This is a genomic window from Akkermansia muciniphila, assembly GCF_002884975.1.
Classification (GTDB): Bacteria; Verrucomicrobiota; Verrucomicrobiia; order Verrucomicrobiales; family Akkermansiaceae; genus Akkermansia; species Akkermansia muciniphila_C.
Window position 1 is genome coordinate 115,344 of record NZ_PJKB01000003.1, and the last position, 115,343, is coordinate 230,686.

The window sequence follows — 115,343 nt, forward strand, 5'->3', positions numbered from 1 at the left end:
GGTGGAAATACAGCATGGACGTCACGCCGTCAAAGCGGAAGCCGTCAAAGCGGAACTCCTCCAGCCACCAGCGGACGTTGGACAGCAGGAACTCAATCACCTCATCCCGGCCGTAGTCAAAGCAGCAGGAATCCCAGTCCGGATGATGCCCGCGTTCTCCCGGCAGGAAATACATGCCGCCGGAACCGTCAAAATTGTTCAGCCCCTCCGCCTCGTTCTTCACGGCGTGGGAATGCACCACGTCCAGCAGCACGGCGATGTTCAGGCCGTGCGCCTGGTCAATCAGGTATTTCAGGTCCTCCGGCGTGCCGAAGCGGGAGGAAGGTGCAAAGAAGGAGGAAACATGGTAGCCGAAGGAGCCGTAATAGGGATGCTCCTGAACAGCCATGAGCTGCACGGTATTATAGCCCAGCCGGGCGATGCGCGGCAGAACCTCGTCCGCAAACTCACGGTATGTATGCACGCGCTCCTCTTCCCCGCCCATGCCCACATGCGCCTCATAAACGAACGGCACCTCTATCCGGGAAGGATCAAAGCCGTTATTCCGCCACTCATAAGGGTGTTCCGGCATCCATACCTCCCCGGCGAAATCATAAGTGGCGGGGTCCTGTACGGCCCTGGTGATCCACGCGGGAATCCGGTCCTTGCCCGTTCCGTCCGCGCCGATCACATGAACCTTCACCTTCTGCCCGTGGGCCAGCGTATCAGGCGGCAGCGTAATTTCCCACACGCCGCGCTCATTGCGCACCAGCGGGTGGCTCTCCCGGTCCCAGCCGTTGAAATCCCCCGTCAGGAACAAGCCGCGGGCGGCAGGAGCCCATTCCCGGTACGTCCATGCGCCCGTTTCCGGATCACGGTTGAGGCCGTAATAGTGGTAGCCCTGCGCATACCCTTCCAGAGAACCCGCATGCTGGTTGATCCTTTTCATCTTCAGGTCAAACAGGCGCTGGCGGTCGCGTATCTGCCGGGAATACGGCTGCAGCCATCCGTCCGCCATTACCAAACCGGGAATCGGGGGTCTTCTCATTATCCAATGATACTCCGCCCCAATCAGCAGGGTCAAGGAGAAAGCCTGAAAGTTTCCCCAGTCATCCCAAACACGGATCTTCGCCGGCCATTATTGCTGAGTCACCTTTTCCCCTGCCCGTACGGCATGCACGCCTTTCCCCGGTTTCCGTCAGCCATCCTTGCGCCACATGCACTCCTTCTTTAGCGAAACGCCCCGGAGAGCCGCCCGGTAATACGGATAAAACTCATTTTTACGGAGGGACAGCGCCGTATTGACCTTCCGCTTGAGCCATCTCAGCCAATGGGAGGCTTCCGGACTCATGCGGAAAAAATCCTGGCGCTCCGGCATCCATGAGCCACAGCAGTGATGAAAGCAAAAACCTCTGGAGCGGATCAGGGCGGGCTGTTCAAAAAATTCCTTGGGGTACACTTCCACCAAATCATTGCGCCAAGCCTTGCCATTCAGCAGGAATCCCGGAACTTCATTGATGAAATAATCCGTGAAGACGGTATTGTTTACAGGAAAGCAATCAGGCCTTACTTCTTCATAAAGAGCCAGGAGCGCTTTTAACACGGGATGCCGGGGCGGCGCATAAAGAAAAGCGGTCCCCAAGGCGCAATCATACATATACCCCAGGACAAGACGCTTGCCATCCACCTTCAACTCATGCAGGGGACGGTACAGCTCCACATCCGTATCCAGATAAAATCCTCCCTCCTCCACCAAAGCCTGAAGGCGGGCAATGTCGGAGGCGAAACACCACTTCTTCTGCTTCAGGGCTCTTTTGCCGAAGGAAGAAGTTGAAACGTGTGAATTCCCTTCATTCCATTCAATCACTTCAAAATCGGGATTACATTCTCTCCATTTCTGCACATTGCGTGAAACGGCCTCAGGAACGGTTCCTCCAAACCAGCAATAATGAAGTTTGCGGATCACTATTTTTTAGAATTAAGGTTGTAAAAATTATAAGTATTGCCAATGCGATGTCAATGGTAAAATTTGAAAATTAATGGGTTGAGTTCTTTTAAAGTTTGAAAAAGGGGAACAATCGTGAAACCATGATTTTATAATTTTTCAAAAAATTAATAATAAATATATTATTTGAATTTCTTCATACAGTCAGGTGATAGTGGATTGGCAATTCGTAAAAACGTATCCGTACCCTTGAAAAGAATTAGGGCGGTCCCATGGTGAGGATATGCTAACCTGGACGAAAGACAGGGAGATTTAAGAACTCCCGGAAGCCAAACACGCCGCGCCGTACGGAGAACATGACATGCCGCAAGGCATGCCAGACGCAAAAAGACTGAACCGGAATTGCCGCCTCAGTTGATTTCCTCAACATCCCGGCCATCCCGGAATTGCCGGGTCACGTCAGCGATGAACAGGGAATCATCACGGGACATGAGCTGCATTTCATGGCGGCAGCCGTGAATCAGGCGCAGAAACGCGGCCAGCTCATAGCGGAGGCCCTCCCCTTCAAACCGGATAAAATACTTCCGGTTCTGACGGGGATCTTCAAAGCGCACCTCAAACATTTCCGTCTTCCACCACGGGGAGGGAACATAAATATAACCCTGCGTGCCCGTGATGCACAGGTCGCCCTCCTGCTTGGCCCCAATGGCGGCCGTCGCCGTGGCTACCGCATTGGAGTAAAGGAAATCCGCCCGTGTGAAAATATCCACGCCCGTTTCCGGCTTCCTGCAAGCGGCAAAACGGATGCGGCGGCTTTCCGTTCCCAAAAGCTTTCCTATCACAAAAACGGGATAGGCCCCCAGCTCCGTCCAGGCGCCTCCGGCCTGCGTGGGATCAAACTCCCTGCTGGAATCGTCCTCAATCAATTTGGTGAACGTGGCGTCCACCGCCTTGATGGAGCCGATGACGCCGCTTTCCGCTACGCCTATCAACTGCTGGAACGCCGGGAAAAACGCCGTTTTCAACGCTTCCAGCAGGACGCAGCCATTCCCGGCGGCAAGCAGGAACAGCTCCTCCACCTCCTCACGGGAAAGGGCCAGCGGCTTTTCACACAGCACGTGCTTTCCCTTCAGCAGGGCCCGCCTGGCCAGTTCATAATGCAGATGGTGCGGAACGGCAATGTACACGGCGTCCACCTTGTCCAGGAACTGTTCATAGTCCGTGTAATATTCCAGCAACTCATAAGACTCCGCAAAACGGCGCGCCTTTTCCCCATCACGCCCGTAAACGGCTGTTATTTCAATACCGCTGACGTATTTGGACTCCTGGAGAAAACGGCCCGCGATACGCCCGTAGCCGGCAATCCCCATATGGATAATATTATTCCGGGCGGAACGGATATCCGTGGAAGAAACGCCCTTGGTGCGCTCCAGGTAAACCACCTCGCAATGTTCGCGGAGGTAGTCGAACTTCCCCGTCCAGTCTGAACCGATCACAAAAACATCCGCCTCATACTTCTGGATGTCATGGACTTTCTGCCCTTCCAGCTCTTCCGTAATAATGAGGTCCGCCAGTCCGGTTCTCCGGACGTTCTCCACGCGCTCCGCCAAGCTTTCCATCACGTTCAGCTTGCCCCGGCTCTGGTCATAGCTGGCCGTGGTCACCCCGACGATGAGGCGGTCCCCCAGCGCCCTGGCTCTTCTGAGGAGATTGACGTGCCCGGTATGAAGCAGGTCAAACGTGCCATAGGTAATGACTGTTTTCATGACTGGGGCGTCTCCATCTGCTTGCCGTAAACGTCAATGAAACGGTTGACCGCCGTTTCAAAAGGAACGTGTTCCATCATATGCTTCACGGAAGGGTGCTTGAACTGGATCCGGTCCGGGTAGGACAGGTAGTCGCCATAAAAAAATTGCAGGTACTGGCGCGCATGATTGGGCACGGAAAACTTCAATCCCTCAAAATCCATGGTGCCCAGGGGGAAGAATGTTTCATAGGAAAGATGGGTGTTTTTTGTAAAGGTGATAGCCGGGGACAGGAAAATCCCGGGGCAGTCCTTCTCCTCTCCCGGTTCCCTTCCTTCCAGAATCTCCCGGCGGATTTTCCGCTGCACCTCCTCATCCGTCAGGTTTATCCTGTCCTTGACCAGGACGACATCCTTCTTGAAGGCGGAAAGCCGCCTGTCCAGGCTGTCATGCTGCTCCGCGTCCACAAGAGGCCCGGAATAAAAATGATAGGGATACACGTCAATGTTGAGTGGGGTACCCTCATACCCTATCTGTAAAAAGGCATGCCGCTTCCAGGTAAACCCTTCCTCCCTGGGAAACAGGGTGGGAAGCAGCTCCAGCAGGCGGTCATACTCCGGCCTCATCATGCTTGCGTCCAGATCGTCATCCCACGGAATAAATCCCCTGTGCCGCACGGCGCCCAGCAGAGTGCCGTAATCCAGCCAGTACCTCAGGCCGTTTTCCCGGCATTTCCGTGCAAAAAGGGCCAGCAGAACGGTATTGCCATCCTGAAGCAGCCTCAGCTTGCCTGTCGCCGGGGGAACCTGGGAAACAGGATGGTTGTAAATCAGAAGGTTGCGAATATCCTCCACCTTTGCATACAGATTCATATCCTTATGTTTCCTGGTCCAGTCCGCGAACCAGTTGAAGGTTTTCCGCACACGATAAGGCAGCTTGCAGAGCACCATATATTTTATATGGTATAATTTTTCCATATTCAATCCGTTCTGAAAATTTTCACATCATCCGCTCCCCACAGCGGCCTTATTCCTTTGAAGAGAAGGCAGTATAATATACCCCCTGAACTATGCAACGTTTATTCCTTCTCTCTATCCGGCGGAAGGAGAGGAGGAGGTTCCCGCATAATACCAGAATTTCAGTCCCTTTGTGACTTTCCTACACGAGCCTGAACGGGCAAGCCATACCGGAAGACAGGGGCCGGAAACGCACCATCCAATAAACACTCATTAAGACGCCAGCAATTTTACAGCTTGTCCCAGGCGGAGCGTCCGTAAGCCGTATTGGGGTAGCGGTCTGCGGCCTCTTCCCAGTATTTCCGGGCCTTGTCCGGATTGTTGAGCATGGAATCGTAAATCACCCCTATCTTGTACAGGAACAGCGCCCGGTCCTCCTTGCGCCATCTTCTGGATTCCAGGCCTTCCTGAAGGACTGTTACGGAATCAGCATACCTCCGCATGTCATTCAGCAACCCGGACTCCATGAGCCAGGACCGCACCAGCCCCGGATTCTCCTTCCGGTAGCGTTCCAGCAGCTCCAGGGCTCCCTGCGCGTCTCCGGAATTCAGCATGCGCCGGGAGGCTTCCACCAGCACTTCCTCATCCGTAGTGATGTTGGAGGAATACAGCGTCTTGGTCACCAGATCCCCCATGACAGGCAGCACGTACTTGACCACCAGCCATACTTCAAAGGCAATCACCGGAATCAGCGCGATCAGGGACTGAAGGGGGGAAAGCTCCAGGGCCTGTGCCAGAAAGGCAAAGAGCCCCAGAGGAAGCAGCGCCAGCAGCAGCCGTATAAACGTGCGCCGCGCCAGCAGCAGGATCATTTTCAACATGGCGGGATTTTTACAGGAGGGTAGAGAGGACCCGGACAAGGCCGGAAAAGAAGGAACGCCTCCGCGGCCCCGCCCGGAGGGAAGGGCCGCGGAGGCTTCCGCTTAAAAGTGATAGACGGCTTCCACGCCCACGCGGATGCGGAAATCCTCAATCGTGCTCATGCCGGTATAGCGCCTTATATCGGAGCGCGTGTTTCCGGCCCAGTCAAACTGGATGAAGGGAATGATGCGGAAGCCGCGGCTGGCGTCCACCCCGGTCACGCGGACGGGAGCCGCCAGCTTGACGTTGAACTGGTCAAATCCGTCAACGCCCGCGCCCCAGTAGCTGGAAGAATAGCTGGTGCCGGCGCTCAACTCCAGATCCACCTTTTCATGGATCAGGCCGCTCCAGCGCTTGCCCGCGTTCAGGTCAATGCGCCAGCCTATCATGCCGTAAAAGCCGTACTGCACATCCATGGAGCCGAAATAGCCGTGGCCCGGGTCATCATACGCCAGGCCGGCGGTTACGGACTGGGCCACGGAATGGGGGGCCTTCCCCATGTGTTTGCTCAAATAACCCGGCAGGCCGCCGTAATTGAATTCATAGCCGCCCCGGAAAGACAGGTTGGGAAGCAGCTCCTTGACGGCCTTCCAGTTGGCGTCAAAGGCCTCCTTGTCGCTCAGCAGGCCGTCGCAGAAGGCCATGTATTCCGCGCCTATTTCCTGCTTCCAGTCTTTAATCAGGTTAAGGTCCAGCTCACCGCCGATGTTGAAGACGCCGCTGCGGTTGAGCAGGGAGGAAGCCACCAGGTCCTTATAGGCATACCGGGAATCATACCCGATATGGGCCGCTCCGCTGAGCGTATCATTATAGGAACTTGCGGGCCGGGGATCATAACCGTATCCGTCATAGGCGCCGGCGGAAACTGCGGCCAGGGCTGAGGCCGCCATGAACAGGGCTGTTGCTTTCATAATGAGCTTAACTTAATCATTTCATCCCCGTGAACGCAAGCAGAATCCCGGAGCGGCGGGGAGAAACGCCCCTCGGGGCATTCCGAAAAATTCCCCTGAAAAAAGACAGGGTCCTCTTGAAAAAAATCCCTTTTGCCCTATCATGGGGAGGTGATGGACTGGAACGCTGATTTATACGAAAACAAGCATGATTTTGTGGCGGAATACGGCATGGACCTGCTCTCCAACGTGCCGGAAAACCCGGACCAGTCCATTCTGGACCTGGGCTGCGGAACCGGAACGCTCACGCATGCCCTGCTGGAAAAATCGCCCTTCGTCACAGGCATGGACGCCTCCCCGGAAATGATCATCAAGGCCCGGCAACTTTATCCCGGAATGGACTTCCGCGTGATGGACGCCTGCCGCATGCCGTGGAACGGCTGGTTTGACATCGTCTTTTCCAATGCCGCCTTCCACTGGATACCGGACCAGGGAGCCCTGCTGAAAGCCGTCTTCCGCGTCCTGAAGCCGCAGGGCAGGCTGATCTGCGAATTCGGGGCCCACCGCAACATTCTCCGCATCCGGGAGGCGTTCCAGGCCAGCCTCTTAGGGAAGGAGCTTCCGGCTAAAACCCGTTTTTACTTCCCCACCGTGGAGGAATACCAGTGTCTGCTGGAACAGGCGGGGCTGCATCCGGAAACAGTCATGGACTTTGACCGCCCCACCCCGCTGAAAGACGGTCCGGACGGTTTGCGCAACTGGGCGCGCCAGTTCTTCTGGGCGGATCTGAAGGACCGTCATGAAAAAAGGCGCATCCGGATTTTTGAGGAAATGGAAGCGGCCCTGCGGAATGAACTGTGGGACGGTTCCCAATGGGTGGCGGACTACCGCCGCATCAGGGTGACAGCCGTCAAATGAGGCAGCCGCCTCCCGCACGGAAGCTTCCGCCTGGGCCGGGCGCGCTTATATAATGCTTGAGCCTCCACCGGGCATTTTGTACAAAAGCCGCCAATGAGTACGTTCACTCCTTTTGAAGAAAAGATGGAGTCCGCCGGCATTCCGGCCGCGGCCATCAAAGCTTTCTCCCGCTGTTACGAAGCTCTCGTCTCCAACCACTCCGGCATGATTCCGGAAACGGACATCCTCCCCGCCGACCAGGTAGCTGACTGGCAGGAAATCACAGCCTCCACCCCCGCGGCGGACAAGGACCTGATCTCCCAGTGCGTCTGCATCAAGCTCAATGGCGGCCTTGGTACGAGCATGGGCCTCCAGAAGGCTAAAAGCCTGCTGAAGGTGAAGGGAGAGGACACGTTCCTGGACTTGATCGTCAGGCAGGTGAAGCACCTGCGCTCCATCTCCGGCACGCCCGTGCGCCTTCTGCTGATGAACTCCTTCTCCACCAGTGCGGATACGCTGGCCTACCTGGAAAAATACGCGGACGACGGTTTTGCAGATCCCTCCCAGGTGGAGCTGATGCAGAACCGCGTTCCCAAAATCCTGGCGGACGGCCTCACTCCCGCCGCATCTCCGGAACAGCCGGAGCTGGAATGGTGCCCGCCCGGCCACGGAGACCTGTATCCGGCCCTGCTGGGCTCCGGCTGGCTGGACCGCCTGCTGGCGGATGGCGTTAAATACGCCTTTGTCTCCAACTCCGACAATCTGGGCGCGCAGCTTGACATGAACTTCCTGCGCTGGTTTGCGGAAAGCGGCGCCCCCTTCGTCATGGAAGTTACGCGCCGCACGGAGGCGGACAAGAAAGGCGGCCACCTAGCCGTCAGGAAGGAGGACGGCCAGCTGATCCTGCGGGAAGTGGCCCAGTGCCCGGAGGCGGACATTCCCGAATTCCAGAACATCTCCAAGCACCGCTACTTCAATACCAATACCCTCTGGATACGCCTGGATGCCCTGAAGGAAATCCTGGACGCCAACGGCGGCGTGCTTCCTCTGCCCATGATCCGGAACAGCAAGACGCTCAATCCCCGCGACCCGGAATCAGCCCCCGTGTACCAGCTGGAGACGGCCATGGGCGCCGGCATCGAATGCTTCCCGGGCGCAAGGGCCGTCAACGTCCCGCGTTCCCGGTTCTTCCCGGTCAAGACCACGTCCGACCTGCTCCTGCTGCGTTCGGACGCCATCGCCGTGGATGAAGACGGCAAGGTTGCCCTGGCTCCAGAACGGGGAGGAAAAACTCCCATCGTGGACCTGGACTCCAAGCTGTACAAGCTGGTGGACTCCCTGGACGGCCTCGGCCTGCCCTCCCTGATCGGCCTGGACAAGCTGACCCTGCGCGGCCGCTTCCACTTCCAGAACGGCGCCATTCTCCAGGGCACCTTGCTGATGGAAAACGGCTCTGAAGAAACCAAGGAAATTCCCCCGGGCGTTTATGCCGGAGCCTGACCTCCACTCCTCCGCCTCCACTCCCGGCCCGGTTCAACCCGGCCTGGGCGTGGAGGATATACGCCACATTCCCGTGCGGGAAAGGGAACTGCGCTTCACCCGCAACCGTGCGGGCGCCATCCTGGCGGCGTCGGGATGCCTGCTGGCCGTCATTGCCGCCTTCCTCCAGCTTACGGGGCATGATACCATTACCCCGTACCTTCCCGCTCCCCTGTGGGCCATGCAGGCCGCAGCCCTTGGCCCCGCCGTTCTTTGCCTGTACCTGGGTATCCGCTGCCTGAAATACGCAGCCGTCATCGTCACGCCGCTGGGCGTGGAAATCCTCCCCTTCCTGCGGCCCCGCCGGACCATGCGGTGGTACCTCTGGCAGCAGATGGATTCCGTGGACCGGAAGGGCAGACACCTGAATCTGCATCTGGCTGACGGCCCTGCCGTCTCCATCAGCCTGCGCTCCATGACCCCCGCCAGCCGGGACCTGCTGGTCCACGCGGTCCGGCAGCGCGTAAAAGCCCTGCAATGCTCCCATTATGGTAAGGCCTGAAAAACTGGCCGCTCTCAAGGAGCGGATGGAAGCCCTGGGCATCTGTGAACAGGACCTGGAGGAAAGCTTTGTCCGCGGCAGCGGGCACGGCGGCCAGAAGGTGAATAAAACCAACAACTGCGTGTACCTCAAACACCTCCCCACGGGCATCGCCGTCAAATGCCACGTGGACCGCTCCCGGGAACTCAACCGCTTTCTGGCGCGGCGGGAACTGTGCGATGCCGTGGAACAGGCGCAAACGGGCCAGTGCGCCGCCAGGGCCCGCGTTATCCAGCGCATGCGCAGGCAGAAAGACAGAAGAAGGCGCAGGCGCTCCATTCATCCCAATTCCTCTGCGGACAGCGTCTAGGAATGCGGGAAAATCTCCCGGTACTTCTCCTTCAGCATGGAGAATACATTGTGGGGAACATAACGGCTCACCTGCCCCTCCCAGCCTTCCGGACCGATCAGCCCCTTGATCATGCTGGAGGACAGTTCCGCCGTATCCCGCGGAGGCATCAGGAACACCGTGCAAACCTTGGGAGCCATGTCCGCATTAATATGGCGCATCACGCGTTCATATTCATAGTCCTGGGTGGAACGGATGCCGCGCAGCATGAACGTGGCCCCGTGTTCGTTGGCAAAGTCTACCAGAAAACGGTTGTGGAACTCCGCAATGCGCACGTCCGGCATGTCGGAAAGCGCCACCCGGAGCATGGTCATGCGTTCCTCATGGGAAAACGTGTAGCTTTTGTCCGGATTATCGCCTATGGCCACAATCAGTTCATCAAACATCCGCGCCCCCTGCCTGATCATCCATAAGTGACCATTGGTCAGAGGGTCGAAACTACCGGCATACACGGCGATGCGCTTCATTCGTGCCATGCTATACGCCCTCCTGCAGAAAATACAATCCTTTTCCATCCGCCGCCGCCATCCTGCCGTCCTCCAGTCTCCCTTTTCGGGGCATCTGCGCCCCGTACGCCTGTAATAACGGCAGGCGAAGCGCTCCTCCCACCCGCCTAACCGGAATAAGGACGGGAACCAGAGGAGGCACTCTCTTTACGGCGGGGGTAAGTTTTTCATCCCCCCGGCTTGTCAAGAGGCCGTATTTTTTGCATCATTCTTTTCCGTTATGCAGAAACGACGCGTCGTCATCCTGGGTTCCACGGGTTCCATTGGAACCAGCGCCCTGAAAGTCGCCCGGGACATTCCGGACAGAATGGAAATCGTGGGGCTGGCTGCCGGAACCAGCGTGGAGGCGCTGGCCCGCCAGGCACGGGAATTCAATGTCCGCAACGTATGCATTTTTGACCCGTCCGGGGCGGACGAACTGGCCCGCGCCCTTCCCGGCGCCCAGGTGGAAACGGGAGAGGAAGGCCTGTGCCGCCTGGCGCAGCTCCCGGAGGCGGACATGGTGCTGATCTCCATCGTGGGCACCGCCGGGCTCAGGCCCGCACTGGCCGCCATTGAGGCAGGCAAGGACCTGGCCATCGCCAGCAAGGAAATCCTGGTCATGGCCGGACAGATCGTCATGGAAAAGGCGCGCCGGGCCGGCGTGCGCGTACTGCCGGTGGACAGCGAACATAACGCCATCTTCCAGTGCCTGAACGGCAACCACGGCGGCCCGGAGGCCGTCTCCCGCCTGATTCTGACGGCATCCGGCGGCCCCTTCCGCACATGGGGGAAGGAAGACCTGGAACATGTCACGCTGGAACAGGCCCTCAGGCACCCCACGTGGAGCATGGGCCGGAAAATCACCATTGACTCCGCCACCCTGTTCAACAAGGGGCTGGAAATGATTGAAGCCCGCTGGCTGTTTGACATTCCCATGGAGAAGGTGGACGTGATCGTCCACCCGCAGAGCATCGTGCATTCCATGGTGGAATACCGGGACGGCACCGTGCTGGCCCAGATGAGCAGCTCCGACATGTGCTTCCCCATCCAGTACGCCGTCACCTGGCCGGACCGCGTTCCCAATTCCCTCAAGCAGCTTAATTTTGCGGAAATAGGCCAGCTGGTGTTTGAGGCGCCACGCCCGGACGCCTTCCCCGCGCTGGACTTGGCCCGCAGGGCCGGAGCCAGCAGCAGCACCATGGCCGCCGTGTACAATGCCGCCAATGAAGTGGCGGTAGATGCCTTCATCCAGGGCAAGATCACCTTCCCCGGCATCTGGAAACTGGTGGAAGCCGTCATGGACGGCCACTCCCCGGCGGCCCCCCGCGGGGAGCTGGCCCCCATCCTTGAAGCGGACCAGTGGGCCAGACGCCGCGCCGCGGAACTGATTCCGTCCATTCCCCGCCCTTCCTGACCCCATGACCGCCCGGACTCCCGCCGGAACGCCTCCGCAGGCGGCGCGCATCACCATTCTGGACATCCTCCGGGCTCTGGCCCTGCTGGGCATCGTCATCGTCCATGCGCACGACCATTTCAACCTGTACCTTCCCATGCCCCTGGCGGAGGGATGGGCCAACAGCGCGGCGGACTGGGCCTATGAATACCTCTTTGTCAGCAAGTCCTTCCTTCTTTTCTCCTTCCTGTTCGGCCTCAGCTTCTTCATCCAGCTGGACAGGCAGGAACAGAAGGGCGTTGACTTCCGGAAGCGCTTTATGTGGCGTCTGGCGCTGCTGTTCCTGCTGGGGCTGGCGCACACCCTTTTTTATGACGGGGACATCCTCACCATCTTCGGCGTGCTGGGCTTTGCCCTGGTGGCCCTGTACAAACGCGGCACGCCTCTTCTCGTCATCCTCTGCCTGCTGTGCCTGATGCAGCCCATCTCCTTCATGGACACGCTGTCCCGCGCCGGAATGGCGGATATATGGCCGCATTCCTCCGGCTGGTTCCAGCCCGCGTCTCCGGCGGCAGGCCCTTCACGGGAATTCCTGTACGAACACGGGAGCTGGGGTGAAGCGGCCCTCTGGAACCTGACGCAGGGGCAGACAGGCAAATGGCAGTTCCTCCTGCTCAGCGGCCGCATCTGGCAGACGCTGGGCCTCTTCATCCTGGGCATGCTGGCGGGGAGATGGCGCGTCTTTGCGGATGCCGCCAACAAGCGCCGCTTCTTCCTGCGGATGCTGGGAATCTCCGGAGCGCTGTTTCTGGCGCTTCTGCTCGCACGGCTGTTCCTCCCCACACGGCTGGACTACCCGCTGGGAGCGGACCTGCGACACCTTCTGGTCCAATGGGAAAACCTCACCTACACCACGGCCTTTGTTTCCGCCGCCGTTCTGCTCTTCACCCATCCTGGTCTGCCCCTGCCCTCCCGGCTGCTCAGCAGCACCGGCAAATGCACACTGACGTGCTACGTGTCCCAGACGCTGGTCTTCACCTTTCTGTTCTTCGGATGGGGGCTGGGGCTGGCGCAGGACATGGGACCGTGGGCGTGCCTCTGCGCGGCCGTGGCCGTCTTCCTGCTTCAAGCCTGGGCCTGCCGCCTGTGGCTGAACTACTTCCTGTACGGACCGCTGGAATGGCTGTGGCGCACCGCCACCATGTGCCGCATGCAGCCGTTCCGCAAACGCACCCCATGAATCCGTGCCTCCCCGGCGCTGTTCCTATTAAAGAGTTGTTTCTCCGGAAGAGGGAGGAGTGAAGCGCATGGCCTCCTGCGTCCTGTCCGGGATAAAGCCGTTCCTCTCATAAAAGGGTACCCCTTCCCGGTAGGAGGTGAGCACCACGCACAAATAGCCGGCATAATGCTTCTTGCACAAATCCAGCAGGCGGCTGCCGATTCCACGCCCCTGGCACCGGGGATGCACCAGCAGGTAATGAACATACGCCGTCATGGCCCCGTCATCCATGGCGGCGGCCAGCCCCGCCAGTTTGCCGCCTTCCCAGGCGGAGAACACGCTTCCGTAACGGAGCAATGCCTTCGCCAGGCGTTCCGGATGCCGTCCGGATTCCCACTGGACGGAGAGAAACAACTCCTCCAGCTCTTCCGGAGAAAATTCCTTGGTATCACTGTAGGAAAAGGTCATGGGAAAAGTATTCAGACGTAAAAAAGGCTTTCCGCCTTGCGGGGCGGAAAGCCTGAAAGAAGAGGGAACGGCGCTTTATTCGTCATCTTCCGCGTCAAAGGCGGAATCTTCCGAATCAAAGTCGGCGTCCAGGTGGGCGGTGAATTTCTTCACGCGCTGCTGGGCGGGGAGCGGGGAAAGCACCATGTGCATGGTGTTGCCGGCCAAGCGCGGAGGCTGGTCTACCTGCGCCATGGTCTTCAAGTCCGCAATAACCTTGTTGAACACGTCATAGCCAAGCTCCTGGTGGGCGTTTTCACGGCCGCGGAAGCGGAGCTGGAACCGGACTTTATGCCCGTGGTCCAGGAAGCTTTCCGTACGGGCCAGCTTCACGTTGTAATCGTTCGTGTCCGTCCCGATGCGGAGCTTGATTTCCTTGAGCCTGATCGTGCGGCTCTTGTTGGTTTTCTGGAGCTTGGACTGCTGGTACTTGTACCGTCCATAGTCCACCACGCGGCACACGGGCGGATCGGCATTGCCTGCCACTTCCACCAGGTCCAGGCCAACGGCTTTGGCCTTTTCCAGCGCGTCACGCGTGTTCATTACCCCGAGCTGGTCGCCATTGGCCGTCACCACGCGCACGCGTGGAGCGCGGATGCGTTCATTGACACGGGTTTGATCACCGCGCTCACGGCGGCGATTACCATCATTATTCTTCGTTGGCTTGATTGGCACGTCCGGATACTACTAAACTAAATAAAATAACTTGGCAACTCAAATCATGGGGGAAATATGACGTTCCGCAATTTCCCTGACCACAACGTCAGCAAACTGTTCAAAGGGCATCGGCCCCAGGTCTTCCTTATCCCTGTGGCGGACGGAAACCGTCCCTTCTTCCGCTTCCCGCTGGCCCAGTACCAGCATGTACGGAACGCGGTCCAGGCGGGCGTTGCGGATTTTCGCGCCGATCTTGTCCGGCGTTTCATCCACTGTCACGCGCACGCCCCTGGCGGCCAGCGCTTCCCGGTGGGCGCGGGCAACCTCCATCACCTTGTCGGAGATGGGAAGCACGCGCACCTGTTCCGGTGAAAGCCAAGTGGGGAATTTCCCTTCAAAGTGCTCAATCAGCAGGCCCGTAAAACGTTCCATGGAACCGAACGGCGCGCGGTGCACCATGACGGGGCGGTGCGGCTTGTTGTCCGCTCCGGTATAATGGAGGTCAAAGCGTTCCGGCAGGTTGTAGTCCACCTGCACGGTGCCAAGCTGCCATTCACGGCCAATGGCGTCGCGCACGATGAAGTCGATCTTGGGGCCGTAAAACGCGGCTTCCCCGGCTTCCTCGCTGTAATCCGCGCCCAGCCATTCCGCGGCTTCCCGCAGGGCCTGTTCCGCCTTGTCCCAATTTTCCGGGGAACCCACGTACTTGTCGCTTTCCGGGTCGCGCATGGAAAGGCGCACGCGGTAGTCCGTCATGCCCAGGGTTCCGAAGATGGTTTTCACAATGCCCAGGCACTGGCGGATTTCTCCGGCCAGCTGGTCAGGCGTGCAGAAAATGTGGGCGTCATCCTGCGTAAAGCCGCGCACGCGGGTCATGCCGCCCAGCTCCCCGCTCTGTTCCCAGCGGTACACGGTGCCAAACTCCGCCAGCCTTACGGGAAGGTCCCGGTAGGAATGGGCGTCATTCGCGTAAATCTTGATGTGGTGCGGGCAGTTCATCGGCTTGAGCATGTAGCCCTCAATGGTGCCGGTAGCCAGCCCGTTGAACAGTTCCGCGCAGGAAGCGCCTTCCTGGCTCAGCTTTTCCATGGCGTCACGCTCCGGGATAGGGGCGTACTGGCTTTCCTGGTAATACGGGAAGTGGCCGGACGTGCGGTACAGGTCCAGCTTGCCGATGTTGGGCGTGTATACCTGGGAATAGCCCAGCTTGTCCAGCTCCTGCGTGATGAAATCCTGGAGGGAGCGGCGGATGAGGGCGCCCTTGGGCTTCCAGAGAATCAGGCCCTGGCCCACTGCCTCGTCAATGCAGAACAGGCCCAGTTCACGGCCCAGCTTGCGGTGGTCCCGGCGGCGCGCTTCCTCCAGCCGTTCCAGGTGTTCGTCAAGCTGGGTGCGGTTCGGGAAGCAGGTGCCGTAAATGCGCTGGAGCATGGGGCGGTTCTTGTCCCCCTTGTAGAAGGCGCTCGCCACGCTCATCACCTTGAATGCCTTGCAGTTCCCTGTGCGGCCCACATGGGGGCCGGCGCACAGGTCCGTAAAATCACCGTTGCGGAACAGGGAAATTTCCTCGTCTTCCGGGATGTCGTTCAGCAGGTCGATCTTGAAGCGGGAAGGCTCGCTGCGGGGCCCCAGGGCGCCCAATTCCCCGGATTCAGCCATCTTCATGGCCTCCGCGCGGGAGATGATTTCCTTCTGGAAAGGCTGGTTTTCCTTCACCACCTTCTTCATCTCAGCCTCAATGCGCTCAAAATCCTCTGTGCTGATGCGGTGGTCCAGTTCCACGTCGTAATAAAAACCGTTATCCACGGCAGGACCGCCGGCAAGCTGGGCGTCCGGCCAGATGCGGCAAATGGCCGTAGCCAGAACGTGCGCGCAGGAGTGGCGCAGCCGTTCCAGATCAGACATCTGATGGCGTTCTTCAAGAGTCTTTCTTTCCTTGTGTTCGGACATACGCGCATTAGTTAACCTCCCTTAGGCACTGTTGGCAAATGCAAAAACCCCCTCTCTCCAAAAAATCAAGGCATGGGGCGCCGGAAAATACAGGAAAAAGGCCGTTGCCGCATTTCTTTGCCCGGGGAACGCACCGGACTCCCTGCGGGCACAGCCGCCCCGTATCCGCCATGGTCCTTTTCAGAGGCGGCAAATCCCCGGCAAGGACGGCGGCGGGACTCCCAACGAATGATTTACACCCGCATCCCTTTATGCCATAGTGGCGTCCAGCGGTTATGAACATCCTTCCCCTCTCCCTTCTCTGCCTCTGCCTGCCCTGCGGCCTCTCCCTGGGCGACCAGCCGCCGCCTGGCGGCGCACCCGTCCGCTTCCAAATCAGCATGGGCCAGGCCCCGGAAAACAAGGCTCCGGACGCCGGCCCCGTTCCGGACCAGAGCACGCCGTTCAATGCGGCCAAACTTCTGCTCCGCGCCCTCCAGGAAAAAACGGACTGGAAAAACGAACCGTACAAATCCCTTCCCGCCACCTCCCCCTTTGTGGGTCCGCTCAAACTGAAGAGCATCCTTTCCCGCATGGCGGCGGTCCAGGCTTATGTAACCGCAGCCGCTCCGGAACGCCCCCCTTTTGTGGATGAAGCCTCCATCATCACCCAGGGAGACCTGGCCATGGCCTATATCATGCTGCCGGACAAAACCAACCCGTATGTCTATGCCGCCACCGCCGTGGCCCTGGTGAAAAAGGGCGGCCAGTGGAAGGCCTCCCTGACTCCCGGAAGTTTTGACAATACTTTCCTCCCCTTTGACGAAGGAATCCGGCAGGAGGCGAAAAAAATATCCGCGGAAGCCAAGAAAAAGATATTCGGCCTTGCCCATCAATACTCCGTAGCCGCCGTCAAGGGAGCCCTGGAACACATCAAGCGCTTCCGGCAGGAAACCGTGAAGGGGAAATCCGATGATGAAATCAAGAACCTGCTCATCCGGACCGTGAAGGGGGATGATCCGGCCCGCATCGCGGCCCTGCTGGTTTCCCCGTACTATATGGAATCCGCCATCACCCAGAGCGCACGGCTCACCCCCGTGGTCAAGGCCATGCGCCTTCAGGACAGGAATGAGGAGAACCGCTACATCCAGCCCACCAACCTCAGTTTCATGGCTTTCCCGAACACCATCCTGGTTCCCCTCCGGCCCCATCCGGACGACCAGACAGACCCGAACAAAACGGATGAGGACGAACAGGAAGCCGCCAATAAGAACAATGCGAAGAAGAGCGGCAAGGACATTCACAGCATTGCGGCCATGACCATTCTTCCGCCGCGCATGAGCATGCCGGACATGGACAAGCCCGCTCTCATCTACCGCTACGCTCTGGAAAAAATCAAGGACCCTACGGATGGCTTCCCCGTCTTCAAGATGTACCTGACGGACGCATTTACCTCATGGAACCTTAAAGCGGATGAATCCACCACCGCCCGCATCATCGCGGATTTCCACCGGACCTATCCTCCCCTGGCCTTCCCCACGCCGGAAGATGCCGTAACCGCCGCCGGGCGCGCCCTGGCCAACCGGGACAGCCTGACCATGGTGCGCATGCTGGCCCCGTCCAAATTCGCCTCCGTGAAGGAATTTGAAGAAGCGCTCTCCCAGCTGAAAACGGTCATGAGCCGGATTGCCGCCCCGCGTACTGATGTGAAGGAAAAAAGCGTCCCCGTCGTCAAGGCGGCGTACGTTCCCGTCACCAGGGACGGTAGCCCCGCCGTCAAGGCCACCATCGGCGTCAGGCCCACCTCCAAAAACGGATTCTCCATCAACAACCTGTATTTTATCCAAACGGACAACGGATGGATGATCACCGGAGCAGACACGGAGCAGCCTCTGGAACTGGACGAACAAAAAAAATCCTAGAGTGGGGCTCCGGAACATCCCGCATGCAAACAATCTTTTTTCTTACCATACCATGATGAATCTACCGATACGGCCGCGCCGCAACAGAAAATCCGCCAACATCCGGGGCCTCATCCGGGAAACCTCCCTCTCCCCGGACCACCTCATTTACCCGGTCTTCGTCCATGAAGGGTCCGCCAACCAGCCCATCACCTCCCTTCCCGGCTGCACGCGCTGGAGCGTCAAGGGACTGGTGGAGGAAGCCAAGCGCCTGATGGACCTGGGCATCCGCACGCTGGACCTTTTCCCGGCCATTCCGGACGGGAAGAAAACGCCGGACGCCTGCGAAGCCTGCAACCCTGACGGCCTCATCCCCCGCACCATTTACGCGCTTAAGAGTGAAGTGCCCGGCATCACCATCATGACGGATGTGGCGCTGGACCCCTACAATTCCGACGGCCATGACGGCCTGGTGGAATTCCGTTCCGACGGCACCATGGAAATCCTGAATGACGACTCCGTGGAGGTCCTCTGCCGCCAGGCACTGTGCCACGCGGACGCCGGGGCTGATATCGTCTCTCCCAGCGACATGATGGACGGCCGCGTGGCCGCCATCCGCGCCACGCTGGACTCGGAAGCCCTGGATGACGTCTCCATCATGGCCTACACCGCCAAATACGCCAGCGCCCTTTACGGGCCGTTCCGCGGCGCCCTGGAAAGCGAACCGAAGGAAGGGGACAAGAAAACGTACCAGATGGACCCCGGCAACATCCGGGAAGCCCTGCGGGAAGCGCAGCTGGATGAAGCGGAAGGCGCTGACATCCTAATGGTGAAACCCGCCACGCTGTACCTGGACGTCATGGCCGCCATGCGGAAACATGTCACGCTCCCCGTAGCCGCCTACCACGTTAGCGGAGAATACCTGATGATCAAGTCCGCCGTGGCCTCCGGCTGGCTGGATGAACGGGAAACCGTTCTGGAGACTCTAACTTCCATCCGGCGCGCCGGGGCGGACATGATCCTTACGTATTATGCCCCCCAGGCAGCCGAATGGCTTAAACAACAACGCTGACGCCGCACGGCTTCCGTACAGGAGGCGGACGTGCGGTTCAGGACAAGAACTCTCCGCATGTCCACCTCCACGAAAATAATTGTCGGCATCGTAATCGTCGTCGTCATGGGGCTCACCTCCCTCTGGGGCGTCTACGCTCCCACCTTCTCGGAAGCCTATGTACTGCCCGTGCAGATGACCACCGCGGACGGAACCCCGCTGGGAAGCTTCCAGTGCCGCCCGGTAGCCGCTGAAAACGGGAAAACCCTCCTGGTCTTCCGGAACACGGACTTCCTGCGCCAGACCACGGGAGGCATGGTTCATGAAAAAATCATCCTCACCTACAAGGGTACGCCATTCTTTGAAGGCATTGTCCCCGGCCCCATGGAAGCCATAGAAATCCCCTCCGGCAGCCTTCCGGCTCCGTTCCAGCCGGTGCAGCAGAACTGAAACGGTCCTCACCGGAAAAACATCCGGCCCTGAACCGCGCTGTTATGGCATTGTTACGGAAAGGGCGCAGGTTTCCCTATACAAAAGGGGAACCATTGTGGTTTTATAGAATCAAACCATGAGTGATTCAGCATATACCATTCTGATTGCGGAGGATGACGACAGCATCCGGCATGCCCTGACGGACGTGTTGACCGCCTCCGGCTACGAAGTGCTGGCGGTGGAGGAAGGCCTGGCCGCCATCCGCGCCGTGCGGGAACGCAACTTTGACCTGGCCCTGCTGGACGTAGCCATGCCGGGAGCGGACGGCTTCCAGGTGCTCCAGGTCATGTCTGCGGAGCGCCCCGGCACGCCCGCCATCATGCTGACGGCGCGCGGAGAAGAAGAGGACCGCGTGCAGGGGCTCAAGCTGGGAGCGGACGACTACATTGTCAAGCCGTTCAGCATCAGGGAACTGCTCGCCCGCATTGAAGCCGTGCTGCGCAGGTCTCCGGAACGGCCTCGCCAGCTCAGGGAAATCCGCATTCCCGGGGCCTCCCTGGACAGCGCCAACCGGGTGCTCACCTTTGAGGACGGCAAGGAAACCTCCCTGACCGCACGGGAATTTGAATTCCTCACGTACATGGCCACCCACCCCAACCGCGTCATCACGCGGGACGAACTGCTCCGGCGCGTGTGGGACGTGGACCCGCGGCTGACGGACACGCGTTCCGTGGAAATGACCGTCATGCGCCTGCGGGACAAGCTGGGAGCCACGGGCGCCGCGCCGCTGGAAACGCTCAGAAGCCAGGGCTACCGCTGGAACTCATCCTTCGTCTCCTGACCCGTGAACCGGCGCATACGCATCATCCTGCTGGCAATCAGCCTGCTGCTGGTCATCGGCACGCTGGGATGGCTCACCCGCGTCCTGCTGGTGCAGGCGGATGAAACGGGCCATTCCGAACAGAACATCAAGGTGGAGGCCCTGGCCCATGAAGCCAAGCTGGAAATGGACCGCCTGCTGACCTCCTTCATCACCTTTGAGCAAGCGCGCGGCTACTTTGAATACCAGCCCTTCTACGCCTACAAACGCCCCTATGACCAGCGCATGGGCATGCCGGAAGCCGGGGAGGCCGCCCGCGGGTCCAACCTCACCTCCTATCTGCCGGACTACGTCACGGCCTACCTTCAGATTTCCCCCTCCGGCCATGTAAGCGGCCCCGCGCTGGATCCCCGGCTTGCCGAACGTCTGAACGGGCAGAAAGACCTTTACGAACGCCTGAACGCCAAGGTCTCCGCCCTGACCTCCGTGCCGTCCAGCGGCAACCTGTGGTCTGACATCCGGAATGAAATCCTGCATGAATCTCCGGAACCGGAGCCAGCGGAAGCAGGAGCGCCCGCCCAGGTGGAAACCGTCACCTCCTTCGTTCCCGTGGAAGATGCGGGGAACTTTTACATCCTGCGCCAGGTGCATACCAGCCGCGGCGTGTACCTGCAGGGAGCCCTGATGAACATGGACAGCCTGAACAGGCGGCTGCCCGCCCAGGTCACGGAGCTGCTGCCCCATAGCCGGCTTTCTACCTTTGACCCCGCCGCCCCGGCTCCGGAAGAAGCGCGGCAGCCGGGCACGCTCCGCTTTGCCAACGCTCCCCTGGTCTTCCAGCCCGGAGACACCGGAGCCGTCCCCTTGCAGGACCACAAAAAAATGCTGACCTGGACGCTCACGCTCATCTGGAGCATGGTGCTGCTGGGCGCGGCAGGGGTCATCTGGCTCATGCTGGGCACCTTCCGCCTGGAACAGCGCCGCGGGGACTTCGTCTCCGCCGTTACCCATGAGCTCAGAACGCCTCTCACCTCTTTTTCCCTGTACACGGAAATGCTGGAAGACGGCATGGTGCCGGAACAGAAAAAACCGGAATACTATGCCAACATGCAGCGGGAATGCCGCCGCCTGGAACACTTGATTGACAACGTGCTGGCGTATTCCAAGCTCCAGAGGAACGCCATCCGCCGCACGCGGGACACCCTGACCTGCCAGGAGCTTTTTGAACCCATTGCGGAAAAGATAGAACGCCGCCTCCGGGAGGCGGGCATCAGCTTCTCCTTCGCCCTGGCCCAGCCCATCCGCATCCTTCCCATTCATACGGACGCCGTTTCCGTGGAACAGATCATGGACAACCTGGCCTCCAACGCCATCAAATACGCCAAGGGGGAAAACGCGAAAGTCCAGCTCACCGTCCATGCCGACCGCCACAACATCGTCATCCGCTTCCGGGATAATGGCCCGGGCATCTCTCCGAAAAACCGCAAGCTGGTCTTCAAGCCCTTCCGGAGGACGAGGGACGCCACCAACAGCCGGAAACCCGGCGTAGGCCTGGGACTGGCCCTGGCCAAGGACACCGCCCGCTCCCTGGGCGGAGACCTGAAACTGGAATTCGGCACCCTGGGCGGCGCCAGCTTCCTGCTGACGATTCCTAAATCATGATTTTTTAAGAAAGACCCGCCGGAAGCGTTTTTCCGGAAACAGGCCGTTCAATCATACTTGAAACCCGCAAGCCTCCGCTTCCCGTTCAACCGGGTAAAATCCGGTTGAACGGCCTCCGCCTCCAAACCTGCTCCGCGGTACGGCGGAGGCGTTTTCCCTTTCACGGCAGGTTTCTTTCTTGCTTAACCATTCCACCCCGGAAAATCCTCTGCGCCCTGCTATGCGCTTGCCTTCATATGACGGATATGTGACATTAAACTCCAGCGCACGGCGGGATGAAAAGTCCCGTTCCTGACAGGAATATCCGCCTCCATCCCGGCACGGCGGAGCGCAAAAACGCAGGGACACGTTATCATGAGTAAAAGGATTTTAATCACCGGAGGCGCAGGCTTCATCGGCTCCCACCTCAGCGAACGGCTGCTGAAAGAAGGCCATGAAGTCATCTGCATGGATAACTTCTTCACGGGCAGCAAGCAAAACGTGCTCCACCTGATGGATTACCCCGGATTTGAATTAGTCCGCCATGACGTTACCGTCCCCTGCGTGATGGAAGTGGATGAAATCTACAATCTGGCATGCCCCGCTTCCCCGCCCCACTACCAGTTTGACCCCGTCCACACCGTTAAAACCTCCGTGCTGGGCGCCCTGAACATGCTGGGCCTCGCCAAACGGTGCAAGGCCAGAATCCTTCAGGCGTCCACCAGCGAGGTGTACGGAGACCCCGCCGTCCATCCCCAGCCGGAAACATACTGGGGAAACGTAAATCCCATCGGCGTGCGCTCCTGTTATGACGAGGGCAAAAGATGCGCGGAAACCCTGTTCATGGACTACCACCGGACGCATGGGGTGGACGTCCGCATCATCCGCATTTTCAACACCTATGGCCCGCGCATGAACCCTGGAGACGGCCGTGTGGTCTCCAACTTCATCGTTCAGGCGCTGAAGGGCGAGGACATCACCATTTACGGAACAGGCAGGCAGACCCGCAGTTTCCAGTACGTGGACGACCTGGTGGAAGGCATGGTCCGCATGATGAATACGGAAGGCTTTTCGGGCCCCGTCAACCTGGGTAATCCGGGCGAATTCACCATGCTTGAACTGGCGGAGAAAGTCATTGAAATGACAAGGTCCACTTCCAAAACGGTTTTCTGCCCCCTGCCGCAGGACGACCCTGCCCAGCGTAAGCCGGATATCCGGCTGGCAGGTGAAAAGCTTGGCTGGAAGCCGGGCATTCCCCTGGAAAAAGGCCTTGAAAAAACCATCGCCTACTTCCGGAGCATTCTATAGCGCTCCGGAAAGACCATGCGGAAATTCCGGGCACTGTTCTCATGCAAGCCTGTAACTCCGGCATGCCCGGTACCCCATTACCCGTTTTTGGCTGGTTACGGAAAACGGTTCAGTTAAAATAAGGCGTTATGGAACACGCCGCCCCCCAGGGAATTTATTCCACTCAAGCCGCCGTCCGCAGTTATGAGTGCGGGGCGGACGGCCTGATGAAGCCGGAAACAGTTCTGCACTGGTTCCAGGAAATAGCGGAAGTCCACGCCTCCTCCCTCGGCTTCGGCTATGACTTTGTGATGTCCCGCGGCCTGGCCTGGGTGGAAGTGCGCCTGGATGCGGCCATCAACCGCCTCCCCCGGTGGAAGGAAACGGTGGAACTCCGCACCTGGACCGCGCAGGAAACGCCCCTGCTGGCGCGCCGCAATCTGGAAATAAGGGACGCCCTGGGAAACCGCCTCGTCACGGCCAGCTGCCTGTGGGCCGTCATTGACGTGCGCCGCAGACGCCCGGTGCCATTGAACAGGCACATTGATTCCTTTCCTGATACCCCGTGTGAAAAAACCGTCGCCCCGGTTTCCATGGATACGTCAGGGCTTCAACCGGAAACACGGGAATGGACGGCTGAACGCCGCGATACGGACTTCAACCGCCACATCAACAATGCGGCCTACCTGGTCTGGGCTCTGGAAGCCCTCCCGGAATCCTGGCAGGAGGAACACGAATTAACAGGCATGCATCTGCATTTCAAGAAGGAAACCCATGCGGGAGAATCCATGAAATCCCTGCTGTTCCTCCAGGAATCCGCCACCTGCCACCACCTCATGCAGGGAGATGAACTGCGCGCGGAAGCAGTGCTGGAATGGAAAACTGCAACCAGCAGCGCGCATATTTGAGCAAGAGCCTCTAGTAAGGAGAGTTGAGATTTAAGAGAGGAGAGTGGAGAGGCTGATTTATCAACGCAACAGGCCGTTCCGGCTCTTGTCCGGAACGGCCCTGAGGGCAGGGAGAGTGGAGCGTCTCCGCTCCACTCTCAACTCTCAAACCTCAACTCTTCTTAAAAGTCATACCGGTAGCCAACGCTTCCGTTCACCGAGTTGGCTCCGTCACGGAAGTCAGCATTGCCATTGACGAACACCGTTCCCTGCGTTCCCACCGGCACGCTCAGCCCGGCTCCGATCTGGAGGGCCGTCGTTCCTACCTTGGTCCCACGCACACTCTGCATGAAGCCGGGGTTGCCCAGCAGCGCCACATTGGTTTCTCCGCGGCGGTCGCCCATGTCCTGGGCCACGTTGGCGCGGAACTCCACCAAAGCCTCACGGCCAAAGATGTTGCTTCCCGCCAGCCCCATCCAGCGGCCGCCCAGCGCNGGGGGGGGTAGAATATCTTACGTTAAACGGGTTATAGGTCATGGGACGGCTATTCCCTGAAACCAGGGCGTTTGCCAGCACTCCATACACCAGTTTTGCCTGCGCATCTTCATGGCTCTGGAAGGTATACTCCTGGTCAATATGGGAGACCGCCACCTTCTTCCTGTAAAGTTCAGCGGGCTTGCTTTTCCTCTTGAGGCTCCACTTCCCTTCCGGGGTCAGCGGCAAAGCGGGGGTAACCAGCGCCAGGCGCTCTCCCTGCGCCGTTCCGGCGTCTCCGGATACCAGTCTGACTGCGGCATTCACCACCCGGCCAAGGCGGTTTTCAAAATAAAATGCGGAGGAATCCTCCCGGAACCCTTTCTTCCCGGGCAGATACCGCACCAGCAGGCCGCCGCCCTGTTCCAGCGTTCCGTAATCCGCCGGGTTCAGCAGATATTCATTGTCTTCCAGAACCGCCGCGCCGCCATCAGCCAGGAGAACGTTTTCTCCCGCCGCCGGCCTTCCTGCGGAAAGGGAGGTTCCCGCGCACATCCCCAGAACACCAGCGAAACAAGTAATAAAAGCAATATTCATTGTGATGACGGATGAAAAAGTGCGCGGCGTATACACCCTGCTTTTCTGGCTGTCAAATGAAATATCTGTTTTTTACCATTCTGCTGAAACACAATATCATAACCATGACGATCTGCCCTGTCCCCTTATAAACGGGGGAAAAACAGGGCTCCGGAACGACTCGTAAAAACCGCCAGCCATGTAAAAAAAATCCTTGCCGCCGCCCGGTTTTTCCCGGAAAAGCAAAACAAAAAACGGAACGGAACGGCTGCCGCCGCTGCCACGGGAAAGAGGCCCGGAATCAGGCCATCATGTCCATGTTCGGGTCCTTCCAGGCCGGGTCATACCCCTTGGCGTAGCTGAACACGTGTTTGTGCATGTATTCAAAGTACTGCTCCTTCTGCATGGGGGTAAGCCGCTCCCAAATGGCCACGTTCAGGGCGCGGCACACCTTCTGCATCATCTTCAGGGTAAGCTGGCGGCCCTGCCGCGCTTTCTGGACCTGCTTGTGAGTAAGCTGCTCCGGGGAGATTTCCACCAGGTCATGGTTGGTCAGATGCCAGCGCTTCATCAGTTCATCCAGGGGCTGTTCTCCGTGATTGCGTTCGGTTCCTGTAGCTTCCTCTTCCATACGCCTTTCTTCGTGCCCTATTTCGGGAAAATAGGCAATACATCATTGCCGCATCAGCACTTTTTTTGCATTTCCAGTTGCCCGGCGTGCTGATACATGGTTCAATCCCGCTCTGTTGCAATAAGATGATTAGCGAGAAAGAGGAATTACTGGAATGGCGCAAGCGCGCCACCGCACAGCCCACGGGACGCGTCGTCCTGGACCTGGAGGCAGACAGCCTTCACCGCTACCAGGAAAAGATTTGCCTGATCCAGTACGCGGATGAAACGGGCTCCTGCCTGATTGACCCTCTCTCCATTGAAGACATGGGGCCGTTTTACAACTGGCTGAAGGAAACGGAAGTCTGGATGCACGGCGCGGATTATGACATGTGCCTCTTCCAGAACGCCTGGGAAACGCTGCCCGCCATGATCTGGGATACGCAGACCGCGGCGCGCCTGCTGGGCTTCCGCCAGTTCGGGCTGGCCGCCCTGGTGGAACACTTCCATAACGTCACGCTGAGCAAATCCTCCCAGAAGGCGGACTGGGCGCGGCGCCCCCTTTCCCCCACCATGGTCACCTACGCCCTGAATGACGTCAATTACATGCTGGACATGGCGGACAAGCTGACGGCCGCCCTCCGGGAAAAAGGACGCATGGGCTGGTTTGAAGAAATTTGCAGGCACTCCATGGACCGCGCCCGTGAGCGCCATCTGGCCGGCCACCAGGACCCCTGGCGCATCCAGGGCTGCGGCAAGCTGAACAGGAAAGGGCTGGCCGCCCTCCGGGAGCTGTGGACCTGGCGTGACTCGGAAGCCAAGGCATGGGACAGGCCCGCGTTCATGGTCTGCTCCAACGCGGACCTCATCCAGTGGAGCCTGGCCCTTCAGGAACAGCGCACCGTGACTCCTCCTCCCCGTTTCCACGCCCACAGGCGCAGCCGGTTCATGGACGCGCTCCAGAAATTCTACCTGCTGGATGAAGATGACTACCCTTGCCGCCCACGCATCCAGCGCCGCCAGCATTCCGACCAGTTTGAGGCCAACATGGACAGACTGTGCAAGCTCAGGGACCGCAAGGCGGAAGAACTGGGCATGGAAGGCTCCTTCATCATCACCCGGGCCTCCCTGGAAGCCATTGCGGAAGATGAGCAAAAAGGAGTCTCCACCCTGCTGAACTGGCAAAGGGAAGCCCTGGGCCTTTAATCGCGGCCCCGTTTTCCCGGCACACGCCCTGAACGGGAAATCCCGCGGGATGCGTCATGACTTAAACGGAGTGATTTGCCTCTTTTCTTTCTCCGGGTGCATCATCTAGGATGCGGACGCACTCACGCTCCCGTTCCACTGATTCACCTGACAGCCATGTACCGTCCCCTTATCATCCTCAGCCTTCTGGGCGTTTTCACCGCCCAGGGCAGACAGGCAGGAACCGAATTGCTCCGCCCGGACCAGCCGGAACCTCCGGCCCACCTGCTGGCGGACATCAATCTGCTGGGCGGGGATTACGGGGATGAAACCGCCCCCATCCCCAACGATTCCCTCACGCAGGCCCTGACCGGCCTCCATGCCAAAGCGCACCGCGCCGGGCTGGAATTCCTGGTGGAGAACGCCTTTTCCTACAATTCCATCCACCATCCGGCTCCGGACAAGCCCGGCACCCAGCTCTGGTACCTCCTGCACGCCCATGCCAACTACCGCCTCATCCAGGCGCCCCGCAACCGGGAAACATGGCTGAAGCTGGAGCTTTCAGGCTCCACCGCCCTGACCGGGAAGACGTGGAGGGGCGGCAACATGAATGACGCCATCGGCCTGACGGGGGACACCCATACGGACATCTTCGGGGAAAGAATCTTCTTCCTGCCGGAAATTGCGCTCCTGCAAACCTTCAACCGGGGGAAAAGCGCCATCGTCGCGGGCGTGGTGAACCAGACGAATTATTTTGACACCAACAGCTACGCCAATTCCTCCTTCGGCCAGTTCTGCGCCTCCCCCTTCGTCAACAACCAGGTCATTCCCATGGCGGATTCCAACCTGGGCGTCATCTTCCAGCACCAGTTCCACGAGCAGTGGTACGCCATGCTGGGCGGCAACTTCACCAGCTGCCCCCAGAACGCCTCCCCGCTGAAGCACACGGACGGCAAGAACTTCAACATTTTAGCGGAACTGGCGTGGGTGCATGATTCCGGCGCCGTCAAGCTCACCCCTTTCATGGCCCGCACCAATGAACTGCCGGACGGGGAGGAAAGGAAGAACCTTAATACCGTGGCCGGCATCGCCCTGAATGTGGAGCAGCAGCTTGGCGGGAGCCCGTGGAAGGCCTTCTGCCGCGCCGGTTGGAGCGATTCCACGCGGGACAACTTCTGCGGCGCCGCCGTCCAGTGGTCCGGCGGCTTCGTTTGCAGCCAGCCTCTCCAGCATCTGGGCATGTGTGAAGAGGGGGAGGCCAACCAGTTCGGCATTGCCCTGGCCGTAACGCGTCCGGACGACGGGAGCATGGCGGAAGGACGTTCCAGGAGCAAAAAGGAAGTGGTGATGGAATGCCACTATAACATTTCCGTGACTCCCTGGTTCCTGATCCAGCCCTCCCTGCTGTGGATTTCCAACCCGGCGGGCAGGGATGACACCGGAAACGCCAGCGTCTTCCGGCTGCAAACCATCCTGACATTTTAAGGTCCGCCGGAACAGGCGGCGGAAGAATTCCTCTCTATTATTGGCGGGGAGGCCCCTTTTCCAGCAGACACACGGCCATTACCTCCATCATCATGCGCTCCAACCGCCATTCATGCGCCCTCCTGGTCGCGGTCACCGCCTGTGCGCTGGCCATCTGCGTCTTCCTCTGGCGGAGCCGGCAGAAGAAAAGCGAAACGGCGCGGGAATACGCGGCTCTGGTGATGCCGGGACCGCGCCAGGAGAGCACTCCGGCCCAACAGAGGGAGCTCCTTGAAATCCTCAGCAGGAGCCCGGATGAAGCTTCTCCGGAAAAGCCCCGCTCCGGAAACGCCGGGGCGCCCCGGCAGGAAAAAACAGGGGTGCCCCTTCCTCCCGGGAGCCGAGAAAAAATCTTTCCCGGCCCGGCGGCGCGTGCTAGTGTGGGAGGCGATGAATCACGCCGATTTAGACCAGTTGCTGATCCTCCAGGAGAAGGACGTGCGGATTTCCAAGCTCCGGAAGGAGCTGGCCTCCCTGCCGGAACAGAGAACACGCCTGCTGCGCCAGATGGAGGCCATCAAGCAGAAGGCCGTGGCTGCCAAGCAGGAAGTGGCGGGCATTGAAAAGAGCATACGGGACGTGGAAGCCACCGTTGAAACGAAACGCGCTTACATCGGCAAGATGAAAACCCTCCAGTCCAACACCCGGAAAAACGAGGAATACCAGATGTGCATCCAGGAGGTGGAGAAGACGGAGGCCGTCATTGACTCCCTGGAAACTTCCGAGCTGGAACTGATGGAACGCCTGGAAACCGCCAAGGCGGACATGGCGCAGAAAATCCAGCGCGCGCGGGATGCCCAGCGCGAGATGGAGGAAACGCTGGCCCGCTTTGACCGGACGGCGGAGACGGACAAGGAGCTTCTGGACCATTTGAATGCGGAACGCGCGGACCTGGCCGCAGCCGTTCCGGAAGATTCCCTGGGGGAATACGAACGCATGACCAAAAGCAAGGGGGTTCCTGTGATTGTGCCGATGGATGAAAAGGGCCACTGCGGCGGCTGCCACATGGTCATTACGGATAACGCCCGCATGAAGGTGCTGGGCGGCCACGAAACCGTTTACTGCGACAATTGCCACCGCGTCCTCCACTGACGGAGTTTCCAGGCACGCCGCCGGGCTTATCATGAAATCCAGATCGGAAGAGTTTGAAGAGTGGGGAACGGAAGTCATCTTCGGCCGGGCCAAGGGCTTCCGCGCCACGATGATGCGCATGGTCCTGCGCGGAGCCTCCTGGCTGTTCAGGCTGGTGGTGCTGGCGCGGCTGTACCTGTTCCATTCCAGCATTGCCAGGCAGGCACGGCTGGGAACGCTGGTGGTCAGCGTGGGGAATATCACCGTGGGGGGCACCGGAAAGACCCCGGTGGTGGAGCTGCTGGCCCGCACCCTCACCCAGCGCGGCCGCAAGGTGGCCATCCTGACCCGCGGCTACAAGAGCGCGGACCTGGACGAACCCCAGGAATGGAAGGATGAACACGGCGGCCGGGTGGAGCAGCTTCCCAAGATCGCCAGCGACGGAAAGACCCGCTACCTGGGCCCCCTGCATTCCGGGGACGAGCCGTTCATGCTTGCCAAGAATCTGGACGGCGTGGCGGTGCTGGTGGACAAGAACCGCATCAAGTCCGGCATTTTCGCCATTGAACACCTGGGGTGCGACACTCTTCTGCTGGATGACGGCATGCAGTACCTGAAACTGGCGCATGAGCTGGACATTGTGCTGGTGGACTGCGGCGCGCCCTTCGGCACCGGGGCCATGCTTCCGCGCGGCACGCTGCGGGAACCCAGGGGCAGCCTGGCGCGCGCCAGCTACATCATTCTGACCAAATGCGGCGGCAAGCCCCAGGATGAACTGATCGCCGCCATCAGGAAGTATAATCCCGTGGCGGACATCATCGTAAGCGACCACGGACCCAAATACCTGGAAAACGTGTTCACCGGGGAACGGCTCCCTCTGGAGGCCCTCCGGGGAAAATGGGTGGCGTGCCTCAGCGGCATTGCGCGCCCGGAAAGTTTTGAAGATTCCCTGCGCTCCCTGGGCGCGAACGTGGAAATCTGCCGCAGGTTTCCGGACCATCACTGGTTTGAGCAGTCGGAACTCCAGGAGTTTTACGACCGCTGCGCGGACCGCGCCATGGACATGATCGTGACCACGGAGAAGGATGCCGTACGGCTGGAAAAACCGGAGGAGGATCCGGAGGTCCCCATTTACTTCCTGCGCATTGAGGTGGAGATCTATGAGGGCCGGGAGGCGTGGGAGCGCTGCGTGGACCGCATCTGCGGAATTTCAGCGCCGCGGCCGCGGGATGAATGGGCGCCTTCCTCATCCTTTTGAAATGGCTTCCCTTTCCGGAGGTTCTCCGGAAATTCACCGCTTTTATGCAGGGAAGGCCGCTTGACTTGCCTGGAAAATCATGTGAAACAAGAGGGCAGTATTTTTCCCATGAAGGCATTTACCATCACCTCTATTCTGGCTGCCGCGTGCCTCCTCTCGGCTCATTCTCCGGCTGAAACCGCGGCAGAAAACAAAACCGGGTCCGCGGCCGTCCAGCCGGCGGCAGGCATTCCCAGGCAGGACCCCCAGCTGATTAAAGGGAAGCTTCCCAACGGACTGACTTATTTCATCCGCCCGAACGCGGAGCCCAAGGGCCGTTTCAGCATCCGCCTGCGCGTCAACACGGGTTCCCTGAATGAATCGGATGACATCCAGGGCGTCTCCCACTTCCTGGAACACATGGTCTTCAACGGCAGCACCCATTTCAAACGCGGGGAAATGATTCCCGCCATGCAGAAGGAGGGCCTGGGCCTGGGCGGGGACGCGAACGCCTACACCGCCTTTGACGAAACCGTGTACATGATGGACGTGCCCAGCATGAAGGAGTCCACCGTGAACCTGGCCTTCACCATCATGAGGGACTTTGCGGACGGCGCCCTGCTGGAGGAAAGCGCCATTGACGCGGAACGCGGCATCATCACCAGTGAATACAAGGCGCGGGATTCCGCCGGCTACCGGGTCATGAAGGAGGTCTTCTCCATCATGCTGGACGGCACCAGGATTCCGGACCGCTACCCCATCGGTACGCTGGAAGTGATCCGCACCGCGCCCCGGGAAAAATTTGTAAACTATTACCAGACCCACTACGTCCCCAGCCAGATGCAGCTGGTCATCACCGGGGACATCACGCCGGAACAGGGGAAGGCCTGGGTGGAAAAGTACTTCGGCTCCCTGAAAAAGGACAACTACTCTTTCCAGACGGACCGCGGCGCCCTGAAGGAAGCCACGGAAACCACCGCCCACTGGATCACCAACAAGGAAGCCACCAGCACGGAAGTCAGCGTCAACATCGCCCGGCCCTACGTGAAGAAGCCGGACACGGTCGCCAACCGCAACAAGGACATTCCCCTCAATGTGGCTTATGCCATGCTGAACCGCCGTCTGGAAAAGATGGCGAAGAATCCGGACTGCCCCTTCATTGGCGCGGAGGGCGGCCGCATGGACGTGATGGAAGCGGCGCAAGTGGACGCCATCCAGACCCAGGCGGATTACAAGAACTGGAAGCCCGCCCTGACCGCCATTGAACAGGAACTGCGCCGGGCCATCGAGTTCGGCTTCAACAAGGAGGAACTGGCGGAAGCCCGCAGCAACATCACCGCGGAAGCGGAAAACGCCATCAAGGCCTGGCCTACCGCCAAGTCGGAAGACCTGGCCTCCGCCATCGCCCAGAGCGCGGCGCAGGACAAGGTCTTCACCACGCCGCAGGAAGACTGGGCCATCTCCAGAGAAGTGGTGGAAAACCTGACGCCCGAACAGTGCCAGGCCGCCCTGAAGGAAGCCTGGACCGGAGCCTTCCCCCGCGTGATCGTCACCTCCAACAAGGAAAACGCCCAGGGAAGCGCGGAAATCATGCAGACGTACAAGGAGGCCCGGGCCTCCAAGGTGGAACCCTACCAGGCGTCCGCGCAAAAAGATTTCTCCTACAAGTTCGGGGAACCCGGCAAGGTGACGGCCCGTACGGAAGCCGCGGACCTGGGAGTAACCCAGCTCACCCTTTCCAACGGCGTGCGCGTCAACCTGAAGCCCACGGAATTTGACAAGGATTCCATCAACATCACCTTTGCCGTGGACGGCGGGGAACTGACCAGGCCGGAAAAGGCCTCCGGGCTGGAACTCTTTGCGGGCGCCGTGATGAACGGCGGCGGCTTGAAGGACCATTCCAACGATGAACTGGCCGCCATCATGGCGGGCAAGAAGGTGGGCGTGGGCTTCTCCATGACGGACCGCTCCTTCCTGCTCTCCGGGAACACCAACAGGGAAGACCTGGAAACGCAGCTCCAGCTCCAGACGGCGTACCTGATGTACCCCGGCTACCGCCAGGACGGCGTCACCCTGCTCCGCCGCGCCATCCCCATGATTTACAACAAGCTGAACCATGAGGTGCAGGGAGCCATGAAGAAGCAGGTGCCCGCCATCCTGTACAAGGGCAACCCCCGCTTCACCTTCCCCACGCAGGAACAGCTGAACTCCTACCAGGTCAAGGACGTGCAGGACTGGGTGGACGCCCCCCTGAAGAACAACTACATGGAAGTGACCGTCACGGGGGATTTCAAGACGGAAGATGTCATTCCCCTGCTGGAACGCACCGTGGGCGCCGTGCCCAGGCGTGGGGAAGCCCCGGCCAAACTGGATGAAAAACTGCGCCACCCGGCCATGGCGGACTTCAACTTCTCCAAGGACCTGACCTATGACTCCTCCATTGACAAGACGCTGGTCTGCCTCTTCTGGAAAACGCCCGGCGGAGAAGACAAGAAACTGGCCCGCAGGCTGAACATGCTCAAAGCCGTCTTCTATGACCGCGTATTCAAGGGCCTGCGTGAAGACATGGGGGAAACCTACTCCCCCTCCACCGGGCTCAACATCAGTGAAACCTACCCGGACGACGGCTACATCATCACCCTCAGCTCCGGCGTGATGCGCAACAAGGAGGCCGTGCGGAACGCGATTGCCAAAATTGCGGATGACCTCGGCAAGGGGAACGTCACCCAGGAGGAACTGGACCGCGCCCGCAACCCCATTCTCAATTCCATGGACCGCGCCCAGCGCGACAACGGCTATTGGACTTCCCTGCTGAAGGACTCCCAGGCCAGGCCGGAACGGCTGAACCAGCAGAGGGAAAGTATTCCGGACGTGAAAGCCATCACTGTGGAAGAGGTCAACAAGCTTGCCAGGGACATCTTCGGCAAGGGAGAGCATCTCAACCTGAACATCCTGCCGGACCATCCGGCCGTGGAAGCTCCGCCTGCTGAAAAGCAGGCGGACAAACCCGATGCCACCCAGGCCGCCGTCTCCACGGCGGCTTTTTGCATTCACGCCACTGCCGTGAAGACCGTAAAAAAAGACTCCGGCAGGAATGATTACGCCATCATCATCTCTGAGGAAACCGCCGCCATGCCGGAATGGAAGGCCGTGGCGGACAAGCTGGCGGAGAAACACGGGGGCGCCATCGTCACCGTGAAGGATTCCATGTTCGCCAGGCTGGACACGCTCAAGAAAATGGCCCCCCGCTTCATGGCCGTGGTCGCGCGCCCGGAGGAGATAGACCGGGTGCTGGTCAATGACCTGCACCGCCTGAGCCGCCGCCTGGACGACGACCCGTACGGAGACTGCATCTGGGGCATCATCACGGGCTATACCCCGCAGGACGCCATGAGGATAGCCGCCGAAACGCAGCCGCTCGTCATCACGCGCTCCATGGGCACCACCAATGTGGACGCCTCCCGCTTCAGCGACAGCATGAGCATCACGGACTGGCAGCCTTTCCAGTACCTGGAGCAGCACGGTTCCGCGGAAAAGATTACGCCGGCCTTTTACGCCAAGGGCCTGAAGGAGCAGGACAAGGGGGACGACACCACGCTGGGCGTAACGCCCAAGCTGGTGGAGTACTGGAAGCAGTACGCTCCCCAGCTCTTCGTCACGGCCTCCCACGCCACCCAGTTCAACCTGGAAATGCCCTTCGGCAAGGGGCTCATTGTCTCCGGCAACAACCGGTTCCACGTGCTGGACAAAAAACAGTTCAAGGAATTCACCACCTTCCTGCGCGGCGTGATCTTTAACGGGAAGGAAGACGACCTGCTCTCCTTCCTGGAGAGAATCAAGGCTCCGGCGATTGAAATCAAGCCGGTCCCGGCCGTCTGGGTGGCGGCGGGGAACTGCCTGATAGGAGACACTAAAAAAACGAAGAACTCCATGGCCGTCACGGCCCTGAGCCACTACGGCTTCAACCAGCTTGTGGGCTATACCGTCCCCTCCTGGTACGGCAAGGGCGGCTGGGGGACGCTGGGCCTCCTGTTCAGCAACCATGACGCCTCCAACCTGGCGGAAGCCTGGTACCTGAACAACCAGTTTATCCTGGACGAAACCATGACCCGCTTCCCCAAGCTCATGAACGTCAACTTTAACGCGCCGGACATCAACGGCATCAAGGATGACCCGGACTTTGCCAGGGGCATGAATTCCGCCGGCTACGGCATGGGCAAGGACCAGATGGGCCTGATCCATGACCGGGACACCGTGGCCTTTTACGGAGACCCCGCGTGGACGGCGCGGCTGGATGAATCCCGCACGCCATCCCCGTGGCACATTGAGTGGAATGACCCGGCGGACGCCGCCAAGGGCTTCACCGTTACGGCCAACAAGGACGCCAAGGCGCGCCTGGGCGTCTGGTTCCCCAACAGGATCACCGCCAAGAAGGCCACCGTCACCATTGGAGAAACCGCTACTCCCGTGGAGAAGGCCGGACTGCTGACCAATGACTTCCTGCTTCTCCGGGAGCTGGACCTCAAGAAGGGGGAAAAAGCCGTCGTGGAAATGAAATAAGCCTGAGGCGGAAAACGGCGGAGGGGGCCATTTCGCCGCCTGCCGCCGGAATATCCGCCCCTCCGTTCCTTTTTCCATAGACAAGCGGCCTCCAAACATGGATACTCCCCGTAATCAATCTACCCTATGACTGATTACTCTATCTTTTTCATCATCGCCCTCGCCGCGACCGGCGTGGGGGCGCTTCTCTTTCTGCTGTCCCTCTTCGGCCTGGGAGAACATGACCTGGACTTTGACGCGGACGCCGGGGGCGCGGACGTGGGCCTGCTGTCCATTAAATCCGGCATCGGCTTCTTCATGGGCTTCGGCTGGGGCGGCGTGCTCGCCCAGGGCCTGGGGTGGGGAATGGGCGCCTCCATCGCGGCGGCCTTCTTCACGGGCGTGCTGATGTTCCTGATCATCGGCATCTCCATGCGCTTCATCATGAGCCTTAAATCTGACGGCACCCTGAACTATGAAACCCTCAAGGGCATGCACGGCACCGTTTACATCAGTATCCCCGGCAGGCTCGAACGCGGCGGACAGGTGACGATCTCCCATCCCAGCCAGCTTCTGTACCTCCCCGCCATTCAGGAAGGGGAGGAATCCCTGCCCGCAGGAACCCCGGTGGAAGTAGTCGCCGTCACGGCAGGCGTCGTCACCGTCAAACCTCTTCATTAACCAATAAACCCAACCATACACCCCATCCAAATACCATGGACCAAATCATCCCTATCGCCATCCTGGTTCTCTTCATCATCCTGACCGCCTCCTGGCTGTTCAGCCGCTACCGCATGTGCCCGCCGGACAAAATCCTCATCGTCTTCGGCAAAGTGGGCACCGGGCAGCCCGCCAAATGCTACCACGGCGGTTCCACCTTCGTGCTGCCGGTCCTCCAGTCCTACAGCTACCTGGACCTGAACCCCATCAACATTGACGTGCCCCTCCAGGGCGCCCTCTCCTCCCAGAACATCCGCGTGGACGTTCCCTCCTCCTTCATCGTGGGCATTTCCACCCTGCCGGAAATCATGCAGAACGCCGCCGCGCGCCTGCTGGGCCGCTCCAGGGAGGAAATCCGCAACCTGGCGGCGGAAATCATCATGGGGCAGATGCGCGTGGTGATCGCCTCCATGACCATTGAGGAAATCAACTCCGACCGCGAAAAACTCATCAAGGGCATCACGGAAGGCGTGGATGTGGAACTGCACAAGGTGGGCCTCCACCTCATCAACGCCAACATCACGGACATTCAGGACGCCTCCGGCTACATCAGCGCCCTGGGCAAGGAAGCCGCCGCACGCGCCATCAATGACGCCACCATCAAGGTGGCGGAAGAAACGCGCCGCGGGGAAATCGGCAAGGCTGAAGCGGAAAAGGACCAGACCGTCCAGGTGGCGAACGCCCGCGCCATTGCCATTGAAGGCCAGAACGAAGCCCAGATCAAGATCGCGGAATCCGCCGCCAAGCTGCAGGTGAAGCAGGCGGAGGCCAAGAAACTGGCGGAAGTGGCCCAGAAGGTGCAGGAAGCCAAGACCCTGGAAGAAGCCTACGAGGCGGAAAAGGAAGCGGAAATTAAACGCGCCGAACGTGAACGCGCCACACAGGAAGCCAACATCCTGGTGACGGCCCGCATTGAAAAGAGCCAGCGTGAAGTGCAGGCCCAGGCTACGGCGGAAGTGCTCAAGCTGGAACAGGAAGGCAAGGCCCAGGCCCTGCTTATCCAGCGCAAGGCGGAAGCGGAAGCCATCCGGCAGCTGGCGGAAGGCGAAGCCCAGGCCACCCTGCTGAAGAAAAAGGCGGAAGGGGAAGGCATGGAAATGGTGGGCCGCGGTGAAGCCGCCGCCATTGAAGCCGTGCTGGAAGGCAAGGCCCGCGGCTTCCAGCAGATCGTCCAGGCGGCTGGCTCATCCGACGCCGCCTCCAGCCTGCTGATTACCGAACAGCTCACCAAGATCGTGGAACTCCAGTCCGGCGCCATCAAGGGCCTAAAATTCGACAAGGTAGTCGTCATGGGCAACGGGGGGGATTCCTCCGTGGGCGGATTCGTCCAGAACCTGGTGAAAGACACCCTGCCGCTCCATGAACTGGGCAGGAGCGTGGGGCTGGAACTGCCCGCATTCCTGGGTAAATCCACGGAAGAGAAAAAGGCCCCTGCCGCCTCTGCTCCCGCAGCCGCCGCCCAGGCGGCCACCACCGCAACCACCGTTAAACTGAACTGATCCGCAGATGAATATGGAAGCCGTCATGGGCGTTTTGCTCGGCATCGGGCTGGGTGCGGCCTGCGGCTTCCGCATCTTTGTGCCCCTGCTGGTAGCCTCCATCGCCATCCGGGGAGGCTTCCTCACGGTAACGCCGGAATTCGCGTGGCTGGGCGGTACTGCCGCCCTGGTCACCCTCTCCGTAGCCACCCTGCTTGAAATAGCGGCGTACTACATCCCGGTCATTGACCATACGCTGGACGTGCTGGGAGCTCCCGCCGCCATCATCGCGGGAACTATCCTGGCCGCCGGCTTCATCGGACACATGGACCCCATGCTCAAATGGGGCCTGGCCGCCATTGCCGGAGGCGGAGCGGCAGGCATCATCCACGGAGGCATGGCCGCCATCCGGGGGGCGGCTTCCGCCGCTACGGGCGGAATGGGCAACTCCATCGTCACCACGGCGGAAACGGCATCCGCCTCCATCATTGCCGTGCTGGCGTGCGTGCTCCCCGTGCTGGGCGTGCTGCTGGCAGGTACGGCCATTTACTTCCTGGTCCGCATGGGGCTGAAACTGAAAAGGAAGCTGGCGCGTTCCGGAAACGGCCCCGCAGGGAACAGCGCAGCCTGAAGCGCCGGGGAGGCATTTTTACGCCCCCCATCCTGCACCATGCCTCCTGCCGCCGCAGAAACAACCCTCCCGGAAAATGCCGCCTCATTGACAAGGAACCGGAAGCAGGATAGGATGCGGCTTTCAGCCTCTCTATACCATGAACATCAAACTTACCCTTTTGACGCTCGCCTCCGCCCTGGGCCTTGCCTCCTGCAACACCATCAGCGGAATCGGAAAAGACGTGGAAGCCATGGGCAGCAAGATTGACAGCGCCTCCCAGGCCACCAGTGAATCCATGCAGTAAGGAGCAGGAAAACATCCGGATGAAGGCCTGAAGCCTCTTTTTATTAAAAAGAGGCGGAGATTTAAATTCCCCCGCTGTTTCCATGGCTGGCGGCTTTCCCGCGAAGCTCCTTGCAAACTACGGATTACAAATCCGGGGTCAAGGGCTGATTTTTATATCAAGGAACTTATGCTGCGCGGCCATGTCACGGTGGAAGGCCGTTTTCCGGTGGAAGCCTTTCAAAGGTGTGCAACCGGCACATGGAGCGCTGCAAGCCTTGATAGCCATGGAAGTAAATTCATCCCGTCAGGATGCATTGACTTTCAGGGAAAAGAGGTCACTGCCGTCAGGTTGGCGGCCGGACGCCTCAAGAGCCTGCGGTGCCCCATACGGCATCAGGACTCCCTTGCGGTAATTCATAACGGATTTGTAATCCGGCATATTCCCCGGCCAACTTGAAAGGTTCACTTTCAAATTCTACCTCACATCGCATTCATATGAAAAAAACTCTTATCCTGCTTTCCTCCCTGCTGGTTTTTTCCTGCATGACGGTACAGGCCGCTATTTATACATGGGCTCCCATTGACGGCTCTACCGACTGGAACCAGGCATCCAACTGGCAAACGGAAAGCGGCACCAGCGACAATGTTCCGCTGGTTAATCCCAACTGGGGCACGATCAACGTATCCGGCAGCCATACCGTGGTATGCGGTCCCGGCACCACCGTGGAAGGGTGGGAGTCCACCATCAACGTTTCCAACGGGGCCAACGTATCCCTTCAGAATTTCACCAAATTCCAGCGCACGACCGTCTCCGTGGGAGAAGGCTCCACGCTGACTGTCGGCAAAACGAGCGGTTCCATCGTAGCCAATTGCGACCAGAACATGAACTGGACGGTATACGGAACGCTGAACCTCACTGCCGCACTTACCTGGAACGCCAACAGCAACAACTTGTTCGTGGACCTGGGGACGACCGGCATCCTGAATCTTACGAACCAGACCGATCTGGGCCGTTTCGCCTTCTCCGCCTCCCTGGGGGACCTGATTACGGAAGGAACCACGTTTGAGCTCGTGACGCGCGAACTCGTCAACGGAGTGGGAAGCGCCGCAACCAGTAACACGACCATCACGGGCGGAACCCAGAGCGACGACATCGCCGCCGAGGAACTGACCGCTGAAAACGTAGGCAAGTACCAGGTGTTCACGGAGAACGGCAAAATCTACGTCTCCTACATCAACGGCGTACCGGAACCGGCCGCCGTTTCCCTGAGCCTGCTGGGCCTGGCGGCCCTGATGCTGCGCCGCCGCCGTTAAAAACGGGAAGGTTCATCTTCATTAACAAGCTGAAAAGGCATGCCGCGTCTCCGGCATGCCTTTTTAATGCTTCCGCCGCACATTGGGAAAAGGGGGAAAACCTCTCTCCAGGGAGTGGGAACGTTCTCCGGAGACGAAAAACCGGAGGCTGGGAAGAAAGGCGCCACGGGCCATCAAGGAAAACCGCTTCATCCTTCCGGATGAAGCGGTTTTCGTCCATGGTCACACACAGTTTTTACATGGACCGGCTGGTGGAACGTGCGGCGGAATTAATGTCGCTGCCGACGGCTTCCACGTCCTTGCCCACTCCGCCAATCGTATGGCAGGAAACACACCCAAGGAGGGTGGCGATACTCAGAATAATCAATTTGGTTTTCATCGTTTTATTGGAAGAGTTCCGAATAATCAGACTCCATTCCTCCAACCCCTGTTCAAAGAACCCATGATCATGCCACACTGCCCCCTGTCATTCTCCGTTCTTGCCATGCGTACCCGCAACACTTAAAAAGCATGCGTCAACGGGAGCAACCTCCGGCGGATATTCCGCCGCCGCTCCTGGAACCATTACTATTTACTACCAAGATGATCAAAGTAGCCATCGTAGGATACGGCAACATCGGGAAATACGCCGTGGACGCCTTGCGCGCCGCTCCCGATATGGAACTGGCGGGCATCGTGCGCCGCCCCGGCAGCGAACCCGTGCACGGCATCAAGACCGTAAGCAGCATGGAGGAACTGGGCCATGTGAACGCGGCCCTGCTCTGCACCCCCACCCGCAGCGTGGAAGAAACGGCCCTGCCCCTGCTTGCCCGCGGCATCAACACGGTGGACAGCTTTGACATTCACGGAGACATCGTGAACCTGCGCCGCTCCCTGGGAGCCCAGGCGATCAAGCATGACGCCGTCTCCATCATCTCCGCGGGCTGGGACCCGGGCACGGACTCCGTCATCCGCACCATGATGCTGGCCATGGCTCCCAAAGGCATTACGTATACCAACTTCGGCCCCGGCATGAGCATGGGCCACAGCGTGGTGGCACGCTCCAAGGAGGGCGTGGCGGACGCCCTCTCCCTCACCATTCCCACCGGTTCCGGCGTACACCGCCGCATGGTTTACGTGGTGCTGAAGGAAGGAGCCAAGTTCTCCGACGTGGAGTTCGCCATCAAGTCCGATTCCTATTTCAGCCATGACGATACCCGCGTGCAGCAGGTACCGGACATCGACGTGCTGAAGGACATGGGCCACGGCGTGCTGATGGAACGCAAGGGCGTTTCAGGCGCCACGCAGAACCAGCTGTTCACGTTTGAGATGCGCATCAACAATCCGGCCCTTACTGCCCAGGTGATGGTGGCCTCCGCACGCGCCAGCATGAAACTGGCCGCCGGCTGCTATACCCTGCCGGAAATCGCCCCCATGGACTTCCTGCCGGGCGACCGCGAAGAGCTGATTGCCCAACTGGTATAGTTCCTTTCCGGACGCGCGGCAGCAGGCGTTACCCCAGCCGCCGCCATTCCTTCATTGATCAATCCTCCGGTCCGTGCCGGAGGATTTTTTATTGCTCATCAACCACCAGCCTGCCATCCACGGCATTCATCCGGGCCGGAGTGTGGGTCCGTTCCGTCCAGTCCCACGCACGGGCCATGTCCGCCCAGAAGGCGGCATGGGGGGAATTTTTCTCCTTCAGCAAACGCGCCGGAGTAGGCACAAAGGGGTAAATCTGCACGGGAACGCTCTTCTGCCCGTGAACCAGGGCCTGTTCCACCATGGTGTAGATTTCCTCAATCCCGGGATCGGTCATTGCCAGGCAGCCGATGGAGACGTCGCTGCCATGCACCATGATGAAACTTCCCGTCCGGTTCAGGGACCGGTCATAGGCATTCGGATAACCGATGTTGAAGGCCAGATGGTAGTTGCTGCGCGGATTCAGCCCGGAGGGCTCCACTTCATAAAATCCTTCCGGCGTCTGCCTGTCACCCTCCTTTTCCTTGGGCCCCAGCTCACCGGACCATGCCGCAATGGGATAGCGCTTGGCAAGCACATAGCGTTCCCCATTGCCCGGCTTTACCCACAGCTCCAGCATGGAGTCTTCCTTGACGGCCCGTAAAAAGACGGGGTCCCCCACCTTGGCGCCGCACAGGCCCAGGAAGGAATTCAACACGGGCGTCACCCGTTCCCGGGCGGCATCCGCCCGGTTGGCAGGATCATCAGCACACGCCATTTTAATAGTCACAACTACGGAGGCCAGCAGAACCAGCCCCAGCGCTGCCAGCACTACGCTCTTCTTCATAAACCATGTATAATGGCGGCATTCATTTTGACAAGGAGAAAACCGCTTCCCTTGTCCGGCGGTGAAGAGAAGTCCCTGCCGGAGAATGGCGCGGCAGCAGAAAATGTACCTGTACTGGAAATACAGGCGCCGGGAAGGTATCATCCGGCCATAAAACCGCAACATGCCAGAACCATCATGGAAATAGACAATCTTCTCCCCGTCACCACACGGCGGCAATTGAGAATGTGGCTGGAAGAGAACCACCGTTCCTCCTCCTGCTGCTGGATTCCCACCACGCGGAAACCTTCCCCCCATGCCGTCCTTTACCTGGATGCCGTGGAGGAAGCCCTGTGCTTCGGCTGGATTGACAGCACCCGCAAGAAGATGGCTTCCGGCGTTCTGGCCCAGCGTCTCACCCCGCGCTCCAAAGGAAGCAAATGGTCTGAATTGAACAAGGAACGCGTGCGCCGCCTGGACAGGCTGGGGCTGATGACGCCCTGCGGGAAGCAATGCCTGCCGGAGATGGATCCGGAAGCTTTCCGGATTGATCCCGCAATTCTAAAAGCCCTGCAACAGGATCCGCGAGCCTACGCCAACTTTCTGGCCTTTCCCCGCCTGTACCGCCACGTGCGCCTTGACACCATCCAAATCAAGAAAAACCAGCCGGAGCTGTTCAACAGCCGCCTGGAGAAATTCATGAAGTATACCCGGGAGAACAGGATGTACGGAGAATGGCACGACGGAGGCCGGCTTCTGGAAGAATGATCAATAGCCCTGAGGGAGTGGAGAGCAGAACGTCACCGCTCCACTCTCCACTCTCAAACTTCAACTCTTCTTAAAAGTCGTAGCGGTAGCCAACGCTTCCGTTTACGGAGTTGGCTCCGTCACGGAAGTCAGCATTGCCGTCTACAAAGATCGTTCCCTGCGTTCCCACAGGCACGCTCAACCCGGCTCCGATTTGCAGCGCCGTCGTTCCTACCTTGGCTCCCCTCACCGTCTGCATGTAGCCGGGATTGGCCAGCAATCCCACATTAGCCTGTCCACGGCGGTCACCCATATCCTGGGCCGCGTTCACCCGGAACTCCGCCAGCGCTTCTCGCCCGAAGATGTTGCTGCCTACAAGGCCCATCCAGCGGCCGCCCAGCGCTACCGTTCCCGTCGTCAAATCCTGTTTGGCAACGTTCAGACCCATGTTTCCGGCTCCCGTTTCCGTGTAGCCGTCCATCCGCGTGGTTACCACGGAGACGTTGGCCAGAGGCTGCAGGATGCTGCTCTTGTCTTCATTGAGGTACACGTCGTAGGTCAGCTCATACATCGCTCCGAAGCCCCAACCGTTGGTGTCGCCCTNTTCGTTGATGTAGGCGGGGTTGACGCCCATGAGGGTGGTGCGGTTCCTGATCCAGCCCATCTGGTCACGCAGGGCGTCCTTCTGGGCCGTACCCAGCGCGTTGACCGTGCTGCCCGCTACGGCTGCCAGCGCCCTGGATGCTCCCGCCAAATCAGGGTTATCCCCCGTGATCATGGTGCTGACGGCATTCATCACCTGCCCCAGCTGGGAAGTGGCGTCCAGATTGTTCCTGGCCTCCCACAGCAGCTGGGAACCGGCCGAAGAGTTGTAGGAACCCGCCGCGGGGGTAAAAATATTATCCTGCTGCACCGTGGCATTCAGCACGATGTCATTACCTTCCCGGACCATGGTGGCATCCTTGTAATATACGGCAAAAAGCCCGGAAGTACCCACGGACATGGATTCCCCTTCCGCCATGCCGTCAATCGCGTCCGCGGTCATCAGCAACACGCCGTCCAGGTTTTCATACGTTCCCAGGCCCGTGTTGCCGGTCATGTTGGAAAGCGTGAATTTGGCCCCATTTCCGATGGTGATGGAATCCGCCGTCAACATGGCGGAGCCGAAGGGATCCGCCTGGCTCAGGTTGTACACGAACTCCGTCATGGATCCGCTCTGGAAATCAACGCTGCCCGCATTCAAGGCAGTATTGGAGTCTCCGGCTCCGTTGCCGATGGCTTCAATGCGGAGGGTTCCGGAAGAGCCCACCGTCACATTCCGGTAATCCAGCGTGGAGGAGGCAGCCGTGCCTTTCAGCACCAGGGTGGCGCCTCCGCTCACACCCAGGTCATACGTGGCGCTTCCGGTCTGCATGACCTGGGTCACCTTGCCGGAAACATCAATGCTTCCTTCCCCATTCAGTGTGCCGGAGAACGAACCGCTCACGGCGGATGCGGAGGTGACGGACAGGGTGTTGCCGTTCAGCGCCAGCGTTCCGGCGCCGGAGAGGGCCAGGATTGACTTCTCCCCGGTTCCGGACAGGTTCAGCGTTCCGTTCAGCGTCACGGAGGTTCCGGACAGGCCGGCTTCCCCCGCCAGGGTGAGGGAGGAACCTTCCTGAACATTCAGGCGCCCCGCTCCGGAGATGGTGGTCGCCTGGTCCAGAGTGGAATCCCCGGCTGTCTTGAGCGTTCCGCCCGCAGCTATTTGCAGGGAGCCGCCCTGCTCTTCATCCGCCAGGGTGGCCGTCGTGGTTCCTCCAATCACAATGCGGGCTGGTTCATCCGCAGAGGCGGAGCCCAGCGTCAGCGTGCCGATATTATTGGCGCTTCCGTTCAGGGCCAGCGTGCCTTCCCGGGCAACCACCGCATTGGAGGTATTGACATTGCCATTAAGCGCCAGCGTCTTTTCTCCCGTCTTGACCAGGTCCACGCCGTCACCATTCACGGTAAGATTGCCGTTGAACACGGAGTTGTCCAGATCGTTCGCAAGTTCAATATCCAGGCTTCCGTCCCCGGTGGCATTGATCACCAGGTTGCCCGTGGAGCTGGTGCCGGAGGAAAGATGGCGGATGATGGTTTTGTCCGTATTATCTGCAGGTACGTCAAAATTCAGGGTCAGGCCCGTGTCCACGATCACCTGGGCATAGGAGTTCAGGGCCGGAATGTCCGTCACCGTGGAACCGTCCACGGACGCAATGTAAATCTGGTCCGTTCTTCCGGAAATGATGATGCTGCCGCCGTCCACTCCCTGGATGCCGAAGCCCAGGCTTTCCAGCGTGGCGTTGAACGTAAGATGCTGGTTGAGCCATGCAACCAGGTAGCTGGAAGGCAGGCCGGTGATCGTTCCGTTGGTCAGCAGAATGCCGACGGATTCCAGTTCGCGCATGGCGATCAGGATATCCGTATCAATGTCCATGTGCAGCGTGAGGTCGGAAGCGTCCCCGCCGAAGGAAACGGTGCCCGTGGCCGTGTCATTGAACTGGAGCAGGCTCTTCTGGTCCCCGGCGGCGGCATACGTGGTATTGTTCGCTCCCACATGCAGGGAATTATTTCCCGTCAGCGTCAGATTCCCTGCCAGCCCGGTAATGGCCGTTCCCGCCGTGGTGGTACTGATGCCGCCCACCTTGTCACCGGACAGGCCGCCCAGGTCAATATCCCCGGAATTAGCCTCCGCATTCACGGCTACCCCGCCAGCGGTGGCGTAGGCTCCGGCATTTTGCAAGGCACCCTTGGTAATGGTGACGTTGTTGGCAATCGCCTGGTTGTTCATGTCCAGCACGGAACCGCCATTGACGGAAACATTCCCGGTCCCCAGGGAACCGGCGCCCAGCGCCTTCACCGTGCCGCCGTTCAGAGTGGTTCCCCCCTGGTAATTGTTGGTGGCGTTCAGTTCCAGGACCGGAGAGCCTCCGGCCCTGTTCACTACCAGGGCCCCTGCCCCGGTGATCTGACCTACCCAGGAGCCCGTGGCCTCTCCATTGCCCAGCTGGACCGTGCCGCTGGTAATGGTGAGCGTACCTGTAGCGGTATTGTCCTGCGTCAGCACCAGTGTTCCGGTTCCGGCCTGTTCCACCCCGGCGTTCAGGGCGCCTTCCGCGCCTACGGTAGCGTTCATCAGAACGAGGTCATTGGTGTAGGAGAATTTGAATGAGCTTGTTCCGCCGTCAGCCTTTAACACCACTCCATCCCCGAAAAGCTTGCCATCATTCAGGGTCGCCGCCGTATTGTTGCCGAATGCCCAGGTAAACACGGAATTGCCGGTGCGGGAGAATGCCCCCTGGAACCCGGTCATGTCCCCCGTCAAATAGGCGAACGCATTACCCAGTGCGGTGGTCACTGTACCTGAACCAGTGAATGCCCCGCCAAAGTAATAGGAATTGCCGCTCCCTCCATTCAGGTAGGTTCCTTTCTCCAGCACATTGATCGTTGCCATGACGGCGGTATCCGCCGTGTTGACGGTCTCCATCCAGAAACCGCGTCCATTCAGGGTTACCGTCCCACTCCCCATGCTGGCAGCAGTGGCAAACTGGAGGTCGCGGGCATCATTTGTGCTGCCCGGATTATTGTTCAATCCGGAGGCAACCAGTTCCCCGGTAAAGGAGGAATTGTCCCCGGAAATGTAAAAACGGGATTTGGCAGCCTGGTTGTCCAGCTCAATCCGGCCCGCTCCGCTCATACCGTTGATGACGATATTGGCACTGTTTCCGGACGGCATTCCATCAATGGCGCTGGAAATGGAGAGGGTTCCCCCCGCATTCACCGTGACTCCCGCGGAAAACCTCGTTTGAACACTTCCGGAGGCAATGGATACGGAACCTCCGTCCACCGTCAACGCGCCCGCATACACGGCGGCGCCAAGAGCCAACGTTCCGTCTCCGGATTTTTCCATGGCCAACGCCTTGTAATTATCCACGGAAGCCCACGTTACGGCATTCCCGTTGGTATTCACTTTGATGGAGCCCTTGCTCGTGGAGGAAATCTGTCCGGAAATATCCGCAGTCACGCCTGCACCATACTGGAGGGTACCGCCGTCAAACGCCAGATCACCGGAGCCGAGGGCGGCATCATTACCCAGTTCAAGCGTTCCGGCGCCCAGGATCACTTTTCCGGTATAGTTGGTATTGGCCGTATTGATGGTCAGCTTGGCATTGCCGGTCTTTTCCAGATTGCCGCTGCCTTCCAGGGACCCTCCGCCTTCCGCGGCGTTCCATACATAATCCGTCGTATTCGCCTGCACCATAATAATCGTGGGAGAAACAACGCCATCAATGGTCACCGTCTGCGGAGCGTTTCCGTCAATGTCTCCCATGACGACTCCGGAATTATTATTGTACACGCCGTCGTTCTTCCACGGGGAAGCGGCGGGAGCAGTAGCGGACCAGATTCCGTCGCCCCCCTTCCACTCAAGCAAAGCCACCTGCGCCACCACCAGGGTAAGTTTTCCGTTCTCCGTGCTCCATGAACCCAGGAGATTGTCACCCAGAACAAAAGAGCTGGCGGGAACTCCGGAGACGGAACCCGCGTTGATCAGGTCATAGGAACCCTCCGTCCAGGCCACGCCGTCTATCGTTCCCTGCCCTAGAAGCAATTCACTGTCCACCGTCAGCGTTCCGGTTACATTCAGCAGGTACGCGCCGGAAGCCGGAAGCGCGGAGAAATTCAGAAGAGACGAGTTTCCCAGCGTCAGATTACCCGTAATGGTTCCCGAGGCGCCCAGGGACAGACTTCCACCACCGGCAATCGCAAGCGTTCCGGAATTCATGTTCAGGGAGGCGGCATTGGAAAGGCTTACATTGGAAAACTGCGTAGCGGCATTCACGGTCATGCCGGATGAACCGCTTACGGTCAGCGCATTATTGTAGGTAGCATCCTGCTGGGCCGTCAGATTGCCCCCATTCAGGCTTACCGCGCCGGACCCCAGAGCCGTGGCATTGTTCAACTGGACAGTCGCACCATTGGAAATAACCCAATCCGCCGTCATGGACGCCTGGGCCGCCGTATTCAGGATGAGGGTGCCCGCAAGTCCGTCCGCCCCCACCGTCATCGTCTTGGCATCCGTTCCGGCCGTTCCCAAAGCGCCGTAAATGTTCATGGTCTTGCCGGTAGCAATTTTGAACAGGGCGCTGGAGTTTAAAACAACTCCATTCCATGCCTGGGCGGCAACTCCCAAGGAGAAATCCCCGCCTATATCAAACAGGGTGTATCCCTCTCCTCCATCGCGCAAATTAACGGTACGGTTGGAACCGTTGCTTTTGGATACGCTGAATCCATCGGAACCATCCGTGACGGTTATTCCTCCAAGTGAAAGCGTGTTGAAAGAAGCCTGGAGCGCCTTGTTCGTTCCCGTCATGCTGGCCGTATCAAAACGCATGGTATTTGTCGCCGTGCCGGCCCATGTTGCCGACCAGTTGTTTCCGCCGCCGTAATCCGGAGTCCAGTTAGTATTCAAATGAACATCAACCGTTCCTCCCAGCCATGTATAGGTTTCCGCAACAGCATGCGGGGAGGAAACGGCGGCCATGCATGAAAGAACGGCGGAAAGCAAGCCAATGGGAAGATGCAGCTTCATAATAATGATGTATGTTGAAAACAAAAACCCGTCTAATCCTAGACAGAGCCCTTTTTATCACTACTATCGAATTAAAAATCCGACGTCAACATTATACGTTGAATACGTATGTGTTGTGCATTCTCAAAGAAGGCTTTTTTTCATCAAATCTGGTCTGTATTTTCCTACCAGAATCGTGTTATACGGTACAGTATGAGCATCCAGGGATCATTGTTCTGGTATATTGGCAGCATGCAGCATCAATCGCGGATTTTTAATCCGCAGAAAAGAGGGTTTCCCGTCGATCATGAACGCAACGAGCTCAAAGAGCCCCATTTTTATTCCCTGCCCCGTCCATTCTGCCCGCCGGGTCCCTCGCGTCCATCTTCTCCGGTGGGGCTTCTTCCCCAACACAACAGGGCCGCCCCGGCTCTTGTCCGGAACGGCCCTGCTGGCTTGGAGAGCAGAGCGTCTCCGCTCCACTCTCAACTCTCAAACCTCAACTCTTCTTAAAAGTCATAGCGGTAGCCCACGCTCCCGTTCACGGAATTGGCCCCGTCACGGAAGTCCGCGTTGCCATTGACGAACACCGTTCCCTGCGTTCCCACCGGCACGCTCAGCCCAGCCCCAATCTGGAGGGCCGTCGTTCCTACCTTGGCTCCCCTTACCGTCTGCGTGTAGCCGGGATTGGCCAGGAAGCCCACGCCCGTCTTGCCGCGGTGATCTCCCATGTCCTGGGCCACGTTGGCGCGGAACTCCACCAAAGCCTCACGGCCAAAGATGTTGCTTCCCGCCAGCCCCATCCAGCGGCCGCCCAGCGCCACCGTTCCCGTCGTCCAGTCCTGCTTGCCTACGCTCAGGCCCGCGTTCCCCGCTCCCGTTTCCGTGTAGCCGTCCATCCGCGTGGTTACCACGGAGACGTTGGCCAGAGGCTGCAGGATGCTGCTCTTGTCTTCATTGAGGTACACGTCGTAGGTCAGCTCATACATCGCTCCGAAGCCCCAACCGTTGGTGTCGCCCTGCGTGCTGTAGCTGCCTTCCCCGTAGTTGACCGTGCGGTTGAGCTTGGCGTCATTCCAGCCCCCCGTCAGGATCAATGTGTGCGCCCACCGCTTGCTCTGGTAGCGGCCGAAGAGGTTGGCGTAGTAGCTGTCCAGGTGGCCGTCCGCCGTGTCCGCCGCGCTGGCCGTCAGGTCNACGGAGACGTTGGCCAGAGGCTGCAGGATGCTGCTCTTGTCTTCATTGAGGTACACGTCGTAGGTCAGCTCATACATCGCTCCGAAGCCCCAACCGTTGGTGTCGCCCTGCGTGCTGTAGCTGCCCGTTCCATAATTGACGGTGCGGTTGAGCTTGGCGTCATTCCAGCCCCCCGTCAAAATGAGGGTGTGGGCCCAGCGCCTGTTCTGGTAGCGCCCGAAGAGGTTGACATAGTAGCTGTCCAGGTGGCCGTCCGCCGTGTCTGCCGCGCTGGCCGTCAGGTCACCGTAGTTGGCCGTGAAGGCCGCTCCCATGGTGAAGTGGTCGTTCAGATCCACGTCCATGCCCACGGTGCCGCCCCAGGTGGTGAGCTGGTAACCGCTTTCATCTCCCTTGGTGTCCAGCTTGGCGTAGGAGCCCGTCCCCTGCATCCACATGTGGAAGTAGGGAAGGTCTTCGTTGATATAAGCGGGGTTCACGCCCATCTGGTTGGTACGGTTGCGTATCCATGTCATCTGGTCGCGCAGGGCGTCCCGCTGCGCGATGCCCAGGCTCGTCACCGTGCTGCCCGCCGCCGCAGCCATGGCATGCCTGGCCGCAGAGGGATTGTTCGTCATGTCATTATTGAGGGAGCTCAGGAAGTCGGTAAGCGCCTGGTCCACAGTTCCGTGCCGGGCGGCTTCCCAGACCAGGTTGGCGCCCGCTGTGGAGTTGGCCGTATCCGCCACACTGGCGTAAATATTGTCCGTTTGTTCTTCCGCCTTGAGCACGACTTTATCACCTTCCTGCACCAGGTGCGCGTTCTTGTAGTACGTAAGGAACAGGCCGCCTACCGTCAGCGTATTTTCTCCCAGCTGAATGGTTCCGCCCCCGGTGAGTTCCATCAGCGTGAGTTCCATCGGATTGCCGGACTTCCAGGTGATGTTGATGCCCGGAAGGCTGGTCACATGGAAGGAAGCGCCGTTTTCAATGACGATGTCGCCGGAGGACTGGATGAAGGTAGAGACCAGGTCTGCGTCCGTGTTCACCGCAAAGGTGGTGGTGGAACCGTTGCCGAAGGTGGCGCCGTCCACGGTCAGGGTGGTATTGAGCGCCGTCAGCGCATTGTCGCTGGCCTGGATGGTCAGATTACCGTTGTTCACCAGCTTGCCATAGGAGAGGTGAGCCCCGTCCACATCCGCCTTCCCCTGGAGGACCAGGTTCCCGCCGCTGACCGTCAGGTCCGTATCCGCCCCGGAGCTTCGCAGAACCTGCGTGCCCGCGCCGGACACGTCCAGCGTTCCGGCCCCCAGCGTTCCGTCAAAGGTGTACGTCTGGCCGGAAGCCGCCTGGATATTCAGGGTCTGTCCGTTCAGCGTCAGGGTGCCGGAGCCTTTCAGGCCGCCCGCGCCGCTGTCCGCTCCCAGGCTCAGGGAACCGTCCAGGTCCAGCACCACGCCGGAAAGCGCACTGTCCGCGGCCAGCCCCAGGGAGGCGCCTTCCGCAAGGTGAAGCGTGCCCGTCCCGCTGATTTCCGCATGGGAAAGATTGTCCATAACGCCTGTAAGCGTGAGCGTTCCGTTGGTGCCGATGTCCAGCTTTCCTCCGTTGGCGCCAGATTCCAGTGTCTGCGCTGTTGCATGGCCTCCAATGCCGATCACCGCAAGGGAACCCGCATCCGCTGAGTCAAGCCGCAGGGCTTCCACATTGGCCGTGCCGTTGAGCTGGAGAGTCCCCTCCTGCGCAATGATATCTCCCGCCAGCGTCACATTCCCGGACAGGGTGAGCTTGTTGGCTCCCGTCTTGACCAGGTCCGTGTTGGCTGCCGCGCCGTCCACGCCGCTGATGTTTCCGGCAAAGACGGTATCCACTCCCGCGCCTTCATGGAAGAGGTTGTTTTGCAGCTCAATGCTTCCCTTGTTGTCCGCCGTGTTGGTGACGATGAGGTTGCCCGTGCCCGTCTGGCCAGGATTGGTTCCCGGCGCGGTCAGGTTCTTGATCACCATGGAGCCGTCCGACTGGACGTAAAGGTCCTGGTCCACGATCACCGCCTGATAGAAGTTAAGGGCCTGGTTCGTGACCGGATTGTCCGCACTGCCCGTGCCGTCCACGGAGGACACGTAAACCAGGTCCGTATCACCGGAGAGAACGATGCTGCCTCCGTTGACGTCTACAATGCCGAAGCCGAGCGCGGCAAAAAGCGGATTGGCCGTGATGTGGCTCTTGAGCGTTTCAAGGTCCTGCGCAAAACCGCCGTTGGTGAGCAGGATTTCCAGATTGCCGCCCGCCGTTTTCATGGCATCCATGACGCTGGTGAGGTCCAGCGTGAGCGTGGAGCCGTCCCCGAAGGAGATGTTGCCCAGGTTGTCCCCCGTTCCGTTAAACTGGATAAGGGCGTCTGCCCCCGTGAACGGATCGCCGGAAATGTTGTCAGCGCTCAGGGCCAGTGTGTTGCCCGTTCCGTTAACGGTCCAGGTGGAGCCGTTCTTAAGCCCGGTGATCTGCGTGCCCGCCGTGGTGGTGGCGACCGTTCCCAGTTTGGAAGCGTCCAGGCCGCCCAGGGAGATATTGCCGGAATCGGCAATTGCACTGACATTCACGCGGTTTGTAGCCGTTCCGGCGTAGTTCCCGGCATTTGCCAGGCCGCCGGACTGAATGAGGATGTTGGTTGTGGCCGCGGCATCAGAGAGGTCCAGCGTGCCTTTGGCCAGCGTCAGCGTACCCGTCAGCCCGTTGGCGCGGTCTCCCACCGCAAAGGTGCCCGCGGTGTTGACGGTGAGGCTGCCTGCACCCGTGATGGTTCCGGCCCATGCGGCATTGTCCCCCGTACCGTCGCCGAGCTGGACAGTGGAGTTCTGCTCAATGCTCAAGGCTCCCGTACTGGTATTCGCCCCGGTCAGGACGAGCTTGTCCGTTCCGCGCACGTTCAAATTGGCGGTGTCAATGACGTTGCCGGCATAAAGAAGGTCTTTCCCCGTGCCGCTGTAATTGACCCGGAAGGTGCCCGCACCGCCCAGGGAAACGGCCTTGATGAATTCTCCCGTTCCCAGCGTGGCCGCCGCGCCGCCGTTGCCGAAGGCAAGAACAACATTCCCCTGGCCGGAGTGCATAGTTCCCGTAAAGCCGGTGAGATTGCCGGTGAAGATGGCTGTCATCGTCGGATCGCCTGCCGCCGTGGTTCCCAGGTTGGCCCCGGCGTCACTCGTCAAGTCGCCCCCGAACGTCACGGTCTGGTTGGAATTGCCGTTCAGCCAGCCTCCGGCAGCCGTCACATGGATATCCGCATTCACGGGGTTGGCGGCATCACTGACAAAAAAGCCGCGGCCGTCCAGCTCCAGGCTGGCTCCTCCGATCGCGGCGGCATTGGCAAACCCCACTTCATTCCACGCGGCATTGGTACCGTTGCCCACCAGCTTGAACGTGCCCGTAAAGCCGCTGTTGTCCCCGCTGACGGAATAACGTCCGCCGCCCGGATTCGTGCCGCCTTCCTTGTGCCCGAGCACCAGGGAGCCGGCGCCGGAAATGCGTCCGGACAGCGTGTCCGTCATCGTGCTGTTATGGGCGCGGTTGTCCCGTATCTGGAGAGTGGCGTTTTCAGCGATGGAGATGTTTCCGCTCCAGGTCCGGGTGCCGCTGTTGGCCCCGATGTCATAGAACAGGGTTCCGCCGTTGACGGTGATGGCGCCGGTAAAGGTGCCCGTCAGCGTAGTGGCGACCGTCAGCATGCCCGCACCGAGTTTCACGATTTCCCTGTTGCCCAGGTCCTGGGTATAGGTGGCCCAGGTAATGTTGTTTCCATTGGTATCCACCCGGACGGCAGCCGTACTGGCGGCGGCGTCAATGAGTCCGGAAATATCCTGCGCAGCCCCCGTTCCGTACATGAACGTGCCCCCGGCAAAGATAAGCTTATTGGTTGCCACCAGACCCGTCGTGCCATCCGTGGTTCCCGCCGTGTTAAGCGCCAGCGTACCCCCGGCCAGGGTCACCGTCCCCGTGCCGAGGCCCTGGACGGCATTCAGGTTGAGGGTGCCGGCGGAGATGGTGGTACCGCCGGAGAAGGTGTTAGTCCCCGTGTTCTCAATGGTCAGCTCCCCTTCCCCCCGTTTGACGAGCGCCACCGGAGAGGCCCCGTCCACAATGGCCCCCGTTCCCGTGAACGTATAAGCCGTATCCGTATTATTAACGGTAATGCGGGCGGCGGAAACATTGCCGTCCAGCGTAACGGAGGAAGCGGCCACCCCTGCCAGGTCTTCAAAGTTGGCGGATTTCGTGGCATCATAAGCCACGGCCGTTCCATCCTTGTCCAGCCAGATGGTCCCCCCGCCGGACACGGTCCAGGTTCCCGCCGCGCCGCCATTCCAGTTGAGGGCTTCCCCCAGCGCCTTCACGCGCAGGTAAAGCGTGTTCCCCATCAGTTCCAGAACATAACTGTAATCACCGGAAAGCCCGGCGGGATCAAAGGTAAAGTTGCTTGCCGTGAGTGTGCCGAAGCTGTCCGCAGTAATCAGCTTGTAGTCGTTTTCCATGGTCTGGTCCACTCCGCTGATAGTCAGCGTCAGCGTTCCTTCCGAATTGAAGGAGAGCGTGCCGCCCGACTGGATGACGGAAGCGCTGGCGGAATTCATCCCCGTCAGGTCCATCGTCAGCCCGGAAGCCTGGGACAAGGTCATGTTGCCCACGGAGGTAAGCCGCGCCCCGGCGCCCAGGGTAATGGAGTTGCCGAAGGTGACGCCCCCGGTGAGCCCGAAGCTGAGCTCGCCGCCGGAAACCGTCAGCGCATTCGCAAAGCCGGTGGCGGAACTCAGCGTCAGCTTGCCCGTGCCGCTCTTGGTAAAGGCGCTCCGGCCGTCCAGCACCGTTGCGTTGGCAATAGTGGCGTCCGTTCCTTCCCCTGCGGAAATTTCGTCAAATCCGGTAATCGTGGCATTGGTGAACATGTCCGCGCGCGTCACGCCGTTCAGGTTCAGCACGCTTTTGGTGACTACATCCCCGCGCCCCTGCCCGGAAAGAGTTGTCGTCCCGGTAAAGACGGCGTCATTGCCCGTAATGGTCACGTTGGCCAGCGCCGTGGTCAGGGAAGTGCCGTTGACCTTCTGACCGCCCGCATAAATGGCGGCATTGTTAAACGTGCCTCCGCTGATGGAAAGGTTGGCTTCTCCGATCGTCAACGCTGCCCCGGTATTGTTACGTTCCACATAAGTGCCCAAGGATATTTGCGCTCCGTCAAACGTGCCCCCTGTAATCGTGATATTGGTGGCGCCGATATTCCCGGTGAGGCCAGCGGTAGCAGTTCCGTTAACGTAGGAACCACCCCAAATCTGGCCTGTATACGTGCCGGATTTGAACGTCAGATTGGTAGAGCCTGTAATATTGAACGTACTTTCCCCGGTTTCCACCCAGCTTCCCCCCGCAATCATGGCCGCTACCGTGCCACTGCCCAAGTCCAGCGTCATATTGGTATCGGTTAAATTCCAAGTGGAAGTATTTGTCCGGGTACCTGCAAAAATTTTCTTGGTTCCGTCTCCTGAAAAAGTAGCTCCCGTGATGGTTGTCGTCACTCCCTGCGCAAACAAATTTTGTGCAAAGGTTCCTCCCGTGATTTCCATGGAAGCGGACGAATTGGCTGCAATATTTGCAGCAGAACCTGATGCGGTCGCATCGGACAAACCATACACATTCCCATTATACTGGCCTCCCGTAATTCTCAATTTGGCCGTATACGCATTCGTGCCGTCTCCCAATTGGACAAGCCCCCTTCCCAGAAGGGCAACGGAGCCGTTAAAAGTCCCTCCGTCCAGATTCAGGGCAACGTTTCCAAGAATGGTTGACTTTTGTCCCACGCCACGTGTTGTTCCGGCTGTTACCAGCTGGGCGAAAGTTCCGCCGTCAATGGTGAAGGTGACGTCTCCCGTATGGCGGAAGGATTCCTGCCCCAGTCCTATGCACCACCTGGCGTCCGGCGAGCTAACCGAAGTTCCAGCCCATTCTCCCCCATGGATATTGACAATATATGTTCCTGTCGTCCGGAACGCATCCGCCTTGTTGCCATCTCCCACCAGGCAGAAGCCATTGATCGCCCCCGCATTCTGGTCTACATTGAGGGTGATGTCGGCGGCCACTACCCGGTCCTGATTGCTCCACCCCATCAACTGGGGATTTGTATTCAGCAGGGAAGTTCCGGCCCCGATATTGATCACAAAGGAATTGGTCCCTCCCAGAGTAACGCCTCCGGCGGTACCCGCAACATTCCATAATTGCAGCCCCGTATAAGTTCCTCCTTCCAGATTGAGAACCCGGTTATAGCCCCCCTCATAGGTTCCGGCAGCCGTAATATCCGTTAAATAGATGGCACCGGGGGAATCCGCCTGGGTTACGGGATCCCCTGCCGGCGGCGTAATCGTATACTGGTCGTCAGCAAAGGAAATCGTCGTTTCTCCGTTACCCGTTAATGTATAGGCAGCCCATGACGGAGAAATGAAACAGGCCAGAAGAGCGGACAGGAGGGGAAGGGGCAAATGCAGACGCATAATTATGTAACGTGTTAATAATGAATAATAAATTATATACCAGACTATATTGTTAGTAATAATTAACGGATTTAAAATCCGGAGTCAATGACAATTTTTAATATCAAGCGCTTTAGGATGGTTGACCGGATTAAAACGTAAGAAGAGGGGAAGGAGGCCGTTCCAGTTTCAAGTTCGGGCATTATCAATATTTTATTGTTGCCTGGTCCTATTTATAAACATTTCCGGATTTTAAATCCGCCCGTATATTTCCCCACTTCTCCCAACAGGAACGGCCTGCATGCAGGAAAAAGTGATTTCTTGTCTTGCATTCCCATGGGAGTACCTGTATAAGCCTCCACGTCCCCGCCGCAAGGCAGGAATACAGCACCAAGGTCAGGGAGCGGTAGCTCAGTTCGGTTAGAGCGCCAGCCTGTCACGCTGGAGGTCGCGGGTTCGAGCCCCGTCCGCTTCGCCACCTTGTTCAAGAGAATCGCCGCCTCCGGGCGGCTTTTTTGTTCCCGGAAAGCCCGGGGCCTGGAAAACAGGCAGCCCGGCGGGAATGTTTTACTGGAAAAGGGGGCCAGGACCCGGTAGAATGGGAGCCAGCATTACAATCATGAGCATACTTTCGGACCGTCTTTCCGAGGAAATACTGCAAGCCCGCCAGCGCGTTTACACCGTTGGCGAACCAACTCCTCTTCAACGATTGAATCTGCCGGGCATCAAGGCCCCGGTGTACGCCAAAAGGGAGGACCTGGGACCCATCCGGGCCTACAAATGGCGCGGAGCCTTCAACTGCATGGCCGCGCTAAGCCAGGAAGCGCGGGACAAGGGCATTGTGGCGGCCTCAGCCGGCAACCACGCCCAGGGCGTGGCCCTGGCAGCCAGCGTCCTGAACTGCCAGGCAACCATTTTCATGCCCCGGTCCACACCGGAGGTGAAACAGACGGAGGTGCGCCGCCATGGCGGCAGGCACGTGCAGATCATCCTCCACGGCGACTGTTATGACGAGACGGCCACTGCCGCCCATGAGTACGCGGAAACCCACGGAAGCACCTTCGTGCATCCCTATGACGACCTGGTGACGATGGGGGGCCAGGGAACGCTGGCTGATGAAGTGGTGATGAGCGGGGAAGGCCCATTTGACCGCGCCTATGTAGCCATCGGCGGGGGCGGCCTGGCCGCGGCCGTAGCCTGCTGGCTGAAAAAATTCTGGCCGGACATCAAGGTGATCGGCGTGGAAGGCGTGGACCAGGCCTCCATGAAAACCTCCATGGAACAGAACCACCGGGTGAATCTGGATTACGTGGACGTGTTCTGTGACGGCACCGCCGTCCATATCCCCGGGGAACTGACCTATCCCCTCTGCCGGGAGCTGATCGACGAGTTCGTAACCGTCACCAACAACGAGGTCTGCCAGGCCATCAGGGCCATGTGGGAGTCCTCCCGCGTGGTGCCGGAACCTTCCGGAGCCATGAGCCTGGCAGGATTCCTGAAACAATGGAACCAGGGAGAAGTGAAGCCTGATGAAAAGAGTTTCGTGGTCATTTCCGGCGCCAACATGGACTTCACCCACCTCACCCAGATCGCCCGGCAGGCGGGCATCGGCAACCATGAAACGCGCTACCTGCGCATTTCCATGGATTCCAAGCGCGGGCAGGTTCTCAAGTACCTGCGCCACATCCCGCAGGATACCACGCTGGTGGACGTGCAGTACGGCAAGACGGAAGGAGCCGCCCAGTACCCCGTGTTCGGCATTGCCGCTTCTGACGAGGATCTGGACACCATCCGCACGACGCTGAAGAAGAAGGGAATCGAGTTTGAAGACATCAGTGAGGATGACGACGTGCGCTTCCGCATGATTCACTACCAGGCGGAGCTGTGCCAGCATCCCCTGTTCGTCCACATTGAATTTCCGGAACGCGCCGGGGCCTTTCTTGACTTTATGGAACGCATCGCGGACCTGGCCTCCCTCTGCTATTTCAACTATACCTATACCGGGGAACGCGTGGGCCGCGCCCTGGTGGGCATGGAGTTTGAATCCGCGGAAGACCGGGAGACCATCAGGGAACGCATGGGCGCTTTTTCCAAGAACATCATCCGGTCCATCCGGGAGATATCTCCGGAGGCATTCAACCGGATCATGGGAAGTAAATAGTTAATCATTAAAAGTTAATAGAGATTGAAAATATTAGCTCTTCGCTATTAACTTCCCACTACTGGTTCCCCTTTCATGCTTCCTCCCATTATCCTGGCCTCCCAATCACCGCGGCGGCGCGATTTACTGGCGAAGGCCGGCGTGGCTTTCTCCATCGTCGTGCGGGATACGGAGGAATTGAAAGACGCCGCCATGCCACCGCAGGAACTCTGCCTGCACAATGCCAGGGCCAAGGCGGAAGCGGTGTTCCGGGAACATCCGGATTCCACCGTGGTAGGCGCGGATACGCTCGTTTTCCTGGACAGACGCCCCCTGGGCAAGCCGCAGGATGAGGAGGAAGCCCGCTCCATGCTCCGCATGCTCTCCGGGCGCACGCACCACGTGTGCACGGCAGTCTCCATCCAGTCCCCGCTGGGAGTAAAGGACATCGCCGTGCTGACGGAAGTCACCTTCCGGACACTGACGGAGGCAGATATACGCCGTTACATGGAGCTGGTGAACGTGATGGACAAGGCCGGGTCCTATGCCTTCCAGGAGCACGGGGAGATGATCATTTCCTCCGTGCGCGGCGATACGGACAATGTGATCGGCCTGCCGGTCAACAACGTGCTGGAATGCCTGAAAAGCCTGGGCTACCTACTATAGACCGATCAAGCATTCGGACGCTGTTTCCCGGAAAGGGTCCTCTTGCTTTCAATGCTCTTCAGACGGGAAAGCGGTTTTACTGCAAGCCGGGAAGGCTTCATTTTTCCGCCAGGAATGAACTGAACTTGTTGTAAAACGCCACGGGGAGCACCACTTCCAGCAGGGTGCCTTCCTCCACATATTCCGTGGAAAGGACCTTGCCTTCGCTGTGCATGGCGGCGGCCAGATCACTCCGGGTATAGGGAATCAGGAACCATGCGCGTCGCACTCGGCTTTCCAGCATTTCCACGCAGGCGTTCAGCAGGTCTTCCGCGCCCTGATTCTCCTGTACGGACATGGGCACCACCCTGCCGTTGAAGTGGGCCGTCAGCAGGGTTTCCAGCTTGTGGCGCTCTTCTTCCGGGACAAGGTCCACCTTGTTCAGGACCACGATCATGGGCTTGTCACCCGCGCCCAGCTCTTCCAGCACTTCCAGGGTGGTTTCGTAATGGCGCACGGCTTCCGGGTCGGAAGCGTCCACCACCTGTACCAGAAAATCCGCCAGGACGGCTTCCTCCAGCGTAGACTTGAAGGCCTCCACCAGGCGGTGGGGAAGATTGCGGATGAAGCCTACGGTATCCGTCAGCAGCAGGGGCTGTCCATGCGGAAGTTCTATTTTCCGCGTCGTGGTGTCCAGCGTGGCAAAGAGCATGTCTTTCGCCATGACCTCCGAGCCGGATACGAGAGACAGCAGGGAGGATTTCCCGGCGTTGGTGTACCCCACGATGGCAGCCGTGGCGATCGCCTGGCGTTCCCGTTCCTTGCGCTGCGTGGCGCGCTGCCTGATGACCAGGGCCAGTTCCTTCTGAATGGCCTCAATCCTGGCGCGCGCCAGGCGGCGGTCCACTTCAATCTGCTTTTCACCTTCGCCCCTGGCGGCTCCGCCGCCGCCCTTCCCGCCCCCGGAACCGCCGCCCTGGCGGTCCAGGTGGTTCCACATGCGGGCCATGCGGGGGAGTGAGTACTGCATGCGCGCCAGTTCCACCTGGAGGGTGGCTTCCCGCGTGCGGGCGCGCCGTGCAAAGATGTCCAGAATGACCTCTTCACGGTCAATCACGCATTCGTCAATCAGCCGTTCCCATTCCCGCTGCTGGGAAGGGGAGAGCATGTTGTCAAACACCACGCAATCCGCCCGGCAGTCCAGGGCCAGTTGCCTCACTTCCTCCGCCTTGCCGGTACCGCACAGGAATTTGGCGTGCACGTCACGGGATTTAATCAGGTGCTTGCCCACAATGCCTATGCCGAGGTTGGAGACAAGGTCTTCCAGCTCATCAAGCATGGCCTGTTTTTCCCCGGCCTCAGAGGGATCAAAATAGATGGAGACGAGCATGGCCCGTTCCACCATTTCCGGTTTTTCGCGGATTTCAAACATGGCGGACGGTTAACGGAATTGCTTGCTGGAGGTGGGCGTGTAGTCCTTCAGCGCGAAGTCCGCATGTTTGTGGCAATCACAACCGCATGAAGAGAGGAAGCAGGCAGTGCATGCCAGCGTCATAAAGCTGATCAGTCTCATGCGGCTATGAGAGCCGTACGGAGTACCCTAGGCAAGCAAATTTTACTGCATGCGCGGCGTTTTCCCCACCGGGTCGGGATCCGGAGTCCTTTCCATGGATGATTCTTCCAGGGTCATTACGGCTTTCCTCCCGGCTTCCGGCCAGGGCTGCGCGATATTAATGGAGAAAGGAACCGTGAGGTCATAGCGAAGGTCGCCCACGGTTCCGGATTTCACAGCTTCCCCCATGACTTTTCCATCTTCCAGCTTCAGGGCGCCGCACTGCACTACGGAATGCCCCACGTAATCTTCCGGGGAGGAATCAGGAAAGTCTTCAGCCAGCCTGAGCAGAAGGTTGGACATGTCAATGTCTGCGGCCTTGCCGGCTTTCAAATCACACATTTTCAGGACAAAAGTGGCGTTGTCCGTCTGGATGCCGATCACGACCCGTCCGGAAGGTTCGTCCACAATGATCTTGTTGAGTGAATTCCCGGAAGGCAGCTTGAAAGAAGCCACTTCCCGCCCCTCCCGGAGAAAGACGGCCTTATCCATGGAGTCCACCAGTTGAGAACCGAAAAAAGAGACGCTCCAGCCTCCGGGCAAAACACCGGAATAGTAGGGACTGGCGGGGACGGCAGCATCAGCGGACCAGCCGGAAGGGAAAAGCAACGGGAAAAGCGCGGCAAGAATAAGAGATTTTTTCATGATTTACAGGGGAGTTGTTTTCCCTGTACCACTCCCCCCGCCGGACGGCAAGTTTTTTCAATACAATTATTTACTCCTCTTCCGGGGGTTCTTCCTCCTCATCCAGGCTGCTCATCCACAGGTTCCATTTTTCAATGAAGGAGCGGTCCATCTGGAGCAGGGCGTTTTCCTGCTGGGTGGGGGAAATGGTTTCCGTCAGGCTGCCGAAAATAAGAAGCGGCTTAGAATACGTATCCGCCAGGGCGGCAAATTCCGCAGGCTGCTTCTGACGGCATTCCCGTGCCAGTGCATACAGGGAATTGAACGGAAGGTCATTCCAGCTCACCTGGTACGCGTCACTCCCTTCCCGGCTGTCCTGCGGCTCTACGGTCAGCAGGTGTCCCTTCATCCCCGTCAGGCGCACTTTGGAGCCGTCTTTCAACACAAGGGTTTTTGCTGGCTTCTTTTCCAGCAGGCCGGGCAGGATTTTCTCCATGCGGGTGAACAGCGGCAGCATCCGGTCCGTCATTTCCCGGCGCGCGGCCAGCCTGGCCTTCACCGCCGGAGAAGAAACCACGCCCTCCGCCGCAAGGTAGGCAGCGGAAACCTTTTCATAATCACCCGTTTTCTTCATGACTTCAGCCGCTTCCCGGCAGATGTCCTCATAGCTTCTGGACTGCGCGGCCAGCAGGGCTTCCCTCCTCTTCTCCTCCTCCTGCTCTTTTTTCCTTTCCTCCTCCTCTTTCAGCTTGGCCATTCTCACGGCTTCCGCCGCCTCCCAGTCCCGCGCCGTCTGGTACTGCATTCTCAGATGGTCCAGGATTCCCTCCAGCGCGGCATAGGCCGGAGGCATGGAGGCCACTTCCCCATTCATCATCTGTTCCCGCAGAAAGTCCGCGGCGGACCGTTTGGCCTCCACCTCCGCCACCGTCTTTTCCGGCATGTCCTGGAGACGTTTCAGGCGGTCGTACTGGGCGGTATACGGCTTCAGGTTGCTGAGCCATGCGGAAGCCAGTTCACGGATGTTTTTCTCCCGGTCATCCGCGGCCTCAGCCGCCACCCGGTCCAGAAAGGAGCCGTATTCCGGCCATTTACCGGCAAGGTACCAGGATTTCAACGCCATGCCCACGTAGTAATGCACGGCCAGATCTGAGCTGGACCGCAGTCCCGGCATTCTGGAAGACCAGTCTCCGGAGCCCAGGTACATGACCAGGTTCCCCACGTCCCGGGCGCGTTCCAGCTCCGCCGGGTCCTTGTAGGCCTCCACTTTCCGGGACAGTTCCTCCAGCCGTTCCACTCCTTCCGGGAACTGGCCGCGCGCCCACAGGCACAGAACCTGGTTCAAGCCGGCCCAGAGGGAGGTGGAAAGGGGGCAGTCCGGCTGGTCCGCCAGGTCACCGAACATGGCGGCAGCCTTCACCATATCCCCCCGGTTCAGGGATTCCTGGGCTTCATTGAACAGGTTCCCGAAGCGGATACTGCGCTCCAGCCGGGATTCCGCTGAAGCCCTGTCCTCCGGAGATGTTCCTTCTCCGGCGGTAGGTGGAAGCGCCGGAGGGGGCGCGGCATGGGAAGCGGCCCTCCCCTCCTGCCATGCGGCCCATCCCCAGATGCCAAGGCCCAGCACCACGACGCCGGCAACGGAGGAAATGACGATCATGCGGCATTTCCTGCGCCGGGCGCGGCGGCTCTCCGCCGCACGCCGTTCCGCCCAGGTGAGGCCGGATTCCTGCATGGCCCTGTCATATTCCCCCAGGGCCTGCTCCACGGCATCCATCAATTCCGGATAGGAGGAAAACCGGTCCTCCTTATTAAAGGACATCAGCTTGTCCACGATGAAGCAGGTCATCGGGGAGATGTCATTGACCACCTGGTCCAGGCGGGGGAGGTTTTTTTTGGTCTCCAGAAGAACATCGGAAGACTGGGAGGCGTCCACGCGCGGAGGAGCGCCTACCAGCATATGGTACATGGTGGCGCCCAGCGCGTACATGTCCGTCCGGAAGTCCTCCTCACCCCGCAGCAGCGTTTCCGGAGCGGCGTAATACGGGGTGACCCATATTTCCCGTTCCACGTCGGACTCACTGTGAAGGAGGGACAGACCGAAGTCCACGATTTTGGCAACCCCGTCCGGAGACTGGAGGACGTTGGCCGGCTTGATGTCCCGGTGCATAAGGCCCGCGTTCCAGGCGGCATCCAGCCCGCGCACAATGTCCAGCGTCAGGCGCAGCACCTTGTCCTCCGGCACGCGTTCCTCCGCGGTAATCAGGGAATCCAGGCCGCTACCCTCCACCAGCTCCATGGCAATGTAAAAAAGGCCCTGGTCATGCCCCACGGCATAAATCTGCACCAGGTTTTCATGAGAGACCCGCGCCATGATCTGGGCCTCCCGCTCAAAACGTTCACTGCGCAGGGCATCCCCGGCATAGGTATCATTCAGCACCTTCAGGGCCACCTCACGCCCCAGCACGGAGTCTTGCGCACGGTATACCACGCTCATGCCGCCCTTCCCCAGTTTTCCGGTAATCCGGTAGGGCCCCATGCGCGTTTTCACACGCGTCAGCGCCTGGCAGCCCGGACAGATGGCATTGGCGTACGGCTGAAGCTGGGAGACGTCCATGGCCTGCCCGCATTCCGGACATTCAATGATGTTGTCTTGCTGGGGGTTCATGAACGCGGGGCGGAAGGGGAAGGAGAAAAGAAAGGGAAAATCAGCGGCGCGGAGTTTTTCCCGCCCCTCCGGACAAGAGCAGGGAGGGACCCCGTACAGGGCCCCTCCCGCAAATGTTCATTCCGTCTGTCAGGCCAGTGCCGGCAGGGAAGCGGCGGCTACGGCCTGGCCGTGGCGCTTGGTCTTTTCATCCGGCACGCGAAGCTGGATCTTCAGCTCGGGGAACTCGGTGCGCAGCACTTCTTCCGCCTTGTCAATGATGATCTGGCCACCGTCTCCGGAAGCCACGCGGCCCAGGAAGAGCAGATTGCGGATGTCATAGAACCGGGCGTAGTGGGCGATGGCATAGCCAAAGTGCACGCCGATGGTTTCATAAATCCTGCGGGCGCGTTCGTCGCCTTCCGCCATTGCGGCCTGAACCTTCTTGAGCTGTTCCGGGAAGGGCATGCCGTCAAACTGGAAGCCCGCGCGGGGAGCCAGACGGGCCACAGCCTGCTGGGAGAAGTAAAGGGCGCCCATGTCCTTGGACCATTCGTCCACGCCGCCTTCTTCGGAGTAATCCACGGGGGCGAAGGCCAGTTCGTTCAGCCAGGGCTTGATGTGGCCTTCCGGGTCCACGTAGCCGGCGGCCTCGGAGGTGCCCATGGCTACGCCCAGAACGGCGTTGTCATTCATGCCCATGGCCCCGGCGAGGGCGGTGACTTCACCGTCATTCACCACTTCAAAGGGGATGCTGTTCCATTTTTCCTTCTGGAGGGTGCGGAACACCTTGCCGAGGGTCTTTTCAATGTCTTCCTGGCTAACGCCGCGGAAGAGGGAGGAGGTGCGCACCTCGCTGTTGATGATCACGCCGGCGGAGGAACCGCCAATGGCGTCCACGCGGGGAAGATGGGCGGCGGCGCGTTCCAGGGAATCCTGGATGCCTTCAATGTGATACTGCGGGTCTTTCTGGAAGTAGGGGTCCCAGACCACTTCTTCAGAGTAGACCACCTCGCCGTTGACCACGGCGGCGCACTTGCGGTCGGAGCCGCCCAAGTCAAAGCCGATGCGGTAGCCGTCCAGGTTGCGGCCCAGGGTCATGGAGCCGGAGTATTCCGCAGGGAGGTCTTCCACGGCCACCTTTTTCACTTCAATCGGGGAGCCGTAAATCTTCTTGCCGATGAAATCCCAGTCGAATTCGCGGGCGCCGCCCTTGCAGTAGCGGGAGGCCAGCATGTCCGCAATGGCGTCATCCCCGGCGACGAGGATGATATTGCCGCCCTTCTGCCACAGCAGGAATTTCACGATGCGTTCCACATATTTCTCATTCAGGGCAACGTTTTCCCCGGTGTGGGGAAGCAGCTTGCCGGACCAGCGGAAGCAGGTTCCGTCATTGCGGGTCAGCGCGATGTCCACTTGATGAGAAGCGGGATCAGCGGCGGCTTTGGCTTCAAAAGCTTGATTCCAAAGGATGGCCGGCACGAAGCCGGGGTCCAGCACAGGCGTGATTTTGGGTTGAATGTTCATGGCAATAATCCGTTGGAAACGTAGCATACCCGCTTTTCCTTGAAAAGTATTCATTCCCTTCCCCTGTGATTTTTTTTGGCCCGTGCAGGCGGATAGCTCACTTTCTGCTGGAAAATCGCCGTGTTTTCACTAAAGAAGCAGGAGCCCTTTTTCCGGCGTGGCGCTCCGGAGGGACGGCCTACTCCACGCACACATGTTCCATGAATGAATTAACGGACCAGCTTATTACCCTGTTTTCCTCCGCCCTGATCGCCGTCATGTTCATCACTCTGGCCGTGGGAGTCTTCCGCCAGGCCCAGGAGCCGAATATCCGGCGCCCCCTGAAATGGCGCGTCCCCGTGGACCATCTGGACATGCTGGACATCGCCATGTGCGGCATCATCGTCCTGTACTTCAGCATGGGGGCGCTGATGGCGGCGGCCACGCCTCCCGGCGCGTCCGCACCGCCCACCACCACAAACATGGAGCTGGACGGCTACAAGATATTCAACGGGACGTGCCTGAACCTCATCCTGGCCTTCGTCCTGCTGGTGCGCATGTTCCACACGGGCAGAATGGAGGCTCTGGGGCTTAAAAAACATTCCCTGAAAGCCCTGGTTTACGCCCCCGTGGCGGGCTACCTGCTGGTGCTGGTCATCCACTTCCTGCTGGACCGGGCAGGCCTGTTCCAGTGGATTGAACAGGTTACGCACGCTCCGGCGGAACAATCCATCGTCTCCGTGCTGCGGAATTCCAGCGATATTCCCCTGATTACGGTCATCTGTTTCAGCGCAGCCATCGCGGCCCCGCTGGTGGAGGAACTTATCTTCCGCGGCTACCTGTACCCGATCATGAAGAAGTACACGGGCGCCTGGTTCGCGCTGGTCACCACGTCCCTGCTCTTCGGCATCATCCACGTCAGCCTGGTGCCGTTCATCCCCCTGGCTGTCTTCGGCGCCATGCTGGTGCTGCTGTACGAATACACGGGCACCCTCTGGACGCCCATCATCGCGCACTGCATTTTCAACACCGCCACCCTGATCAACATTCTTTATCCCGGCGTCCTCCTGCCCTATGGCACCTGATCCCACCATCCGGCAGACGGGGGAGGATGCGCTGGTAGCCCGGCTCCTGCCCCTGATGCCTTCCAACCCCGCCCTGGTGACGGGACCGGGGGACGATTGCGCCGTGGCGCGGAGTTCCGGCAGCCGCCAGCTGCTCCTGAAAACGGACTGCGTGGTAGAGGGCATGCACTTCCTGCCCGGCACGGATCCCGAACTGATCGGCAGAAAAGCCCTGGCGCGGGCCGTCTCAGACATCGGGGCCATGGGCGGCACGCCCCTTCACGCCCTGGTGACCCTGTTTGTGCATGCGGACCGCCCCGTCTCCCAGGTAGAAGGCATTTACCGTGGAATGGGGCGGCTGGCGGAACAGTTCGGCATCAGCATTGCCGGAGGGGAAAGCTCCGGACTGCCCGCAGACGGCCTGATCATCAGCGTGGCGCTGACCGGGGAAGTTCCGGAAGGAAAGGCCGTGCTGCGCAGCACGGCGCAGCCGGGCGACCTGATCGCCGTTACGGGCGTGCTGGGCGGCAGTTTCCCTACAGGGCACCATCTTTCCTTCATTCCACGGGTCAGGGAGGGCGGCATTCTGGCCGCCTCCGGCCGGGCCACCGCCATGATGGACCTTTCCGATGGTCTGGGGACCGACCTTCCCCGACTGGCGAAAGCTTCCGGTCTGGGCTTCCGCATTCATGAAGAACTCCTGCCCGTGCGCCCGGGTTTTACGGCGGCGCAAGCAATAGGTGACGGGGAGGATTATGAATTGCTGGTGACCTTCCGCCCCGGCGACCGGGACCGCATGGTCCGGCTGGCAGCGGAATATTTTCCTGAAACGCCACTGGCCGTCATCGGGGAAATGACCACGGAACCCTGCTCCGCCCTTCCGGCGGGATACAGGCATTTCAATTAGCCGGGCGCGGAATTATTCAGCCAACTTGTCCGCCATCCGTTCCTGCTGCATGTGGGGCAGAAGCTGTTCGTACGTGTCCTTGCCCATGTAGCGCTTGATGGAACGTTCCGGGGATTTGAAGATGTCCACCAGGATCAGGCAGTCCAGCACATCGCCGAAGTGCTTGTCCACGCTGAAGGAAAGGATTTTCCCGTTCAGCTTCAGGTACTGGCGCAGCAGCACGGGAATCCCCTTGCCGTCCTCCTCAATGTCCGCCACCAGCTGGGAAAGCCCCTGGGCATCCGTCAGGCCGATGGGCAGGATGCAGGATTCAGACCTTTTCAAGTCCGCCTTGCGGGGCGGATTGTAGGCCTTCACCTCATGCACCAGCTCAGCGTCCATTTCATGGGCCTTCAGATAGGAGACGATGAGGGCGCGGGAAAGGTTGGTGTAGTCACGGGAGATGCTCACCGTGCCGAACAGGTAGCGGTAATGGGGGTTGCGGGCCATGAACTGGCCGATGCCCTCCCAGATGAAGCCCAGGGCCAGCGGCCTTTTCTGGTATTCCGGCACGATGAAGGCGCGGCCCATTTCCAGGGAACGTTCCAGCACCCGCAGGGCGCCGGGGGCAAAGGAAAAGTATTCCCCGTTATACAGGCCTTTCACGCCGTAGCGGGCAATGATCTTGTCCGTCTCCCCCATGCGGTAGGCGCCCACAAGCTTCCGGTGGGTGCGGTCCCACAGGAACAGGTGCTTGTAGTGGTTGTCGTACGTGTCCAGGTCACACGCCTTGCCGGAGCCTTCCCCCACCTGGCGGAAGGTGTATTCCCGCAGGCGCCCTATCTCAATCAGGATGTTGGGGATTTGCAGGGCGTCCGCCACGTACACGTCCCAGTCTCCGTTTTCCTGGCGCGCGTGCAGGCATTCCGGAGGCAGAGCGTCAATCTCCGCCTGCATGTCCTGCACGGAAACGGGAGGGATCAGCGCGGCCATTTTCGCCTTGCGGTCCTTTTTATGCACATGGGGCCGGCGGCTCTTTTCATAACTCTTGCCCAGCAGATAAGTGCGCAGGCGCAGGTGGGAAACCATCGCCTCATCGGAATCATACTGCATGAGCTGGCTGAACGGAATGGGCCTGCCCACCACGATGCGGTGCGTGCTGCGGCCGTCCCTGCCTACTTCACGGGGAAGGAAGGCCACGCGTGCCTTGCGGTTGATCAGGGAAACGCCCTGGAACAGCAGGCTGTTGCGCCCCGGAAAATGCACGGGCACCACCGTCGCTTTCGTCATGCGGATGATGGCGGCGATGTTCGCGTTCCACGGGTCATCCGTCACCCTCTTATGGGCCAGGGAAAAACTGGAAGCGGTGCCGGCAGGGAAAATGCCCAGCACGCCGCCCTTCCGCAGCCAGGAGATCATCTTGCGCATGCCGGAAAGGTTCTTGCGCTTGGCGTTTTCATCCTCGTAAACATCCACCTTGATGAGCCAGGGCTCCAGTTCCTGGCACAGGGAAAGCTGCTCGTTGGCCAGGATGCGGACGTCTTCCCTCACGCGGGTGAGCAGCTCCCCGAACATGATGCCGTCCGACAGGCCGTGGGGATGGTTGGCGACCACGACCACCGGGCCCTTCTTGGGAATATTTTCCAGGTCCCCCGGACGAAGCTGCAATTTCAGGTTCAAGTGCCTGGTAGCCAGCTGGAAGAAATTTTCCGGGGAGCCGGACTCCTTGTCTCTCACGATCTTGTCGTACGCCTTGTTCAGGCGTTCCAGGCCCAGCAGCTTTTCAGCAGACGCCGCCACCAGCGAAGGCAAACGCGTATTTTCGTCCAAAATGTCTCGGATGTCCACCATCTTCGGGTGTTTGAGCTGGGCCATGCCCCGCTGTATAACGGATTTACAGGAAAAAGTGAATCTCTTTTTACAGTGCCGTCCGGAACGCAGTCTTGATTTCCACAGGGCGCAAAGTTACAATCCAAGCGGCTTTAGCCCCCATTTCCAACATTAGAAGACACTCATGCACCCAGCCATCGCCATTGACGGCCCCGCCGCATCCGGAAAATCCACCGTCGCCAAGCTCATTGCGGACCGCCTCGGCTACACGTTCATCAACACCGGGGCCATGTACCGGGCCGTCACCTGGTACATGCTGGAACAGGGCATTGATCCGGCGGATACGGCCGCCGTACTGGCCGCCCTGCCGTCCGTCCCCCTCTCCTTCGGCAAGGACGGCAGCCGCTCCGTGGTGTTGTGCGGGGAACGCGTGCTGGGTGAAGAACTCACGCGCCGGCAGGTCAACGACCACGTCTCCACCATTGCGGCCATTCCGGAAGTGCGCGCCCTGCTGGTGGAACGGCAGCGGGAATACAACCGCCGGGAGCCCGTGGTCATGGAAGGCAGGGACATAGGCACCGTGGTCTTTCCGGACACGCCGTTCAAGTACTTCGTCACCGCCTCCGAGGAAGTGAGGGCCGCGCGCCGCGCCGCGGAAGGCCTGACGGACTCCATCGCGGAACGCGACCGCAAGGACTCCTCCCGCGCTACGGCCCCGCTGGCCCAGGCGCCGGACGCCCTGCTGGTGGATACGTCAGACATGACGATTGACCAGGTAGTCCGTTTCATTACCGACAACATCCAGCAAAAACTCTCCGCCAGATGAACTCCTTCTACTGGGTTTTCTATACGCTCTTCAAAAGCATCTCCAAGGCCTTTTTCTCCTGGAAGGTCGTCAACCGGGAAAAGCTTATTGAAGACGGCCCCGTGCTCATTGTCAGCAATCACCAGAGCTTTCTGGACCCTCCCATGCTGGGCATTTCCTATGAGGAGGGCATCTACTTCTTCGCCCGCAAGACCCTGTTCCAGGGCATCTTCAAATGGGCCCTCCCGCTCTGCCAGGCCATCCCCATCGACCAGGAAAACCCGGACGCCGCCAGCCTCAAGCACGTGATACGCCTGCTGAAATCCGGCAAGCGCGTGCTCGTCTTCCCGGAAGGCTCCCGCACGCCGGACGGTGAAATCCACGACGGCATGGGAGGCATAGGCCTCATCCTGAGCAAAACGAAAGTTCCCGTACAGCCCCTGCGCATCAGCGGAGCGTATGAAGCCTTCCCCATCGGCTCCCGCTTCCCCAGAATCCATCCCGTCACGGTCACGGTGGGAGACCCCATCCCCTTCACTCCGGCGGAACTCAACGCCAAAGGAAAAGAGGCGTACCAGCATCTGACAGACAGGATCATGGACGCCATCCGCGCCCTTCCTGCGGAATAATCCCCTTTCCCGGCCCCATGATTTCCAGGCTGAAATTAATGGACTTCCGCTGTTACGGAAGCTTCTCCTGGCAGATTCCGCAGCAGGGGGCCATCATCCTGGGGAACAACGCGCAGGGAAAAACCAGCCTGCTGGAGGCCGTCTGCTTCCTGCTGCGCCTGCAATCCCCCCGCACCGCCCGGCCCGGCCCGCTGGCGGCCCACGGCAAACAATCCTTCGGCATCCGGGGGGAACTGCCGGGACAGGCCCGGCGCATCCTGTGGACGCCGGACGCTCCGGACCTCCGCGTCAATGGCGAACCGCGCAAGGACCAGCGCAGCTATCTGGCGGACAGCTACCCGGTGGTGTGGATGGGAAATGACGATCTCTCCCTGGTCCAGGCCGGTGCGGACGCCCGCAGAAAGTACATGGATTTTCTGGGCAGCCAGTGGCACCCGGGCTACAGGCTGGCCCTGTTCAGCTACCGGAAGGCTCTGAAAACGCGCAATTACCTGCTCAAACACAGGCATAAGGACAGGCTCCAACTGGACGCGTATACGCGGCAGCTTGCCCTGCACGGCACGGAACTGAGGAACCTGCGCGCCAGCCTGCTGGCGCTTCTGGTTCCCCATATCGCCCTGGCCTACCGCAACATCGGAGGCCGGGAGGAACAGGCCTCCGTCACCTACCGCGCCGCCGAGGAAGGGGACCTGTACGAACGGCTGTGCGCCGGGCTGGACCGGGACATCCGGTACGGGCAGACCCAGAACGGACCGCACCGGGATGACCTGGACATCACGCTGAACGGCAGGAGCGCCGCTCAATTCGCCTCGGAAGGGCAGCAGCGCACCATCGCCATTTCCATGAAGCTGGCGCAGTCATCCCTGCTTACGGAGGAAACGGGCCATACGCCCATCCACCTGATTGACGACGTCTTCGGGGAGCTGGACCCCACGCGCCGGGTGGCTTTTCTGCAATCGCTCCCCGCGGACGCCCAGAGCCTCATCACCACCACCCATCTGGACTGGCTGCATGACACCCCATGCCCGCTGCCGGCCTTCCGGCTGGAGGATTCCGCGCTCAATCCGGCCTGAACACGGCCCGATTGGAAAAGGAACTGCCCCGGCGCCCTATTCCTTCACCCAGACGTTCAGTATCTCCACGATGTACATCTTGTGGAAGTCCCCGGCCGCGTACCATTCCGGCACAATGGTCTTATCCAGAAAAGCATCCGGATTCAGCGCCTCCGCATACAGCTTGCGGCATTCAAGCACCAGGCGCGCTTCCGTAAAGCTCACGTTGCCGTTCTCCGTCCCATACGGCGTCAGGCCGGAGGCGGCCACCTTGTCCGTATCCCGTCCGCTCGTGGTGCCGCAAACGGTCAGGGCCTTATGGTATTCATGACTGAAGAAGGAAAGCGTGAATTCCTCCCCGGCTTCAATGAAGCGGAAGGTATGGCGCTGGGGCCGGATGACCACGAACGCCACAGGCTTCTTCCACATGAAGCCCAGGCCTCCCCAGCTGGCCGTCATCATATTGAAATGCTCCGGCGTGCCCGCCGTCACCAGCATCCAGTCATGCCCGATCAACTGCATGGCGTTGTCCCGGATTTCCTTTGGATCAATCTTTTTCATCGTGGTCTCTAACGTTTGTTCGCGTACCATCCTACACCTCTCCCCCCATATGTCAAAGCCGCGGAGCGGCTGGGATGACGCGGCCGGAGGAGGCCCCGCCCTCCCGGAAAGGCATCCGTTTGGAGTTGCTTTTCCGGGAGGGCGGCTCTAGCATTTCCGGGTATGAACCATACCGCGCTGGAAGACAAGCTGGGTTACCGTTTCAAGAATCCGGACCTGCTCACGCAGGCCCTGACCCACCCCAGCACGGACAGCAAGCCGGAAACGCGCCGGACATATGAACGCCTGGAATTCCTGGGAGACGCCATTTTACAGCTTGCCGTCACCCAGTACCTTTACCACCAGATGCCCCAGTCTCCGGAAGGGGAGCTGACCCAATTGCGCGCACGCACCGTCAGCCGCGCCAACCTGGGCAAATACGGCTATATCCTGGGCCTGGACAAGTACATTTCCCTGGGAAAGGGGGAGGAAAGAGCCGGAGGCCGGGGAAAGAACTCCATCATTGCCAACACGTTTGAATCCGTCTTCGGGGCCATGTCCCTGGATTCCGACTATGAAACGGCCAAGGCCGTGGCCCTGCGCGTTCTGCATGAGGCTCTGGATTCCGCGGCCAGCTCTCCCAAGGAGATCAACCCCAAAGGGGAACTCCAGGCCATTCTCCAGGCCATCCTGCCGGAGACGCCCGCCTATGAAACGGAGGAAAAGGGGCAGCGGGAAGCGGAGGACCGCTTTGAATCGCGCGTGCTCTGGCACGGCCACGTGATCGGCCATGGCCATGGAGCCAGTAAACGGAAGGCGGAAGTGGAAGCCGCCGCGGTGGCCCTGTCCGCCAAAGAATGGCTCCGCATTACCCTGTAAACCTTTAACGGACCGGGTGGCTATTTTGTCACCCTTAAGCCTTGGACAGCCCTGTGGCTGGTTTGATAGACAGAAGCCGTCTCCGTGAGGAAGAATCTTCCCCGGAAGACCTTCTCACAGACACACACCAACCATAGAAAACAAATGAAGACCTATACTCTCCCCGTCATCGGCATCATGACTCTCGGAGCCGCCGCCTTTGCCGCTGCCACGCCTTCCACGGCATCCGCCGGAGACGTCCTGCTGGCCCGCGACAGTTTTTCCGCCTGCAAATGGCTCGGCGACCGTTTCAAGTGGTTCAATGCGGAACGGGATCACAAGAATCCCTACATCCAGGAGTTTAACGTTTCCCTGCGCATGCAGTACGGCATGGACTGGATTGACCCGAACGGCGAAGGGCGCGTGATGGGTGAGAAGGAAGGCAACGGACGCCGCTTCAACGACGAATGGCGCCGCTTCCGCGCCGGATTCAACATGAAGTTCCTGAAAAACTTCAAATTCAACAACGTCTGGAACATCGGCGGCATGGACGGTCTGGAAAGTTATAACGCGGAAGCCAACCGCTGGGACACCTCCGACCTGACCTACTCCCTGTATGAACTGAATCTGGAATACAAGGGCGGCCCCGTCACCTACGCTATCGGCAAAATGAAGCCGCGCATCACCGGGGAATACCGCACCTCCTCCTCCGCCATCCTGACCATTGAACGCTCCATGCTGGTCAACCAGCTCCGCTCGGAAACCAACTACGGGTTCCAGGTGAACAATTCCGACAAGAAGGACAGGCTGGGCTGGGCCGCGGGCATCTGGATGAACGGCAACGGAGGCACGGGCACCGGAACGTTCAACAACCGCATTGAACCCGCCTTCAATTCCCAGGACAATTGCTTTATAACCGGAACGCTGAGCTATGACACGTCCAACGATGTCTTCCTGAAGAAGAGCCGCCTGTGGCTGGACTACGCGCACAACTTCACCAAGTGGGGGGACGACGCCCGGAACAAGGCGTACGACAAGCTGCATGACTACAGCTTCAAGTCCAAGTACCAGGGCACCGGAGCCAAGGACGTGGTAGCACTGACCTGGGAAGGCTCCCAGGGGGATTTCTCCCTGATGACGGAAGTGATGGCCGGGTTCAACGTCATCGGCATGAAGGCCGGGGCTGAAAACGTGTTCGGCGTGACCATCATGCCATCCTACAAATTTACGCCCAACTGGGAAGGCGTGCTCCGCTACCAGATGGCGGCCGGCAGCAACGCCGTGAAGTGGGAAAAACGCTACACGCAGAACTCCACGTACTCCGGCACGTCCGACTGCATGCAGGCCCTGTACCTGGGCGTCAATTACTACATCTTTGAATGCAACCCGAACATGGCCAAGATCATGGCGGGCGTCGAATACGCCCATTCCAACGGCACGGACTCCAGCAAGCAGAAAGGCTTCACCGGCTGGAGCTACAACATCGCGTTCCGCACCAACTTCTAACTTATCCCGGCGCATCTGCGTCCGTTTCCGGAAGCCGTTCCTCCTGCGGGGGAGCGGCTTTATTCATGGACCGGCATAAAAATACCGGAACCGCTCCAGAGAAAACGGACGCAATAAACCCAGCGGAGGTTCTATACTCTCAAAGCCGTATATCCGGCAGCGTCTCTGACTTCAGGGTAATCAGCTTGGGCTGGGCGGTGTATTCACGGCCCTTTTTAAGCAGTCCTCCCGCGCTCACCAGGGTCTGGAGCTTTTCATAAATGCGCAGCCGCAGGATTTCCTCGCCGCCCAGGGACATATGCTTCTCTTTCATCACGATAACGGTACGCTGGAAAATATCGTTGAATTCCAGCATGCCCGCTTCATGAAGAATGACAATAAGCTCATCCGTCACCAAATCCGGTGTTTTGCGCGAGGAACGTGATCTCCTATCCTCCAGCATGATGATAGAACATTATCATGACACACTTCCAGGCGTCAAGTTGATAACTCCCGCACCATTTCGCGCCGGAAATGCCAAAAGACCACCATGAAGCGCCGCACGCCTCTACAATGTTCCCAAATGCTTTTTTTCTGACACGGCCCTGATGGTGAAAATCACTTTCACAACTAAGCCGTGTACGCCCCGTCACCGCCCCGCCAGCCTTGGCGCGTTCACGCCGCCCACCAGCAGCACGATTTCCCCCTTGGGGGCACGTTCCGCAAATTCCGCCGCCAGACAGGAAGCGGGGCCGCGGTGGTAGGTTTCAAAGGTTTTGGTCAGTTCCCTGGCTACGCAGACGGGCACGTCCGGATCCAGCGCCGCCAGAGACTGCACGGTTTTGACGATGCGGTGGGGGGATTCATAAAAGATGCTCGTGTGGCTGGCTTCCACCGCCGCCTGGAGCATGGCCCCTTTCCTGCCGGATTTGACAGGCAGAAAGCCGCCAAAGAAGAAGGCGTCCGTAGGCAGTCCGGAACCCACCAGCGCCGTCACCACGGCGGACGGTCCGGGCAGCACGGTGAAGCTGACTTCCTTTTCCTTGAGCGTCTGGATGAGGCGGTACCCCGGGTCACTCACACCCGGCATTCCCGCATCACTGATCACGGCGAAGCTTTCCCCGCCGGCGGCACGGGCGGCGATTTCCCCGGCGCGGGATTGCTCGTTGTGGTCATGCATGCTCATCAGCGGCTTCCGGATTTCATAATGGGAGAGCAGGAGGCCGGAATGGCGGGTGTCTTCACACGCAATGACGTCTACCTTGCGCAGCACGTCCAGCGCCCGCAGGGTGATGTCCGCCCGGTTGCCGATCGGTACCGGGACAAAGTAAACGCTATATTCCACTTCCGCCATAAGCAAGGATGATCCGGAACAGTAAGGGGCTATCCGTTGGTAAGGGTTTCCGCTATGGAGGTGGCCACCAGCCGCGCCGCATAGGAGAGGGCGTTGGTCCGTGCCGTCTGGATGTTGCCCAGGTCAAAGAACTGGCTCGTTTCCTCCGCAGAGCTGGCGTACAGGACCTCGTTCGTCCTGCCGTCCACCACACGGTATTTGACGGCCAGGCGCAGGCCCAGCTCCGTACTTTTATAGGTGTCTTCCCGGCTTGAACGCAGCTGGTCAAAGGTGATGGAGTATACTTCCCCCTCCACCCGGATGTCCGCCCCGGAGCGGGTACTCAGCTTGTAGGTGCCGTCCCGCTGGAGTTCATCCGCCAGAGCGCCGGTCACCAGTGTGGCGGCGCGGGGTTCCAGGGAGTTGTTGGCAAAGAGGCAGACCTGGACGGTTTTCGCAAATTCCAGCTTGGGCGGCTTGGTGCCCCCCAGCTGGTAGCCGCAGGAACCGGCGAGCAGGCACAGGGCGGGCAGAAGGAGTTTAAACATGTGCCGGATGCGGTTCATGCGGAGGGAGGGTTCCTGTTATTTGCTGGTGACGCCCAGTTTTTTCAGGCGCGCCTTCGCCGTAGCGGCGGCGGCGGGATTGATGCTGCCCTTGGAGGCCACTTCCTGGTAGCAGAAGATGGCCGCATTGGTATCCTTCATCTTGGTAAGGTAGTATTCCGCCACTTCCAGCTGCTGGGAGACCAGTTCACGCTTCATGGCGGCCAGGTCGGAGCGGGCGGCCCCGGCGCGGGAGCTGTTGGGATAGCGCTGGAGATAGTCTTCATACGCTTCCTGGGCGCGGGCCACATTGACGTGGTTGCGGTCCCCGTCAGCGGCGGCCTGGCGGTACAGGGTGGCTATCTGGAGCTGGGCCGTGGGGGCCAGCGGGGAATGCGGGTGGTTGTCCACCAGGTTCTGGTATGCTTCAATGGCCTCCTTCATCCGGCCGCGGGCGGCCAGGTAGCTGCCCAGCACGTTCATGGCCTGCGGGGCGGTGGGGGCGTACGGGGCGTTGTCGCGCACGTGGTTCAGCCATTCCGTGACGTTCTTGGGGTCCATCCTGACGTCAAACATCCATAGCACGCGGTTGGTCAGCGCGCCGCTCGCCGCGCCGAAGGCCATTTCCTTCTGCCGCTCCATGGCCTGCTTGTACAGCGGACTGTCCGGGTGACGGTCAATGAGCTTCTGGTACTGGTCAAAGGCATCCGCAGGTTCCTTGCGGGCTTCATAGAGTTCCGCCATTCTGAACCGGGCCTGCGGCGCTTCCTTGGAAAGGGGGTGCTTTTCCACCACCCTCCTGTATTTCTTGATGGCGCCGGAGAGATCGTTCTTCGCTTCCTTCGCCCTGGCTTCCTGCATCAGGGCGATGGCCTGCTGGTCCACCATGCGGACGGTTCCGGGGGGAGGGGGCGCTTCCGAAGAACACTGGCACAGCACCAGCGTTCCGGAGACGGCGGCCATCATGACAAGCAGCTTTTTCACATTCATGACTTTACAGCAGAAAAAGAGGGCGCGTCAACCCGGTGAACGCAGATTGACGCGCAAAAAAGAGTTAATGGCCCTTGCCGTACACGGCTTCAGCGTCAAAAACAACGCCTCCGTCAGCTTCGCGCAGCGTGACGGGTTCCCCCTGGGGCTGGGACTTCAGTTCGTCGCCAAAAGGCACGGAACGGTAGAAGCAGGAGTGGTGTCCGGTGTGGCAGGCCCCGGCGCCGCACTGGTCCACCAGCACGATCAGGGCATCCTGGTCACAGTCAATCAGGATTTGCTTCACCTTCTGCACGTGGCCGCTGGTCGCGCCCTTGTGCCAGATTTCCTGGCGGCTGCGGGAATAGTAAACGGCTTCCCCCAGCTCCATGGTCATGCGCAGGGATTCCGCGTTCATGTAGGCCAGCATCAGCGGTTCATGGGTAACGTGGTCCATGGCGAGGGCCGGAATCAGGCCGTTCTGGTCAAATTTGGGGGCGAATTCCACGCCTTTTTCCACATTCACCTTGCCGCGGTCGGCAAAGACAATCCGGGATGAGATGTCATTTTGTTCCATAACCGGGCCCCTTAGTACATGAAATATCCGACATATACCAATCTTTTCTGTTGCCCTGACGCAACGAAATGGTTTCATAGGGAGCGTATGGCATTCACGGCACCCCAAGCGTTCGACCTGCTCCGCACCGCCTTCTCCCGCAACCGGCTTCCCCATGCCCTGCTTATTGTGGGAGACGAACACCAGGGAGCCTCCCGCCTGATTCTTCAACTGCTGGAGCTGATGAACGGCATCCGGGCGGACCACCTGGACGGCGTGCGGGACGAGTACTGCCGCCTGGTGCGCCCCAAGTCCAAGTCACGCCGCATCCTGCGGGACGACATCCGCGCGGTGGAGCCCTTCCTGCAGCAGCGCGCGGCGGAGGGAAAATGGAAGATAGCCGTGTTCATGGATGCGGAGCGCATGAATGACGAGGCCGCCAACGCCTTCCTGAAGACCCTGGAAGAACCGCCCAGCCAGTGCCTGCTTATTCTGTCCACCTCCCAGCCGGACCAGCTTCTCCAGACCATCATTTCCCGCTGCGTGCGCGTCAACCTGCTGCAATCCGCGGAGTTCAGGCTCACCCCCATCCAGGAGGCCCTGCTGCCCCACTGGCTGGAGACCTGCCGCAACCTGGACAATGACCTGGCCGCGCTTGCCTTCCGCAGCAAGTTCGTGGACGTCATGACGGAGGCCAAGGCCGCCATCACCAAAAACCTGAACCAGGCCCTGAAGGATGAAGCGAAGGAAGCCGCCCAGGGCACGGACACCTCTGACTGGGAGTCCCGCAACAAGGACGCAAACGCCGCCCAGATAGAAACGGAATACCTGGAACAGCGCAACCAGGCCCTGGAACTGCTCATCAGCTGGTTCGGCCAGGCGGCCCTGATCGCCTCCGGCGCCCCGGAAGTCACGCCAATTCACCCGGAGGTGCGCACGCTGGCCGCGCAGATGCCCGTGAACGAATTGCTGAAGCGCATGGAAGCCCTCAACAGGCTCCGCGACGATTTGAATTTCAATATTCATGAAGCCCTGGCGCTGGATGTCCACCTGCTGGCCGCCGTCGGGTCTTCCTGAATGAAGACTCCCTCACCTCCCCTACCCCACTATGACCTACTACTCCCGTCTGCTGTTGTCAGCCGCCGTCTTCCTCGGCTGTTCGCCCGCCGTCCGCGCCGTCACCCCGGAAGAAGGAAGGCGCCTTTACCTGGAAGCGAAGGAAGGAAATGCGGAATCCCAGTACCGTATGGGCCTCTGCTTCCTGAAGGGAGATGGCGTCAAGCGCAGCCCCTCCCAGGCCAAATTCTGGTTTTCCAAGGCGGCCAGGCAGGGGCACCGCACGGCGGAACGCTCCCTGCGCCTGATTCCCAAAAAGGCTCCGCTGCCCGTGGACCCTTCCGCCGACCGCGCCACCCGGGAGAAGAAGGGGCTGGAATTGTATGAGTACCTGTACAAGCTGAAGGATTACAGGCCCGCGCGGGAAAGCACAACCACCTCCGTCACCATCAACGGCAAGAGGAAGTATGACAAGCTGCCGGAACAGGGAACGAAGCCGGAGCTTTCCAAAGTGAGCGCCTTCATCCGCGCCGGGGCGGACGTGAACTACCAGGGTGAGGGCATCAGGGGGGATAATTCCTGCGCTCTGGCCCTGGCGCTGGACATGCAGTTTTTTGAATTGGCGGACCTCCTGATTGCCAACGGGGCGGACGTCAATCTGGAAATTGGCCGGTCTGACGAGTATAAAAACGCTTCTTCCTCCCTTCTTGCCAGGCATTATTTCAATCCCAGGGCTCCGCAGGCAGCCTATCTGCTGGAGCACGGGGCGGACCCGGATTATGTGTGCAACGACGGCAAAACACTGCTGATTTCCGCCGCCAGGTACGGGAATGAGGAGAGCGTCAGGTTCCTGCTGGAAAACGGTGCGGACCCCAATAAACCCAACGGCAAGCCGCGGCTAGGCCATTACAAGCCGGCCAATTCGGAAACGGCCCTTTGGGTGCTCGCGGACGTTTCCGGCCTTCAGGAAAATTCCATAAACGCCGCCGCCAAATTGTTGATTGAGCACAAGGCGGACGTGAACTTCCGCGCCAGGGGCGGAGCCACTCCCCTGGACCGCGCCATCGCCACCGGAAAGAGCAGCCTGGCGCGCATCCTGAAAGAAGCAGGGGCCAAAACCTCCAGGGAATTAGACGGCAAATAAGGTGCGGAAGCTCAGCCTTTTTCCCCTCCCTGCCGGAGGCGGGGGACAAGAATTTCCTCATAGGCGCGGAATTTCTGCTCATACGTCAGCCGCGCCGCCGCCGGACTGGTGGAGGGCATCTGGATGATGGCAGGGGTTTCCCGGAGGAATAGTTCCGGAAAATACCGCTTGAGGTATTTATGGGAGGCGGTTCCGTTGCAGCAGACCGTGCAAATGCCGGGAAAACATTCCAGCAGGGCGGCAATGTCATTGGGCTGTTCCTGGGAGATGTGCTGGTCCAGGCTGCCGGGCCTGACGCCGGAGGCCACCACGTCCCACAGCCCCACCCCGCCCCGGTTGAGCAGGGACAGGCGTTCCCCATACGGCAAAGAGGGGTCAAAACCCAGCAGGGTGCCCATGATTTTCCAGAAGGCGTTGCGCGGATGGGCGTAATACTGGGCCTGCCGCAGGGATTCATCCCCCGGCAGGGAGCCGAGCACCAGCACGGAGCATTCCGGCGTGACGGAGGGAGGGAAGGAGCATTTCTTCACGGCGGGAAGCGGTCAGGGGTTCTGCATGCCGGAGTACCTGCGCACCTCCTTCATCCCCACCTCCTGCCGGAGCAGGGAGGAGAGCCACGGATGGCTTCCCACCGCGGGGGCCAGATTGAACCGTTCCGGCCTGGTGATGCGCGTGAAAATGACGCGCCTGATCTGGGATTTGGGCACCGTCTTGGCTCCGTAGCCGTCCGGCATGTTGGAGGACCAGAAGGTGACCGTGTCCCCGCCGTCCTTCACCAGGACGGTCAGGTGGCCGGATTCCCGGCGGCCAATGTGGTCCGTCCAGAATATCTTCATGAAGTCTCCGGGCCGGGCCTTCCGCCAGTCTTCAAAGTTGACGCCGGCGCCCAGCCTGTGCACCAGCACGGCCAGGCCGGGGCCATTGGCATTCGCCCAGCCCCACGGCCCTTCGCCGTCATGCTGGCCCAGGCGGGGAATGAGGGCCAGCCACGCGCGCTCGGAAATAACGGGCTGCGGCTGGGCGGCGTCCCATAGTTGCAGGGATTTTAAAAGGAGCAGGTAGCAGGCGGAGGAACAGAAGGAGGGGGTGGCCTCCCGGAGAAGGAAGACGGGACGGCGCGTGCGGGGGTCCCAGCGGCAGGTTTTCTGCGCCAGGGCTTCCATGGCCTCCCTGTTGATCTTGTAGCCTCCGCCCTTCCGGAATTGGGAAAGTCCGGCGCGCAGGGACTGGTACCAGGCGGCCTCTCCCGGAGTCATGGCCGCACCCCGGCCCGCGGGGGCGCGTTCCGCCGCCGTCACGGCTGCGGGCCACAGCAGCCCGAGGCAGCAAATCAATATCAGGGCATTCCTCATCCTTGCCCCACAGGGTATACGGGCGGCGGAAAATATCAAGGGCGGATTGCGCGCGCAGCGCTGTACGGAAAGGGAAAAAGGCCATAGCTTTTCCCCGGAATTCCTGTTGTTTTGTCTGGACTTATCGCAGAACGTCCCTTACTGTGCGTCAGGTCACGCGCCGGGTATGCGGAGCGGAGAGGCAACGCACCTTGGGCGGACCTTGTTTCCGGTATTTATTTTTAACCACCACGGACCACATAGAGGCATCATACCATGGCAAAACGCGAAGACATCCGCAAAATCCTCATCATCGGCTCAGGCCCCATCATCATCGGCCAGGCCTGCGAGTTCGACTACTCCGGCACCCAGGCCTGCAAGGCCCTGCGCGCTGAAGGCTACGACGTCGTTCTGGTGAACTCCAACCCCGCCACCATCATGACGGACCCCGGCATGGCGGACCACACCTACATTGAGCCTCTGACCGTGGACCGCATCACGGCCGTGATTGAAAAGGAACGCCCGGATGCCCTGCTGCCCAACCTCGGCGGCCAGACGGCCCTGAACCTGGCCTCCAAGCTGAACGAGGAAGGCATCCTGAAGCAGTACAACGTGGAAGTCATCGGCGTGGACCTGGAAGCCATCGCCCGCGGTGAGGACCGCATCATCTTCAAGGAAACCATGGACAAGATCGGCGTGCCGGTGGCCAAGTCCGAACCCGTCTATACCGTGGAGGAAGCGGAAAAGGTGGCCGCCGAGCTGGGGTACCCCGTCGTGCTCCGCCCCGCCTACACCATGGGCGGCACGGGCGGCGGCATCGTGTACAATGTGGAGGAACTGCGCCAGATCGTCCCCCGCGGCCTGGCCGCCTCACTGATCAACCAGGTGCTGGTGGAAGAATGCGTGCTGGGCTGGGAAGAACTGGAACTGGAAGTCGTGCGTGACGCCAAGGGCGAGAAGATCACCGTCTGCTTCATTGAAAACGTGGACCCCATGGGCGTGCACACCGGGGACAGCTTCTGCGTGGCCCCCATGCTGACCGTTCCGCAGGAAGTGCAGGACAGGCTTCAGGACTACTCCTACCGCATTCTGGACGCCATCGGCGTCACGGGCGGCACGAACGTGCAGTTTGCCCACAACCGTGAGGACAACCGCATCATCGTTATTGAAATCAATCCCCGCACGTCCCGCTCCTCCGCCCTGGCCTCCAAGGCCACCGGCTTCCCCATCGCCTCCGTCTCCACCAAGCTGGCCTCCGGCATCACGATGGACGAGCTGCCCTACTGGCGCAAGGGCTCCCTGGAAAAGTACGAGCCTTACGGCGACTACGTAGTCGTCAAGTTCGCCCGCTGGGCCTTTGAAAAGTTCCCCAAGGCAGCCGACAAGCTGGGTACCCAGATGAAGGCCGTGGGGGAAGTGATGAGCATCGGCCAGAACTTCAAGGAAGCCTTCCAGAAGGCCGTGCGCTCCCTGGAAATCGGCCGTGCCGGGCTGGGCCGCGTGAAGAAGCTGGAAGCCCTCACCACGCCGGAACTGCGTGAAAAGATCACGTACGGCAACAGCGAACGCTTCTTCCAGATTTATGAACTCCTGCGCCGCGGCGTGACCGTGGAGGAAATCGTGAAGCTGACCCGCATCACCCCGTTCTTCATTGAACAGATGAAGGAACTGGCGGACTTTGACTTCTCCCTGGACGGCCAGGACTGGGATTCCCTGCCTGTGGAAACCCTGCGCCAGGCGAAGAAAATGGGCTTCTCCGACAAGTATCTGGCCCAGATCTTCAACGTGCCTGAAAAGGCCATCCGCACCCGCCGCCAGGAAAACGGCATCACTGCCGCCTACCGCATCGTGCCCGTCAGCGGCGTGGAACACGCGGAATACTACTACTCCACCTACAGCGGCGCAGAGGATGAAGTGCCCGTGAACGACAAGAAGAAGATCATGATCCTGGGCGGCGGTCCCAACCGCATCGGCCAGGGCATTGAGTTCGACTACACCTGCGTGCACGCCGCCTTCACCCTGCGCGACAACGGGTATGAATCCATCATGGTGAACTGCAACCCGGAAACGGTCTCCACGGACTTTGACACGGCCAACAAGCTGTACTTTGAACCCGTGACCGTGGAAGACGTGCTGGCTATTTACGAGAAGGAAAAGCCGGAAGGCGTCATCGTCCAGTTCGGCGGCCAGACCCCGCTCAACATCGCCCAGGCCCTCAAGGACGCCGGGGTGAAGATCATGGGCACCCAGCCGGAAGGCATCCGCCTGGCGGAAGACCGCGAATACTTCCGCGAACGCATGATCGCCCTGAATATTCTCCAGCCGGAAAGCGGCACCGCCCGCTCCCTGGAAGAAGCCGTGGAACTGGGCCGCCAGATCGGCTACCCGGTGATGGTGCGCCCCTCCTTCGTGCTGGGCGGACGCGGCATGGAAGTCATTTACGATGAAGAAAACCTGAAGCGCTACGGCGTGGAGGCCATCCAGGTCAGCCCGGAATACCCCATGCTGATCGACCGCTTCCTGGACAACGCCATTGAAGCGGAAGTGGACGCGCTGGCCGACGGCACGGACACCTTCGTGGCCACCGTGATGGAACACATTGAGCTGGCCGGCATCCACTCCGGGGACTCCGCCTGCGCCATTCCTCCCGTGACCATCGCCCCCAAGCACGTCCGCACTATTGAGGAACACGCCGCCAAGATCGCCAAGGACTTCCAGGTGAAGGGCATCCTGAACGTGCAGTTCGCCATCTGCGATGACGAGGTATACATCATTGAAGCCAACCCCCGCGCCTCCCGCACGGTGCCCATCGTCTCCAAGGTCACGGGCATCTCCATGGCGCGCCACGCCACGGAAATCATGCTGGGCAAGAAGCTCAAGGACCTGGGGCTGAAGCCGCGCGCCTGCCGCTTCATCGGCGTGAAGGAAGCCGTCTTCCCGTTCAACATGTTCCCGGAAGTGGACCCCGTCCTGGGACCGGAAATGCGCGCCACGGGTGAAGTCATGGGCATTGCGGACAACTTCGGCATGGCCTACTACAAGGCCCAGGAAGCCGCAGGCTGCATCCTGCCCACCTCCGGCAAGGTGCTCGTCACCGTCTCCGACCGTGACAAGAAGTTCATTGAACCCATCGCCCGGGACCTCATCTCCCTGGGCTTCAAGATCGTCTCCACCGGAGGCACCGCGGAATACCTGCGCGGCCAGGGCGTGGAAACGGAAGTGGTCAACAAGCTGCATGAAGGCCGCCCGAACCTGGGCGACATGATCACCAACAAGCAGATTGACCTGATCATCAACACTCCGGTGGACCGCACCAGCATGATTGACGACTCCTTCATCCGCATGCAGTCCATCCAGAAGAAGATTCCGTACATGACTACCATCGCCGCCGCCAGGGCCACGGTGGAGGGCATCCGCTCCGCACAGCACGTGAAGGTGTCCCCCCGCTCTCTCCAGGAATATCATTCCTGAACGCGGATGGCGCCAGCCATTTAAAAGGAATGCCCCGCATGCGTCTCCTGCATGCGGGGCATTTTTTTAACCGGAAATCCTATTGCCGGGTGACTTTCAGGCGCAGGAAGCGGCGCGCGTTTCCGCCGTGCACGGGCTCCGGGTCTTCAAAAACCGCTTTCGTTTTTCCCTTTGTTTCCATGACTTGAACGGGCACCCACGTTTCCAGATCAGGGGAACACTCCACGGAATGCTCCACGTCAACGGTCTCCGGATTAACGGGCCATTCAAGCACAAGGCGGCTGTCGCCGTCCTCCTTTTCCCTGACTGTAAGCCGGGTAACGCTTCCGCATGGCTTGAGCGGGTCAAGCCCCGTGGCGTACTTCACCAGATTGGAAATGCCGTCCCCCGCCGGGCATGCGTCCGGAGCCATTTGATCCTCCGGCGTTCCGGCCGGAGAGGGTTTCCGGCACGACCCAGGACACATTGGAAGCAACGTTCCATGCGCCCCCCCTGCCCAGGGAAACGGTCGCCCATAAAGAACCGGCCACACAGCATAAGTTGCTTGGTATAAAAATCAGCCCTTGACGCCGGATTAAAAATCCGGCCATTGCCGTTAACCGTTTCCGGCTCTTCTTTTACGGCATTTCCCCAAGGGAATTATGCCTCTGTTATCTCCGCACAAACCAGCGTGGCGTTGTCCTGGTTGGGAGCGCCATCCCTGATGATGCCGTCCAGCACGGAACGCACCAATTCCTCCGCGGAAAGCATGGACAGGTAACGCATGCCGGCAGGCCCCAGGGAGTCCAGGTAAGGCCCCACTCCGTCACTGGCCACCAGCAGGCGGTCTCCCGGCAGCAGGGAGAAACAGTCATCCCTCAGGTCCACGTGGGGCACCTCCTTCCCCATCAGGGCGGAAGTCAGGGAATGGCGCGCGGGATGGCACAAGGCCTCCTCCCTGGTGATGGAGCCTTCCTCCACCATCTGTTCCAATTCCGAGGAATATTGGTGCAGTGCATTGAGCAAAAACATTTGTTCCTCCCGGACCAGCAGGAGAAGGGAATCCCCCACGCTGGCCCAGCGCAGCCCCTCCGCGCCAATCCAGGCGGCTACCAGGGTAGTGCCCATTTCATCGTTGGAGCCTCTCTTTTTCCGGGCAATCCGCACCTGTTCATTGGCCGCGTGCACGGCGTCCTTCAGCCTCTTTCCGGGGGCGGCACGCCCCTCCCGTTCAAACGTCCGTGAAAATCCTTCCACGGCGGCACGGCTGGCCAGCTCCCCTCCGGTATAGCCCCCCATGCCATCCGCCAGAACCATCACCAGCGCATCATCCGCCGCCAGGATGGAAAAGGAATCCTGCTGATTGCTCCGGGCACCCAGAATCTGGTCCCCATGTAATCCGGACACCAGGAAAGGTTCTTGAGAAGAAGGCTGCTGCATCATGTGGGAGTTTATTCTAACATATCCCTTTTCCTGAAGAAAGCGGGAAGATGGCGAGGGAAGCAGTTGCTGCGCCGGCACTCCTCTCCGGGCCAGCCACGGAAAGCTTTCCACCCATCACCGGACGGATACTCTCCATCTGTCTGCTCCCGGCCGGACGGCAGGGCATCCACCGGAGATTATCCAAGATAGGCAACGGTTTCATGGGGAATCGTGAGCTTTCCACCCGTTTGGAAGCGGCCAAACAGGTGATTGAGAGCTTCCAGCCACGCGGCATAGCCCTCTTCCCGCTCTCCGGGGGAATAGGAAGAGGAAAGCATGCGCCTGATGTACTGTTCCCGTGTATAAGACAGCTCGTTCGGAAAACGGAAAACCTGGAAATGGTGGTCAAAAAAATCGGCTATCCTCTCCTGAAGATCCGCCAGTCCTCCGCTGAACCCGTAAAACCGGGGACAGTACAGGCGATGGATGCGCCCTTCCTCCAGAACCGCCGGAGCGTCTTCCACCCTGGAATTCCAGATCAGGGCAATCTTTCCTCCCGGAACCAGGATGCGGCGGCATTCCCGTTTAAACGCGGCAGCATCAAACCAGTGGAATGCCTGCGCTGCCGTCACCAGGTCTACGGAAGCATCCGGAAGCAGGGTATGTTCCGCCGTGCCGGGCACGGAATGGAAAAGGGGAAACTCCCTCAACAGCCTCTCCGCTTCTTCCCTCATGTCATTATTGGGTTCCACGCCATACACGGTCCAGCCGCGCTCCAGCATGGCGCGGGACAGAATGCCCGTGCCGGAGCCCGCATCCGCTGCGCGGAGGGGTGCCCCCCCTTCTTCCTGCGCCAGCATGTCAAGGAGCGCCTCCGGATAACCGCGGCGGCCCTGGGTGTAGGAAGCGGCTTTTCCGGTGAATTTGCCTGTATTATCCATCACTTCGTCGGGAAATGTTTTTTCCGGGTTCAAAGGTAAAACGCCGCCGCACCGCTTTGCCAGCGCCAATCCCGTTCCATGGCGCAGAAAAATCTTTCTGCCAAAATCCTGTCACAATCTTCCGTCTCACTTTCTCCACGGCTTTCCGTGCCTGTGCCGCGAACCCTGGCAGGAGCAGCGCCGGTGCCCACTCCCGGCTTTACAAGTCTTTCAGGAGCTTTTAGTATCGGGATCAGGCCCCCGCCCCTTCCGGATTGCCCCCTGCTCCGGGAGAACAAAGCGTCTGCGGGCTTGATCTCCAGACCGCTCCGCCCATGTTCGGATATTACAGACTTGCTTCCGCCGTCCCCCAGCTCCGCGTAGCTGACGTGGACTACAACATTGACCAGCTCATGGCAGGATTCCGGCAGGCTGCGGCGCAGCAGGCTGCAGCAGTCGTCTTCCCGGAGCTGTGCATCACGGGCTACTCCTGCGGGGACCTCTTCTTCCAGCCGCGCCTGAGGGAGGCGGCCCTGAATGGCCTGCGCCGCTTTGCGGAAGCCACAAAAGGGACCAGGACAGTTGCCGTGGTAGGGCTGCCGTTCCTGTACGGAGACGCCCTGTATAATACCGCCGCCGTGGTGCAGGGAGGACGGATTCTGGCGCTGGTCCCCAAAACAATGCTGCCCAACTACCGGGAATTCTATGAAAAACGGCAATTCACTTCCGGCAGGGAGCCGGGCGCGGGCGTACGGGAAGTCACGGTCAATGGCGCACTGGTTCCTTTCGGCACGGACATCGTCTTTCATGATGGAGCCTCCTCCTTCAGCTTCGGCATAGAAATCTGTGAAGACCTTTGGAGCGTCATCCCTCCCAGCTCCATGCTGGCTCTGCAAGGCGCCAGGGCTATCTTTAATCCGTCCGCCGGAACGGAACTCACGGGCAAAGCCGCCTACCGCCGCGAACTGGTCAAACAGCAAAGCGGAAGATGCCTCTGCGCCTATGTCCTGGCCTCCGCCGGAGTGCATGAATCCACCACGGACGTGGTGTTTGGCGGGCATTCCCTCATTGCGGACAACGGCAGGCTGGCGGCGGAAGGCGAACGGTTCCGCAGGGAAAGCACCCTCATTCTGGCAGACGTAGATTTTGAACGGCTGGCGGCGGCGCGCCTCTCGGAAAGCTCCTTTAACGACAGCAAGGCATTACTCCCCTCCGTAAACACCCTGCATCTCACGCTGGCAGAGGAAGTCCCCCCCTCCCCCGGCCTGGAACACGCCTGCAACCCTGCGCGGCCCTTCCTGCCCCCGCCCCTGCACCGCCGGGAGCGCTGTGAAGAAATCATCGCCATCCAGACGGCGGGACTTGCCAAGAGGATGGAACACACGCATGCCCAAAGGCTGGTGATAGGCATCTCCGGCGGCCTGGACTCCACGCTGGCCCTGCTCATTTGCGCGCGGGTATGCCAGGCGCTGGACAAGCCCGCTTCCGCCATTCTGGCCGTGACCATGCCGGGCTTCGGCACCACGGACCGGACACACACGAACGCGGTGAACATGTGCCGCCTGCTGGGGGTGGAACTCCGGGAAATCCCCATTTCTGAAGCCTCTCTCCAGCACTTCCGCGACATCGGGCACGATCCGGCGGAGCGCACCACCACTTACGAAAACGTACAGGCCCGCGAGCGCACGCAAATCCTGATGGACCTGGCCAACAAGATGGGGGGCCTGGTGGTGGGCACGGGCGACCTGTCTGAAATAGCCCTGGGGTGGAGCACCTACAACGGGGACCACATGTCCATGTATGCGGTCAACTGCTCCATTCCGAAAACGCTGATTCGCTGCCTGATTGAACACATTGCCGCCCAATCCTCTCCGGAACTGGCGGCTACCCTTCTGGACATCAACAATACCCCCGTCAGCCCGGAACTGCTGCCACCGTCCGACGACGGCACCATTGAACAGCGGACGGAAGACGTCCTGGGGCCCTACGACCTGCACGACTTCTTCCTGTTCCACTTCATCAAATACAGCGCACAGCCGGAAAAAATCCTGTATCTGGCGGAAAACGCCTTCCGGGATGAATTCCAGCCGGACTTCATCCGCCGGTGCCTGGGCGTCTTCATGCGCCGCTTCTTCCGGCAGCAATTCAAGCGGAGCTGCATTCCGGACGGCCCCAAGGTGGGCACCATCTCCCTCTCCCCGCGCGGAGACTGGCGCATGCCTTCCGACGCCTGCGGAACCGTCTGGTCAAACGGCCTTTCCCATAGCTGAAGCCCCTGCGGCGGAGAGTGATGTTACGGGAGAGGCTGCGTTTTTCCGGCTTTGCCGTTCAACGGCACGGGATTCCTTTAATGGCCCGGAGCCAGCTTCAAGCCAATGATACCTATCAGCAGGAACGTGGCCGCCAGCATGCGCCAGACATTGGAGGAATCCCCAAACCACAGGATGCCCACCATGAACGTGCCCAGCGCGCCTATGCCCGTCCATACGGCATAAGCCGTACCTATGGGAATGTTCCGCTGGGCAAGCCACAGCAGGAAGCCGCTCAGAGCCATGCTGAACACGGAGAACGCAATGCAGGCGGCAAACCTGCCGGAACCCGTGCCGGGCGCCTGTGAAAGTTTGAAGCCCAAAGGCCATCCGATCTCACAGAGACCGGCCAACACCAGATAAATCCAGGACATATATTGAAACGGGGAATCATCTTCCGTTTGCCGGCCCTCCCGAATGGGAAGAGCTCCAAGGGCAACGGATTCCTTGCAGGGTAACTGCGTCCTCCCCGGAATCAAGCCGGCAATGCATGCGTACCCTGTCATCGGGAAAAAGCAGCCGCACTGACGGAACAATTCTAGCCATATCTGTACACAGGAATAACTCTAATTCAACACCCTGTGACAAGTATAATATTATTTAATGCTCATTGAGCCTGAGGTATGAACGATGAAATAATCTATCATTCTATTGTAAAAATGGCCCAGCCTTGGGAAAGGACTTTATCCTTAACAATAAATTATCTACATATATTTCAACCCACACACCCCATGGGGGTGTGACTTGGAGAGGTTAGCTCAGAAAAATTTTAAAAACAATCTTTATATGTAGATAATTTATACAACTCTCATAATTTCTTGAATTTTTCAAATCCATGCCAATAATCCTAATGAGAGACTCTCCAAAGCTATGCCTCCAATAAAATTGAGGATTTCCAAACATCCATTTTGCATGAACCATTCTCACATTTGCTCTTTCACCATATCCACATCCTCTTGCCGCTTCCATATGAGGATTTCCTGTATTCTTATCATAGCTCTTACATGTATTCTCAAATGGGGATGAAGATAAACTAGAAAATTTTACATTTAAACTCTTACTCCTCACGCGCTGGGACACAAACTAGAGATAAGATCATGGTCTCTAACTTCACCACCAATGGGGAATATCTCAAAGGACGAACTCAAAGAATATTTTTGATCGTTTCCAGCGTCTTCTTCGGCTTTTCCGCTGCCTGCTTCCGGGCTACCCGGTCCACGAGGTCATCCACAAGATGCAGGGTAGGCCCCGTGTACGTATCCCGATACCATTTCAGAAGAAATCTCTGCTGTCCGTCCCGGCTTTTTATGCTGAATCCTGATTTAAGCTGTGCGGAAGAAAGGGCCGGCCAAGTATAGGGCTGTGTGGCCGCATATCCAATCGCCAGCGCGGCATGCAGATCCAATTCATGTTCCCGATCCATCACCACCAGATGGTGCAAAAACATATGTTTTCCGCCATCTCTGAATGATCCCAACAGAATCAAATCCTGGTTGGGGTCACTCCAGAGCCATGTCCGTTCATTCCAGCGGTGTTCCGCGAGTTCCTGCCCTTTGCCTCCCAGCACTTCTCTGACGTCATCCAGCGTCAGTCCCATTAAAGGCTTTTGTGTTTTATCTGAAAATTTTTTCATGGCGGCGCCAAGTACGCGAGCCCTGTTTTTCTGGTCCATGGGACGCTGGGCTTTCATCCTTTTGATCAGCAGGGAGGATTTCAACTCAAAGTAACCCTTGTCTCCCCAATGCTGCAATTTGTACCCCTGCTCCAAATTGCGGGAATACAAGGTGCAAACGCCGTCCTTCTTGGTGGAAGGCAGAGGGAACGCAATCCCGGGAACGATTTCACTGGCCAGCTCAATGGCCTCCGCAACCGTGAATCCTCCCGTCCGGTTTAAATCCAGTCCCACACACCTGCCGCGCCACAGGATAGCGGTAATGGATAAATTCTGCCGTTCCCGGAACATCCACTGCCATGCCGTGCACTGCGGAACGATGGAGGCAAAAACGAGGTAATCCTTGTCATTCCTGCTGTTCCTGCCTTCCAGGGTACAAGGATATTTTTTCAGATCGCGCGGCCATCCTTCCCCCCATAAGGCTTTCAACTCTTCCAGCGTCATCCCCAGCCGTGGTTTGGCGCGCAACTCAGCCATTTGCTCCTGGGTTCTCTTCCCGGTCTTTTCCGAAACGCCTTCCTGAATGGCATCTAAAAGGTCTTTGGCCTCCATCTCTTCCTTGGGCCGGGCATTATGAAAATCCAGGCAATACCAGCCAGATCGGCTTGTCCATCCGCCTGTTGAACTGCCATTCAAGGGATTGGAAGATTTAAATACGACGGGCTGGGAGTCATTTGACAACTTTGAACGGACTACGGAATAACCCTTGGGGAGATGCTTGGAGGCATACTGGGCCGCCTCCGCCAGCGTCAGGCTCTTGGTTTTGCAAACGGTCAGCCGGGAGGATACGTTTCCGGGGCCGTCAAAGAAAAGAATCAAGCTATACTCTGGAAAATTCCATATCTGCCCTTTGCTGGCCCAGGAAGTAGGAAAGTGCTTTTTCCCGTAAAGCTGTTCGGCTTCCGCCAACGTTATTCCCAGAGGGGTACGGGCAAGAGTCTCTCCCGAGAAGACGCCCAATGTTCCTCCAACGGCAAGAGAAGAGGAGCGGGAGGCAAAAACTGCGCACACCAGCAAACCTGCAGCCGTACAAATCTTTTTGCACCAAGTTCTCATGAGGGATAGTAGTTGAATACCCTTTCATCTAACAGATATAACCATGTTTTGTACACTAAAATCCTCCCCTTGAATTTTTTAAAAGCAAGTAACAATGATAAGGCCCGTTCCAGAGGAAAGCGGTCAGGCCCATCTTTCATGAACAATTAAATCATTCAGGGAATTGATCCGTGGCACCCGGAAGAAGAAAACAAATACCTTCGCTGCGCTTCGGTACAAATTCAGTCATGGAGACCGGAGACTCCATTCCCTGCCAGTCGGTTCCCTACCATACCACATGAACGTGTTCTTTCATTGTCCCTCCCTCTCAACCCTCTCTTCATAAAAACGGGACTGAAAATCCAGTCCCGTTAGAAAACAAATATTTACCGTTTGCGAACTTATTTAAGACCCGGGGTCTTCTTTCCCTCCGGCAGCCCCGTGTCCTTTCCGTCGGTCAGCCACTCAATCGTAATAGGAACAAACTTCAGCTTTTTGATATTCGGCTGGTTCTCCTCATAAAGCACCCCCACGACACCGGGTTCTACCATGGCGAGGCTGGAATAGGCAAAACCGCCTTCTCCCAACAGTTTTTTCACCGGCCAGGTTTTGCCGTTGTCATAGCTCATCGCCACCTGTCCCTTGATGCGCCGTCCGGCACTGGGGCCGGAAAACAGGAGGCGGCTCTTGCCGCCAAAGGCAGACTGGGCCGTCAGAGAATAAGTCATCAGGGAATTCTGCGTGCTGTCGCAAAACAGCTCCGGGGCATCTTCCACTTCCCCCCACGTTTCCCCGCCGTCCTGCGACCAAACGATGCGGCGACAATTGCCTCCGCCCCAGTGGCGGGCGACCATGACCACGCCTCCGTTATCCGTTTCCGCGATGGACGTTTCATTCACCATGCCCTTCATATTCGTGGTCGGCTGGCCCAGCTTCCAATTCTTGCCGCCGTCGTCGCTGTAAATGCAGGAAATCACCCACTTGCCGAATGGCCCTTCATTCATCGGAATCACCAGGCGCCCCTTGTGGGGGCCGCTCTTCAACTGGGCCCCCGCATTCGGGCCGGAAGCCATGATATCCACACCGGTGGGGCGCTTGGTCGTCTTCGTGATATCCTCCGGCTTCGTCCAGGTGGCGCCTCCGTTCCTGCTCTGGATCATGAAATTGCGGATGCACTTCTCATCATCCCATCCCTGGGGGATATTGGGCTGCCGTTCCTTGACTCCTGCGGGATAACGCTGGAACACAACAGTCACCGTCTTGGTCTTGGAATCATAAACCGGGCAGGGATTGTTAAATGTGGCCCCATGTGATTTGGCAATCGCCCGGGGACGTGACCAGGTCTTCCCGCCATTCTTGCTGACGCTCATAATAATGTCATTCTCCCCCTGGTCGGTATTCTTATACCGCCCTTCGGCAAACGCCAGAAGCTGCCCCTTGCCTATATTGAGCAATGCGGGAATGCGGATGGATGCATAAGGATTCCCCTCCCCGGCGCTGAACACGGTCACAGCGTTGTCCGTGGGAAAACCGGCCTTTTCTTCTTGCCCCAATGCCGGCAATGCCACGGCACATACGGCACTTATCAAACACTTTAATACGGAATTCATCATCCTCTTTATCCTATTTCACTTTCTCTTTCCGCACAACAGCCATGTCATGCATTCGAGTGAAGACCAGAGGAAACTCTTGAGGAATGAAGGCAATCCATCCGGTTTTCCGCAGACCTCCCGGATGCCGTCACTCCTTCCGGAAGAAGGGAGTCAAAAACGCCTTCCGGGCAATTCATGACTCGGTAATCATGCGCCTTCTTTTTCCGCCTCTTGGCAGAAACTTCACGCCAGGACTCTCTCAATGGGGAAAATCGAACCAATAACAATGCGGGTATAATGAAATACCATCAAAACATGTTGATCATCATCATAAAAAATAACTGGTGTCCTGCACCGCAGAAAATTCGCCCGGATGCCGTGGCTGCGCCGCACGTGACGAATACCCGTTAAAAAGAAACCTGCGGGAAGCAATCATTCCCTTATGAAGCCGTTTCCCCATAGGTCATACCCTCAACATGGAAATATGCCAGGATGTCAAAACCGATACAAACACGCGTACATGGAATGTTCCTATTCCTGGCGGGAACCCTTTCAGGTAAAATGAAAAACTTTTTCCTCATTCTGGTGGCATTTGCAGCTTGTAGCTCGGCTCAAGCCGAGCTGCTGTCCCATTTCCTTGACGGGCAGGCAAGTCCCTATAACCATGCTGTCACAGTACCCGGCATTGACCCTTCGGGAGGCAGCCAGATGACTACTTATGAGGGGGCCATCACTTCATTCACCTATAGCAGAAATCTGGATACGATCAACTTCCCAACCGTATCGGGTGGCAATGGCAACTATTGGGCCCTGTTCAATGATCATACAACGCCGAGCGACACCCCCCACTACGACAGATCATATATTCAATTTTCAACCAAGGCAGAAGAAGGAAAATCCCTTGATTTATATAACATTACATTTGATTGGGGAGCGGCTGTCCTGGAACCGACAACAGTAAATTCACGGTTCGGATTTGAAATTTTCGCCAACATAGGCGGAGAGGATTGGATACCTCTTGGTCTGACAAGCCAGCGAGGCATCATTAATGTTGGAACAGATACAGGATTCAAAACTTTTGATCAAAGTGTATCTTTCGACTTGAGTTCCTGGAGTCAAACCTATAGCAACATAAACGAAGTCACATTCAGAATTGCTTTTGCCAACACGACTGAAGATGTTGAGGAAAGTTTGGCGATTAGCAACATACGGCTCAACGGCATGGTGCATGATGCTATTCCGGAGCCTTCGACCTCAATGCTTGGCTTGCTTGCTTTCATTCCCTGCCTCTTTCGTAGAAAAGTCCGTGCAGCCTAGATTGTGCAGAAAATTATTCCGGCTCATCAGAAGATAAATAAAATGGGTGAAAAAATAATTGAGACAATTGCAGCAGCAATAGGAAAAACTCTCGACCCTTCTTATTTTCTAAAATAATCGCCTGTCTATTCGGCCCGGCTCCCCATGGCAGAATGTGCATATAGAAAGCCTCCGTGCGAGTTGGGGCGTGAACTGCCGGACAGAGAGCACTTCCTTACCCTATAACTTCAGGAGAGATTGGATGAATGGAAGGAAAAATATAACGAAGAAAGACCTCATAGCGCATGTGCCGGACTCCCTCCGTCATGATACGCTGGACAAACAATCTACAAACGATAACCAAGCCTTAGATTTCTCTCATTTGAACTGGCTCCAATTTGGGTATAGAACACTAATGCCAGAACAGGAACTCCATGTCTTTCAGAATGAATGGATAAACCATACAGGAAGAAAGGAACAAAAACGGCTCCGGCCGCCTTATGGAAATCTACCTGGAATCCGTCTTGTTCATCCTGCCCCGGGATTCCAGGGGGTAATCGAAAAACGGGCACCAGTTATCCATGCTGTACACCACGTCCTGAATCCGGGTCTTAACCTTCTCCCCCTGGGAATCCCGCAGGCATCCGCGCGCGCCGGTACGCGGACCGGAGGGAAGCTTCTCCTTCAAGGTCATCCCGTACCGGAGACGACTGCCGGAAGGGTCTGACGATGTCACAATGCGGACAACATTGCTGCCGATCAAGCTGACGGACTTGATTTCCAAGGGCTCTTCCCGGTCGTTCACCAGGGAAAAGCCGTAATTGCCCGGATCAAGAATTGTCTTTGTATCCAGTACCAGAGGAGGTACAGGCGCGAAAAACTTCACGTCTACCGTCCAGTCCTTCCCCTTTCTCCCGATGGCATGGGCAACGGGATGGATGGGCTTCCACTTCACGCCTTCCACCATCACCTTATACATGACGTATCCGGCGTACTCCCCGTAAAGCCGGGACATGGGAGCCGTCAAATGCACCCCGTCGCTATAGGAAAAATGATACATGGGCGTGGTCATGATGTACCGGCTGTCTTTCTCCAGGGCCAGATCCAGCTGGGCCACGGCAATGACAGGGTAATCCGTGGGGTTCTGGGCAAAATAATTGAGGTGGGAAGAAACCTGGTACCCGAAGCACAGCACGTCATTCTGCTGCCCGGTGACGGCCTTGGCGTCCGCGTCAATATCCTGAATCAGCGCGCGCATCTTCTCCTTGTACCATTCCCTTGTTTTTCTGTCCTGCTGGTCGGTTTCCCCCTGCGTCCACAGGAAACAGGGCATGGAAAAGGTCTTGCCAGCCTTGTCCGCCAGCTCGCGGCCCGCTGTCAAATCATCCAGAATGCGCTGATAGGGCGCGTTACCTTTGGAAAGAACACCGATGCTGACGCCTCCCACTCCGTCGGCAGAGCACAGGAACCGAACCCTGGCGGCCTTTCCGGCATCGCGTTTCTTCAGCAGGCGCATGAAATTACCGGACGCTCCGGAAACGGGCGTCTCCCCCCTGGCGCCGTCCGGTGAAACTCTCTCCACCAGAGGAACGGCAGCGCTCCGGTCATTGCCGCCCTCAAAAGGCCGCACACCGCCCTTGAACATCAAATTGCCGTCCTTCTGCTCCGTGGTCACGACCGGCTTGGCCGTCCATCCTACGGAAAGCGACTGCCCGTAGGACGGCAGGTAATTCCAGTCCGTTAAAACGGGCTTCTGAGCAAAACTGCAAGGGACACCCGCCATCAACAGACAGAAAAGCACCCCGGAACGGACACATATGTTCATCTTCATCATAAGATCACAAGATCATGAGCATGTACGGCTCGGTTCTCATTAAAATTTCCATGCGTGGAAGAAATCATCAGGAAACAAGGAAACTTGATCATCCCTGAAAAGGCGGCATTCTAAAACATTAACCATCAGCTATAATAACACGAAACAACCACGACCTGCCCCCATTGATGAAATAAAAACGTCGGGAGCTTTTCCGTTTTCCGGGCCGATTTTTACCAACGAAGTCTGCCCGGAAATAAATCCTTTGTTGCGACCCCAGGCATTTGGGAAACTTCACGCTGTCTTCAAAATTCAGCCCGCTCGGTTTTGACCGGACTTCCCTTTCTCACGGAGAAACCAACGGTCTAATCAATGACCAGCTTTTTTAAGGCTTCCTTATCTTCGTCAAGCACTACGGTTCTGACCGCGTGTTCATAGCATAGCCGGGAATATTTCCGGGCTTCTACTTTGAACTGTTCATTATCCAGGCCGTACAGCGCGGCAAAAGCCTTCAACAGCTTGATGTCAATCACTGTAATGCCTCCTTCATCCCGCAGGATAGGGGCAAAAATATCTGAAAACAGATTGGAGACAGTCAAAGGAGGCACCCAGATTCTCTCATACTTCACCTCGACATGACGGTCAGCCTGGGCATACGCCGTTAACAGCCGCACACCCCGGTTAATAATATCAATACCTGTGCCGTAATCATTGACGGCCGCGGATAAGGCCCGGGCGGCGATTTCCGCAAGCACGCACAATCCGAATCTGGGATCCTGTTCAAAATTGCGCTCATGGCCAATCACAAAAGCTCCATGCAGTTCACGCCGGGTTTCATTTGACACAGGCTTGTCAGCATAAACCAGAGCCGAGGTAGCGGAAACAAAATCCCCCGGTAGCGCAACAACGTAAATATTAAGATCCCTGTCTCTGGAAAGGTGGTCCAGCTTCTCCATGTCAATATATTGGATATTGCCTGCCTGATCGCTCCTGACGGGAACGGCATTTTCCGGAATATCAAGCTCCCGGTCAGCCAGGGGATTAGCCCCCAGATAGGGTTCCCTGGCGCGTGCCAGTAACGCTTTCCGCGTTACCTCCTCCACAAGCTCTGAAGTTTCTCCCACCCGGCCAAGCCGGGACAAATGCTCAATCCACCGGATGAGCGTAACCAGAATAATGGCTATGACCCCGAGCGTGACAACGAACAGCACGACTCTTCCTTTCTGGTCGTACATGCCGGAATTCAGAAAGATGATCGCAATCAGGCTGAAAATGAAGGACCCGATGAACGTGGAAAGTGCATTCTGGGCCGTGGAATCTTCCATCAGCAGCTTGGTGGCTCTGGGCGTCACGCTGGACGTAGCCGCTGCATAGGCGGAAACGACGGTGGTTAAGGAAAAAGTCGTAACCGCCAGCATGCTTGAAGCCAGGATATTTAAAATCGTATCGACCGTATCGGCTCCGATCTTCTGAAAAATATCAAATGGTACAAACTCACCCAGGTAAATCGATGCAATAGCCGTAATAATAGCCAGCAAGGCAAAATAGGTGGCCTTGACCCAAAGCAGCTTGTTAGCCCGCAAAAACAATAACCTGATTTGGAAAATGAAGGACCCTTTCATCAGAAGCTGGAATTGGAAAAACGGTTGAAGGCTATTCTCCTGTTAAAACAGTATCGAAGCCTCTCCGTTCAAGAATAAGACTCTCAAGAAGAAGGAAAGGTGTACCATGTTACAACTTTAATGTCCTCAAGGTAAAAACCAGCGCCATGGAACGCCATGAACCGGGAAGCCCCGCTAACGGCCTCTGAACCTGGAAAAAACGCTTCACCCGAGGCAAATATCTCAAGCATGGCAGCAGCGAATGCCCCTGTCACGGCAACCGCAGCAGGGGGAGGTCAGGGATTAAAACAATGGAAGCCTTCAAAATCACAAGCAAAGAAGATTGACAGTACCATACTGAAGCACTCCCCTTCATCAAACAGCCCGGGCCTTGTGTTGAAGCCGGGTGGGTTTCCGTTGCCGGTAAAAAAGAGAAACGGTGAAAGAAGAGGAAAACGGAGAGTGTAACTTCTAACATCGTAAAATCATTCACTCCCCACGTTGTTATGAACCGGATTATTTCATTACTCTCCCTTCCTCTGCTTTCGCTCGCAACGGTATTTGCCGCCAATACGCCGGAAAGTATCGGCAATGACCTCCAGCTATTCAAGGATACCTCCTGCACGGCCCTGAAACAGGATGTTAAGGACACTTCCGCCTTCCAGTCTGACGCGATGAAGGAACTTGCGGGCAAAATCTTGGCAGGCAACTACAAACCGGACTATCTGTATGCCGAATACCAGGCCCTCCCCTCACCACGCCAAACGGGCAAAAATCTCAGAATCGGAGATGGATTCAGCAAATACGACAACATGACGGGTGTCTACCTGGAAAAAGGGCAGCACGTCGTGCTGGTCGGCAAGACGGATGGGCGTGAAATCAGCCTCCTGCTCCCGAACCTGATGCGCAAGCCGGCCGAAGGAGTGCAGCCGACGAAAGACCCCAACGGGTGGGGACTGCACAAAAAGCAGATTCCCCTCAAGGAAGGAATCAACATCATTGATGTGGAAACGCCCGCCAACGCCTACATCAGCTACTTCAGCAACGATGCCGACACGGCGCCGAAAATCCCCGTCCATTTCGTGACGGGTAAAGTCAACGGCTACTTCGACACTACCCGGGGCGATACCAATGAAGACTGGGTACGCCTGCTTGACCAGGCCGTCTCTCCGATCATGGACGCCCGGGGAAAATACATCCAGGTTGCCTACCCCGTCGAATTCCTGAAAAAATTCACCAGGGACCGCGGGACTGAACTGATCAACGCCTACGACAAACTGATAGGCATCCAATACCAGCTGATGGGTCTTGAGAAATACAGCAAAATCCCGAAAAACCGCGTCTTTGCCCGTGTGAACTTCAACTACTACATGTTCCGCGACGGTGATGGAGTCGCCTACCTGGGAGACAACGGTACGATGCGAATGGTGACCGATCCTGAAAACGTCCTCAAGGGCGACGCCTGCTGGGGCTTCTCCCACGAAGTAGGTCACGTCATGCAAATGCGCCCAATGACCTGGGGCGGCATGACGGAGGTCAGCAACAATATTTTCTCTCTTCAAGCCGCCGCCAAAACGGGCAACGAAAGCCGTTTGAAGCGCCAGGGCAGCTACGACAAAGCACGCAAGGAAATCATCGACGGAAAAATTGCCTATCTGCAATCAAAGGATGTCTTCAACAAACTGGTCCCCCTGTGGCAGCTCCATCTCTACTTTACCGAAAACGGACATCCCGACTTCTACCCTGACGTCATGGAATACCTGCGCAACAACGCGGGAAACTACGGAGGGAATGATACCATCAAATACCAGTTTGAATTCATCAGAGCATGCTGCGACGTCACAAAAACCGACCTGACCGACTTCTTCGAGAAATGGGGCTTCTTCAAAACCGGACAATTCCACATCGGCGACTACGCCAATTACGATTTCACCGTCACTCCCGAAATGGTAACTGAAACAAAAAAATGGATTGCCAATAAAGCCTACCCAAAACCTAAATCCGACTTTACCAGAATAAGTGAATAGGAGTATTCGGAAATACTGGCTATTCTTCACGGGTATCAGACATACCATACCCCCTATAGTAAAAATGACGACTTTTTCTTCATTAGGAAATAAATAAAAAAGGAAAGAGGAAAGTCCATTTAGCCACTGTAATACAAAATGATTTTGACGATAATTTTTCAGATTTGCGCAAGTCAATCCCAATAATAGGGGATTTCCACAGGGGTAATCAGACAGTAAAATTGGTTTCATAAATTATAAAATGTTAGAAACGAGCAAGTTATAAGAAAAACGGTCTCACTCAATGTATATATAAAATATATGGGAGAGAGAATTTTCCCTGTATACCTTTAGTATTAATTCCTCTAAGGCTTAGAATCATCCAATGTAATTCGAATGTATTGACGCCTGGTTGATCCTGTATGGAGTTTGAAATCGTTTCCCCAAGATAGCTGTCTATGGCATTATTTTTAGGTAAATGAATATGGAGAGATTTGGAACATTGTATTGTTCATGGAGCAGAAAGAATTACTACAATTGACCGATTGCATTGCCCCTATGGATAGTTAGTATTCCTGAATAATTGTCAAAGACCTTTCTTGAAAATTCTATCCCAACAAGACCAAGTAATTATATTCTAACTAATTTGATAAAAAATTTATTTCATTTTTCATTTTTTATGTCATTATTTTGGAATGACACAAATCGAATTCCAAAAAATTGTTTTTGAAGCAAGGCATGGTGACAGCGAAGCGCAATTTATTTTAGGAAAACTGTATGATGAGGGGATAATAGTCGATAAGAACGAAAAGCGAGCCTTAAATTGGTTTTTAAGATCTGAGCAAAAGGGTAACCCTCAAGCTATGTTTCGCCTTGGAGAAATTTTTTATTATGGGAATAATCATATTAAAAAAAATATTACAAAAGCATTTAGCTATTACACAAAGGCACATGACAAAGGGAATGTGCATGGAACTTATAAATTAGGATTATGTTATCAAAAAGGAAGAGGGGTGAAACAAAATCTTAATAATGCATATGAGCTTTTTTTACTGGCAGCAAAAAAAGAATATCATTTAGCACAAAGAGCTTTAGGGAATATTTATGAAAAAGGAATTGGTAAGTCAAAAGATTTAAAAGAGGCCATGAAATGGTTTATTGCTTCTGCAAAGAGTACAGATACTCCAAATACTTTATTATATAAAATTGGTAAAAGTTATTTAGAAGGCAAAGGAGTTGATATTGATGAAAAGCAAGGTGTATTTTGGTTAGAAAAAGCTAGTAAAAAAAATAATATAGATGCAAAAAATGAACTAGAAAGAAGAGAAGAATTAAGAAAAATAAGTGAATATGTTCAAAAAAGATTATTAGGTACTTTTACTAAAACAAAAGAACGACTAGATAAAAAATCGAAATTAATGGGGTTGCTTTTTTGCATAGGGTTATTAATGTTGTTTTCAATGTGTATTTTATTTTTATTATTTTATTCGAAATCATCAATAAATTTTGAAATAATATATAGATTTTTAATTGCTTCTCCTATAATATGGGGAACTTGGTTTTCTGGCCGTCAATATTCTCAGATTAATAAATTAAGAGAAGATTATGCTTTTAAGGAATCAATTGCTATGACTTATGATGGTTATAAAGATTTAGCAATAAACGATGATTTTTTTAAGCAAAGATTGATAGAAATGACAATTAGAGCTTTTGGAGAAAATCCTACTAGGCTTCTTTCTAAAAATGATCCATGTACACCTCAGCATGAGATGATGCAAACTTTAGAAGCGTTAATAAAGATTAAAAATGGTTCTTGATAATATTTTTTAATGTTGAACATAGCTGTTCTTTATTAAGGAGAATTCCTATAATAATTTTCGAAAATTATAGGATTTTTTATTATGACATTAGATAGTTTTTCTGAATTCGGTAATATCGTTGAAATCCAGGCATTTGTCATTTAACTCAACAGAATTAACAATGGAGTCAACATATTCAGAGGAAAGATGCCAGTAAAGTTCCGCATCCTTTTTCCTGGTCGGCTTGTAGTAGTGCTTCCGGATCATCTGGATGCTGTTGCCCATTTCATCGGCCACACTTTCCATGTTGCCGAACCATACCCCTGCAAAAAACCGCAATATACTCATTACGAATACATTGCGGCAGAAAATTGATGGCGGACAGGGAGGGATTCGAACCCTCGGTACTGTTGCCAGTACACACACTTTCCAGGCGTGCTCATTCGACCACTCTGACACCTGCCCGTTGATAGATTGTGTTAGATAGGAAAGCGGGGATAATGTAACGGTAGAAGAGGGGGTTGGCAATCTTTTTTTCACTTGGGAGGCATTTTACTGTTTTCCTCAAGCTCTTCCCGCGTTTCCGTCTGTTGCCTGAAAAGGATGGAAGCGCATAGGTATCCAGGGAATTTTGGAAATGGGATGGTAAGAGAACCTCATGAACCATATAAAAACAGGCTTCTGTTATCTACAGAAGCCTGTCATTAAACAAGGTTGAGTCCTTCGTACCAGATGCCTCTCTTCTTTAGAAGGGCAAAGAACGTTCTTTCTATTTTTTCAACATTGCGTCTTTCAGAAGGGGACCCTTGCTGTTCGGTCCTTATTTCTTTTCCGGACGTTCGAGGCTGATACCCCATTTTTCCTGCATGAATTTTTTGTGGAATTCCAGTTTGTCCTTGAAGCGGTTCAGGTTTTTCACCTCCTTGGGGGACCATGCGGTTTCCACCAGAGCGAGGGCGCGCGGGTAAGCCTGGTAGAAGACGCGTTCAATGTTCGGCAGACGTTCCGCCCACAGGCAGCAGTCCACGCCGCGCACACGTTCCATTTCCTTGGCAGAGAGGCCTTGCCCGGGTTCCAGGGAGTACACGTTTTCCAGCGTGTTGACGGGCATCCAGCCCGTATCCGGCTGGCCGGAGGGCCAGTCGCCGGGAAGCTGGGGATAGTCAAAGTAGCATTTGCCGTTGGGGGCACAGATGACATCCACCTTGTCGCCCGTGGTGTTGGCTACCGTTTTAGGCGTGTGGCCACCTCTCCACGTGGTGACAATTACTCCATCCGGATATTTGCCCATGGGTTCATACCAGAAGACGGCCGTTTTTCCGCGGCTTTTCAGCATTTTGGCGCACCGGGTGAAGAATTCCACCATTTCCTTTTGCGCGGCGGCCTTTTTGTTTTCCTCCCGGATACCGGCTTTCTCACGGAAGTCGGCGCATTTGGGGCATTTCATCCAGTTGTCTTCCGGCGCTTCGTCTCCGCCCAGATGCACGTATTGGGACGGGAAAATGTCTTTGAGTTCATTGAAGACGGCATTATAGAATTTCCAGACGTCCGGGTTGCCGGGACATACCAGCGTGTAGGAGATGCCCGCATTCGTGCGCACTTCCAGCTTGGGGTTCGGGAAACAGAGGAATTCCGGATAGGCGGTGCAAAGGGCCTGGTTGTGGCCGGGCACATCTATTTCCGGGATGATTTCAATGTTCCGTGCGGCGGCGTATTTCACCAGGTCCTTAAGCTGTTCTTTGGTGTACATGCCACCGTGGGGGGTTTTGTTGCCAAAGGTTTCCTTACGCTTGGAGGCCACGCTTTCCAGCTTGGGGTATCCGGGCACCGGAAGGCGCCAGCCCTGGTCATCCGTGAGGTGGAAATGGAGCTTGTTGAATTTGTAGAAGGACATCACATCAATGAATTTTTTGACGTCCTCCACAGGCACGAAGTGGCGCGCGGTATCCATCATCATGCTGCGCCAGCCAAACCGGGGCTTGTCTTCAATGACCCCGCAAGGAATTCCACCGTCCTTGTATTGGGCCTGGAGCTGTTCCAGAGTATTTTTGGCGTAAAAAAGGCCCGCACGATCACCAGCCTGGATTTCCACCCCCTGCGGCTTGATGGTGAGCTTGTATCCCTCCGGCCCCAGAGCCTTGTTTGCGGCCTGCTTGAGGATTTTGGGGGATTTACAGACGCCGGAGGAAGTACTGACTTCGACTGGTTCCGGGATGATTTGATAGGGCCGGGATTCCACGTCGCCAGCGGCAAAAACGCTGCCGCTCATCACCAGCAGAAGAGGTAGGATACGCCATTTCATTGCGCGCGATTGTGCCGGAACCGCATTCCCTCCGCAATCAAAAAAGGCCAGAGGCTTCCGGCATGTCCCGGAAAAGGCATTTCCCATATGCACTTCCATCTTGACGGATGCCTCAAAGACAGGTTTGCTAGTCCTGCGCATGGGAGAGTCCTTTTACACACGCACCACGGAGACACCCCCCTCCGCCTTTGATCTGTCCCTCAGGCCGCCCGCCTTCAGCGAGTTCCGCGGGCAGGAGAAGATCAAGGACCGCCTGATGCTGATGGTGGAAGCCGCCAAACAGCGCGACGACGTGCTGGACCACATTCTGCTGAGCGGCCCCCCTGGCCTGGGGAAGACGACGCTTGCCAATATTATTGCGAATGCCGTCGGCTGCCGCATTCATACGACGTCCGGCCCCCAAATTGAGAAGGCCGGAGACCTGGCCGGCGTGCTGACCAATCTGGAAAAAGGGGACATCCTTTTTATTGACGAGATTCACCGCCTTCACCCGGCTATTGAGGAATACCTGTACCCCGCCATGGAGGATTTCCGGCTGGATATTATTATTGACCAGGGCCCGAACGCCCGCTCCATCCAGCTGAATCTGCCCAAGTTCACGCTGGTGGGGGCCACCACCCGCGCCGGCATGCTGACCAGCCCGCTGCGTTCCCGCTTCGGCCTCGTGAACCGGCTGGATTATTATACGCAGGAGGATCTGTGCTCCATTATCGAACGTTCCGCCGGACTCCTGAACGTGCCCGTGGAACCGGCAGGCGCGCTTCAGATCGCCCTGCGCTCCCGAGGCACGCCGCGCGTGGCCAATTCCCTGCTGCGCTGGGTGCGGGATTACGCCCAGGTACGCGGCGACGGCGTGATTACGGAGCAACTGGCGCACGACGCCCTGACCATGATCGAGATTGACGACGACGGCCTGGACGAGATGGACAAGCGCCTGCTGGAAGCCATGATTTACAAGTTTAACGGCGGTCCCGTAGGCCTTTCCTCCCTGGCCGTGGCCGTGGGAGAAGACGCTTCCACGCTGGAGGATGTACACGAGCCTTTCCTGATCATGCAGGGGTACATCAGCCGCACCCCCAGGGGGCGCGTGGCAATGCCCTCCGCCTATCTCAAGATGGGCGCCACGCCACCCGCCAACGGCCAGGGATGGCTGTTGTAAGCCATCCGTTTACGGCATGGCAGGAGTCCCGTGTTTTGTGCTGGTCATCAGGCCTCCTTTCTTTTAGACTATCCCCACATAAAACGTCAGGACGTTTTCTGTTCATCATACGCCCAAAGCTATGGCCGCAAATTCTGATATCGCCTTTAAAAGACTGCCCGTCAAGATCATCGGTACGGGCTCCTATGTTCCGGAACGCCGTCTGACCAATGCGGACCTGGAGAAGATGGTGGACACTTCCCACGAATGGATCATCGAACGCACGGGCATCGTGGAACGCCGCATCGCCGCCCCTGACGAGTATACCTCCCACATGGGGACGAAGGCCGCCCAGCGCGCTCTGGAGTCCTGCGGGCTCCAGCCGGAGGATATTGACCTGATCATCGTTTCCACCATTACGCCGGATACGTTCACCCCTTCCACCTCCTGTTATATCCAAGATGCGCTGGGAGCCAAGAATGCCGCCGCCTTTGACATCTCCGCCGCATGCTCCGGCTTCCTGTTCGCCATGAAGACGGCGGTCCAGTTCCTCGGCACGGGCCAGATGAAAACGGCGCTCATCATTGCCGCGGAAAAACTCTCCACCGTCGTCAACTGGGAAGACCGCACCACCTGCGTCCTGTTCGGGGACGGCGCCGGCGCAGCCGTGCTCCAGGCTTCCACGGGGGAAGAAGGGGAAGGCTCCATCCTCGCTACGGACATCGGCACGGACGGCGCCCTGCATGACCTGCTCCAGATTCCCGGCGGCGGTTCCCGCTGCCCCACCACGGCGGAAAATGCCCATGAACGCCTGGCTACCCTCGCCATGCGCGGCAAGGAGACCTTCCGCCAGGCGGTGCCCCGCATGAAGGATTCCGCCGCCAGCGTGATTGAACGCGCCGGCCTAACGGCGGAGGAGATCAAGCTGATCATCCCCCACCAGGCCAACCTCCGCATCATCAATGCTGTGGCCCAGCGCCTCTCCATCCCGGAAGACAAGGTGTTCATCAATATTGAAAAATACGGCAACACGTCCGCCGCCGCCGTAGCCATCGCTTTTGACGAGGCGCGCCGCACCGGAAGATTCGGCAAGGGAGACAACGTCGTCCTGGTCACCTTCGGCGCAGGCCTCACGTGGGGCGCCGCAGCCATCCGCTGGTAATTTCCGTTATTCCATTCCAGAACTTACATTACACATGACAACCGAACCGTACGGCAAAAAGAATCCGTTCCCCGCACCCGTCCTTTCCGTGAAGCACCTCACCGGGGAAGGCAGCCCGAAAGAGACGATCCATATTGAATACAGCCTGGACGGCGCCGGAATGGTGTACATCGCCGGAGATGCCCTGGCCGTGATTCCCGCCAATGACCATGCCCTGGCAGACACCCTGATCAGCAAGCTGGGCCTCCGTCCGGATGCCCAGGTCACCACTCCGGAAGGAGAGACCGCCAGCCTGAAGGATGCTCTGGTCAACAACTATGACATCACCAACGTCAACAAGGCTCTTCTGGCCAAATGGGCCGCCGCCTCAGGCAGCCAGGAACTGGAAGCCCTGCTGAACGGGGACAAGGAAGCCCTCAATAATTTCCTGTGGGGCCGCGACGTGCTGGACCTGGCAACGGAATACCCCGTATCCTTTGAATCTGCGGAAGCTTTTGTCAGCATCCTGAAAAAAATCATGCCCCGCCTTTACTCCATTGCCTCCAGCCCGAACGCGCACCCGGAAGAAGTGCATCTGTGCGTGGGCGCCGTGCGCTACACGGCCCGGGACCGCAAGCGCGGCGGCGTGTGCTCCACGTACATGGCTGACCGCCTCCAGCCGGGACATACGGCCAGGGTGTTCGTGCATACCAACAAGAATTTCCGCCTGCCGGAAGACGGAAACACTCCCATCATCATGGTTGGCCCCGGCACCGGCATCGCCCCCTTCCGGGCATTCTGGGAGGAACGCATCGCCTCCGGAGCCAAGGGAGGCAATTGGCTGTTCTTCGGCAATCCGTACAAGGCTACCGATTTCTGCTATGAAGACGAGCTGGCCAAACTGACGGCGGACGGCAGATTGAAACTGTCCGTAGCCTGGTCCCGCGACCAGGAGAAGAAGGTATACGTGCAGCACCTCATGGTTCAGGAAGGCGAAGAGCTCTGGAAATGGCTGGAAAACGGCGCCTGCTTCTACGTCTGCGGTGATGCTTCCCGCATGGCCAAGGATGTTGACGCCGCCCTTCATGAAGTCATCCAGACCTGGGGCCGCAAGTCTCCGGAAGAAGCCGCGGAATACGTAGCTGACATGAAAGAACACCGCCGCTACCAGCGGGACGTGTATTAATCGCCCTCCGGATTTCCTCTTTTTTACCGCGCTTTTCCACCATCCGTGGAAAAGCGTTTTTTGTCTGAGAACCCGGCCTGCCTTTACCCGCTGCGGGTACCGGGAGAGACCTTTCACCGGAGGAACGTTCCGGCATGGAGAGATGCAGCCATTTCCCTTTTATGTGGGAAAAGCATCTGCCCCGATTGAAGATTGTTCCTCCCGGAGATGGTCATTAAGAAATATTTCCGCACCGCATCTATGATGCGGACGGCTGCTCCGGCTCCTTGTACGGGACTTCCGCCTCCGCGGTAATCCAACTGCGCTGGTAGGGTTCCAGGCCGTAACGCACGTAGGTATTGTTGCCTATGCCGTTGAGAATCGTCGGAGATTCCAGGTGCACCCTTCCGCCGTATTCCCCAGCCTGCACATCCAGGTACAGTGTGGGAGACACTGACGTATGGTACGTATCCCATCCCCGGATATGCGCCAGCTTAACAACCGTGTCGCCGGAGGCCCCGCCCATGACCAGCCACACCACAGCGCCCAGCTCACTGGTGTAAGATATCTCGGATTGGGTAATCACCAGACGATAGGCCGCAGAACAGGGATTCGTGTTGCTGTCGTAATTCAGGCTGGATTCAGTAGTGCGCACCACATAGCCCGCAGGCTTGCCGACGCCGATGAGTTCACGCACACGGGACTTGTACCCCTCATGATAGTAGAGGGTCACCTCAACCAGCCGGGCAATGGATGGGGCGCTTCCTGAAACGGGCCTGAAGCGGTAGCCGTCCATTCCCGCATCCAGTGATTCCGTCCACTCCCCCCCGGCCCCTATGAGCATGGACACTTTGATCCAGGTACCGGCAGCCCCTCCATTATGCCGAAACGGGATGGAATATCCCAAGATCTTGCTGTAGTCGCCTCCACTAACCGTTCCGGTAGTTGGCAGAGTGAGGGAGGTACCGCCATTGGCCCCCAGGAGCACCTCACAGTAACACCCTGGAGCCGCATGATTGATCGTCACGCCATTGGTAGCCGTACAGGAGGACGTAAGCCAATAGGTGCGTGTCTGGTGCATCAGCACCAGCTGGGCCATCCCCATGGCGTAAGCCCGGTTCACAGACGCCGTATCCGTTTCAGCCCCGGCAGCCAGTGGAACATGAATACCTCCGTTGGCATTGACGATTCCGGAAAACGCGGCCGCCTCCGCCATCAGATTTCTTAAAACCACATCCCCTCCGCTCTGAATGCCGCTCCGGCCAGTCACGCCCAACGCGGCCGGTTTCAGCACCTGCGTTACCATGGCGTTTTCATCGGACACTTCCACGGCTTCCCCGGGAGCCACAAAACTATACTGTCCAGCCGTATCAGCCTCCAGAATGGTGATGAAAGCAGCATCGGCGCGGATTGCCTGAACGGTACAGGCTTCTGTACATGTCAGCGCATACGCGCCCCCCTTAACAGTATCAATTCTCATAAATTTAATTAATCAGGCTTAAAAAACCATCAACCGGACAGGAAATCATCACGCATAAACCGTTCACCCACCTTATCCCAACGCCTCAAATTTACCTTCCCGTCCAACTGGAGCCACGCATGAAACGTCTTTTACTCATTCAAGGATTCCATTCCCAGGCAAAAAGCTATGCTCTTCTTCACCGGAGGATCAGCCATCACGGCAATGCCTGCCCATCCCTTGACGGATAGGGTTTTCCTTTCCTTCAACAGGTATTTACCCGCCGCAAAGATATTTTTTAACCTTCCTGAGTTTAAAGAAGGAAACCATGCAGAATAAATAGAGACTTTGCGGCAACGTATGGGCCATGCCCATCCACCCTTTTCCTTTTAACTCCCATCTCCGGTGGAAGGGATAATCCCACCAGTTCAGGAGATGGTCAATGTCTTCAACAATTCTCTTCCTTTCCTCAATCTCCGCCAGCAATTCTTCGCGGGACCGGAATACCGCGTTTCCGGATCTCAACAGATCCTCGCATAATTCCAGGCCTGTCCATTTGCTTTTTTTCAATTGCAAATGCACGTTCCGTTCTCTTTTCTCAAAGGCCCGCGCCGTCTTCATGCCGGCAAATCTCGCTGCGCTGTTAATGGCACAGATGTTCTTGAAGGCAAATCTGTAGTAGTACAGGGAAGTACCCGGCAGTTCATAAATATTCCCTTGGAGCCATGCATAAAATGCCATTAAATCATCTTCAAAGCTGGCCGTCATCGGCAAGGAATTTCCCCACTGGCAGGCGCTTCTCCGGATCATCATGCTCCCTCCGTAATGGGCGCCGGAAGAAAAAGGCCCCGTCTGGAGCCGGACGGCCAAAGTCCCTTCCGGAGCAGCCGGAAACGCCGGAAACTTAAACGGAACGCCGGCTTCTTCATAAACCTGGGTCATTTGGCTGGCAACGGCCACGGCATCCGGATGCTCCATCACCGCCCGGGCAAAAACCCTGCACCGCCAGGGAAAGGAACAATCATCCCCATCCTGGCGGAGAATCCATTCATGGGTGGCCAGCTCCACAATCTGCCGTATGTGCTGTCCGCGCCCAAGGGCTGTTTCATTCCGGTTTAAAACCACCCTATGCGGCCCGCTGTACCGGGCAGCCATTTCCTGCATGATAACAAAGGTACGGTCGGAAGAACCGTCATCGGACAGAATGATTTCCAACGGTCCCTCATAGTCCTGCCGGAATACACTCCGGATGGCATCTTCAATACAGTATTCTTCATTATGCCCGGTCAGAATGATGCTGATAGAGGGAAGATCGGAATGATTCATGACGGGAAACTGGATCAGGGAGAAACAATAGACAGACCTTAGCCTAATCTCCCGGAGTTGACCAGCATAACAGGCCCTGCGGCATGCCGGGGTTATTTTTTCCACAGCAGGCGCAGGCGGCTGCCCGCCATGGACCATGCCCGGTGCACCATGGAGCGCATGCCCGCCGTGCCGCAATACATTAAAAGCACTGTTACACCGCCATAGGACACAACCATCAGAAAGGCGCAGGTGAACCAGTTCAGGAAAGACAGGGAAGGCTGCAAGGGAATATATTTCCATACCCAGGACATCAGCACGGCTGGCGCCAGAATCAGCACCAGCTGGTAACCGAATTGAAGCCAGTAGAGCATCACATTCCTTCTGAAGCCCCACGTGTACAGCATGAAGGGCTTCCAGATGCCTACAATCAGCGTCAGGCTGGAGATGCCCCCAAGCAGAATTCCGGGCAGTCCCCAGAGATAGCCTCCTATGATAGCCACCGTAATGTTGATGACGCTCTCCGCCAGCGGCGCCCAGATATCCCAGAAAAGGCCGTAGCCGTACAGGAATTGATCCGTTACTCCCCGCGTAATGGCAATGAAAAGATTAATGATTACCAGAATCATGATTTCCCGGGAGAGGATATACCCGGAACCCAGCCAGAGGGAGATGAAGGGCTCCAGCAACTGGTAAAGGGTGAAGCATATCGTTCCGGCGATCAGTATGCGCAGGGAGAACAGTTCATTAAATACCCTGCGTATTTTTGCCGTATCCCCCTCTGCAATCAGATTCCCCACACTGGCTTCCGTACTGCCCAGCAGGTTGTTGACCAGGGAAAAGAGCTTATCCGTGATGATGGAATAGTTGCCGTAGTAAGCCACCATCTGCAGGGAGACAAAGGCATAAACCAGGAGCGGCGTTATCTGGAACTGGGCAAAAGCCCCAATCCTGTGAACAAACAGCTGCCTGGTATATTTGATAACTTCCGGATACTTCCTGAATAACTGGCGGCCCATAGCAACACTGCTTTTCAGCCACGGATATACCTGGTTGATTTTCCAATTCAGGATGAATGAATAGATTCCTCCAAACAACAGTTCTATCGCGATCCACAGATAGTAGCTGCCGGTATACCAGGCGGACAGCATTTGAAATAAAATCTTGATGATGGTAGCCGTCTGGAAATAGACGGCTACCACGTAATTCCTCTGGTCCGCTCCCAGGAGAGCCTGCCTGTAATTGGCGAAGTAGCCAATCAGGGAAGACGCCAGAAATGAAAAATAGGCAAAATAGATGATTCCATAGGAAAACCCCGTGGAAGGAAAAATCAACGGCAGAAAACATGCCAGCACCAACCCGGCACCGATGATGACCAGGCCTATCCAGCGGTACATGTAGCCCAAGACGGAAATGATTTCATTAATCCTGGTTTTATCCTGGTTAAAAATCGGTTTATAAAGCACATAGCCGATCGCCGTACTTACACCCAGTTCCGCCAGATTGAGAAAATTCAGCAGGTTTAATAAAGTTCCTGTCAAGCCGACAAAATCGGCTCCCAGACAATTTAAAAATATTTTTCTGGAAAAAAAGGAGATGCACAGAATCAGGATGTAAAAAACAAGATTCACACGAGCGTTCTGCAAACTCTTTTTTACGCGGGATTCGTTCATACCATTTATTTCAGGAATTCAACCTGGCCTTATCAGGAAATATAAAATACAGCCACTGCACAAACCCGGCTTTATTTATTCAGCCTGTAAAATAAAGCAAAATATTCCGCCAATAGTATACCCATGAAAGCGGCATTACCCTAACACATCGTTGCACTACATCAATACTTTTTACTAATACCGGCATAATCCATTTAATTCCAGTTATTCAAACAAGGCACACAAAGCATCCTTGCCTTATTTCCGCCTTCCATCTATATTGGAGCTCATGAGTAAAGGCCGTATTTTAATCGTCGCCTATACATTTCCTCCGGGAGAGGGAGGGGTAGGAATGGCGTCTTTTGAAATGGCAAAAGGGCTGCGCGCCTTAGGATGGGACATTCACGTCCTCACCCGCGAACAGAACCTTCCGGATGATCAATCCCGTCCGGAATGCTGTTCCGTCACCTCCATGCCGGATTCCTTAACGGAAGACAGCCCGCGTTTAAGGGAATACCTGGATACCCTTCTGGAGGGCCTCAAGCCGGATTTCATCATATATCATTCCTGGTCAAACTGGTGCAGGGAGGAACTCATGGAATATGCCGGGGCACACCGCATCCCCTTCATCCTGCGCTCGCATGGCACGGGCACCAATTTTTCAGCCTTCTTCCGACTTCGTTACCCCCCCTTCTTCGGAATGAAAAAATGGATCGGCTCCTTTCTCAGTACCAGGAAGTCCGTTCTCCGTACGGGTAAAGATGCGCCCTTGAACCAACTTGTCTTTCTTGAACCCTGCGGAACCTTATTTAAAGGATTTGATTATTATTATGCCAGCAAGCTCAAGCTGCCCAACGCCTGCTGCATTCCCAACACTTTTCCGGCGTTGCAACGCGGGACCCCCTTCTTCAGGGAAAAATACGGATTAGCCGGTGTCTCCCTGTTCACCTGTGCGGCCAGCGCCTGCACGACAAAACAACAGCTTCTCTTCATCCGCCATGCAAAACGCATGAATTTGCAGAACATCGTTTTCCTTTTTCTCGTCCCTCAACGCAACCCGTATGCAGAGCAAATGGAAAAAGCCATTGGGGACCATCCCGGATTCCGCATTCTTTACAATCTTCCAAGGCATGAGGTGGAGGCCGCCATCTCGGAAAGCGACGCCATGTTCCTCTACTCCTACCAGGAACAACAGCCTTTGTGCATTTTGGAGGCCATGTCCTGCGGCATTCCCTGGATAGCTCCGGACATCGGCTGCATTTCCGTTTTAAAAGGCGGCATCATGCTGAAGAGCAGAACTGCCGGCTGCCTTAAAAAAGCTCTAACCTCCATGCTGGATCCTGATACCCGGAAAAGTTTAGGCGCCGCCGGGCTCCGGCAGTGGCAGCAGCGCTATGCTCCCCATGCCGTCTATGCCCAGTGGGAAGCCCTGCTCCGTTCCGCCAAAAAATCTGAAAGCATTCAAGCACATGAATTATAAATGATTTTAATCTCCTCTTTACATGATCCCTTCCAAACATACCCGGCCCGTTCTCGCCATTGTCTCGGACATGCCGTTGGGGCGCCTGATTCCCAGCGAGTTTCAGGAAAAAGATCGTTCCCTGACACCATGGATTTTCTCTCTGTTCAAGGCTCTGGCAAACCAAACGGAATACGACATCCACTGGATCACCCTTAAGAAATATGTTTCCGGGTATACGGTCAAATCCCTCCATCATCAGACTATCCATATTTTGCCGGACTCCAGCCTGGCGATAGGTTTGCTCACCCACCATTTTTCCGCCTCCAGGAAAATCCGCCGTCTTCTGGACCAACTGAATCCGGACTTGATTCACGTCTGGGGCATTGAACTGGCATACGCGACCGCTTGTAAAACGCAACCGCGCCCCAAGCTGTTATCCTACCAGGGCTCACTGATTGCTTCTTGCCAACGTTCCAAAATGAAAATGTTCCCGAAGATTCAAGCTTTTTGGGAAAAACGGACCACTCCGGAATACCATCACATCACCTGTGAATCACCATGGATACATGACCGTATTCTGGAAATATCCCCTTCCGCCCAGGTTTCGCTCATTGAATACGGAGTGGAGGAGTCATTCCATCATGTTGAAAGATCACCCTCCGCTACTCCGGAATGCCTGTTTGCAGGAAACCTCAACGAATTAAAAGGCGTCAGGTACCTGATTCAGGCATTTATGAAACCCTCACTGCAGCATGTTCAACTTTATGTTGCCGGATCAGGCGAATTGAGGAAAAAACTGGAACCCGCAAGCACGCCCAATATCCATTGGGTTGGCACCTTGCAGCGCCCTGAACTGCAAAAACGGCTGTCGTCAGCATGGTGCCTGGTACACCCCACCCTGGGGGATGCCTCTCCCAACTGCGTCAAGGAGGCAAGAGTCATCGGGCTTCCCGTTATCACCACTTGCGAAGGGGGGCAGACCCAGTATGTCGTTGACGGCAAGTCCGGGTACATTATTCCCGTCAGAGACAGTGAAGCCCTTGGCCAGGCAGTCCTGTCCCTGACTGAATCCTTGGAAAAAAACATGGCCATGGGGCTTTACGGGGTTGATGAAATTAGAAAAGCTCTGAAAATTGAACTGACTTGCAGCAAATTCCTTTCCCTGTACGGCTCTTTGTTGAACGGCAAACCATCCTCCCTTCCGGATTGATCCACCCGCACATGAACCCGGCTCTGCGCCCGGTCATCCTCCTTCATTCTCCGTTTCCATGAAAAAGGTCGTTTTCATTAACTTCGGTTCCGCCCGGTTTACGCACCGGCAAATGCTGCAGCTTCTTTCCGCCAAACTGGCCGGAAAAGCGGATCAAGTATATGGATTCCAGCCTAAACACTTAAAAGAGCTCGGGTTTTACGGCACCCACCCCTGGTTTCATCCCTCCCAGAGAGGATTTGCATTCTGGTCATGGAAACCCTTCATCATTCACCATGCCCTGCGGCAGGTGCAGGACGGAGACATGGTCATCTATTCGGACGTCGGCAGGCCATGGGTGCGGATGTTCCACCATTCCCTGGGCTCGGTCCAGCAATGGCTGGAAGAACTGCGCCAGGACATCATGCCCGGAATATACATTCCCTATACGGGCACGATAGAAAATTGGACCAA

90 protein-coding genes and 2 tRNA genes (2 of these 92 cut by a window edge) are annotated in these 115,343 nt (G+C 57.8%); 49 read left to right on the forward strand and 43 right to left on the reverse strand.

What is annotated here, in order from left to right; genetic code table 11:
• From CXU21_RS10385 to CXU21_RS10410, 6 genes are all read right to left on the reverse strand, one after another.
• Nucleotides 1-1,027 carry the 5' portion of an alpha amylase C-terminal domain-containing protein gene (locus CXU21_RS10385; protein ID WP_102725985.1) on the reverse strand. It extends 1,013 nt beyond the left edge of the window, so the window shows 1,027 of its 2,040 coding nt (coding positions 1-1,027); the start codon lies at nt 1,025-1,027; its stop codon lies beyond the left edge, outside the window.
• 150 nt (nt 1,028-1,177) lie between these two features.
• Nucleotides 1,178-1,945, reverse strand: a complete 768-nt coding sequence (locus CXU21_RS10390; protein ID WP_180972778.1) for a glycosyltransferase family 32 protein — start codon at nt 1,943-1,945, stop codon at nt 1,178-1,180.
• A 389-nt stretch (nt 1,946-2,334) separates the two neighbouring features.
• The gene (locus CXU21_RS10395; protein WP_102725987.1) at nt 2,335-3,690 is read right to left on the reverse strand and encodes a Gfo/Idh/MocA family oxidoreductase; all 1,356 of its coding nucleotides are present in this window, start codon (nt 3,688-3,690) and stop codon (nt 2,335-2,337) included.
• Entirely contained in the window at nt 3,687-4,541 is an 855-nt protein-coding gene (locus tag CXU21_RS10400) for a LicD family protein (protein WP_180972779.1), read from the reverse strand. Before CXU21_RS10400 ends, CXU21_RS10395 begins: the two co-directional genes overlap by 4 nt.
• Before the next feature lie 374 nt (nt 4,542-4,915).
• A complete protein-coding gene (locus CXU21_RS10405) occupies nt 4,916-5,506 on the reverse strand; it encodes a tetratricopeptide repeat protein (protein ID WP_102725989.1) in 591 nt (196 codons plus the stop codon).
• A gap of 102 nt (nt 5,507-5,608) precedes the next feature.
• Nucleotides 5,609-6,457, reverse strand: coding sequence for a hypothetical protein (locus tag CXU21_RS10410; RefSeq protein WP_102715597.1), 849 nt, complete (start codon nt 6,455-6,457; stop codon nt 5,609-5,611).
• Between the two features lie 153 nt (nt 6,458-6,610).
• Here CXU21_RS10410 and CXU21_RS10415 point away from each other — a divergent pair, with 153 nt between their 5' ends.
• The 4 genes from CXU21_RS10415 to CXU21_RS10430 all read left to right on the forward strand — a co-directional run bounded on the left by CXU21_RS10415 (nt 6,611) and on the right by CXU21_RS10430 (nt 9,723).
• Nucleotides 6,611-7,354, forward strand: coding sequence for a class I SAM-dependent methyltransferase (locus CXU21_RS10415; RefSeq protein WP_102715595.1), 744 nt, complete (start codon nt 6,611-6,613; stop codon nt 7,352-7,354).
• A 93-nt stretch (nt 7,355-7,447) separates the two neighbouring features.
• Nucleotides 7,448-8,833: a UTP--glucose-1-phosphate uridylyltransferase gene (locus tag CXU21_RS10420; RefSeq protein ID WP_102725990.1), complete on the forward strand. Its 1,386-nt coding sequence runs from the start codon at nt 7,448-7,450 to the stop codon at nt 8,831-8,833.
• Nucleotides 8,820-9,374, forward strand: coding sequence for a hypothetical protein (locus tag CXU21_RS10425; protein ID WP_102725991.1), 555 nt, complete (start codon nt 8,820-8,822; stop codon nt 9,372-9,374). Before CXU21_RS10420 ends, CXU21_RS10425 begins: the two co-directional genes overlap by 14 nt.
• A complete protein-coding gene (locus CXU21_RS10430) occupies nt 9,361-9,723 on the forward strand; it encodes a peptide chain release factor family protein (protein WP_102715589.1) in 363 nt (120 codons plus the stop codon). Before CXU21_RS10425 ends, CXU21_RS10430 begins: the two co-directional genes overlap by 14 nt.
• Here CXU21_RS10430 and coaD read toward each other — a convergent pair.
• Complete coding sequence (gene coaD, locus CXU21_RS10435) at nt 9,720-10,229, reverse strand: pantetheine-phosphate adenylyltransferase (RefSeq protein WP_102716031.1); 510 nt, start codon at nt 10,227-10,229, stop codon at nt 9,720-9,722. The genes CXU21_RS10430 and coaD overlap by 4 nt on opposite strands.
• Before the next feature lie 259 nt (nt 10,230-10,488).
• On the opposite strand from coaD, the gene CXU21_RS10445 reads away from it, so the two are divergent.
• Nucleotides 10,489-11,664: a 1-deoxy-D-xylulose-5-phosphate reductoisomerase gene (locus CXU21_RS10445; RefSeq protein ID WP_102725993.1), complete on the forward strand. Its 1,176-nt coding sequence runs from the start codon at nt 10,489-10,491 to the stop codon at nt 11,662-11,664.
• A gap of 4 nt (nt 11,665-11,668) precedes the next feature.
• On the forward strand, nt 11,669-12,883 hold the full coding sequence (locus CXU21_RS10450) for a DUF418 domain-containing protein (protein ID WP_102725994.1): 1,215 nt from the start codon (nt 11,669-11,671) through the stop codon (nt 12,881-12,883).
• 27 nt (nt 12,884-12,910) lie between these two features.
• Here CXU21_RS10450 and CXU21_RS12595 read toward each other — a convergent pair whose 3' ends face one another.
• The 3 genes from CXU21_RS12595 to thrS all read right to left on the reverse strand — a co-directional run bounded on the left by CXU21_RS12595 (nt 12,911) and on the right by thrS (nt 15,976).
• Nucleotides 12,911-13,330 (reverse strand): GNAT family N-acetyltransferase, encoded by a 420-nt coding sequence (locus tag CXU21_RS12595; RefSeq protein ID WP_102715581.1) that lies wholly within the window; start codon nt 13,328-13,330, stop codon nt 12,911-12,913.
• Between the two features lie 75 nt (nt 13,331-13,405).
• Nucleotides 13,406-14,044 (reverse strand): translation initiation factor IF-3, encoded by a 639-nt coding sequence (infC, locus tag CXU21_RS10460; RefSeq protein WP_102715579.1) that lies wholly within the window; start codon nt 14,042-14,044, stop codon nt 13,406-13,408.
• 39 nt (nt 14,045-14,083) lie between these two features.
• Nucleotides 14,084-15,976: a threonine--tRNA ligase gene (gene thrS / locus CXU21_RS10465; protein ID WP_102725995.1), complete on the reverse strand. Its 1,893-nt coding sequence runs from the start codon at nt 15,974-15,976 to the stop codon at nt 14,084-14,086.
• 275 nt (nt 15,977-16,251) lie between these two features.
• On the opposite strand from thrS, the gene CXU21_RS10470 reads away from it, so the two are divergent.
• The 7 genes from CXU21_RS10470 to CXU21_RS10505 all read left to right on the forward strand — a co-directional run bounded on the left by CXU21_RS10470 (nt 16,252) and on the right by CXU21_RS10505 (nt 23,995).
• On the forward strand, nt 16,252-17,877 hold the full coding sequence (locus CXU21_RS10470) for a hypothetical protein (RefSeq protein ID WP_102725996.1): 1,626 nt from the start codon (nt 16,252-16,254) through the stop codon (nt 17,875-17,877).
• Between the two features lie 55 nt (nt 17,878-17,932).
• Complete coding sequence (hemB, locus tag CXU21_RS10475; protein ID WP_180972808.1) at nt 17,933-18,928, forward strand: porphobilinogen synthase; 996 nt, start codon at nt 17,933-17,935, stop codon at nt 18,926-18,928.
• Nucleotides 18,929-18,985: 57 nt separating this feature from the next.
• A complete protein-coding gene (locus CXU21_RS10480; RefSeq protein WP_102715571.1) occupies nt 18,986-19,357 on the forward strand; it encodes a hypothetical protein in 372 nt (123 codons plus the stop codon).
• 118 nt (nt 19,358-19,475) lie between these two features.
• Nucleotides 19,476-20,180 carry a response regulator transcription factor gene (locus CXU21_RS10485; protein ID WP_102715569.1) on the forward strand — a complete coding sequence of 235 codons (705 nt, stop codon included), beginning with the start codon at nt 19,476-19,478 and terminating at the stop codon, nt 20,178-20,180.
• Between the two features lie 3 nt (nt 20,181-20,183).
• Nucleotides 20,184-21,821, forward strand: coding sequence for a sensor histidine kinase (locus CXU21_RS10490; RefSeq protein ID WP_102725997.1), 1,638 nt, complete (start codon nt 20,184-20,186; stop codon nt 21,819-21,821).
• Between the two features lie 354 nt (nt 21,822-22,175).
• The gene (locus tag CXU21_RS10500; protein WP_102715563.1) at nt 22,176-23,108 is read left to right on the forward strand and encodes a UDP-glucuronic acid decarboxylase family protein; all 933 of its coding nucleotides are present in this window, start codon (nt 22,176-22,178) and stop codon (nt 23,106-23,108) included.
• 128 nt (nt 23,109-23,236) lie between these two features.
• Entirely contained in the window at nt 23,237-23,995 is a 759-nt protein-coding gene (locus CXU21_RS10505) for an acyl-[acyl-carrier-protein] thioesterase (protein ID WP_102725999.1), read from the forward strand.
• Nucleotides 23,996-24,156: 161 nt separating this feature from the next.
• On the opposite strand, the gene CXU21_RS10510 is transcribed toward CXU21_RS10505, so the two are convergent.
• Both CXU21_RS10510 and CXU21_RS10520 read right to left on the reverse strand, forming a co-directional pair.
• Nucleotides 24,157-24,450 carry an autotransporter domain-containing protein gene (locus CXU21_RS10510; RefSeq protein WP_102715560.1) on the reverse strand — a complete coding sequence of 98 codons (294 nt, stop codon included), beginning with the start codon at nt 24,448-24,450 and terminating at the stop codon, nt 24,157-24,159.
• Nucleotides 24,451-25,325: 875 nt separating this feature from the next.
• Nucleotides 25,326-25,655, reverse strand: a complete 330-nt coding sequence (locus CXU21_RS10520) for a hypothetical protein (protein ID WP_102712401.1) — start codon at nt 25,653-25,655, stop codon at nt 25,326-25,328.
• 125 nt (nt 25,656-25,780) lie between these two features.
• Here CXU21_RS10520 and CXU21_RS10525 point away from each other — a divergent pair, with 125 nt between their 5' ends.
• The 10 genes from CXU21_RS10525 to CXU21_RS10575 all read left to right on the forward strand — a co-directional run bounded on the left by CXU21_RS10525 (nt 25,781) and on the right by CXU21_RS10575 (nt 39,599).
• Nucleotides 25,781-26,839, forward strand: a complete 1,059-nt coding sequence (locus CXU21_RS10525) for a ribonuclease D (protein ID WP_102726001.1) — start codon at nt 25,781-25,783, stop codon at nt 26,837-26,839.
• A 156-nt stretch (nt 26,840-26,995) separates the two neighbouring features.
• The gene (locus CXU21_RS10530) at nt 26,996-28,303 is read left to right on the forward strand and encodes a carbohydrate porin (RefSeq protein ID WP_102726002.1); all 1,308 of its coding nucleotides are present in this window, start codon (nt 26,996-26,998) and stop codon (nt 28,301-28,303) included.
• A gap of 270 nt (nt 28,304-28,573) precedes the next feature.
• On the forward strand, nt 28,574-29,434 hold the full coding sequence (locus tag CXU21_RS10540) for a zinc ribbon domain-containing protein (RefSeq protein ID WP_146017057.1): 861 nt from the start codon (nt 28,574-28,576) through the stop codon (nt 29,432-29,434).
• A 31-nt stretch (nt 29,435-29,465) separates the two neighbouring features.
• Nucleotides 29,466-30,671 carry a tetraacyldisaccharide 4'-kinase gene (gene lpxK, locus CXU21_RS10545; RefSeq protein ID WP_102712411.1) on the forward strand — a complete coding sequence of 402 codons (1,206 nt, stop codon included), beginning with the start codon at nt 29,466-29,468 and terminating at the stop codon, nt 30,669-30,671.
• 108 nt (nt 30,672-30,779) lie between these two features.
• Nucleotides 30,780-35,210: a M16 family metallopeptidase gene (locus CXU21_RS10550; protein WP_102726005.1), complete on the forward strand. Its 4,431-nt coding sequence runs from the start codon at nt 30,780-30,782 to the stop codon at nt 35,208-35,210.
• A 126-nt stretch (nt 35,211-35,336) separates the two neighbouring features.
• Entirely contained in the window at nt 35,337-35,870 is a 534-nt protein-coding gene (locus CXU21_RS10555) for a hypothetical protein (RefSeq protein ID WP_102726006.1), read from the forward strand.
• Between the two features lie 35 nt (nt 35,871-35,905).
• On the forward strand, nt 35,906-37,408 hold the full coding sequence (locus CXU21_RS10560; RefSeq protein ID WP_102726007.1) for a flotillin family protein: 1,503 nt from the start codon (nt 35,906-35,908) through the stop codon (nt 37,406-37,408).
• A gap of 7 nt (nt 37,409-37,415) precedes the next feature.
• On the forward strand, nt 37,416-38,018 hold the full coding sequence (locus tag CXU21_RS10565) for a DUF4126 domain-containing protein (RefSeq protein WP_102726008.1): 603 nt from the start codon (nt 37,416-37,418) through the stop codon (nt 38,016-38,018).
• Between the two features lie 139 nt (nt 38,019-38,157).
• Nucleotides 38,158-38,304, forward strand: coding sequence for an entericidin (locus tag CXU21_RS10570; RefSeq protein ID WP_102712421.1), 147 nt, complete (start codon nt 38,158-38,160; stop codon nt 38,302-38,304).
• A 476-nt stretch (nt 38,305-38,780) separates the two neighbouring features.
• Entirely contained in the window at nt 38,781-39,599 is an 819-nt protein-coding gene (locus CXU21_RS10575) for a PEP-CTERM sorting domain-containing protein (RefSeq protein WP_102726009.1), read from the forward strand.
• A 235-nt stretch (nt 39,600-39,834) separates the two neighbouring features.
• On the opposite strand, the gene CXU21_RS10580 is transcribed toward CXU21_RS10575, so the two are convergent.
• Complete coding sequence (locus CXU21_RS10580; RefSeq protein WP_102712425.1) at nt 39,835-39,978, reverse strand: entericidin; 144 nt, start codon at nt 39,976-39,978, stop codon at nt 39,835-39,837.
• A gap of 203 nt (nt 39,979-40,181) precedes the next feature.
• Between CXU21_RS10580 and CXU21_RS10585 the strand changes: the two genes are divergently transcribed.
• Nucleotides 40,182-41,063: a diaminopimelate dehydrogenase gene (locus CXU21_RS10585; protein ID WP_102712427.1), complete on the forward strand. Its 882-nt coding sequence runs from the start codon at nt 40,182-40,184 to the stop codon at nt 41,061-41,063.
• 88 nt (nt 41,064-41,151) lie between these two features.
• On the opposite strand, the gene CXU21_RS10590 is transcribed toward CXU21_RS10585, so the two are convergent.
• On the reverse strand, nt 41,152-41,886 hold the full coding sequence (locus CXU21_RS10590) for a L,D-transpeptidase family protein (protein ID WP_102726010.1): 735 nt from the start codon (nt 41,884-41,886) through the stop codon (nt 41,152-41,154).
• 177 nt (nt 41,887-42,063) lie between these two features.
• Between CXU21_RS10590 and CXU21_RS10595 the strand changes: the two genes are divergently transcribed.
• A complete protein-coding gene (locus tag CXU21_RS10595; protein WP_102726181.1) occupies nt 42,064-42,633 on the forward strand; it encodes a YdeI/OmpD-associated family protein in 570 nt (189 codons plus the stop codon).
• Nucleotides 42,634-42,703: 70 nt separating this feature from the next.
• Here the strand turns inward: CXU21_RS10595 and CXU21_RS10600 are convergent, their stop codons facing one another.
• Nucleotides 42,704-48,223, reverse strand: a complete 5,520-nt coding sequence (locus tag CXU21_RS10600; RefSeq protein ID WP_102726011.1) for an autotransporter-associated beta strand repeat-containing protein — start codon at nt 48,221-48,223, stop codon at nt 42,704-42,706.
• A gap of 488 nt (nt 48,224-48,711) precedes the next feature.
• The gene (locus tag CXU21_RS10605) at nt 48,712-55,905 is read right to left on the reverse strand and encodes an autotransporter domain-containing protein (protein WP_102726012.1); all 7,194 of its coding nucleotides are present in this window, start codon (nt 55,903-55,905) and stop codon (nt 48,712-48,714) included.
• Nucleotides 55,906-56,284: 379 nt separating this feature from the next.
• Between CXU21_RS10605 and CXU21_RS10610 the strand changes: the two genes are divergently transcribed.
• The 3 genes from CXU21_RS10610 to CXU21_RS10620 all read left to right on the forward strand — a co-directional run bounded on the left by CXU21_RS10610 (nt 56,285) and on the right by CXU21_RS10620 (nt 58,690).
• Nucleotides 56,285-56,362, forward strand: a tRNA-Asp gene (locus CXU21_RS10610).
• Nucleotides 56,363-56,503: 141 nt separating this feature from the next.
• Entirely contained in the window at nt 56,504-58,045 is a 1,542-nt protein-coding gene (locus CXU21_RS10615; protein WP_257996483.1) for a pyridoxal-phosphate dependent enzyme, read from the forward strand.
• A gap of 75 nt (nt 58,046-58,120) precedes the next feature.
• Entirely contained in the window at nt 58,121-58,690 is a 570-nt protein-coding gene (locus tag CXU21_RS10620) for a Maf family protein (protein WP_102726013.1), read from the forward strand.
• Nucleotides 58,691-58,787: 97 nt separating this feature from the next.
• Here the strand turns inward: CXU21_RS10620 and hflX are convergent, their stop codons facing one another.
• The 4 genes from hflX to CXU21_RS10640 form a co-directional block, all read right to left on the reverse strand.
• Nucleotides 58,788-60,101, reverse strand: a complete 1,314-nt coding sequence (hflX, locus tag CXU21_RS10625) for a GTPase HflX (RefSeq protein ID WP_102726014.1) — start codon at nt 60,099-60,101, stop codon at nt 58,788-58,790.
• Between the two features lie 183 nt (nt 60,102-60,284).
• Nucleotides 60,285-60,926 (reverse strand): hypothetical protein, encoded by a 642-nt coding sequence (locus CXU21_RS10630; protein ID WP_102726015.1) that lies wholly within the window; start codon nt 60,924-60,926, stop codon nt 60,285-60,287.
• Between the two features lie 70 nt (nt 60,927-60,996).
• A complete protein-coding gene (locus CXU21_RS10635) occupies nt 60,997-63,573 on the reverse strand; it encodes a serine/threonine-protein kinase (protein ID WP_102726016.1) in 2,577 nt (858 codons plus the stop codon).
• A gap of 129 nt (nt 63,574-63,702) precedes the next feature.
• Nucleotides 63,703-65,079 (reverse strand): ROK family protein, encoded by a 1,377-nt coding sequence (locus CXU21_RS10640; RefSeq protein ID WP_102726017.1) that lies wholly within the window; start codon nt 65,077-65,079, stop codon nt 63,703-63,705.
• Between the two features lie 200 nt (nt 65,080-65,279).
• On the opposite strand from CXU21_RS10640, the gene CXU21_RS10645 reads away from it, so the two are divergent.
• Together CXU21_RS10645 and CXU21_RS10650 are read left to right on the forward strand one after the other, a co-directional pair.
• Nucleotides 65,280-66,143 carry a CPBP family intramembrane glutamic endopeptidase gene (locus CXU21_RS10645; protein ID WP_146016583.1) on the forward strand — a complete coding sequence of 288 codons (864 nt, stop codon included), beginning with the start codon at nt 65,280-65,282 and terminating at the stop codon, nt 66,141-66,143.
• Nucleotides 66,133-67,029: a thiamine-phosphate kinase gene (locus CXU21_RS10650; RefSeq protein ID WP_102726018.1), complete on the forward strand. Its 897-nt coding sequence runs from the start codon at nt 66,133-66,135 to the stop codon at nt 67,027-67,029. The genes CXU21_RS10645 and CXU21_RS10650 overlap by 11 nt, the downstream gene beginning before the upstream one ends.
• Before the next feature lie 12 nt (nt 67,030-67,041).
• Here the strand turns inward: CXU21_RS10650 and CXU21_RS10655 are convergent, their stop codons facing one another.
• Nucleotides 67,042-68,883: a lysophospholipid acyltransferase family protein gene (locus CXU21_RS10655; RefSeq protein WP_102712451.1), complete on the reverse strand. Its 1,842-nt coding sequence runs from the start codon at nt 68,881-68,883 to the stop codon at nt 67,042-67,044.
• 139 nt (nt 68,884-69,022) lie between these two features.
• On the opposite strand from CXU21_RS10655, the gene cmk reads away from it, so the two are divergent.
• The 3 genes from cmk to recF are packed head-to-tail and all read left to right on the forward strand — an operon-like array spanning nt 69,023 to nt 71,345.
• Entirely contained in the window at nt 69,023-69,664 is a 642-nt protein-coding gene (gene cmk / locus CXU21_RS10660) for a (d)CMP kinase (RefSeq protein WP_102712453.1), read from the forward strand.
• Nucleotides 69,661-70,272, forward strand: coding sequence for a lysophospholipid acyltransferase family protein (locus CXU21_RS10665; protein ID WP_102712455.1), 612 nt, complete (start codon nt 69,661-69,663; stop codon nt 70,270-70,272). Before cmk ends, CXU21_RS10665 begins: the two co-directional genes overlap by 4 nt.
• Nucleotides 70,273-70,289: 17 nt before the next feature.
• Nucleotides 70,290-71,345 carry a DNA replication/repair protein RecF gene (gene recF, locus CXU21_RS10670; protein WP_102726019.1) on the forward strand — a complete coding sequence of 352 codons (1,056 nt, stop codon included), beginning with the start codon at nt 70,290-70,292 and terminating at the stop codon, nt 71,343-71,345.
• A gap of 36 nt (nt 71,346-71,381) precedes the next feature.
• Here the strand turns inward: recF and CXU21_RS10675 are convergent, their stop codons facing one another.
• A complete protein-coding gene (locus CXU21_RS10675; protein WP_102712459.1) occupies nt 71,382-71,885 on the reverse strand; it encodes a flavin reductase family protein in 504 nt (167 codons plus the stop codon).
• Between the two features lie 162 nt (nt 71,886-72,047).
• Between CXU21_RS10675 and rnc the strand changes: the two genes are divergently transcribed.
• Together rnc and CXU21_RS10685 are read left to right on the forward strand one after the other, a co-directional pair.
• On the forward strand, nt 72,048-72,743 hold the full coding sequence (rnc, locus tag CXU21_RS10680) for a ribonuclease III (RefSeq protein WP_102712461.1): 696 nt from the start codon (nt 72,048-72,050) through the stop codon (nt 72,741-72,743).
• A 144-nt stretch (nt 72,744-72,887) separates the two neighbouring features.
• Nucleotides 72,888-74,228, forward strand: coding sequence for a porin (locus tag CXU21_RS10685; protein WP_102712463.1), 1,341 nt, complete (start codon nt 72,888-72,890; stop codon nt 74,226-74,228).
• A gap of 139 nt (nt 74,229-74,367) precedes the next feature.
• Here CXU21_RS10685 and CXU21_RS10690 read toward each other — a convergent pair whose 3' ends face one another.
• The 5 genes from CXU21_RS10690 to hisI all read right to left on the reverse strand — a co-directional run bounded on the left by CXU21_RS10690 (nt 74,368) and on the right by hisI (nt 77,631).
• A complete protein-coding gene (locus tag CXU21_RS10690; protein WP_146017058.1) occupies nt 74,368-74,622 on the reverse strand; it encodes a hypothetical protein in 255 nt (84 codons plus the stop codon).
• Between the two features lie 234 nt (nt 74,623-74,856).
• Nucleotides 74,857-75,561 carry a 16S rRNA (cytidine(1402)-2'-O)-methyltransferase gene (rsmI, locus tag CXU21_RS10695; protein ID WP_102726020.1) on the reverse strand — a complete coding sequence of 235 codons (705 nt, stop codon included), beginning with the start codon at nt 75,559-75,561 and terminating at the stop codon, nt 74,857-74,859.
• A gap of 29 nt (nt 75,562-75,590) precedes the next feature.
• Nucleotides 75,591-76,088, reverse strand: a complete 498-nt coding sequence (gene lptE / locus CXU21_RS10700) for an LptE family protein (protein WP_180972308.1) — start codon at nt 76,086-76,088, stop codon at nt 75,591-75,593.
• 36 nt (nt 76,089-76,124) lie between these two features.
• Nucleotides 76,125-77,075 (reverse strand): outer membrane protein assembly factor BamD, encoded by a 951-nt coding sequence (locus tag CXU21_RS10705; RefSeq protein ID WP_102712471.1) that lies wholly within the window; start codon nt 77,073-77,075, stop codon nt 76,125-76,127.
• A gap of 64 nt (nt 77,076-77,139) precedes the next feature.
• Entirely contained in the window at nt 77,140-77,631 is a 492-nt protein-coding gene (gene hisI, locus CXU21_RS10710; protein ID WP_102726021.1) for a phosphoribosyl-AMP cyclohydrolase, read from the reverse strand.
• A gap of 87 nt (nt 77,632-77,718) precedes the next feature.
• Here hisI and CXU21_RS10715 point away from each other — a divergent pair, with 87 nt between their 5' ends.
• Together CXU21_RS10715 and CXU21_RS10720 are read left to right on the forward strand one after the other, a co-directional pair.
• Entirely contained in the window at nt 77,719-78,687 is a 969-nt protein-coding gene (locus CXU21_RS10715; protein ID WP_180972780.1) for a hypothetical protein, read from the forward strand.
• A gap of 31 nt (nt 78,688-78,718) precedes the next feature.
• Entirely contained in the window at nt 78,719-79,810 is a 1,092-nt protein-coding gene (locus CXU21_RS10720) for an ankyrin repeat domain-containing protein (protein ID WP_102726023.1), read from the forward strand.
• Nucleotides 79,811-79,821: 11 nt separating this feature from the next.
• Here the strand turns inward: CXU21_RS10720 and CXU21_RS10725 are convergent, their stop codons facing one another.
• Both CXU21_RS10725 and CXU21_RS10730 read right to left on the reverse strand, forming a co-directional pair.
• Nucleotides 79,822-80,340, reverse strand: coding sequence for a DNA-deoxyinosine glycosylase (locus CXU21_RS10725; protein WP_102726024.1), 519 nt, complete (start codon nt 80,338-80,340; stop codon nt 79,822-79,824).
• Between the two features lie 12 nt (nt 80,341-80,352).
• Nucleotides 80,353-81,162 (reverse strand): hypothetical protein, encoded by an 810-nt coding sequence (locus CXU21_RS10730; protein WP_102726025.1) that lies wholly within the window; start codon nt 81,160-81,162, stop codon nt 80,353-80,355.
• Between the two features lie 255 nt (nt 81,163-81,417).
• On the opposite strand from CXU21_RS10730, the gene carB reads away from it, so the two are divergent.
• On the forward strand, nt 81,418-84,612 hold the full coding sequence (carB, locus tag CXU21_RS10735; RefSeq protein WP_102712483.1) for a carbamoyl-phosphate synthase large subunit: 3,195 nt from the start codon (nt 81,418-81,420) through the stop codon (nt 84,610-84,612).
• A gap of 79 nt (nt 84,613-84,691) precedes the next feature.
• Here carB and CXU21_RS10740 read toward each other — a convergent pair whose 3' ends face one another.
• The 3 genes from CXU21_RS10740 to CXU21_RS10750 all read right to left on the reverse strand — a co-directional run bounded on the left by CXU21_RS10740 (nt 84,692) and on the right by CXU21_RS10750 (nt 86,954).
• The gene (locus CXU21_RS10740) at nt 84,692-85,024 is read right to left on the reverse strand and encodes a hypothetical protein (RefSeq protein ID WP_102726026.1); all 333 of its coding nucleotides are present in this window, start codon (nt 85,022-85,024) and stop codon (nt 84,692-84,694) included.
• A gap of 227 nt (nt 85,025-85,251) precedes the next feature.
• Nucleotides 85,252-85,998: a PP2C family protein-serine/threonine phosphatase gene (locus CXU21_RS10745; RefSeq protein ID WP_180972781.1), complete on the reverse strand. Its 747-nt coding sequence runs from the start codon at nt 85,996-85,998 to the stop codon at nt 85,252-85,254.
• 212 nt (nt 85,999-86,210) lie between these two features.
• Entirely contained in the window at nt 86,211-86,954 is a 744-nt protein-coding gene (locus CXU21_RS10750; protein ID WP_257997395.1) for a class I SAM-dependent methyltransferase, read from the reverse strand.
• A gap of 314 nt (nt 86,955-87,268) precedes the next feature.
• Between CXU21_RS10750 and CXU21_RS10755 the strand changes: the two genes are divergently transcribed.
• Complete coding sequence (locus CXU21_RS10755; protein ID WP_102726029.1) at nt 87,269-89,203, forward strand: NAD(+) synthase; 1,935 nt, start codon at nt 87,269-87,271, stop codon at nt 89,201-89,203.
• Nucleotides 89,204-89,280: 77 nt separating this feature from the next.
• Here CXU21_RS10755 and CXU21_RS10760 read toward each other — a convergent pair whose 3' ends face one another.
• From CXU21_RS10760 to CXU21_RS10770, 3 genes are all read right to left on the reverse strand, one after another.
• Entirely contained in the window at nt 89,281-89,616 is a 336-nt protein-coding gene (locus CXU21_RS10760; protein WP_102712491.1) for a DMT family transporter, read from the reverse strand.
• Between the two features lie 770 nt (nt 89,617-90,386).
• Entirely contained in the window at nt 90,387-91,733 is a 1,347-nt protein-coding gene (locus CXU21_RS10765) for a hypothetical protein (RefSeq protein ID WP_146017060.1), read from the reverse strand.
• A 617-nt stretch (nt 91,734-92,350) separates the two neighbouring features.
• Nucleotides 92,351-93,460, reverse strand: a complete 1,110-nt coding sequence (locus CXU21_RS10770) for a sialidase family protein (protein ID WP_180972782.1) — start codon at nt 93,458-93,460, stop codon at nt 92,351-92,353.
• Between the two features lie 606 nt (nt 93,461-94,066).
• Here CXU21_RS10770 and CXU21_RS10775 point away from each other — a divergent pair.
• Both CXU21_RS10775 and CXU21_RS12680 read left to right on the forward strand, forming a co-directional pair.
• Complete coding sequence (locus CXU21_RS10775) at nt 94,067-94,858, forward strand: hypothetical protein (RefSeq protein WP_102726032.1); 792 nt, start codon at nt 94,067-94,069, stop codon at nt 94,856-94,858.
• A gap of 237 nt (nt 94,859-95,095) precedes the next feature.
• Nucleotides 95,096-95,167, forward strand: a complete 72-nt coding sequence (locus CXU21_RS12680) for an integrase core domain-containing protein (RefSeq protein WP_102726182.1) — start codon at nt 95,096-95,098, stop codon at nt 95,165-95,167.
• A 178-nt stretch (nt 95,168-95,345) separates the two neighbouring features.
• Here CXU21_RS12680 and CXU21_RS10785 read toward each other — a convergent pair whose 3' ends face one another.
• Together CXU21_RS10785 and CXU21_RS10790 are read right to left on the reverse strand one after the other, a co-directional pair.
• Complete coding sequence (locus CXU21_RS10785) at nt 95,346-96,620, reverse strand: sialate O-acetylesterase (RefSeq protein ID WP_180972783.1); 1,275 nt, start codon at nt 96,618-96,620, stop codon at nt 95,346-95,348.
• Between the two features lie 395 nt (nt 96,621-97,015).
• Complete coding sequence (locus tag CXU21_RS10790) at nt 97,016-98,272, reverse strand: DUF2254 domain-containing protein (protein WP_102726034.1); 1,257 nt, start codon at nt 98,270-98,272, stop codon at nt 97,016-97,018.
• Between the two features lie 485 nt (nt 98,273-98,757).
• Here CXU21_RS10790 and CXU21_RS10795 point away from each other — a divergent pair, with 485 nt between their 5' ends.
• Complete coding sequence (locus CXU21_RS10795) at nt 98,758-100,278, forward strand: M60 family metallopeptidase (protein WP_102726035.1); 1,521 nt, start codon at nt 98,758-98,760, stop codon at nt 100,276-100,278.
• A gap of 674 nt (nt 100,279-100,952) precedes the next feature.
• Nucleotides 100,953-102,074, forward strand: a complete 1,122-nt coding sequence (locus tag CXU21_RS10800; RefSeq protein WP_102726036.1) for a tetratricopeptide repeat protein — start codon at nt 100,953-100,955, stop codon at nt 102,072-102,074.
• 90 nt (nt 102,075-102,164) lie between these two features.
• Here the strand turns inward: CXU21_RS10800 and CXU21_RS10805 are convergent, their stop codons facing one another.
• From CXU21_RS10805 to CXU21_RS10815, 3 genes are all read right to left on the reverse strand, one after another.
• Entirely contained in the window at nt 102,165-102,404 is a 240-nt protein-coding gene (locus CXU21_RS10805) for a hypothetical protein (protein ID WP_146017061.1), read from the reverse strand.
• Between the two features lie 27 nt (nt 102,405-102,431).
• Nucleotides 102,432-102,521, reverse strand: a tRNA-Ser gene (locus CXU21_RS10810).
• Between the two features lie 355 nt (nt 102,522-102,876).
• Nucleotides 102,877-104,358, reverse strand: coding sequence for a beta-N-acetylhexosaminidase (locus CXU21_RS10815; protein ID WP_180972784.1), 1,482 nt, complete (start codon nt 104,356-104,358; stop codon nt 102,877-102,879).
• A 139-nt stretch (nt 104,359-104,497) separates the two neighbouring features.
• On the opposite strand from CXU21_RS10815, the gene ruvB reads away from it, so the two are divergent.
• The 3 genes from ruvB to CXU21_RS10830 all read left to right on the forward strand — a co-directional run bounded on the left by ruvB (nt 104,498) and on the right by CXU21_RS10830 (nt 107,823).
• Nucleotides 104,498-105,517 carry a Holliday junction branch migration DNA helicase RuvB gene (ruvB, locus tag CXU21_RS10820; RefSeq protein ID WP_102726039.1) on the forward strand — a complete coding sequence of 340 codons (1,020 nt, stop codon included), beginning with the start codon at nt 104,498-104,500 and terminating at the stop codon, nt 105,515-105,517.
• A gap of 121 nt (nt 105,518-105,638) precedes the next feature.
• Entirely contained in the window at nt 105,639-106,658 is a 1,020-nt protein-coding gene (locus tag CXU21_RS10825; protein ID WP_102712645.1) for a beta-ketoacyl-ACP synthase III, read from the forward strand.
• A gap of 34 nt (nt 106,659-106,692) precedes the next feature.
• Nucleotides 106,693-107,823, forward strand: a complete 1,131-nt coding sequence (locus CXU21_RS10830; protein WP_102726040.1) for a sulfite reductase subunit alpha — start codon at nt 106,693-106,695, stop codon at nt 107,821-107,823.
• 238 nt (nt 107,824-108,061) lie between these two features.
• Here the strand turns inward: CXU21_RS10830 and CXU21_RS10835 are convergent, their stop codons facing one another.
• The 3 genes from CXU21_RS10835 to CXU21_RS10845 all read right to left on the reverse strand — a co-directional run bounded on the left by CXU21_RS10835 (nt 108,062) and on the right by CXU21_RS10845 (nt 112,239).
• Complete coding sequence (locus tag CXU21_RS10835) at nt 108,062-109,282, reverse strand: hypothetical protein (RefSeq protein ID WP_146017062.1); 1,221 nt, start codon at nt 109,280-109,282, stop codon at nt 108,062-108,064.
• 255 nt (nt 109,283-109,537) lie between these two features.
• Nucleotides 109,538-110,725 carry a glycosyltransferase family 2 protein gene (locus CXU21_RS10840; protein WP_102726042.1) on the reverse strand — a complete coding sequence of 396 codons (1,188 nt, stop codon included), beginning with the start codon at nt 110,723-110,725 and terminating at the stop codon, nt 109,538-109,540.
• Nucleotides 110,680-112,239 carry a lipopolysaccharide biosynthesis protein gene (locus CXU21_RS10845; protein ID WP_102726043.1) on the reverse strand — a complete coding sequence of 520 codons (1,560 nt, stop codon included), beginning with the start codon at nt 112,237-112,239 and terminating at the stop codon, nt 110,680-110,682. The genes CXU21_RS10840 and CXU21_RS10845 overlap by 46 nt, the downstream gene beginning before the upstream one ends.
• Nucleotides 112,240-112,507: 268 nt before the next feature.
• Here CXU21_RS10845 and CXU21_RS10850 point away from each other — a divergent pair, with 268 nt between their 5' ends.
• The 3 genes in view from CXU21_RS10850 to CXU21_RS10860 are tightly spaced (at most 58 nt apart) and all read left to right on the forward strand, a layout consistent with a single transcriptional unit that may run on beyond the window.
• Nucleotides 112,508-113,698 (forward strand): glycosyltransferase family 4 protein, encoded by a 1,191-nt coding sequence (locus CXU21_RS10850; protein ID WP_102712655.1) that lies wholly within the window; start codon nt 112,508-112,510, stop codon nt 113,696-113,698.
• Between the two features lie 22 nt (nt 113,699-113,720).
• A complete protein-coding gene (locus tag CXU21_RS10855; RefSeq protein WP_102726044.1) occupies nt 113,721-114,890 on the forward strand; it encodes a glycosyltransferase family 4 protein in 1,170 nt (389 codons plus the stop codon).
• Nucleotides 114,891-114,948: 58 nt separating this feature from the next.
• On the forward strand, nt 114,949-115,343 hold the start of the coding sequence (locus CXU21_RS10860) for a hypothetical protein (protein ID WP_102726045.1). Its footprint extends 427 nt past the window's final position; 395 of the gene's 822 nt are visible here — the first part of the coding sequence; its start codon is at nt 114,949-114,951; its stop codon lies beyond the right edge, outside the window.

Bases quoted from the DNA above. Each gene is read 5' to 3' on its own strand.
- CXU21_RS10505 (WP_102725999.1), top strand. From the start codon at position 23,237: ATGGAACACGCCGCCCCCCAGGGAATTTATTCCACTCAAGCCGCCGTC.
- CXU21_RS10615 (WP_257996483.1), top strand. From the start codon at position 56,504: ATGAGCATACTTTCGGACCGTCTTTCCGAGGAAATACTGCAAGCCCGC.
- CXU21_RS10565 (WP_102726008.1), top strand. From the start codon at position 37,416: ATGAATATGGAAGCCGTCATGGGCGTTTTGCTCGGCATCGGGCTGGGT.
- CXU21_RS10470 (WP_102725996.1), top strand. From the start codon at position 16,252: ATGAACATCCTTCCCCTCTCCCTTCTCTGCCTCTGCCTGCCCTGCGGC.
- ruvB (WP_102726039.1), top strand. From the start codon at position 104,498: ATGGGAGAGTCCTTTTACACACGCACCACGGAGACACCCCCCTCCGCC.
- CXU21_RS10420 (WP_102725990.1), top strand. From the start codon at position 7,448: ATGAGTACGTTCACTCCTTTTGAAGAAAAGATGGAGTCCGCCGGCATT.
- CXU21_RS10720 (WP_102726023.1), top strand. From the start codon at position 78,719: ATGACCTACTACTCCCGTCTGCTGTTGTCAGCCGCCGTCTTCCTCGGC.
- CXU21_RS10675 (WP_102712459.1), bottom strand. From the start codon at position 71,885: ATGAAAAAGATTGATCCAAAGGAAATCCGGGACAACGCCATGCAGTTG.
- coaD (WP_102716031.1), bottom strand. From the start codon at position 10,229: ATGAAGCGCATCGCCGTGTATGCCGGTAGTTTCGACCCTCTGACCAAT.
- CXU21_RS10405 (WP_102725989.1), bottom strand. From the start codon at position 5,506: ATGTTGAAAATGATCCTGCTGCTGGCGCGGCGCACGTTTATACGGCTG.
- CXU21_RS10585 (WP_102712427.1), top strand. From the start codon at position 40,182: ATGATCAAAGTAGCCATCGTAGGATACGGCAACATCGGGAAATACGCC.
- CXU21_RS10800 (WP_102726036.1), top strand. From the start codon at position 100,953: ATGACACAAATCGAATTCCAAAAAATTGTTTTTGAAGCAAGGCATGGT.
- CXU21_RS10415 (WP_102715595.1), top strand. From the start codon at position 6,611: ATGGACTGGAACGCTGATTTATACGAAAACAAGCATGATTTTGTGGCG.
- CXU21_RS10645 (WP_146016583.1), top strand. From the start codon at position 65,280: ATGAATGAATTAACGGACCAGCTTATTACCCTGTTTTCCTCCGCCCTG.
- CXU21_RS10590 (WP_102726010.1), bottom strand. From the start codon at position 41,886: ATGAAGAAGAGCGTAGTGCTGGCAGCGCTGGGGCTGGTTCTGCTGGCC.
- CXU21_RS10450 (WP_102725994.1), top strand. From the start codon at position 11,669: ATGACCGCCCGGACTCCCGCCGGAACGCCTCCGCAGGCGGCGCGCATC.
- thrS (WP_102725995.1), bottom strand. From the start codon at position 15,976: ATGTCCGAACACAAGGAAAGAAAGACTCTTGAAGAACGCCATCAGATG.
- cmk (WP_102712453.1), top strand. From the start codon at position 69,023: ATGCACCCAGCCATCGCCATTGACGGCCCCGCCGCATCCGGAAAATCC.
- CXU21_RS10740 (WP_102726026.1), bottom strand. From the start codon at position 85,024: ATGGCTCCGGACGCATGCCCGGCGGGGGACGGCATTTCCAATCTGGTG.
- CXU21_RS10620 (WP_102726013.1), top strand. From the start codon at position 58,121: ATGCTTCCTCCCATTATCCTGGCCTCCCAATCACCGCGGCGGCGCGAT.
- CXU21_RS10525 (WP_102726001.1), top strand. From the start codon at position 25,781: ATGATTAGCGAGAAAGAGGAATTACTGGAATGGCGCAAGCGCGCCACC.
- CXU21_RS10715 (WP_180972780.1), top strand. From the start codon at position 77,719: ATGGCATTCACGGCACCCCAAGCGTTCGACCTGCTCCGCACCGCCTTC.
- CXU21_RS10655 (WP_102712451.1), bottom strand. From the start codon at position 68,883: ATGGCCCAGCTCAAACACCCGAAGATGGTGGACATCCGAGACATTTTG.
- CXU21_RS10425 (WP_102725991.1), top strand. From the start codon at position 8,820: ATGCCGGAGCCTGACCTCCACTCCTCCGCCTCCACTCCCGGCCCGGTT.
- lptE (WP_180972308.1), bottom strand. From the start codon at position 76,088: ATGTTTAAACTCCTTCTGCCCGCCCTGTGCCTGCTCGCCGGTTCCTGC.
- CXU21_RS10850 (WP_102712655.1), top strand. From the start codon at position 112,508: ATGAGTAAAGGCCGTATTTTAATCGTCGCCTATACATTTCCTCCGGGA.
- carB (WP_102712483.1), top strand. From the start codon at position 81,418: ATGGCAAAACGCGAAGACATCCGCAAAATCCTCATCATCGGCTCAGGC.
- CXU21_RS10755 (WP_102726029.1), top strand. From the start codon at position 87,269: ATGTTCGGATATTACAGACTTGCTTCCGCCGTCCCCCAGCTCCGCGTA.
- CXU21_RS10705 (WP_102712471.1), bottom strand. From the start codon at position 77,075: ATGAATGTGAAAAAGCTGCTTGTCATGATGGCCGCCGTCTCCGGAACG.
- CXU21_RS10570 (WP_102712421.1), top strand. From the start codon at position 38,158: ATGAACATCAAACTTACCCTTTTGACGCTCGCCTCCGCCCTGGGCCTT.
- CXU21_RS10665 (WP_102712455.1), top strand. From the start codon at position 69,661: ATGAACTCCTTCTACTGGGTTTTCTATACGCTCTTCAAAAGCATCTCC.
- CXU21_RS10500 (WP_102715563.1), top strand. From the start codon at position 22,176: ATGAGTAAAAGGATTTTAATCACCGGAGGCGCAGGCTTCATCGGCTCC.
- CXU21_RS10815 (WP_180972784.1), bottom strand. From the start codon at position 104,358: ATGAAATGGCGTATCCTACCTCTTCTGCTGGTGATGAGCGGCAGCGTT.
- CXU21_RS10775 (WP_102726032.1), top strand. From the start codon at position 94,067: ATGTTCCTATTCCTGGCGGGAACCCTTTCAGGTAAAATGAAAAACTTT.
- CXU21_RS10785 (WP_180972783.1), bottom strand. From the start codon at position 96,620: ATGGCGGGTGTCCCTTGCAGTTTTGCTCAGAAGCCCGTTTTAACGGAC.
- CXU21_RS10510 (WP_102715560.1), bottom strand. From the start codon at position 24,450: ATGGGGCTGGCGGGAAGCAACATCTTTGGCCGTGAGGCTTTGGTGGAG.
- hemB (WP_180972808.1), top strand. From the start codon at position 17,933: ATGAATCTACCGATACGGCCGCGCCGCAACAGAAAATCCGCCAACATC.
- CXU21_RS10395 (WP_102725987.1), bottom strand. From the start codon at position 3,690: ATGAAAACAGTCATTACCTATGGCACGTTTGACCTGCTTCATACCGGG.
- CXU21_RS10595 (WP_102726181.1), top strand. From the start codon at position 42,064: ATGGAAATAGACAATCTTCTCCCCGTCACCACACGGCGGCAATTGAGA.
- rnc (WP_102712461.1), top strand. From the start codon at position 72,048: ATGAACCATACCGCGCTGGAAGACAAGCTGGGTTACCGTTTCAAGAAT.
- CXU21_RS10830 (WP_102726040.1), top strand. From the start codon at position 106,693: ATGACAACCGAACCGTACGGCAAAAAGAATCCGTTCCCCGCACCCGTC.
- CXU21_RS10410 (WP_102715597.1), bottom strand. From the start codon at position 6,457: ATGAAAGCAACAGCCCTGTTCATGGCGGCCTCAGCCCTGGCCGCAGTT.
- CXU21_RS10835 (WP_146017062.1), bottom strand. From the start codon at position 109,282: ATGAGAATTGATACTGTTAAGGGGGGCGCGTATGCGCTGACATGTACA.
- CXU21_RS10400 (WP_180972779.1), bottom strand. From the start codon at position 4,541: ATGAATCTGTATGCAAAGGTGGAGGATATTCGCAACCTTCTGATTTAC.
- CXU21_RS10855 (WP_102726044.1), top strand. From the start codon at position 113,721: ATGATCCCTTCCAAACATACCCGGCCCGTTCTCGCCATTGTCTCGGAC.
- CXU21_RS12595 (WP_102715581.1), bottom strand. From the start codon at position 13,330: ATGACCTTTTCCTACAGTGATACCAAGGAATTTTCTCCGGAAGAGCTG.
- CXU21_RS10640 (WP_102726017.1), bottom strand. From the start codon at position 65,079: ATGAACATTCAACCCAAAATCACGCCTGTGCTGGACCCCGGCTTCGTG.
- CXU21_RS10635 (WP_102726016.1), bottom strand. From the start codon at position 63,573: ATGAACCCCCAGCAAGACAACATCATTGAATGTCCGGAATGCGGGCAG.
- hflX (WP_102726014.1), bottom strand. From the start codon at position 60,101: ATGTTTGAAATCCGCGAAAAACCGGAAATGGTGGAACGGGCCATGCTC.
- CXU21_RS10555 (WP_102726006.1), top strand. From the start codon at position 35,337: ATGACTGATTACTCTATCTTTTTCATCATCGCCCTCGCCGCGACCGGC.
- recF (WP_102726019.1), top strand. From the start codon at position 70,290: ATGATTTCCAGGCTGAAATTAATGGACTTCCGCTGTTACGGAAGCTTC.
- CXU21_RS10430 (WP_102715589.1), top strand. From the start codon at position 9,361: ATGGTAAGGCCTGAAAAACTGGCCGCTCTCAAGGAGCGGATGGAAGCC.
- CXU21_RS10805 (WP_146017061.1), bottom strand. From the start codon at position 102,404: ATGAGTATATTGCGGTTTTTTGCAGGGGTATGGTTCGGCAACATGGAA.
- CXU21_RS10530 (WP_102726002.1), top strand. From the start codon at position 26,996: ATGTACCGTCCCCTTATCATCCTCAGCCTTCTGGGCGTTTTCACCGCC.
- CXU21_RS10845 (WP_102726043.1), bottom strand. From the start codon at position 112,239: ATGAACGAATCCCGCGTAAAAAAGAGTTTGCAGAACGCTCGTGTGAAT.
- CXU21_RS10825 (WP_102712645.1), top strand. From the start codon at position 105,639: ATGGCCGCAAATTCTGATATCGCCTTTAAAAGACTGCCCGTCAAGATC.
- CXU21_RS10760 (WP_102712491.1), bottom strand. From the start codon at position 89,616: ATGTCCTGGATTTATCTGGTGTTGGCCGGTCTCTGTGAGATCGGATGG.
- CXU21_RS10550 (WP_102726005.1), top strand. From the start codon at position 30,780: ATGAAGGCATTTACCATCACCTCTATTCTGGCTGCCGCGTGCCTCCTC.
- hisI (WP_102726021.1), bottom strand. From the start codon at position 77,631: ATGGAACAAAATGACATCTCATCCCGGATTGTCTTTGCCGACCGCGGC.
- CXU21_RS10650 (WP_102726018.1), top strand. From the start codon at position 66,133: ATGGCACCTGATCCCACCATCCGGCAGACGGGGGAGGATGCGCTGGTA.
- CXU21_RS10445 (WP_102725993.1), top strand. From the start codon at position 10,489: ATGCAGAAACGACGCGTCGTCATCCTGGGTTCCACGGGTTCCATTGGA.
- CXU21_RS10520 (WP_102712401.1), bottom strand. From the start codon at position 25,655: ATGGAAGAGGAAGCTACAGGAACCGAACGCAATCACGGAGAACAGCCC.
- CXU21_RS10575 (WP_102726009.1), top strand. From the start codon at position 38,781: ATGAAAAAAACTCTTATCCTGCTTTCCTCCCTGCTGGTTTTTTCCTGC.
- CXU21_RS10560 (WP_102726007.1), top strand. From the start codon at position 35,906: ATGGACCAAATCATCCCTATCGCCATCCTGGTTCTCTTCATCATCCTG.
- CXU21_RS10840 (WP_102726042.1), bottom strand. From the start codon at position 110,725: ATGGTCCATGGCGGGCAGCCGCCTGCGCCTGCTGTGGAAAAAATAACC.
- CXU21_RS10790 (WP_102726034.1), bottom strand. From the start codon at position 98,272: ATGAAAGGGTCCTTCATTTTCCAAATCAGGTTATTGTTTTTGCGGGCT.
- CXU21_RS10480 (WP_102715571.1), top strand. From the start codon at position 18,986: ATGTCCACCTCCACGAAAATAATTGTCGGCATCGTAATCGTCGTCGTC.
- lpxK (WP_102712411.1), top strand. From the start codon at position 29,466: ATGAAATCCAGATCGGAAGAGTTTGAAGAGTGGGGAACGGAAGTCATC.
- CXU21_RS10750 (WP_257997395.1), bottom strand. From the start codon at position 86,954: ATGGATAATACAGGCAAATTCACCGGAAAAGCCGCTTCCTACACCCAG.
- CXU21_RS10730 (WP_102726025.1), bottom strand. From the start codon at position 81,162: ATGAGGAATGCCCTGATATTGATTTGCTGCCTCGGGCTGCTGTGGCCC.
- CXU21_RS10485 (WP_102715569.1), top strand. From the start codon at position 19,476: ATGAGTGATTCAGCATATACCATTCTGATTGCGGAGGATGACGACAGC.
- CXU21_RS10630 (WP_102726015.1), bottom strand. From the start codon at position 60,926: ATGAAAAAATCTCTTATTCTTGCCGCGCTTTTCCCGTTGCTTTTCCCT.
- rsmI (WP_102726020.1), bottom strand. From the start codon at position 75,561: ATGGCGGAAGTGGAATATAGCGTTTACTTTGTCCCGGTACCGATCGGC.
- CXU21_RS10795 (WP_102726035.1), top strand. From the start codon at position 98,758: ATGAACCGGATTATTTCATTACTCTCCCTTCCTCTGCTTTCGCTCGCA.
- CXU21_RS10685 (WP_102712463.1), top strand. From the start codon at position 72,888: ATGAAGACCTATACTCTCCCCGTCATCGGCATCATGACTCTCGGAGCC.
- CXU21_RS10580 (WP_102712425.1), bottom strand. From the start codon at position 39,978: ATGAAAACCAAATTGATTATTCTGAGTATCGCCACCCTCCTTGGGTGT.